The following is a 115,343-nucleotide window of genomic DNA, read 5'->3' on the forward strand; positions in this document are numbered from 1 at the left end:
GCGCATAGGTCGTAAAGCGCATCAGGGGGCCGGTCACATATTCCAGTTCCTTCTGGTGTACATGATAGCGGGCATTGGGATAGAACTCGTCGCCTGCGTAGTGGTCCCAGTGCAGGTGCGACAGGATGACATGGCGCACGTCCTCGGGACGGACATTGATACGGTCGAGCAGCTCAAGGGGGCCTTCCTTGACCTGATAGGGGATCTTCATCTCGTCAAGGCATCGCTGGGTGAACGACTGGTCGACCAGGATGGGGCCTTCCTTCTCGTCCAGGATGCACCAGAAGAAGAACTGGGTGCACAGGGATTCCTTGATGTCGGGACGCATGTAGAAATGGTTGGTGATGACGACAGGCTTCTGGCCGGCGGTGAGGGCATAGATGGTACGGGATGACATGGCAAGGCTCCTTAGGCGTTGTGCAGGGGATGGCCGATGAGGTGCAGGGCGTTCTTGTGGAGCATGCTGTCCCGGGCTTCGTCCGAGAGCCCGAGGCGGCCGATCTGCTCCAGGGCCTTGTCCACATCCACGAAAGGATTGGCGCTGGAAAAGACGAAGCGGTCGGCAAGGCAGTCATTGGCGGCTTTGACATAAAGCTCGCCCCCCGGTTTGTTGATGGACGAGGAAAAGTCCAGGTAGATGTTGCGGTGCCGCAGGCAGACGGCGATGGTCTCGCCGGCCCAGGGATAGCCGCCGTGGCTGACCAGGATGCGCAGGTCCGGGAAATCGGTGGCGACCTTGTCCAGGGCCGCAGGCGATGTGGGGCTCAGCAGGACGCCGGGCATGTGGGGCGACAGGCCCGCGGTGACGAGGAGCGGCAGGTCATGGTCGCAGCACAGGGCGTACAGCGGATAGTAGCGGGCATCGTCCAGAGCGCAATGGGCCATGGCCGGTTCGATGGATGCCCCCAGGCTGCGCCCTTCGGCAAAAGCTTGCCGCATGGCCTTGTAGGCCCGCATCCCCTTGTGCGGATCATAAGCCGTAGATGCCGATGAAAAGGTCGGGGAAGGCCGCTACGCAGGCATCCACAAGCCCGTTGGAGGAAGGGCTGGCATAGGTGCTTTCGATATCCCTGCCCGAGACAAGGGCCTTGCTGATGCCAAGCGAGGCCAGCTGGGCCGCACAGGCCGCAAGGGACTGGGTGGGCTTCCGGTCGAAGTGCGTGAGTTCGACATACTCCGCGTAGACCGGGTTGCGGGTAAAGGTCGCCATCCATTCGGGCGTATTGGGTCTGTATCTGCAATCGATGATGTTCATGGCCATTTCTCTTTACTTGAGGAAACCGACCATCTTCCAGTAGGGCACGAGTATCAGGGGAATGAAGAACGCGAAGGCCACCATTCGGATGGCGAAAGCGCCCATGATGTGGCGCAGGGTGACGGCGCCGCTCATGAAGGTGTACAGCAGGTAGCCGATCTCATAGGGGAAGAGCAGCTGGCCCAGACCGTACAGCAGGGCGTAGACGAGGGTATAGGGGTCCATGCCCAGGCTGACGGCCAGCGGGCTGCCCAGGGCCCCGACGGCCGCCATGGGGGTCATCAGGAAGTTCACGATCACGCCCAGCACATAGGAGAAGCTGATGGCCATGACCGCGCCGCGTCCTTCGAACAGGGAAGACATGTGGGCCGAGATCCACTTGGGGATGTTCAGGTCCTGCGCCACGGCACCGATGGACATGCAGGCCGCCAGGAAGATGAGGAACGAAAGGTTGACCTTGCGCAGATCCTGCTCGGTAGCCAGGTTCATGCCGGGCATGAAGCAGGCCATGCCCACCAGGGCAAAGACGAACGCGCCGGGGAGATGGTGCCACTGTTCGGTCACGAAGGCGATGAAGCCGATGGACAGCACCAGGAAGATCTTGATTTCATCAGCGGAGACGGGCCCCATCTCCTTCAGGCGTTCCTCAAGGACGGTCTTGAGGGATTCTTCGTTCTGGAGCCGCTCCTTGCCGCGGATGATGAAGACCATCATGATGGAACAGGCCATGTAGAAGATGGAGAAGGGCGCCATCTGGATGATGAAGTCGACATACTCCACGGGAACACCGGTGGTGTTGGTGACGACCTGAAGGGCAAGAAGGTTCATCTCCGTACCGGTGATGCAGAACAGGCCGGGGGCGATGGCCGCCAGATAGCCGCCCATGATCAGGGCCGAGGACATGCGGGAGCGGGTGTCCACGTTGAGGGCCTGGATCAGGCCCTGGGCGATGGCGACGAAGATGACCGTGCGGGCCAGGCCGGAGGGGACGAGCAGGGTCAGGATGATGCCGGCCCCCATGAGACCTATCATGGTCTTGGTGAAGGAGGAGCCCATCAGGATCATGCTGTGCAGGGCGATGCGCTTGCCGAGGCCCGTACGGTTGAGCACCTGGGCGATGATGAGGGCGGAGAAGCACATCCACGGCAGGAAGGTGCACCAGCTGGAGAAGGCGACGGCAGGCTTGGTGACAAAAAGCGCATACAGGAACGTGAGGATGGCCGCGACGATCGCGGAGGGCAGGATCTCCACGGCCCAGGCGATGACGGCCCACAGGGTGATCGCCAGGAAAAGCGGCGTCTTCGGGCTGGCGATCTCCATTTCCGGGACGGTAAAGAATACGATCCGGGGCAAGCCCAGGCTGAGAGCCCACTTCCACCAGTTACCTTGGACCATGATGACCTCCATTATAATATACCGACAAGATTGGTTTTATTTTTTCTCTCGGTAGAACGCTCTTTTTTTCACTAACATCAATAAGCGTGTCATTTTAAAAAGATTATTAAAATCAGTATGTTATTAAAACAGAAATAATAAAATGAACATGATGTTGCAGATAATCTTAGACAATATATTGAAATTATTTTATATTATTTTTGAAACATTTGAAACGTAATGTCCATCCTGCCGGATGGGCAGGCGGGATCCGCCGTCCTTTCACAAAAGGAGTCTCCATGCACCCCGGATTTTGTGAGTCCATCATCCATGTAGATAGTGTCGTCAAATTATGTTTGCCCACAAAGATATGCATCTGATTTGAACGGCGGCAAGAAAAGATGCACATCTTTTGGCATATCGTGTGGCAATTCCCCGCCAGCGCTTGAGATGGAGAAAAGCATTCTCGACAAGATGCCTGACTTTGTAGAGCTCTCTGTCATAGTTGCGTGATATTTTACGACTTCTCTTTGGCGGGATGACAACCTGGAAACCGGATTCACCTGCTTTGCGGAGAATACTCTCCGTATCGTAGCCTCTATCAGCCAAAAGTGCCCCGGCACTCAACCCGTCAATCAACGCACAGGCCTCTTTGCAATCAGCTCGGGTACCTTCTGTAACAATAACTCTGACCGGCATACCATGCGCATCCACGGCCAGATGTATTTTTGAGTTGAGCCCCCTTTTGTGCGGCTCATGGCCTCATTACCTCCCGCAGCGCCCGCCGCATGGGGATGTACTTTGCAATGACTGGCATCAATGATGAGCCATTCAAAATCAGGTTCGACAATGAGAGCTTCGAGTATTTTCTCCCAAACTCCCCGATCTCGCCATCGGCAGAAGCGGCGATGTGTATTTTTCCAGTCGCCAAGATCGGGGGGTAAATCCCGCCACGGAGCCCCGGTTCTCAGTATCCAGAAGACGGCGTTGATAAACAATCGGTTATCGGCGGAAGGACGACCGACAGAGCCTTTGGAACCGGGAAGAAGTTTTTCAATATTTGCCCATACCTTGTCGGAAATATCATGCCTCCGATGTGCCGCCATATGGTCTCTCCTCATTGTAAGTGAAGAGATTATAACATACTTTTGAATTTGACGACACTATCTAGGTGAGCAGCCTGCGGATTTTTGTGTCGTCACTCCGTTCAAGACGCTGGCCAAGTATGCCGAGGAGACGGCCCATCAGCTCAACATGCGGACCTGCATCGCGGTATCGAAGTTCGACAATGACGTAGAGGTCGCCCTGCACATCCTCAATACGGAAAAGATCAAGCTGCTGGCCACACGCGGGCATGCGCTCCACATCCTCAGGAATTCCACCTCCATCCCCATCCTTTCCATCGAATACTCGGCCGAGAATTTTTTCGAGACCCTCCTGCCTTTTCAGAACAGCAACATGCGTGTGGGCCATCTCTGCTTTCCCGGCCAGGGGCTCAAATTCATGCGGATAGCACAGCTGCTCGGTCTGCGGGGCTACAGGCTGGAGGTCGAGGACAGGAACAATATCGAAGCGGCTCTGAAGAAGGTCCGGGAGGAAAACATATCTCTTCTTGTGGGAGGATTTGGCCTGATAAGCAAGGCAAGGGAGGAAGGATTCCACGCCATTCCCCTGCTTTCTGAAAATCAGGAAGCTGTCTACAAGGTGTTTTTGGAGGCAAAACACATCATAGAAATGGATGCTCTGAATATACAGAGACGAGATTTTATAAATACTGTTTTGAATATCAATCCGAATATCATCATAGTCGTAGATAAAAACTATACGATACGCTACGCGAATGACAAAGCCCAGGGGGTCTTTGGCGTCATATCGGAGCAGATCATCGGCATGGATCTGGGCAGGATATTCCCCAGGACGGATTTCTCGCGCATCATGGGAGAAAGGAAAGGTGCATCGGACTCCTTTATCCTGAAAGACATGATAAAGCGTGAGTTCCTCTTCACCATCGTCGATATCAAGCTCAAGGGGAATTTTGACGGCTATGTCCTAAGCCTGAACAATACCGTCGATATCCAGAAGAATGAACGGCAGGTGCGGCAAAACATCTACCAGAAAGGGAAGCGCCGTTACTTTATGTTCAACGACATTATCGGCGACAGTGCCGCCATCAGTCAGGCGAAGTTCATAGGGCAGCGTTTCGCGGACAGCGACGGGCCCGTGCTGCTGATCGGAGACACGGGCACAGGCAAGGAGATGTTCGCCCAGGCCATCCATGCGCACAGCCGGCGGCAGGAGGCGGCCTTTGTTTCCGTCAACTGTGCGGCCGTGCCCGAAAGCCTGCTGGAAAGCGAACTTTTTGGCTATGAAGAAGGCGCTTTTACCGGGGCCAGACGCGGGGGCAAGACGGGGCTGGTGGAGCTGGCGCATGGGGGGACCCTGTTCCTTGACGAGATAGGGGAGATGCCCTTGCGCCTGCAGGCCCGCCTGTTGCGGGTCCTGCAGGACAAGGTCGTGACCCGTCTGGGGAGCACCCGTTTCGTGCAGGTGAACGTGCGCATCATCTGTGCGACGAACAGGAACCTTTTTGCCATGGCCAGGCAGGGGCAGTTCCGGCAGGACCTGTTCTACAGGATCAATACCCTGCTGCTCAAGATCCCGTCGCTCGAAGCCCACAGGGAAGATATCGGTCCCATCGTCCTTGCCTATCTGCGCAGGCTGCGCGGGGAAGGCTACAAAAAGCTCTCGATCTCGGACGAGGCCATCGAAAAGCTGGAACAGCATGACTGGCCCGGCAATGTCCGGGAGCTGCTCCACGTGGTGGACAGGGCCATCGCTCTGGCCCGGCAGCCTGTGATCCAGGCCTCGGACATCCTCTTCGATGCGGATATCCTGGATGAGGAAGAACCGGAAACGCCTTTCGCCGGCAGAGGTGAGACGGCGTCGTGCGCCCGCCTGGAAGCCGTGCTGCAAAAATACAGATACAACAAGACCCAGGCTGCCGAGGCTCTGGGCATCTCACGAACGACCTTGTGGCGCCGGATGAAGGAGTGCGGGCTGTAACGCCGCGGTCGGGATTTCGTATCCGCCTGTTTGGCAGGCCATGTACTGCGGGTACTTGCCGGGGGCATCCGCAGACCGGTTGCCCATGGAGTGCAGTCGCGGGGCAGGAAGATCCTCTTTTGCGTCCTTCCTTCTTTTCAAAGGGGCACCAGGGGATACTTGGAAAATGTGCTGATAGTGTCCGCAAAGACGCATGAATGGCCAAAGGCCGAGGAGACGATCTCCGGCCTTTTTTATCGGCTTCGCACTTGGTGAAAGTTAGCATAGGCAAATTATATGCCGGATAGCTTCTTAACGTACTATTCATGATACTGACTTGAATTATCTTGTTGAGGGAGGTATTACCTTTGTAAAGGAGCATCTAGCGATGAAAAAATTGATTTTATTTGTAGTTATAATATATATTTGTTGTTTTTCTATTGCCATTTCAGCTTCTTTTGAAGAAACAAAGCATGCCGCTGAACAGGGAGATGCTAGTGCTCAGTATAGTCTAGGTCACTATTATTATTTACAGCAGGACTATAAGCAATGTAAAGAGTGGTCCGAAAAAGCTGCTGAACAAGGACATGTTGATGCTCAGATTGAGCTTGGACTTTGGTATTATTGGGGAGAAGATGCAGATCAGGACTATCAGAAGGCAAGACAATGGTTTGAAAAAGCTGCTGATAAAGGAAGTGCTGACGCTCAGTTTTTTCTCGGTAAGTTGTATGAAGAAGGCCAAGGTGTAGCTCAGGACTATCAGAAGGCAAGTCAGCTATATGAGGAAGCTGCTGCGCAAGGAAACATTAACGCTCAAATTGGACTTGGCAGTTTGTATTATTTGGGTCAAGGCGTAGAGCGTGACTATCATAAGGCTAGGAAATACTGGGAAAAAGCTGCTGATAAAGGAAGTGCTGGAGCCCAATTTAATCTTGGTATTTTGTATGAAAATGGTCAAGGTGTAAATCAAGACTATTATAAAGCAAAACAATTATACGAAAAAGCTGCAAGGTACGAACATGCTGGTGCTCAGTCTAGGCTAGGTGCTTTATATTATTCTGGCCACGGCGTACGTCAGGATTATCACAAGGCTTGGCAATGGTGGAAAAAGGCTGCTGACCAAGGATATGTTGGCGCTCAATATAGTCTTGGTGTTTTGTATGAAGAGGGTAAAGGTGTGCGACAAAATCGCGCCACAGCCAAGGAGTGGTACGGCAAAGCCTGTGATAATGGCTTCCAAGGCGGCTGTGATGCATATGCGCGTTTGAATACTGCCCGCTAAGAGATAAAGGAGGGTCTTCAGATTCGCTGTGGTAACAAGAGCCGTGCGTTAACGTAATGAACGAGACCAGCTAACTGATAATCGAAAGGCCGGGGGACGATCTCCGGCCTTTTTTGTCGGCTTCGCACACCTACCCCAGCCAACACGTTTGCCGAGCGCAAAGAAACCGCCACAGGCAAGGCTGGGCAGCCTGTTTACGTGCCCCCCTGGAAACGGCTGTTTCGGCACGCCGGTATACTCCTTGGTATACATCTTTGCCGGGGAGGCTATTTTTCAAGCACGAAAAAAGCCGGTAAGCTACGTGTTGTAACCTACCGGCTTTGCTGCCTTAGTGGCGAGGGAGGGAGCCAATTGTATCACTCAATATATTGAAATAATTGGATTACACTTCCCCGGGAAAAGCTGCTGTACCACCGCTGGTACCACCGGACTTCCTATCACGATTTTCTTGTCACAGAAGGGCTTTCGCGCTTTTGGGATTCGCCCGACACCGCCAGACGTTCCCGCGCGCTTTTGAAGTATCTCTTTGAAGAGGAAAGGCGTCAAGGTCTGCCTCACGCCTTTCCTCTCTGTCTGGATGGTTAGCGCCGTTCCGACATGGCGCCACGGAGAACCGTCAGGGCGGCAAGCACGATGTCTACGATCACGACAGGGTTCATACTCTGCTCCTTTACATTTACAAGGTTAAGGTGAACAGGCCGAATAAGGCCTCCGGTAGTTCTGCGACAGTGCGGATGACGGCTGCCTTTGAGAACAGGTTCGTCACGGCGCGGGCGTCGATACCAATACCGCAGACCTCAATGCCGAGCCGTTCTGCAGTGTCGATAACGTCCATTGCCGTCCTGAAATCGTCAGGGCTGCCGTCGGTGAGTACGATAAGCAATTTACGGCGTTCCCTCTGTCTGAGCAGCTCGCGCAAGGCGTAGAGCATGGCCTCCGCCATGGGTGTACTGCCGTGGGCGGTCACAAGACAGGCATCGGAGATACGCTCTCCGGGACGAAACACAGGACATACAGATGTGTTGTCATCTGTGGCAGGGAAGGCGGTAAGGGCTACCCGGATACCTGGGATGCGCGACAGGGCTGAGGCCACGACATAGCATGACGCACAGGCCGTACTGAGTTTATGTGCCATGGAGCAGGAGCAGTCCAGCAGGATATGGACAGTCGTATCCAGTCCTCTGATTTCAGTCTGCTGCATGAATACCTGTGCGCTACCTGTCGCCAGACGATGCAGCAGGTGGCCGTCGATCCTTCCGCTACGGCTTGCTCGACTACGACGCAACACTCTGGTTTGCAGCCGGGCTCCCAGGCGTGTCTGGAGAGCATTGCTCATCCGTTTACAGGCTGCCAGCTGTGCAGGATCCAACCTGTGGAGAGGACAGCGCTGTTCTACGAGCATAGCCGTGTGCGGACGGCAATTCTTCGATTGCTTCAGGCAGGCTTCGAGTTGTTTTGCGATGCGTTCTCCTTCATCAGCGGGCAAGCCTGTGCTTTCTCCGTCCAGAGCTTGCGCCAGCGCCTCCTGTGGCGTGGGAGATGCTTTGCTGTGACCGGAAACTTCGCTTTTTTGATTCTCGCCAGCCGGTTGATCTTCATTTTCTTGCAGTGCCCCCTCTGCTTGTCGCTGCTTTTCCAGCTTGTTCCTTTTGGGGAGTGTCGGCTGCCCGGACTGCTCGGGAGCAGTAAGAGCGGCCGAGTTCGTCTGCGACGGGAGTGGGGTATTTGTTTCAGGTGGTTCCTCCTGTTGTGTGGGGGAGTGCAAATAGCCGCGCAAAAGGATTGCCGTCTCTCTGGCAAGGGAAAGGCAGTCGCGGGTGCTTCGGCAGTCCGTGACTCTGCTGATGAGCGGGGTGAACCCGCCCAGCAGGTTGGGATAATGATTTTCAACGATCTGTCCCAACAGACAGACTGATCTCTGCAAGGCGGGTAGGGAGAGAGCCCTGACAGAGTACAGGACATAGTCCAGCAAGGCGGCCAGTGGTTGTGCCGCATAGTTCTCCAGCTCCTCCCGAGAGAAGGGAGTCGCGAACAGATGCCGTATCAGCCAGAGAAAGTCCTGGCGACAGCCGGGATAACGTTCTGTCATGCGCTGCTCGACCCGGTAATCTTCAAAATAGTTGAAGAGACGCTGTTCCAGTGCTGTGAGTGCTTCTGCCCGCAGGTCGACAAAATCCGTGTATCGGATATGTCCGGCCTCATGGCTGATGTACCCCCGCACAAGCCCCAGCTCTGTTTCATCGCCTTCAACACTGAGTTTGGGCAGGAATATGGAAGTTCCATCCGTCCAGGCTGTGCTGTGTTCACCGATGCTGACTTTCACGCCCAGTGAATCCCCCAGTATGGAGGCCACAACCGGCAGGGCCGACATGATATGTTTGGTTTCTGCTTGCATGGTGTCACCACAGGCCGCCGGAATTGAGGCATGCGGGTGTGACCGGTACCACTGTTTGCTTGTTCGGGGAGAAGGCGGAAACAATAGAGTTCAAGGTTCGCTGTGCATTGGACGTATTTTGCATGGCCTCTGCCTGCTTGAGCAGCGCTTGCTTGTCCTTGAGCAGGCAGACAAGGCCTTGCAGGTTCAGCAGCGATTGGCCAGCAATGTACTTGCCCTTGTCCGGCACGCCTTCCATTACCGTATCCATGATTCTGATCACGGGCATGGCGTGGGGAGAAACGAAACTCAGCCCCTTGAGTTTGTCCCGCAGCGTCAACAGCGGAGACAGGGCTTTATGCGTGACTTCCGTCTTTCCTTCGTAGACCCGAGTCCAGATGTCGGCCGCATCTTTGGCGATCTCGGAGAAGAGCTTGTTTCCCAGGTCGGAGAGACTTTCGTCCAGCGTCGAATCCACCTCAGACGATTTGACACGGAAGAGCTGCCAGGCAAACGTGAGCCTTTGAGCGACATAGTCTGCCGAGACCGTGCTGCTGGCGAGAAATTCCCGCCATACCTCATACTTGCTTATCCACTCCGCGATGAGGCGGTCATAGTTTTGCAGGAACAGGGTCTTTTCGGTATAAAATTCATCTTTGATGGCCTTCAAACCGTCGAGGATGCTGTCAACCTTGGTTGAAGGCACGGCCCAGCCGCCAAGAAAGCGGACAGCGTGCCTGTCAAGAAGAGAAACAGCTCTGGCCTTGAGCCTGCTGAACACAGCCATATGGGCCGGATCACAGATTTTCTTGAAGCCCAGACTGGCAAGGGCGGAAGGCGGCAGCTGGTTTTCACTGTCAAAATCGGAGGCCGTGAGTTTGCGGCAGGCAGACCAGATGGTCGTGTCGAGGTTGAGGACATACAGCTTGTCGAGAGCGTCGGGGGGCGTGATGGTAATAATATCGTTGGGCATGGAATATGACCTTATGGTTGCTGGTTAGAAGTCATTTCATAATTCCTTGATGACTCTTCTGAGTAAAATCATGGAAAATGCCAAATGAACAAAGGCGGTAAAGTGTTGGTGGAACCTGTCCCAGCGTGCCATTGTCCGCTTGAACGTATTGAGCCAAGCAAAAAGTCGTTCGATTTTCCAACGGCGACGATAACGCCGCAAGGGGCGACCATCCTGCGTTGCTTTACGCTTTCGATTGCGCCGATGTGGTGCGATCATCTCAATCCCTTGGGCAGCAAGGGCGTTATCGAGCGGATCACTGTCATAGGCACGATCCCCAATAATTCTTCTGGGCTGTCCCACTGTGACAATTTCATCGAGGGTAGCTTGGACAAGGGTGACTTCATGAGGACCAGCAGAATCCGTGTGCAGGGCGAGTGGAAGACCAGAAGCGTCTGCAATAACCATGAGCTTCGTACCTTTCCCCCGCTTGGTCTTTCCCACTTTTGCGCCCCTTTTTTTGCTACCACGAACGTGCCGTCAATGAAGCATTCCGAGAGGTTTATGGCCCCACGCTCTTCAAGGTCACGGGCGAGAGCCTCAAGGATTTTTCGGAATACGCCCGTTTTGACCCACTTGCTGAATCGGCGATAGCAGGTTGATGAAGACGGGAATCTCTCCGGCAAGTCAGCCCAGGCGGCACCAGTGCGCAATACCCATAAGATGCCGTTCAGTACAGAGCGGTCATCATGGACAGGAGGCCTTCCCCGCACGGAAGAAGCCTCATTTGCAAGGAGAGGTTCCAAAATTGCCCATTGGTCATCTGTTAATCTTTGGTATTTGCTCATGAAATTCGATTACACGATTTTTATGACTTTTTCTGGAATTATGAAATGACTTCTAGTGAGATGCAGGGAAATATTTTCGCGCGAGTTCGTGCAGTACGGCTTTGTCAGATGCGGAGGCGCGGGAGGCCAGGGCCCTGTCCAATGCATGGATGATGGGGCTGATGCCCTGCGCCGAAAGCGGGTGGTACGCCAGAGTCAGCCCTGCCCAGCGCAGCAGCGTGCGTGTGGACAGGGTGACAGAGAGAGCGTCGGGACCGCTGTCCGTCCCCATGAATTGCTTGCGGATGTCATTGGCGTAGCTGACCATACTGGTGACAAGCTCCTGGGGCAGTTGCGGGAAACGTTGCCGGAGTAGTGCTACTTCGGTATCGGCTTCGGGATAGCCCATTTCGATCAGCATAAATCTGTCCATGAAAGCCAGATTCAGTCGCAGCACGCCCTGGTACAAACCGGTGTCATCACTCCCGCCATTGCTGTTTGCCGTAGCGATGAAGCGACACATGGGGTGGGGCTTGACGAGTTCGCCGTTGTTTTCGGCGATACACAGTGGCGCGCCGTCTAGGATCGTATTCAGTCCTGCCAGTGTGGCGGGAGAGCAAAGATCGATTTCATTGAACAGCAGCAGTCCCCCCTGCCGCAGTGCCAGGGTGAGCGGTCCGTCAACAAAGCACATTGAGCCATGCTGTACGGACAGATGACCTATGAGGTCAGAGCTTTCCAGACGCTCGTGGCCGTTGACTTCGAAAACAGGATAGTTGAGACGCGCCGCTATCTGGCGTACGGCACTGGACTTGCCACAGCCAGTGGGGCCGCTGATCCAGAGCGGGTCGGGGTGTTCCATCAGAAACCAGAGAACAAGGTCCCTTCCTGACGTAGGATTGAACGAATACTGCGAATCCAGGGCCGGAGTATAAGCTGTAGGGGCGTCATACCCTCTGATTTTCGTCCCTGATGCTTTGCCGGAAAAAACAAAGCCAGCGTCAAAGTCCGTGATTTTTGCCATGAGCGTGCTCCCATAAGAAAAAGGCTCGCCGTGCGGGACACGACGAGCCTTCGGTAAAGATGAAAAAAGCCGGTCTTATTTACCGGCGTGGTGTCTTGGCTTTCTGAATGACAGGCTGCGTTTTACATCGAGCCGGAACGGATTATCCCGGTAGTCGCCGCTTGCCTCTATGTCATCGGTTTCTTCGCCGATGCGCAGGAATCGGAAGGCCCCCATTTCCAGCGAATCCAGAAAATATTCCACATATTCGATCTCAGGTTTGTCCAGAGACCAGGAGACGTCGTTCCAGAGGAAAACCTCGGCGCCATCTTTGGCCTTGTAGCACTCCGCGCTGTTAAACAGGGCAAGGATCTGGACATTTTCTTCCTTTTCCTTGCTCAGGTGAGACAGCTTTCTCGTCAAACTGCCGGCAGCGGCCCGGTTCAGGCACAAGGCCACATTCGAGGAGTAATCCATATCAGTTCTCGTATTAGGCGTCAGTTATTGTGTTGGAGAAGGGCAGCAGCATAAGGCGCTTTCCGGGGGCCCCCTGCTTCTCATGCTTTGCAAAAAGCGCCGGTACGTCCAGAGCGATTCCCTGATCCCGCATCAGACTGGAGAGTTCGTTGGCCAGCCCGTGTTTATCCAGAGTACGTCGGCCAGCCAGAGGAACGACTTTGAAGCGGTGTTTTCCGGCTATGACCCAATCCCCCTGAGCGTCCGTCCGGGCATACCATTCTTTCATATCGGTCTCTGCCTCCTTGATACGTTCATCCAGCGCAGTGCGGTCTGTTTTCCAGTCAACCAGCTTTTGCAGGCGTTGCTCCAGTTCAGGATGCTCAGGACCGGCGAATTTGGGGCAGGTCACAGCATGATCGCAGCAGGAGCAGAGGGGATGAAAGCCCTCAGCCACAGGCAATCTGTCAACAGGATGTGGGAGAAGGCCGTACATCTGCACCGCCATATCAAGGATCGCAGTCTTCATAGTCCTGTTGTAGTGATAAGGGCCGAAGCCTTTGCCGTCGGTCATAGTCAGGGCCAGAAGCCAGGCCTCGACATTTACCTTGCGGATGTTGTCCGGGAAAGATTCCCCCCAGAGTCTGGCGACCACTTCAGGGAAAGACAGCCCCGTGAAAACCGGTGTGCCCTGTTCGTCCCGCAGACTGAACACATGCCTGTTGTAGTAGGCATGGAACAGCGCGATCTGTCCGTAGGCCTGAAGTTCATGGTTGGCGTAAACATGTTCGGGCAGGGCTGTCATACTTTTCACTTCAAGGATACGGATGGTTGGCGTCGGGGAAGAAGACACCAGCACAAGATCAAGATGCGCCTTGATGGGAACGCCCTTGTAGGTCACAGCTATTTCAAGCTGGCGCAGAGGGGACAGGCCTGTGGCTTCCAGAGCGGAAGCTATGCCGTCTTCATACCAGTGTCCCCGCTGAAGCGTCAGTGTCTTGGCAAAATTCGCTGTTCCGGGCTGCTGTTTTTGCAGGACAGCTTTACGGGGGCAGACGCTGAAGGCGGCGATGTCGGACAACCCCACATAGCGCTTCCTGTCTCCCAGCTGGGCCTGTGTCGTCTTTGCAGCATGGAGCCGCAGGCCATTGTGCAGAAGGGACATCAACGCCAGGGGGCGTTGCGAGTTAGTTTCTTTCATACAGACTCCTCACAGCGAACAGCTCTGGGCGCTGTCCTGATTTTCAATGTCCGCGTATCTCCACCAGCACCGCTGCTTGTTGTCCCATCGGAAGCCCGCTTTCTGGAGAAGGACTTTCTTTTCCATTGTTCCGCCGACAGCGACAACATATGGTCGGCCCTCGGAGCTGGTGGCCGTGCTGTAGCTGACCCCATCGAGCTTCGGCAAAGATGCCAGGAGAGAACGTGCTTTCTTGGGGCCGGCCGTTACGTTTGGCGCTTGTCGATTCTCCAGACAGGATGCGGCATTGCCGTCATCATCTTCTGTAATGATGCCCAATATGGCGCAGAGGGCATAACGCCTTGCGTAGGTAATGGCACTGCCCAGTCCCTGGGGATCCGCTTTGGGCAGAGGGACAATGGCAGTGCTGGCAAGATATTCACCGGTATCCACATGAGTGAGTCGCGTTTCGAGAGCAAGGACGTTCTGACCGAGTTCTACAGGCTGGACGACAGGCATCTGGGTAAGCAGGATGCCATGGCTGATAAGCAACTCACGGCAGCTTGCCATGACACTGTTGAGAGTGGCGTAGCGGGTGGCATGATACGGATTTTTACCATCCTTTGTGGCGGGTTGCAGCGCCTGCTGGACGCAGAGAAGAGCCGATGCAAGGCTGGAAGACTGATTTGTGGTAGTATGCATAAGAAGCCTCCTAACATGCTTTTTTCTATACCCTTATAACAAGTGCCAAGGCTTTTTTTTGACTGCTGGTTGCTTTTATCCATGCAATCTTTTTGCGAGGCTTACGTTCTGTATGCAGAAGAAAAAGGAGTTCCTTTCTGAAATTTTGGAAAAGAGGAGGCCAATATTTCTGTATCAAGAAAAAACACGAGGTGACTTATGCAAAATAGTGATAAGATTCGAGTTATTGGTGCAGGTCTTCCGATCGAGACTCATGCGGCGCTGCGTGATGTGTTGGACAGAAAGCTCTACGGCATGGGGCCGTCGGCTTTTTACAGAAGAGTGACGGAGATGCTGCTCAAGCTTGATGACAAGGCTTTGTATGCCATTTTTAATGATTCTGATTACCTGGCACGCACGCTGAACGAGTCGGTACGATGACTCAGGCAACCTGCACGAGCGAGTCTGTTTTCGTCCAGAAAACAGAGAATGGCATTGCGCCGGTGTTGCTCGCTGGCGAGTGCCCGGCGCAATGGAAAGAGCGACTTATGGCCGCATTCGGGGCGGAAGACGAGCCTGCGGCGACGTATTTGCTTCATTGCTTGTCAAGAACAGCCAGAGGAAAACGCTCGGATTTGCTGTTCAATGCCTGCATTACCGCCATCCGGGAGATTAGGCCAAGCAACAGTCTTGAGCGCATGCTTGTGGTGCAGATGTGTCTTGCCAATGAGTACGCAGTGAATGCCTTGAGCAGCAGTGACACGGCTGTGTTTACGGAAGACAAGGAACGTCTTTCGGCTATAGCGGCCAAGATGATGCGTCTGTACCTGCAACAGTTTGAGATACTTCGACGCTACCGCAATGCCGGAAGGCAGAACATCCAGGTCACACACGTCTACGCCGATCAGGCCATTGTTGGAGATGTCGTCCAAAGGAGGAAGTAAAAATGGCTGAATCAACACCCAAAGGCGGTGCGCCGTACGGGAATCGGAATAGTTTCAAGCACGGGATGTATACGCGACAGGAAATAGCAGCCGCAAAGGAGCGGGGGCGATTTTATCGCGACTGCGGTAGCCTGTTGAAAGAGATACGTAAGGCTGTGGAGAAAGTACGCTTATCCTGAAAGATAACGATGTGGCTGTACAGCGACCCTATAGGCTGACTGCATGAACAAAAAAGAGGCCTACCAGTTTTTGCTGGCGGGCCTCTTTTTTTGGTGGGGGAGGGGTGACCTGATACGGAGATTCTAGACCATAAAAACTTGAGGAAATGCGGCCAATCCAGTAGGGATTGATTCCATGAGAAAAGGAAGATTTACCGATGAACAGATGGTGGTCATACTCCGTGAGGCAGACCGGGAGCCGGTTGCCTAGGAGGATGTCCGGCATGTTTTTTGATTTTAAAAGGTGTGGTAATCTCGTCCCATGAAACAAACAGATTTTCGTGATGTGCCTGATGAGCTGTGGGAACGTATCGAGCCTCTCCTTGCCCCGTTCAAACGAAAAAGAAGCGGCGGCAGCAAACCGCTTGCGCAGCGCACGGTTCTGGCAGGAATCCTCTACAAATGCCGGACAGGATGCCAATGGGCCATGCTTCCCGCCTGCTATGGATCAAAAAGCACTGTCCACGAGCACTTCCAGCGATGGAACAAAGCTGGCATCATGGCGGAGATTTTTCGCATCCTTCTTGCTGAATATGGGGAAAAGGTCGGCGTCGACGCCCAATGGCAGGCTATGGACGGCACCTTGCTGCAAGCCCCGACGCGCTCTCAAAAAATCAGCGACTGAGGGCCTTGGACGCAACCCGACGGACAGGGGCCGAAGCGGCGGCAAGATACATCTCCATGTGGATGGTCAGGGTATTCCTCTGGGAGTGACAGTCACAGGTGCCAATGTTCATGACAGCCGCCTGATAGAAGCGACGCTGAAGAACTCCCGGGAAATGGGCGGCTGGTTTCTGGGGTCTGCCGTACGCCATCTCTGTCTGGACAAGGGCTATGACTACCCGCGAGTCAGCGAAGAAGTCTACGTAAACGGATTTGAGGAGCATATCCGCAGCCGGGGGGAAGAAGTTCGGGACCGCTGGAGGACTCCTGCCCGCCGCTGGGTAGTAGAGCGGACATTCGCCTGGTTGAAGGGTTTTCGGAGCTTGCGCATTCGCTACTGTTGTTACCTCGTCAATTTTATGGGGCTACTTTACCTTGCTTTGGCCTGTATCCTTTGGAGAAAACTGGTATAGCAAAATGTATGCCGGACATCCTCTAAATGTCGCGAAGTCATTAGTTTATCAACACCCTCAAACCATAACCTGATATTGCGCCACCCAATATTTTAAGAAAGAAATTTTGCGACTTTTTCCTGGAGGAATGACAACTTGAAAACCAGATTGGTCAAGAAAACGAAAAAACAGACACGCTTCCGGCCCTGATCCTCCCCAAAACGGACACGCTTCCGGCCACAGGCCACATTTTCCCGGCGACCCAGCCGGGATTTTTCATATGACATGACAAAAAAACACGCTTTTTCCATCTGTCGGCAAAAAAGATGGAAAAAGCGTGTTTTTTGCATCTGGTTCCGGGCCCCTCCCCATCTCCGGCAACACGTCCGCATGGCTGCCTCCCCTGCGGCGGATGGCGTATCCCCTCCGCAGTGTCCCGGAAAAAGGACAGGCCCCGACCGGCCATACCAAGGAGCATGTCATGCACAGCGTGTACGATTACGCCCGTGTATCCAGCACCGACCAGAACGCGGAGCGCCGGCATCTGTCCCTGCAACGGCAGGGCATCCCCAGGCACAGGATCTTCACCGACCGGATGTCGGGCAAGGACTTCCGCCGTCCCCGGTACGAAGACCTGTCGGCCCGGCGACCAGCTCTGCGTCACGAGCATCGATCACCTGGGCCGCAATTATGAGGAAATACAGCGGCAATGGCGGCTGCCCACGCAGGAACTGCATGTGGACATCCTTTTCGCCGAAATGCATGAACTGTGGAAAACGGGAAAGCTCTCCTCAGTAAAGGCCGCAAACGGTGCGGCATGGCACGGTCAATACTCCGCTACCGCGCTGAATCCACAAAAAAGTCTGAAGATTGAACATGGCAAAAAGGTGTACTTTTTCGCCAGTGGGAAAAATCACGTTTTTGACGGAATAGGGCTTGGAAACGTCGGTTTTTTCGGCTAATGAACAGGGAAATGGACTGTGGCGAAAAAGTACACTTTTTCGACATTTCCTGCCGGATGGCCATGTTTTTGAGCTTCATCTGTAACAGTCAACACACTGAAAAATTTCTTCCCGGTTCCAAGGCGATACTGGTCGTCCTTCCGCAGATAACCGGTTGTTTATCAACGTCGGCTTCTGGATATTGAGAACAGGAACTCCGTAAGAGAAGCGCTTTTCTTGGCATACCGTGTAGCAATACCGCGCCAGCGCTTGAGGCGAAACGATAGGGGGAACGATGTTCATCGGAACACTGACAAGCTGGGATGCCGAAAAAAATATCTTCCCGATATCTTTAGTCAGGTAACGGATTTTCTAAAATCCATCGATCCTGAAACGATCGAACCTGGTACCTACCCAATCCAGGGGAATGAGATTTTTGCGAAAATCGAATGCGGCAGCGGCAAGAGCGAAGCTGAGCGCCGCTTTGAACTGCATCATAAATATATTGATGTTCAAATGCTCCTGACCGGATTTGATCTTGAATTCAATGGCAGCCCTTAATGTCTGGCTAGCCTGCAAGAATACACTTAGCCTGCCTTAACTCTGGAGCTTCCGTCATGCCTTCGTCTAAAGGTCCTGCTGTCAGTGTCATCATCCCTGTACGAAATAGTGGCCGCTACTTTCGGGAATGCCTCGACAGTGTTACGGGACAAACATTACGCAATATCGAAATCATCATCATTGATGACGCATCTACGGATGGAAGCGATGCCGTTGCCGAAGCCTACGCAGCCCAGGACTCCCGGATTACCATCATCCATCATGACGAATCTACAGGTGCCGGTCCGGCACGCAATGATGGCATGGCCATTGCTAAAGGGGAGTATATCGCTTTTATGGATAGCGATGATTTGTATCCTTCTATGGATACGCTTACCGTACTTTACCAAAAAGCTATTCAGCAGCATGCTAAGATTTGTGGTGGATCACTATATAAAATCGATACTGCTACAAATACACTATCTTATAGAATTCCTGATCAATACTTTGAACAAGAAGGATGGATTTATTATACTGATTATCAATATGAAGGAGGGTTTACAAAATTTTTATATAGCAAATTATTTTTATTAAATAATAAACTGGAATTCCCTGCCTTGAAACGTTTTCAGGATCCAGTTTTTTTTGTAAATACTATGATTCTCGCAAAAAAATTTTACGCTGTGCCAGCTCAAACTTATGCATATAGAAAAACACATAAAATGATATATTGGTCGCATGATAAAATTTTTGACCACCTGAGAGGAGTCAAATATCTTCTTGGCACCTCGAGTAAATATAATTTAAAAAAATTACATTATAATATGGCAAAAAATTTGCTAGACTTTCTGCACTATAAATTAAATTTTTTTCAAAAACTGATAAATATAGGTATTATATATGAAACCTATCGAAGTATCAAATGGGATTTGCTGATACTATACCCTGGGAATGTTCATATTAAAAAATATAAATATTTTCTATATTTTTTTCGTTCAAAAACAAATCAACTCTAAAATCAGTCAAAAAGAGTAACTTTCATGAATACATACGAAAAACTTATGACTAAAAAGGCGACCCTGGCCGTGGTGGGCCTGGGCTATGTGGGCCTGCCCCTGGCCGTGGCTTTTTCCCGCCACATGAACGTGCTCGGTTTCGACATCAACGCCGGACGCATCGAAGAGCTGCGCAAAGGCCATGACCGCACCAACGAAGTGACCGACGAAGCCCTGGCCGCCGCCACGATCGAGTACACCTGCGACCCTGCCGACCTGGTCCGGGCCGCCGTGATCATCGTGGCCGTGCCCACCCCCATCGACGAACACCGCTCCCCCGACCTCACCCCCGTGGTGGGCGCCAGCCACACCGTGGGCCGCCATATGCCCAAGGGCTGCGTGGTGGTCTATGAATCCACGGTCTACCCCGGCCTCACCGAAGAGATCTGCGTGCCCATCCTGGAGCAGGAATCCGGCCTGACCTACGGCACGGATTTCACCGTGGGCTACTCGCCGGAGCGCATCAACCCCGGTGACAAGGTCCACACCCTGGAGACCATCAAAAAGATCGTCTCCGGTTCCGACCAGGCCACGGCCGACCTGCTGGCCCAGGTCTACGGCTCCGTGGTCAAGGCGGGCATCCACCGCGCTTCCAGCATCAAGGTGGCCGAGGCCGCCAAGGTCATCGAGAACACCCAGCGCGACCTGAACATCGCGCTCATGAACGAGCTGGCCATCATCTTCGAGCGCCTGGGCATCGACACCCTCGAAGTGCTGGAAGCCGCCGGTACCAAATGGAATTTCCTGCCCTTCCGTCCCGGTCTGGTGGGCGGCCACTGCATCGGCGTGGACCCCTACTACCTGACCTTCAAGGCCGAGGAGATGGGCTTCCCCCCCGAAGTCATCCTGGCCGGTCGCCGCACCAACGACAACATGGGCAAATATGTGGCCGAATGCCTGGTCAAGCGCCTGATCAAGAACGGCAACGTGGTCAGCGGCGCGCGCGTGGGCATCCTGGGCTTCACCTTCAAGGAGAATGTGCCCGACCTGCGCAACACCCGCGTGGTGGACGTGATCCGCGAACTCAAGGAATATAATGTGGTCCCGCTGGTGCATGACGCCGAGGCCGACCCGGCCGAAGCCATGCGCGAATACGGGCAGGAGCTGGTGGATCTGGACCAGCTGCGCGACCTGGATGCCGTGCTGCTGGCCGTGAGCCACAAGGCCTACGCCGCCCTGACGCCCGAAGACATCAAGGCCCGCTGCAAGGACGGCAACAAGGCCGTGCTCATGGACGTGAAGAGCTTCTTCGACCCGCAGGCCATGCGTGCCGCGGGCATCGACTACTGGAGACTATAATCAAAACATCGTGAGAATGGGTGGTAGCTCTTAGCTACCCCCACAAATAACGATAAAACAAATTCAAACTATAAAGAGAAAATTTATGGAAGAATTAACAACAGCTTATAAAAGCTTAACTAATATTTATATTTCTCCTCATGAAGATGCCATAAAAAAATACAAGATCAGCGTGAAAAAATTTTAAAGACCGACAATATATTTACAGAAACTAAACAGTACTCATCACTGCAAGATCTAAAAAAATCTAGGAGATGGACGTTTTAGCATAGACATAAATGATGCTCATTATGAATGTCTATTCCATTATAAACCTAGTAAAACGTTATATGTTATTTTTGATGGTGCAAGATTATCTTCAAGAATGCCTAATTTTCCGCGATGGACTTACCCTAACTTAAGGGAGAAAAAATGGAACAGAATCTTACCCCCTCAATCTCAGTCATTATGCCTTCACTTAATGTTGCTCAATATATTGATGAGTGTCTATCCAGCGTGATTAATCAAAGTTTAAAAAATATTGAAATAATTTGCGTTGATGCAGGTTCAACAGACGGAACATTGGAAAAGATAAAAAATTATGCAGAAAAAGATGAAAGAATAAAAGTTATCGTATCAGAAAAAAAAAGCTATGGTTATCAAATTAATTTAGGCCTTAAAATGGCGAAAGGGAAATATATTGGTATAGTTGAAACTGATGACTATATCAATATCAACATGTATGAAGAACTATTCAATACTGCAGAGAAATACAATCTTGACTTTGTTAAAGCAGATTTCTATAGATTTATAAATAACGACAATAGTGAATTAGAATTATTCTACAATAAATTAAGTCAGAACAAATCTTACTATAATCGAGTAATTACTCCAAGAGTAGCTCTTGAAACATTTTCCTTTATCATGAACACCTGGTCCGGGATTTATAAGAATGATTTTCTTAAGAAGTATAATATTGATCATAACGAGACTCCTGGAGCCGCTTTTCAGGATACCGGTTTTTGGTTTCAAACTTTTTCATTCGCTGATAGAGCATATTTTATAGATAAACCATTTTATATGAATAGGCGAGATAATCCAAATTCTTCTGTATTTGATAGAAAAAAAATTTTTGCAGCACAGAGTGAGTATAATTATATCTATTCAAAATTACAAAATTTTCCTCAAATAAAACAAGCTGTGTTACCAGCATTCCAGTACTACAGGTATAAACATTACTGCGCTTCTATGAATCGAAGTGATGAGAGTTTACAATTAGAGTTTTTAAAACATTTTAGCCAAGACTATATAATATCAAAAAACAAGAACGAATTAGACGAGTCTTTATTTCCAGAAGGTGCAAAAAATAACTTGCATAGTATTATCGAATCTCCAGAAAATTATTACCACACACTTAATAATATTCCTAAAAAAAATTTATATAATACAGAAAACATGTACCATAGACACAAGACTCACAAAGGATCATCCTATGCACTCTCTATTATTATTGCTGTATATAACGCAGAAAAAACAATATTAAAATGTATTAATAGTATTCTCAGGCAGACCCTAAAACAGATTGAAATTATTTGTATAGATGATGGATCAATCGATCAGTCATTTAATATCTTAAAAAAGCTTGAAAAAGAATATGATCAAATCATCATTCGTAGCCAGCAAAATCAAGGGGCAGGAAGCGCTAGAAATAAAGCCATCGAATTAGCACAAGGGGAATTTATCGCTTTTATGGATGCTGACGATCGGTATCCAGAAGACGATATACTTGAAACATTATATAATAAAGCAAAAGAAAATAATGCAAATATATGCGGTGGATCTTTTAGTTATCAAAAAAACGGTGTCGTTCATAAAAACTATAGCGGCATTTTTAAATTATATACATTTACAAAGGAAGAATTTATAGACTATAAAGATTATCAGTTTGACTATGGATATACTCGATTTATATATAATTTACAAATATTGAAAAAACATAACATCACATTTCCTGAAATCAGACGGTTCCAAGATCCTCCCTTCTTTGTAAGGGCCATGATTACTGCTGGAAAATTTTATGCCATTCCCAAAATTGTATATCTATATAACAAAGAAAACAACAATGTCAACTGGACAGCGCAGACCGTTCATGACTTACTCCATGGGATCATAGAAAACTTGGAGTTATCAAAAGAATACCACCTTCCTACGCTCCATAGAATAACAGTGGAACACCTTAATGCTGACTTCAAAAAAATAATTACTGGTTTCTTAACAAAAGATAATCCTGATTTACTAGAGCTAGTTTGCAAAGCAAACAATACAATTTCTTCAGATTTATTACTTGAAGCAGGATATGATATTAACATCAATAAGAAATATATCATTAAATGTATAAAAGAGCTATTCATGGATGATGAAAATAAAAAAATATCATTAACGATAACGGGACAACATGGGAAACACATCTACACAAATTTTACAGAAGTAAAAATAAGTGAATATCACGATGCTGATAAAATACTTGTCAGAGAAAACTTCCTATTAAAAAATAAAATTCAAAAAATTAAATCAAGCTTTTCCTATAAAATAGGACGGGCTATTACTTTTATTCCGCGCTTAGTAAATAGAAAACTGAATAACAAAAATAGATAATGCAATATATCATCGTCGGCGCAGGCTTCTGGGGTGCCACCCTTGCCGAGCGCATAGCTACTGTGCTGAAGGAACCTGTCACCATCATCGACAGGCGCGATCATATCGGCGGCAACTGTCATTCGTCTCTGGACGAAGAGACGGGCATCGAGTGCCACCGGTATGGCTCGCATATCTTTCACACCTCGCTGTCGCAGGTGTGGGAATACATCAATCAGTTTGGGGAGTTCACCAGCTATCAGCACAAGGTGTTCATCACCTACCAGGGCAAGGTCTACACCATGCCCATCAATCTGAGCACCATCAACGCGTATTACGGTAAAAACTTCCGTCCGGCGGAAGCTGCCGCCTTTTTGGAGGCAGAGATCGCCCGCGATTACATCGCGGAGCCGAAAAACCTTGAGGAGAAGGCCATCTCCCTGATCGGCCGCCCCTTATACGAGGCGTTCATCAAGGGCTATACCCACAAGCAGTGGGAGCATGACCCGCGGGAACTGCCCGCCTCCATCATCAACCGCCTGCCGTTCCGTACAACCTATAATGCCAACTACTTCAACGATACCTGGCAGGGGGTTCCCAAGGACGGTTACTTCAGCATCTTCAAGCGGATGCTGGACAATCCGCTCATCACGCTGAAGCTGAACTGCGAGTACGAGAGCATCAAAGCGCAGATCTCTGCGGACTGTACCGTCATTTATACCGGCATGCCGGACCAGCTCTTCCAGTACAAATACGGGGAGCTGGAATGGCGCTCCCTGCGTTTTGAATGGGAAACGCTGCCCGTCCAGGACTATCAGGGCACAACGGTGATGAATTATGCGGATGTGGAGGTCCCCTTCACCCGTCTGCATGAGTTCAAGCACTATCATCCTGAGCGCAAGGAACCGTTTGCTCTGAACAAAACGGTCATTTGCCGGGAATACTCCAAAACGTACAAAAATGGAGATGAGGCCTATTATCCCGTAAACAATGCGCGCAATAACGACATGTACGCAAAGTATGCGGAAGAGGCGGCAAAAATGCCGAATCTCATCCTTGGCGGTCGCCTTGGAGCATACCGCTACTGGGATATGGACAAGGCCATTGCCGATGCCCTGAATGTTTTTGAAACCAAGATCCTTCCCGCAGGAGTCCGGTCATGAAAATACTGGTGACAGGTGGGGCCGGCTATATCGGCAGCCATACCTGCAAAGCTCTGGCGCGTGCCGGGCATGAGGTACGCGTCTATGATAACCTTTCCACCGGTTTTCGCGGCCTCGTCAAATGGGGCGATCTGGTGGAAGGGACATCCTTGATACGGAACGGCTGAAAACTTGTCTCACAGAATGGCAGCCGGAAGGCATCATCCACTTTGCAGCGTTCTCCCAGGTGAGAGAATCCGTGAGCAATCCCGGAAAGTACATCCACAACAATGTCGCCGGGACCTTGAGCATCCTGGAAGCCATGAGGAGCACGGGGGTACGGAATATCGTGGTCTCCAGCACGGCAGCGGTTTACGGTATCCCGGAACGTTGTCCCATCACGGAAGATCTGCCTGCCGCCCCCATCAACCCTTACGGTGAAACCAAACTGTTCATGGAATGGATGCTGGCAGATTTTGCCCGGGCATACGGTCTCTCTTGGACGGCGTTGCGATATTTCAATGCCGCAGGCGCTGATCCCGGAGGGGAATGTGGCGAATGCCATATGCCGGAGACCCATCTCATCCCGCGCGCTCTCATGGCCATCACGGGCGAAATTTCAGATTTCCGTATTATGGGGGGGGTGACTATCCTACACCTGACGGAACATGTATCCGGGACTACATCTATGTAGTGGATCTGGCTGCGGCGCATGTGCTGGCTGTGGAACGCCTTTGCCAAGGCGATGCCGGCCAGGGGATCTCTCTCAATCTGGGGACGGGAACAGGTATCTCCGTGCGTGAGATATTGACAGCCGTGGGGCAGGTCACCGGCCAGGAATTGGTCCATACGGTCGGCCCCCGTCGCGCAGGGGATCCGCCGGTACTGGTGGCTGATGGGACTCGTGCCCAAGAGATCTTGCACTGGACAGCACATCGCTCCAATGTGACAGAAATCATCACCGACGCCTGGAGCTGGCATACTTCGGGACGCCAGCACGTCCTGAGCAACTGACTTGTACACGGGAGAACCTCATGCAACCTTTCCGCAAAGTCGTCGTCCCTGTGGCCGGCTGGGGGACACGTTCCCTGCCGGCCAGCAAGAATGTGCCCAAGGAGATGCTGCCCATCTACAACAGGCCGGTCATCCAGTACGTCATGGAAGAAGCTCTGCGTTCCGGCGTGACCAGTGCCATCTTCGTCACCAACAGGGACAAGAGCGTCATCAAGGACTATTTCGATTACAACCTGCAGCTTGAAGCCGTCCTGCAGCGGGGCGGCAAGCAGGACAAGCTGGCCGAGATCCATCAGGTAGCCGAAATGGTCAACATCATGTCCGTCAGGCAAAAGCAGCAACGCGGCCTGGGGCATGCTGTCCTGTGCGCCAGGGACCTCGTCGCCAATGAACCGTTTGCCGTCATGCTGGGGGATGATATCATGTTTGGCAGTGTCCCCGGCATCCATCAGCTGATCGAAGTGGCGCAGGCCGAGAACATGCCTGTCGTTGGTGTGATGGAAGTCCCGCAGGAAGAAGTCAGCAAATACGGTATCATCGAGGGCGAAGAAATCGCTCCCGGTGTCTACCGCGTACGGGATATGGTGGAAAAACCTGCTGTGGACAAGGCTCCTTCCCGTCTTGCCGTGGTCGGCAGATATGCCCTGTTCCCGGATATCTTCGATTATCTGGACAAGGTGGAGCCCGGCCATGGCGGTGAGATCCAGCTGACGGATGCCCTGAAGGCCCGGGCCCGCGAAAAGGGGATGTTGGCGGTGAAACTGGCCGGTATCCGTTTTGACGCCGGTAACTGGAGCGATTATCTCACAGCCAATATCTACTTTGGCCTGCAAGACGAAAACTTGCGTTATGAGTTGTTGAAAAAGCTAAAAAACATCATCCAGTTCGAATAACATATCATGCTGAGCATCTGTTTTTCCAATACTGGTCCCCTGTCTGTTATCGCTGGTCCTTGTGCCATCGAGGGTCGGCAGCAGACATTGGAGGCGGCCGCGGCCCTGAAGGAGATCTTTCTTCAGGCCGGTGTTCCCCTGATCTTCAAGTCTAGTTTCGACAAGGCCAACCGCAGTTCCGGCGCCTCCTATCGTGGCGTGGGAATGACAGAAGGGCTGTCCATCCTGGCGGAAGTGCGGGAACTCTACGATGTTCCCGTCATTACGGATATCCATTTGCCGGAGCAGGCCATACCCGTGGCCGAAGCAGTGGACATGCTGCAGATCCCGGCATTCCTCTGTCGGCAAACAGACTTGTTGCTGGCTGCGGCGGCTACGGGAAAACCGGTGAATATCAAAAAGGGACAGTTCCTTTCGCCCTGGGAGATGCGTCACGTGCTGGCTAAAGCCCGCAGTACGGGTAATGAGCGCATCTGCCTGTGCGAGCGTGGCAGCAGCTTCGGCTACAACAACTTGGTTGTGGACATGCGCGGGCTGGAGATCATGAAGGCGACCGGACACCCTGTCATTTTCGATGCCACCCATTCCGTACAGCTGCCCGGTGCGGGCGACGGCAAGAGCGGCGGGCAACGGGAGTTCGTGGCCGCCCTGGCCCGCGCTGCTGTGGCGGTGGGGGTGGCAGGACTTTTCCTGGAGACCCATCCCGATCCTGACAAAGCTCCCTGCGACGGCCCCAACATGCTGCCCTTCACCGCCCTGCCTTCCCAGCTGGCCACGCTCAAAGAGCTGGACTGCGTCGTCAAGGCAGGCATGGAAAAAATGGACAAGGAAGTCACCGTATGCGTACCCTAGCTGTCATTCCTGCCCGGTATGCCTCTACTCGTCTGCCGGGCAAACCCCTGCTGGACATCTGCGGCAAGCCCATGATCCAGCGTGTCTATGAAGCTGTCCAAGAAGCCACCCTGGTGGATACGGTGCTGGTGGCCACGGATGATGTCCGTATCATCCAGGCTGTGGAAGCCTTTGGCGGCCGGGCCATCCTGACCTCCCCACAATGCGCTTCCGGTACGGATCGTCTTGTGGAAGCGGCCCGGCAAGAACAGGCCGATATTTACTTGAATGTCCAAGGCGATGAACCTCTGCTGCGCCCGGCTGATGTGGACAAGTTGGTAAAGGCCCTGCTTGACAATCCACACATGGCGGCTGCTACCCCCTGCTATCCTATCACGTTTGAGCAAGCCGCTGATCTCAATTTGGTCAAGATCGTACGTAGCGATAGCGGTGCGGCCCTTTATTTCAGCCGGGCCCGTATCCCTTTTGACCGGGACGAAGAAGGGACGGGCGCCTATTGGGGACATATGGGCATGTATGCCTATCGCCCGGACGCCCTGAAGATCTTCGCGGACCATGAACCGGGGATGCTGGAGCGCACGGAAAAACTGGAACAGTTGCGCCTGCTGCAGCATGGCGTCGGCATCCAGACCGTGGAACTTCCACCGTGCGCGCCGGGTGTGGATACGCCTGAAGACCTGGAGCGGGTCAGGGCCATCGTGGCGGGCAAAGATTTCTCTGCCTCTGCGCCTGCGACGCCTTCTACTTCACTGACAGGCATCCGCCTGGTCATCACGGATGTGGACGGCGTGCTCACCGACGGCGGCCTGTACTACGGCCCTGACGGCGAATGCCTCAAGCGTTTCCACGCCCAGGACGGTCAGGGCATGGTCATGCTCCACAAAGCGGGCATCCGCGTGGCAGTCCTGTCCGGCCGGGACTGTCCGGCCCTGCGCCGTCGTCTGAACGATTTGGGGATCGATATGTTCCGTCTGGGCAAGGTCGAAAAACGCGCAGCCTGCGAAAGTCTGCTGCAGGAGGCGGGCGTCAGTGCACACGAAGCCCTGTTTATCGGCGATGATCTGCCTGATCTGGATGGATTCGCCTGCTGCGGGCTAGGGGTAACTGTGGCCAATGCCCGGAACGAGGTCAAACGTGCGGCAGACATCGTCCTGCAGACACAGGGCGGTCAGGGGGCCTTCCGCGAACTTGTGGATATGCTCCTGTCACAACGATAAGGCTATTCGTATGACTCAAGGTAAATTCATCCCGACGGCGGCAACTGTCCTCTTCCAGGAGGCAGACGCCCTGCGCATACTCGCGGACAGCCTGGGCCCCGCTTTTGATGAGGCTGTAGACTGCTTGCTGCATATAGATGGACGCATCGCAGTTACTGGCATGGGCAAGAGCGGTCATGTAGCGCGCAAGGTGGCAGCTACCTTGTCTTCTACGGGCAGTCCGGCCTTCTTCATCCACCCGGCGGAAGCCAGCCATGGAGATCTGGGCATGCTGGCCAGGGGGGACGCCGTACTCGCCTTCTCAAACTCGGGAGAAACTCAGGAATTAACGGACATCATCGCTTATGCGGCCCGCTATCGCCTGCCTCTTGTTGCCGTCACAAAGCGGCCTGACAGCATGGTGGGGAAAAATGCCGATTATGTGTTGCAGCTTCCTGATGTGAAGGAAGCCTGTCCTATAGGTTGCGCCCCCACGACATCCACCACCATGCAACTGGCCCTGGGAGATGCTCTGGCGCTGACGCTCTTACAGGCACACGGCTTCCGCCCGGAAGATTTCCGGCGATTCCACCCCGGTGGCAAGCTGGGCAAAAAACTCCGGCAAGTCAGGGAGATCATGCATGTGGGGGATAGCCTGCCCCTGGCTGGCCCGGACGCCCCCATGGGCGATGTCATCTATATCATGAGCAGCAAGGGTTTTGGGGCGGTCGGCATCGTAGAAGGAGACAAACTGATCGGCTTCATCTCGGATGGAGATCTGCGACGCCATATGGCCCCGGACCTGTTACAAAAAAAAGCACGGGACATTATGTCATTACATCCTTTTTCCCTGTCACCCGAGTGTCTGGTGGAAAAGGCACTGGCCCTACTGGCAGAACGTAAGATCACCAGCTCCTTTGTGGTCGATCATGACCGTGTGATAGGATTCATCCATGTCCATGACATGCTGTAACCAAGGAAAAATAGTAATGAAACGCCTGCTTCCGCTTCTTATATGTCTGCTGCTGGCAGCGTGTGCGCCCCGTAATGACCAGGCTGCCGCTCCAGTGAACCAGCCTGTACTTTCGCCTGACCAGCAGATGGCCAACTTTTTGGGGGATAGCCATCCCGGCGCCTCCGCATCTTTTTCCGGCACAAGCTACGGCGACTATGTGACAGTGACCACGCGCGAAGATTATATCTCTGCCCTCGGAGAGCTCTGCCGTGAAGGCCTTGTCAACAGCTCTGGAGGCATCACCCGTATCGCGGTCTGCCGTGACAAAAAAGAGCAAGCATGGCGTCTGGCTCCCCGTATCTTTCCTCAGGGGGCCCTTTAGGTCATGACAACGGCTCCCGCGCTGGATACGCAGGCACGCGTCATCCTGGCTCTGGCCTTGCGTGAAGTGCATACACTTTACGGTGGCAAAAGCCTGGGCTATCTCTGGGCCGTCATCCAGACAGCCTTTGGTGTAGCCGTCTTTTGGGCTGTCCGCTACTTTGCCCATGCTGCTGCCCCCCACGGGATGACAGTGCTGACCTATCTGGTGGCCGGTTTCGGAGTTTGGAACATCATCAACCAAACTTTGGGCAAGTGTATGGCTGCCATCGACGGAAACCGCGCTTTGCTGACATTCCCGCAGGTGACTCCCCTGGACATCATGCTGGCGCGCTGTCTTGTCGTCACAGCTACCCAAACAGTTAGTATGTCCATCATCTTAGGGTGCGGAACCCTCTTTGGTTATAAAGTGGCCATTTCCAGTGTGGGGCTGCTCATCATCTGCATCCTGCTGGCCACACTGCTAGGTTTGGGGTTGGGAGCCCTGTTGGGCTCGTTGTCTCTCTATCTTCCAGCCTTGCAACAAATTATCCCCATGATCATGCGCATCCTCTTCTTTGCTTCGGGGATTTTCTATTCCGTCAGCGCGTTCTCTCACAGGGTGGGCGACTTTCTGATGCTCAATCCCATCATGCAGCTCATCGAGCTTGTACGCATGGCCCTGGCCAACGGCTATGTTTCCCTGTATGCGGATTTCTGGTATGTGGTGCAGGTGACTTTGGGATCCCTGTTTTTGGGATTGTTGCTGGAGCGTTATGTACGCCGGAGAGTGACACAATGATCCGCCTGCGCAACGTGACCAAAACTTACCGCATGAAAGCCGGGCGCCGTCTGATCCTCGACAACCTGAGCGTGGACTTCGTCCCCGGTGTTAATGTGGGCATCCTGGGGCGCAACGGGGCGGGAAAGTCCACCCTGATGCGCATCATCGGCGGCGCCATCACGCCAGATCGCGGCACCGTGGAGCGTACCAGCCGGGTCTCCTGGCCCATCGGCTTCAGCGGCTGTTTCCACGGCAGCCTCACCGGTCGGGAGAACTTGCGCTTTGTCTGCCGCATCTACAAGGCGGACATCCGGCAGGTGACGTCCTTCGTAGAGGACTTTACCGAACTGGAAGACTACCTGGACATGCCGGTCAAAACCTATTCTTCCGGCATGGCGGCCAAACTGGCCTTTGGGCTCAGCATGGCCATCGGTTTTGACTTTTATCTCATCGACGAACTGACCGCCGTGGGGGACGCTTCCTTCCGCCAAAAAAGCCAACGTGTCTTTTTGGAACGGAAAAGTACCTCCACGTTGCTGGTGGTCTCGCACCAGATAGCCACGATCAAACAGCATTGTGATGTGGCCGGTGTACTGGATCGCGGCAAGATCATCTTCTTCGACCAGATTGCCGAGGCGGTCAAATATTATGACGCCATCTGCAAACAACCCAGTAATCCACGCTATGTCTGAACAAAACGCTTCTGAGCAGCTTCCCCCTACCTCCGTATCGAAAGAGGCCGCGCCGGGCTCCCCTGCTGCGCCTGCAGCTCCGGCCCCCCCCCCCAAGGCGACACCCGCACCTACAGCAAAACCGGCTCCCAAGCCTGCTCCTACGCCAACGGCAACGGCTCCCAAGGCAGCCCCCGCGCCTGCGGCAAAGCCCGCTCCGGCAGCTCCCAAAAGCGCTGCGCCGGCTTCTCCTGCTACGCCTGCAGCTCCGGCTCAAGCCCCCAAGCCGACGACCACTCCCGCAGCGAAGCTGGCTCCCAAGGGGCCTGCCGCCGCACAGACTCCCCCCGTGACCAAGGCTCCATCGTCTCAAGTCGCGCCGTCGTCAGGATTACTGCCGCTACTGCCGGAGGCTGCCCGTACCAAGCTCGACCGTCTTGCCCCCTATGCCACAAACATACGAAGCTTCTTTCGGCCGCAAGGCCTGGCGCTTCGCCTGCTGCTGTCCTGTGTGCTGCTGCCCACACTGGTGGTCTTCCTTTACCTGGCTCTTTTCGCTTCGGACATCTATCTGGCCGAAGCCAAATTCGCCATACGCAGCCAGAACCAGCAGCAGTCCCTGGACATGCTGTCCACTTTTTTCCGTACCAACTCCTCGTCCCTGAGCGATTCCTACATCGTCCAGAACTACATCCAGTCCATGGACATGATCGACAAAGTGGATGCCAAGCTGCATATACGGGATCACTACGCGGATCGCAGCCATGACATCTGGTATCGCCTGACGCGCAACGCGACCCAGGACGAGATGCTGCGCTACTGGAGCTGGGCCGTGGTGACGACCTTTGACCCGGACACCAGTATCATGACCGTCCAGGCCAAAGCCTTCAGCCCACAGATGGCACAGGCCGTCTGCCAAGCCATCCTTGATGCCAGTGAGGCCCTGGTCAATGCCATGAACGACCGTGCCCGTACCGATGCCATATCCCAGGCGCAGGCAGAGGTCGCCCGTGCCGAGGCCCGTATCCGTACGGCCCACGAGGCCATGCGGCAATACCGGGAGCGTACGGTGATCCTCGATCCGCAGGCTGTGGCCAGCGGCCTGTACAGTCTCGTCAACCAGCTGGAAGGCGAGATCACCAAGACCACAGCGGAACTGGCCGAAGCCTCGACCTATATGCAGGCCGACAGCCCCCGGGTGGTCATGCTCCAGAACCGGCTGGCTGTCCTGCAGAAACAGCTCCAGAGCGAAAAGGCGCGTCTGGCCAGCCAGATGCAAGGCGACAAGCCCCTGAGTGCTCTTGTCAGCGAATTCCAGAGCTTGACTCTGGAAGAAGAATTCGCCCAGAAACAGTTGACCTCTGCCATGGCCTCGCTGGAAACAGCACGCGTCCAGGCCGAGTCCAAATCTCTTTATGTGGAATCGTTCCAGAAGCCCATGGTGCCGGATGAATCCCTCTATCCCCGGCCCATAGTCTTCAGTCTGGTGTTCATGCTGGCAGCTGCGGCGCTGCTTGGTCTTGTCTCTCTTATCGTTGCTGCCATCCGGGAGCATGCGGGGTTCTGATGAAATATCTGTCCTTGTCCTGCGCTGTCATGCTTGCGGCGCTTCTTGTCATGTCATCCTGTGCCCAGGCCTATTCCACGGATACTGTCAGAAAGCAGGCCCTGATGGGAGGGCTTGCCGATGGTGTGAGCAAAAGCCAACAGGCATCCGCCAATAGCGGTAATGGTAATGCCGTGCCTGCGGCCGCGGGCGTCAAGGCAACGGGCACCGGCATGCAGAATATGGATGCCATGTATCCCCAGAACGGGAAACCCTCCGGGAGTACAGTGAATAACGCCCAGCAGGCAGCTCCTTACCGGCCCCCGCTGCGCCAGCCTGTGCCTCTGCAGGCCCCCCCTGCCTGGGCCCAGACCACCTATCCGACTCCTCTCGTGGAAGGTCTTCTGCCCTATGGAGCCAGCCTGTTCCGGGGCAACTTTGCCAATACGTACCAGGAAGGCCTGCAACCCCAGTACATCATCTCTCCCGGTGACCGCATCATGCTGCGCGCCTGGGGTGCCTTTACCTATGACGACATCCTTGTCGTCGATCAGCAGGGCAACATCTTCGTGCCCGAAGTTGGTCCCATCAGCGTGGGCGGACTCAGCAACGCCCAGTTGCAGGGCACCATCAAGAACCAGATCTCTTCGGTCTTCACTTCCAACGTCCAGATCTACACCAATCTGATGAGCTCCCAGCCCGTGGCCGTCTTCGTGACGGGCCATGTGCTCAATCCCGGTCGTTATGCCGGTGGGCAGCAGGATTCCATCCTCTACTACCTGGACAGGGCCGGCGGTATCGCTCCCGAACGCGGCAGCTTCCGCCACATCGTGATCAAGCGCGGCAAGCGCGTCGTGGCCAACATCGACCTCTATGACTTCCTGACCAACGGGGATCTTCCCAAGGTTCAGCTCCAGGATGGTGATGTCATCCTCGTGCGTGACAGAGGCATGGGCATCGCCGCCACAGGCCTGATCCGCCAGCCAGCCTTCTACGAATTCGATCCCGGCAAGGTTAGCGGCGCCAGCCTGGTCAAGGTCGCCTGGCCGCTGCCCAGTGCCAGTCACGTCAGCGTGTCCGGGACCCGTAACGGTGCCGAATACCATACCTACATGACCATGACGGAATTCAAATCCTTCACCCTGCATGATGAGGATATCGTGGAATTCCATGCGGACACGCCCGGCAACACCATTATGGTGGGCGCCACGGGTGCCATTCTGGGCAACTCCCGTTTCCCCGTCGTCAAAGGGACGACCCTGCGCCAGCTGCTCCAGTATATCCAGGTGGATGCCAATCTGGCTTCCATCGAAGCCATCTATCTGCGCCGCCAGTCCGTGGCCGAGCAGCAGAAAAAGACCATCCAGGATTCGCTCATCCGTCTGGAGCAGCGGGCTCTCACGGCCACGTCCCAGTCCGTGGACGAGGCCAACATCCGCATCAAGGAAGCGGAACTGATCCAGGACTTTGTGCAGCGGGCCAGCAAGATCGAACCTGACGGCGTGGTCGTGGTCTGCCGCAAGGGACAAATCAATGACCTCATCCTGGAAGAAGGCGACATCATCTACGTCCCGCAGAAGTCCGGTGTGGTCCAGGTCGCCGGCGAAGTGACCATGCCCAAGGCTGTGGTCTACAACGAGCACCTCAAGCTCAAGGATTACATCAACAGTGCCGGCGGCTACACGGACAGAGCCGACTCCGGCAGCGTCCTCGTGCTCAAGCCCAATGGCGAGGTCGGCCCCATCGCCTCACTGGGCGTCGGGCCCGGTGACCAGATCATGGTCCTGCCTGCCTACGACAGCAAGGCCGTGCAATCCATCAAGGATATCGTCCAGATCATCTACCAGCTGGCCGTGTCCGCCGGTGTGGTTCTGGTGCCGTTCTGGTCATGATCCCGCGTTACTTCGGTTATCTTTTCCGGCAGGTGCGCCAGAGGCTGACACCGGCAGTCCGGCTGCCGCGTTGGCCTCTGCTGCTCCTGCAGGCACCGGAACAAGATTTCTGGGCGCATTTTTCTCCCGGCATGGCACGTGTCCCCTATCTGGAAAGATTTCTTGGCCGGGATGTTCGCTATATTCCTGCCTGGAAAGGTCGCACATGGTTATGGTCTCGTCTGGGACAGCGCTGTTGCGGCGTTCTGGCCTGGGGGCTCAAACAGAGTGGCAAGGCCGCAGAAGCCCTGGCTCGCAGCCACGGCCTCCCCCTCCTCCGCCTGGAGGACGGCTTCCTGCGTTCCCTCGACCTGGGAGTGAAAGGTGCACCACCGTATGCCCTGGTAGTGGACGATGCAGGCATCTACTACGATTCTACCCGGCCCTCGGCACTGGAGAACCTGCTCAATAGTAACGGCTGGCAAACACCGGAACTACTCGCGGAAGCCCGTAGCGCCATATCTGCCATCCTGGCGCACAATCTGAGCAAGTATAACCATGCTCCGGATGCCCCCGCAGATTTGATCCCCAACAGGGGCCGTCCACGCATTCTGATCCTGGACCAGACGCGCCATGACCTGAGCGTCCTTCTCGGTGGGGCAGATGCCGGTACGTTCACCCGCATGCTGGAAGCAGCCTGCCGTGAACATTCCGATGCGGATATCTGGGTCAAGACCCATCCCGACGTGCTCAGCGGCCGTAAACAGGGCTTCTTCGATCCGCATACTCTGCCCGCCGGCGTACACCTGCTGGCAGAAGATGTGAGCCCTCTCAGCCTGCTGCGCCAGGTGGATGAAGTTTACTGCGTCACCTCGCAGATGGGTTTCGAAGCCCTGCTGCTGGGCAAAAAAGTCCATTGTTTCGGCATGCCTTTCTATGCCGGATGGGGACTGACGCACGACAGGCAGCATTGCCCCCGCCGTACGGCAGTCCGCAGTCTGGAAGAAGTTGTTGCCGCTGCCTATATCCTGTACAGCCGCTACGTCCACCCTGTAACGGGACGTCGCTGTGGCATCATGGACATCATCCGTCTGCTGGCGGAACAGCGCCGCCGCAACGAACTGAACCGGGGATTCCATGCCTGCCTGGGGTTCCGGCTCTGGAAGCACGAACAGGCCCATGCCTTCCTCGCCTCCACAGGAGGGACCCAGGCCTTCTTCACTGATGAAGGAAAAGCCGTGGCCGCAGCCAAGGCCCGACAGGGGCGAGTCGTCGTCTGGTCGTCCAAGGAGAGCCCCACACTGTCTGCCCTCTGCCGACAGCAGCAAGTGCCCCTCCTGCGCATGGAAGACGGCTTCATCCGCTCCAAAGGGCTAGGGTCGGACTTTATCCGTCCGGGTTCCCTGGTACTTGACGATCTGGGGATCTATTATGACCCGCGCCAGCCCAGCCGCCTGGAGCTGCTGATCCGCAACGGCATCGAAGACCGCGGCCTTCTGAAGCAGGCACGCGCCCTGCGGGAAGAATTGTGCCGCAGCGGCATCACCAAATATAACGTCGGTTCGATGGCAGACCTGCCCGCTCTGCCAGCCGACAGGACCGTCGTCCTCGTGCCCGGTCAGGTCGAAGACGACGCTTCCGTACGTACGGGAGGCTCCGGTATCCACTCCAATCTGGAGCTCCTGCAGGCCGTCCGCAAAGCCAGGCCCCAGTCCTTCATCATTTACAAGGAACATCCCGATGTCAGCAGCGGCAACAGGAAAGGAGCCCTGCAGGACAGTGATGTGGCAGGCCTGGCAGATGCCTTCGTGCGCAAGACCGCCATCAGCCAGCTTTACCGGCGCTGCCACGAAGTCCATACCCTGACCTCACAGTCCGGTTTCGAAGCCCTGCTGCGCGGTATCCCGGTCTTCACCTACGGCGGGCCCTTCTATGCGGGCTGGGGGCTGACCACGGACAGGTTGTTCTTCCCAAGACGCAGACCTATTGCCTCCGTGGATGTCCTTGTCGCTGCCGTTCTTCTGTGCTATCCGGCCTATTATGACTGGGAACATCGTTGTTTCACTGACTGTGCGGCGTTCCTTGCAAAGCTGAAATCACGGATCCAACCACCCAAGGTGTGATGGTGCATGTCTGGCACACGCAGTTTTCTTTTTTTGCAGGGCCCGTATGGCCCTTTTTTCTATCGTTTGGGCACAGAGCTGGAGAAACACGGCTGCCAGGTACGCAAAGTCGTGACCAACGGCGGTGAATGGATCTTCTGGCCCAGGCGGCGTAATATATGCCTTTGGCGAGGTCATGACTACGACTGGCCGTGCTGGATCAGTCAGCGCATGGCGGAAAACCATACGACGGATATCGTCCTGATGGGGGACTGGCGTCCCCTGCACCGTGAGGCCATCCTGCTGGCACGGCAACGGGGCATCCGGGTCTGGGTCTATGAGGAAGGCTACTTACGTCCCCGCTTCATCACGCTGGAAGAAGGCGGGGTCAACGGCGCATCTCCCCTGCCGAAGACCGGAGAAGAGATCCGGCAGCGTTCACGGACATACAGTTCGGAATATCCCTACGCTCTTTCCACGGCAAGCAATCCCCAAAACAACCGTGTCTGGCAGATCATCAAGCACTTTGCCGGATTTCTGCTCTGCTGGCTGTTTTTTCCGCACTACAAGACCCACCGTCCGGATGGAGCCATAAAGGAACTGACGGGCATCATCCCCCGATACTTTATGCGTCACCGGCGGCGTAAGGACTCCCTTAAGGTTTTACGGACCTTTATGCGCCAGAAGGTTCCCTTCTATTTCATGCCCCTGCAGCTGGACTCGGACTCCCAAATCCGCCGGCATTCTCCCTTCACCGGTATCCTGGAGTCCATGGCCCTGGTCATCACCAGTTTTGCACGTCACGCGCCCAAGAACAGCTACCTGCTCATCAAGAACCATCCGTTCGATAACGGTCTCATCAACTATCGTCGTTACATGCGTTCTCTCGGCAAGGCTTGCGGCTGTGCCAACCGGCTGCGCTTCGTCGAGGCCGGAAAGGTAGATATGATCATCCAGGGATGCAAAGCTGTCGTGCTTTGCAACAGTACGGTCGGCCTGAGCGCCTTGCGCCTGAACAAGGCCGTATACTGTCTGGGCAACGCCATCTATGCCATGCCTGGCCTAGCAGTGAACGCGGATCAGATGTCACTGGATGATTTCTGGCAACAGTATGTCCCGCCAGATGAAGAACTGCTTTCCGATTTCCTGCACCTGCTCAAAAATGAAGCCCTTCTCCCGGGGGACTTCTATTCATGTGAAGGTATCAGCGATGCGATCAAAGCCTCTCTGCAACGCATGAGAGTAGTCCCCAATACAGGAAAATGATATGACGACTCTCCTGAAGGGGAAGGGTTACGGAAAAGGATTTCATCGACTTCGCCATCATGTCAACTTCTCCTTTCCCCCTGAAGGGGGAAGTCTCAAGCCACAAAGGAATTTTTGATGAGCATTATGGAAGAGGTTTAACGCCTCCCCTGCGGCCGAGACGGAAGCCGACACGGTACAGATCCGGCATATTGAAACGTCCGTCTCCTAGATAGTGTCGTCAAATTCAAAAGTATGTTATAATCTCTTCACTTACAATGAGGAGAGACCATATGGCGGCACATCGGAGGCATGATATTTCCGACAAGGTATGGGCAAATATTGAAAAACTTCTTCCCGGTTCCAAAGGCTCTGTCGGTCGTCCTTCCGCCGATAACCGATTGTTTATCAACGCCGTCTTCTGGATACTGAGAACCGGGGCTCCGTGGCGGGATTTACCCCCCGATCTTGGCGACTGGAAAAATACACATCGCCGCTTCTGCCGATGGCGAGATCGGGGAGTTTGGGAGAAAATACTCGAAGCTCTCATTGTCGAACCTGATTTTGAATGGCTCATCATTGATGCCAGTCATTGCAAAGTGCATCCCCATGCGGCGGGCGCTGCGGGAGGTAATGAGGCCATGAGCCGCACAAAAGGGGGCTCAACTCAAAAATACATCTGGCCGTGGATGCGCATGGTATGCCGGTCAGAGTTATTGTTACAGAAGGTACCCGAGCTGATTGCAAAGAGGCCTGTGCGTTGATTGACGGGTTGAGTGCCGGGGCACTTTTGGCTGATAGAGGCTACGATACGGAGAGTATTCTCCGCAAAGCAGGTGAATCCGGTTTCCAGGTTGTCATCCCGCCAAAGAGAAGTCGTAAAATATCGCGCAACTATGACAGAGAGCTCTACAAAGTCAGACATCTTGTCGAAAATGCTTTTGGCTCTTGACTAGCTGAGAGGATTTTCTCTGAGCAGTTTTAGCACCAGAAGGTAAATGTCCTCTTGTCTATGATTAAACCGAAACTCACATTCTTTCAAATGGAGATAAAACGTTTGTTTTTGAAGGCCTCTAAAACGAACCAGCCGGGTTTTTGCATAGCTCCAAAAACTTTCTATCCCATTGATATGTGAGTGCTTATTGGAAAATTCATTGTGCGAATGCTGGACGCGGAAGTGTTTTTGGTATCCCAAATCGACGAGCCCGTCATAACCTCGCCAACCATCGGAATGAATGACGCTTTCAAGGTCTACACGTCCACGTATGATGCCCTGGAGAGTGGCTCTGGAGCAATCAGGAACGATCTCCGTATAGACGTTATCATTGCGTTTGAACAGGCCGAAAACAATGGTTTTTCCGCGTGCTCCACGGCCTCTGATGCCCCTGACCCGGCGAGCGCCGAAGTAGCTTTCATCAACCTCGACTTCCCCTTTGACGGGAGACTCCGCCTCGCAATAACGGGCAATTCTTTCCCGGAAAGCCGTCACATACCGGTTGACGGTGTTTCGGTTAACACCGGACAATTCCGCAATCTGTGAAGCTGTCAAATCAACGGAAAAAAGCTTCACAAGTTGCCGAATTTTTGCCTCGGAAATTCTTGAACGATATGCGTATTTGTTTTTCATTGCCATGACTACCTGGATAACCTTTTTAGGATATCTCAGCTAGAACTCATTTCATAATTAATGGGCAATTTTTATAACTCTTCTCAACAAAATCATAGAAAAAGCAAGGTGGACAAGAGCCGTAAAACGTTCAACGCACCTTTCCCAACGAGTTATTGCCTTTTTAAATTTGTTAAGCCACGCAAAAAGGCGTTCAATTTTCCATCTTCTTTTGTAACGGCGCAAGAGCCGTCCGTCTTGCGTCGCCGGCTTTTTACGATTCTTGCGGTGCGGCGCGATGAGTTCAATTCCCTGAGAAGCAAGGGCTTCATCAAGCGGATCGCTGTCATAGGCACGATCCCCAATAATTCTTCGGGGTCGTCCCAACGTGACAATTTCATTGATTGTAGCCTGGACAAGTCTGACTTCATGAGGGTTAGCAGAATCCGTGTACACGGCGATAGGTAAACCAGAAGCGTCAGCAATAACCATGAGCTTCGTACCTTTGCCCCGCTTGGTCTTTCCCACTTTTGGGCCCCTTTTTTTGCGACAACGAATGTGCCGTCAATGAAGCATTCTTCCAGATTTATCAGGCCATTATCTTCAAGATGCCGGGCCAGAGACTCCAGAATTTTTCGAAGCCTTCCATCTTTTACCCATTTGCTGAATCTCCGATAGCAAGTTGCGGAAGATGGAAACCTGTCCGGTAAGTCCGCCCATGCCGCGCCTGTACGCAAGACCCAGAGGACGCCATTTAAAACTTCTCTGTCAGAATGAATTTGTGGACGTCCTGCGCCTGTGCGCTCTTTCTGAAAAAGAGGTTCCAGGACAGACCATTGATCATCAGTTAGCATTTCGGCTTTGCTCATTTTTTGAGGCTAACCGAAACCTTAAATTTTCTCCAGAATTATGAAATGACTTCTAGTCAAGAGCCATGCTTTTTTGCATCTCAAGCGCTGGCGGGGAATTGCCACACGATATGCCAAAAGATGCGCCTCTTTTCTTGCCGCCGTTCAAATTAGATGCATCTCTTTGTGGGCAAACATAATTTGACGACACTATCTAGGAGACATGCACGTCAGCGTCCAACGTTGCGGCAGAGGCCGGAAGCGGATTCCTGTCCTCCTGTGATCCAGAATACAGACGGCTGGTTGCGGAGATGGTAGCAGGGGGCTACCGTAAAAACATGCCGGACATCCTCTTAGTCATCCCCCCACGCCCGTGGGGATGAACCATAAATCCCGGAATAAAGCAGAGAGCCAGAAATGTATTTTCCCCCCCCCCCACGCTCGTGGGGGAGCTTATGCTATGCCTGAGGCACTGCTTGCCATTGCGTCTTCACAATTGGAAATATGGATTGTAAAAAATACAGTGTGTGTACCATCCCTAGCTATGTGTTCGGCGACATGTTACTTCGCTTCTGCCCATGTTTTTCCTATGCCACAGTCGATTAGGTTGTTGGTATAATTACTATTGAATATAAACTGAAAAGATTCAGTCATGGTTTCAGTTAAGATTTTACATGCTTTATCTGCATCTTTTTCTGCTACCTCAAGTAGAAATTCATCATGTATGCAATGGACTATTTTAGCGTCAATATCTGATAGTTTTTTGGGTAAAATGTTCAGTACATACAGCATCATTTCTGATGCTGACCCTTGGACTATATAGTTGACGATTTTTGATTTGAATGACCAATTTAATATATTGATAGGTATGAATCTATTCAATGACGTAGTTATCCCGGTTTGGGGAAATGTCATAATATCTTTTTGTAAATCCATGCACAGATGTTTTTGCTCATCTTTCCATTTTACTAAATTGGGATAGTTTTTTCCAAATTCATGGAATAGACGTTGACAATCTTCGAATGATATATCTAGTCCATGTTCATGAAGAGATTTAAATAGTCCTTTTGCAGTCTGTCCATAAAGAAAGCTAAAATTGACAGCTTTACAGACTTGCCGACATCTAGGTGTTACCTCTTGAGGACTAATTTTAAAAATCCGTGCAGCTGTCTCTCTGTGGATATCAAGGCCAGCATTCATTGCTTCGAGCATGGCAGTATCTTGAGCAAGTGTGGCAGCAATTCGTAGCTCAGACTGGCGATAATCGGCATCAACAAATACATATCCTTCTGGGGCAATCACTGTATGCTTTAGCTCATTAGGAAAACTGTGCAGATTGGGACTCGAGCACGATAGCCGTCCGGTTATGACTGTGCAGGGGCTAAACCATGCACGGACACGTCCGTCATCATCCCGATGGTGCAGGATATTTGCACACTGCTGCTCTCCACCTGCTTCTTTAAAAGCCTCCCAGTTGATTGTCAGGCCATGTCGCATCATGTCGGCCAAGCTCTGCTGAGCATCGCGCAGTAATGTGTAGTAGGATCTTTGTGCGTCTTTCATGGGGACGGAATCGAAATGTTTCGCTAATTGCGCCACTGCACGCGCATCTCCTGCCACCACTTTTTCCTCAGATAGTTGATGGGGAGCAAATAAATCATCTTGGCCCCCCCGGTGCCCTAAAAGTAGTCTGCTCAAAGATGCAATGCTCTGTCCCTCCCCCTTCCCTGTTAAAGCATGGTACCAGAAGAGGATACTTTCTATAGCAGGGAAGTTGGCCATTTCAGGAATATCACGGCGTAAGATCGTGGGGTCAAAGGCATACAGTTTCAATGGCGCCAGACTTGAAAGCCATGTATCGGACATATCCTCGAACCGGCCTATAGCTGTATGAGTTCCACCATCTGAGAAGGCAAGCAGGCCGTGAGCAGAATCGTATTCTATTGCGACTGTTTTCTGTTCGTCTATTTTTGACAACGAATGTATAAAATTTGTGAGATCGTTACTATCCCTTATTTTTGTAAATGAAAATCTTTGTTCAAGGCTCCATTGAGTTGATACTTGTGTCGTGCGTAATTTCAATGCCCATTCTTTAATGTCAACGCTATTTTGTATTGCCTCTGTCGGATCTTTACACTTTGGTAATACTGCAAGGTGTATCTTTTTAAATTGTTCCTTCCAACGACTAAAGGCAGCAAATCCAGGCTCATCGTAGTCAGGACAGAAGAAAACTTTTGATGACTTTTCAATCATTTCAGCTATCTCTATATCTATTTTTGCAGATGCAGATCCTAGAGCTATGTAATTGAACAGGGGGCCAGCCTCTTGGGCTAAAAGGATAGCATCCAATTCTGATTCAACGATAATAATAGGAGCTCCTTTTTTAGGATCTTCCTTAATAATAAACGGGAGCTGTTGGCATCCCCTCATGATGGTATATTTGGCATGATTGTCGTCAATAGTTCTTATTTTTATGCTGCGTAGTTTATTGTCTCGATATGTAGGGATGACAATGCCAACAGGTAATTTGAACACGTCACTACGATTTGTATCTGGAGAAAATGGGATTGACTTGTCAAAGATTCCAAGATGATATTTGATGGCTGTGGCCTCTTTTATGTGCCGGAACTGCAAAAAATGTTTAAATACTTCTTTGTGTTCGACGTTTTTCATGCCTGTACTCAGTTTATACTGAGCTCTTTGAAGAGTAGTAATGAAGCCTCGATCAGTAATTTCATTAGGTACGGAAACAATACTTTGCTGTGTCCAGCGTCGCATCTTCGGTGTGCAGAATGTTGTTTTTTGCTGTATTATCGAGGTACTGTTTCGCAGAAGTTGGAGCAATTTTTCTGCGCCACCCCCTATACCACATTGGCGGCAGTAGAAATTGCCGTAATGCTGTCGCGGATCACGGCTCGTCTGCCACATGATCAGGCGATCATGTCCGCCGCAAGACGGGCATGCCCCAGCGTATTCGTTATTACTTTTACGAATCATGGGGCGTCCACTTTCCTTATAGATTTCGATGACATTTTTCATGGATTCCTCGGAGGCTTCCGTTTTTGACTCTTCTATTCCTGGGTACTCTTCCCAAACGGTGGAGTGGCTATTTTGAGTTTGTCAATAATAATAGCAAGTTGCTGGCATTGGAGGATGGGAGGATTTTATGAGAAAAGTTGTATGTTTTTTTAGCCCACTCCCTGTATAGAACAGATGTTTTTTGGGAGTATTTTTTTATATAAAATCCTCCCATCCTCCCAGAAAAGCCTTTAGGTCGTAATTAGCAAGGAGAATTATAAAAGTAGGGGGGAGACGGCTGGGGAGACCTCCTCCCTCTCTCCTGCTAAAGCTGAAAGCTATGATCATCCTGAATCTTATCCTTGCCTTCTTTATCCAAGCCTCTGACATGTTTTGTCAGGGCCGTTCCAGGGGTTGACCTGTCAGACCCGGGACGCTTTCTATTGTTGTAGAAATCAATCAGATCCCAAATCTCTGCATCATCATTCAGGGTGAGCCCATGGATAACCATCGTGTTGCTTTTTTGATATCTAAATCCCTTGCTTGTCATTCTGTCTTTAAATACTTGGCGGCTATAAGTTGTATTGCCAGCCTCATGCGCCCATTGGGCATACGCAGCATAGAGGTTGCTAGAGCTTATTTTGTATTTATCAGATACCTTACAGCACTCATCAATAAAAGCCCCTAGTGTATCTTTGCTTTTTCTGTATTCATTAGTATACCTATTGATGTATTCAGGGATTTTAAGCCTGCCTTCATTGGAATAATATACTGCCCCGTCTACAAGCCATGATAAAATGTATTGGTATTCATCTCGTAGCTTGTCTTCTAGATTATAGTCAATTTCTCCTTCATAGAAATTATTAGGATCAGGATTTTCTTTGAATGTCCTCATAAACGGGATGCAAATACAGCGCCTCAGTAAAGCTGTATCTTCGGAGTCAAAATAGGGAAAGAAGTTTGTCAAAATAATGGGAACAGCTGTCGGCATAAATTCCCTTTCATTTTGATACAGGGCTCGACCAGAGAGTTTATCACCACCAGTGATTCGCTTAAGAAATGTAGCATTGAGAGAATCTCCTCGATCGTTCTCACTACCTATCATCAGTCTCTTCCCCTCAGTAGCCATGATATCGGAAGTGGCATCTCCGCTACTTTTTTGTCTACCCTTCATGAACATTTCTGAGCGTACCTCACAGGCATAATCATTTAGAATTTCACGTAAGACATGGCAGATGACCCCTTTGCCGTTACGCCCCTTATGTCCGACGAAGATAATAAATTTCTGTTCGGGATTGCTTCCAATTAGACAGTATCCTAAAAGCCTCTGAATGAATCCGATCAGCTGTGTAAAGTGCTCTTCAAGTTGTTCATCTGAAGCAGAGGGGAAAGCCTCTTTGACAACTGGATATAGACATTCACGCAATGTCTTTAGCCAGATCTCCGGGGCTTTTTGATATGCTTCTGGTAATAAGTCGCAGGAAGTATGCCTTCGACGATAATCCGTAGGGAGGGTGTCACGAATATCTCCAGTACGTAAATCGATTATTCCATTTGGTGTTGTAAGTGTATTTATATCTTTATCAAATATTGATTCACTTACACTACACCCATTCTTTCCATACATCGCTCGACGAATAATTCTATCGTAATTTTTCTTAGCGATCAGACTATGCTTTTTTTTGCTTAGAGATTTACGATATTCATCGATAGCTTCTTGCATATACTTGTTATCACAGAGATCTATACTTTTTTCATTAATTTTCTTTAATGAGTCATCTATCAAATTTATAATCCAATTGTCTGCATCAAGGTATTCTCTTGATGTATCATATACCCATATGTTTCCATCAGAGCACTTTAATACTGGAGTTTTTGAGATGTCGTCAACGATTACGAATTTATCGTGAAGATAATGCTTCGCAATAATGTTTATGATATATATATCTTTATCAACTGGAATAGTATTCAGATCATATATCGATAAGTCTTCTTTTAATTTAATTTCTTTAAATATTTGATTGGCTTTTTCTGATGCTTGATATAACATGTCTGTATCTTTAATTACGTTATTTTTAACTTTGTTACTACGTTTTGATGTAGTAGTTTCCTCTGCTACTTCTATAGGTTGTTCAAGGTGGTTGTTGTCAATTTTAGTCATAGCTTTATCCTGATTTTTTGATAATTATATTTAGTGCTTTTACTAAAGTATTTTTAGCCATCCGATAACATTAAACCGGATATCAGATTAGCATCACAACTCCTGCTCTAATTGCGTTTGCCGTTCGCGCTTCTTAATGAAGGCATTTACTGTTGAGGCACGCCATCGGACACAGTTCGGGCCAAGGCGTAAACCTGGCTCAAAGAAACCCTCGTCAATCCAGCGATAAAGTGTTGTTTTACTGATGGAAAACATCTTGTATATCTGAGCTGCGGACAAAAGTTGATGGGATGGAGAGACTTCAATCATAATGATGCTCCTGGGTTAAAGGATTGATGGCAGATATGCCCTTTTCGCTGCTATGGCCCTGTTTTCCGCAGATCTGTGGCAGCTACATCGCCTCGAAATGTCGGTTGGGATAGTCTTTTCCCAGGGAAAAAATGGAGAACATTCCGCGTCTGTTTCTCTTTCGGGGGCATCGCCCCAGCCGGCTAAAGAAAGGTTGGCCTCTCCTCGGAAGGCGTTCAGTAAAAAACAGCAAATTCGAAAAATATTTTTTCCACTTGGGGCACGCCGCCCCAACCGGCTAAAGAAAGATTGTCCTCTCCTCGGAAGGCGTTCAGTAAAAAACGAAAGATTTTGCAAATACTTTTCTTCCCGAACCGCGCGACTCCCAAGCGACAACAACATATTGGGGGGCCTCCGCAAAAACGTTTAGAAAAAAATAAAAAAAGGCCGTTTTCCTTTACTGGAAGAACGACCTTTTGAGATAAATAGTGTATATTATCAGTTACTTAGTGTGTTTCTTGGGCCTATTTTGTCGATGGTTTGTGGCAAGCGCTGGTCCGCAGCTCATCCAGGTAATCGGCCCAGGACTGCATCATCTTCGCTCTCTCGGGGAGGTACTGGGCGTGGTTGTATGCCGCACGTACCGCATTTTTTTCCCTGTGTGCAAGCTGTGCCTCAATGACATCCGCGCGGAAGCCTTGCTCGTTAAGGAGCGTACTTGCCATTGCTCGGAATCCATGGATGCAGAGCTCTTCCTTTCCGTACCCTACGCGACGCAAAGCGTTGAGCAGGCATATTTCAGTGATGACCCGTGCTCTGGATTGAGGGGAGGGGAAGAGGAATTCTCCACCTCCAGTCCATGTGTGAAGCTCTTTGAGCAGGCATTCCACCTGTCTAGCAAGAGGGACAGCATGCAGCCGCTTCATTTTCATGTGTTCGGCGGGAATCACCCATAGATGCTTTTGAAAATCTATATCTGCCCAGCGAGCACGGCGTAGTTCTTGCGAGCGCACAAAAACGTAGGGGAGGATTTTCAGCGCGTACTTCGTGACGATACTTCCGGGGTAGTCGTCGATGTCTCGGAGAAGGTAACCGATTTTCTTCGGATCCGTGATCGTGGCCCTATGCTGAACCGGACCTTTGGGTTCCAGAGCTTCAGTGATCCCCGAAGAAAGGTCATACTCCAGATAGCCTACTACTCTGGCATAGCGGCATATTTGCCCTACGATTTGCCCCACACGCCGAGCCATTTCCCGACGTCCCTGACTTTCGATGGCATGGAGGGCAAGGATGATATCCCGGGGCGTGAGCTGCTTTATGGGAATGTTCCCAAACGAGGGAAAGACGTGTCGTTCCAGCCGTTGCATCTTGAGACGGCGGGTGCTTTCTGTCTGGGTGACCGTGCGCTTTTCATACCACTCTTGAGCGACAACGCGGAAGGTAAGGTTGGTCTCCTCGTCCTGTTGCTCCTGTTCAGAACGATATTGCTCGTTGGGGTCAAGGCCTTGCACTAGCAGCCCATTGACGGCGTCGCGTTTTTCGCGGGCTTCTTTTAGGGAGATGGTAGGATACGGGCCTATGGTGAACTGTTTTTGCGTGTTCCCTTCTTTCCAGAGCATCCGCCATACTTTGATGCCCGAAGGTGAGACGAAGAGCCAAAGTTTATCACCGTCGCCGATTTTGATCCGCCGTGCTCCGGGCTTGAGATTTTTAATTTGTCTGTCCGTCAACTTGTTGATTCCGCTCATAAAGACTCCATTGGGTGGTACAGGCGAGCGTGGAACGGTGGTACACGAGGCCTGTACCACCCGCTGTACCACCCGTGCGCTGAAATCGACAAGGTACGGATAGGAATCGATGGGACTATAGGAAGTAAAAAAACAAATCCCGCCAAGCACTTAGGTACTTGGCGGGATCGTATAGGTCGCTTTTCTGGCGGAGAGGGAGGGATTTGAACCCTCGATACAGGTTTAAGCCCGTATACTCGCTTAGCAGTCGATTGATTTTGTTTTTAACTATCTAGAATGTATGGTGTTTATTTTTCGATTTCAACACGTTCTGCGCGTTATGGCGCTGCGCTACGCAATACGTACCATAAAACTTGAAAAAATACGTCAGACAATCAGCCCACAAAAGCAAGCGCCAACACATCCAGGCTAGCACTTTGCGGGTTCTTTTCAGCGTCGATTATTATACTGCCATTACATTCAAGTATGTTTGCCGGGAACTTGAAAGCGTTCTCTACCTCTTTAAATGATACATCATCGCCAACGGAAAGCATAAGACTGAGCTCTTGTAGTTTTTCGCGGTAGCTGGATTCTAGCTTTTCGATAGCTTGAACGCATGACTTTATGCCACTGAGATCGCCATTTGCGCTACCATAGCTGAGGATTCCCAAAATATGCTCTTCTTCGGTATCGCGAAGGCTGTTCAGAATATGGCTGATAGCTAAGTAAGTTACTTTGAAAATGTTGAAAGATTTATCTCTAACCTGTGAAAGTATGGTTATATTGGCATGTTCTGAGATGCTTGTGGCGGTATTTTCGTCTAAGATAGCATTTGGCTTGATTATGAGTATTGTCTGTTTATCTTTTGATAGTTCACATATATTTGCTGTCTCCTTAGCTACTTCATCAGTACTCATATCAGAGAATATGAAAATATTGTCTACTTTTGATATTCTTTCTATAACGTCATTAATAAAGGCATCTTTGTTTGACTTCGTATCAGCCAACAGTAGTACTTCGCCAAACTTTGAGTATTGGTTGTCGGAATCTGTGATGATGCTGAAAGGCTGCTGGACGCTGACTTCCCTAAAATAGCCTATCTCTTCGTTAAAACTATCATTGCCAATGAAAATGAAGTAAGAATTATCTATAACGAGTTCGTAAATATCATCATTTTGCAGCTCTAGCATAAAGGTACTCCTTTTTGAGTGGTATACCAGTAAGCTGCATTTATTTAAAATAAATATTGTGAATAAGATTGCTTATTTTATATTTAGTGTAACTGTAGTTTTTGAATTAATGCTATTGATAGGGGATGTTTGACTTTTGCGATACTATTATGTATATATATGAAAGGAGAATGTTATGCCTAAAATAAAAAAAATGTTTGAATACAAAAATCCTTCTCCCCGTACTGTTGGGAGGGGCTGTGCTGTGCCGCCTTTAGTGGGTACAGCAACTAAATCTGTATGGCACAGAAATAGTGTCAGTGTCTATAATAGCAATAGTATTGATGTGTATAAAGAATGGGACTCTCCAGATGTTATTGTCTCTGACGGGGGATATGGTATTTTAGGTTTTGAAGGAGATACATCTAATTATTTAGATTTGCCTAAGTGGTATGAACCTCATATTATCAAATGGTCAAAATATGCAACACCCAAAACTACATTATGGTTTTGGAATTCTGAAATCGGTTGGGCAGTGATGCATCCAATTTTAGAGAAGTATGGCTGGAAATATGTTAATGCAAATATTTGGAATAAAGGTAAAGGCCATATTGCTGGCAATGTAAATACTGCTAAGATTCGTAGATTCCCTGTAGTTTCTGAAGTCTGTGTACAGTACACATTTGAAGCTAAAATTGATGGGTTGGAGCTAAAAGCGTGGCTTCTTCGAGAATGGAAGAGGAGTGGCCTAGCCATATCGAAAGCAAATGCCGCATGTGGAGTGGCAAGTGCTGCAACAAGAAAATATCTAGATCAGGGACACTTATGGTATTTTCCTCCGGCAGATATGTTTACTAAAATGCAGCAGTACGTAAATAGCTATGGAGACCCTGCGGGACGACCTTATTTTTCCATTGATGGAAAGCATCCTTGTTCATCAGAAGACTGGTTAGCTATGAGAGCTAAATTCTACTGCCCTCATGGGGTTACGAATGTATGGGATCGTCCTGCATTACGTGGCCCAGAGCGATTTAAAGTAAATGGAAGTAACGGAAAAGCTATTCACCTAAACCAAAAGCCTTTAGATCTTATCTCGCTGATTATCAAATCTTCATCAGATATTGGAGACGTTATCTGGGAACCATTTGGAGGATTATTTACAGCATGTATTGCTGCTAATCATATCAAGCGTAGGGCTTTCGGTGCGGAAATAAATCCTCTCTACTATGGCTACGCTATACAACGGCTCGAAAAAGAAATACTAGAGAATTAAATTGTCTAAGGTGTTATAAATAGATTCTGGTGAGCCATTGTTGAATAGTTTTGTCCACTGTTTTATAGTCATGCTGTATATAACTGTATCTAATACTCTTTGTTTGAATCGTTCAATCTCTTCATGTTGAATTCTATCAATTTTTGCATAATTTGTATCAATCCTATATGGATATCGTTGCAAAAGCTGCCGCATTTTGTATTGATATTGAGGGATTGGACTGTATTGCCGGGCGTCATTACCCCAGCTTTCTACTAATTGGTTCGCATCATCAAGTTGTGTAGGAGAGCCTTGCCATTTATATCCATTTGTATTTGTCTGCTGTAAATTTTGAGTTCTTTCAGTAGTATCTTCGGGTTCGAGTATAATATAATCAGGGGGATTGTGGTAGTGTTGATCTCTTGCCTTCGATATTGATTTGCCAGAAACTACACATATATCTATAATCTTAGGTCTTCCGAAGATTATGTGTTCCGGTAGCCATGCAAGTATACAGACATTTGTATTATTATTTATAAAGAATTGTTGACTATCTTTAAAGCGTGCAGTTATTTCTGTAGAAAGAGGAAACCATGCCTTAATTTCAAAACCTGGGACTGGTGTAATTTCTGCGCTACTAAAGATTGCATCAGGAAATCCTGGGTCTTGACGTTTCCATATACCTAGCTCTCTGTATTCTTCTTGAGAATTTAGAAAATCAACAGTGCTAAATTCAATCATATTTCCAAGTAATGGGGATAGTTTTGATATAATTTTAGTCAGTTGAATTGTAGATTCTCTATTTTGTGGAGGGAAAACTTCGATTAGATCGAAAATATGACCTTGTAACTGTGTAAGGTATAAAGAAGCTGAAGTTAAAATATTTTCGCAGGACTGTGGCATAGCTCTCTCACTATTAAAAAGATTATGAAATTTTATTTTCTACTATTACTTTTAAAAAGTCAAGGTACTGCCATACGATAGTATATAGAATTTTATTTAAATTAATTTTTATATTGACTTTTTTTATAAAATATGATATAATAATATAAAGCCGAAAAATGGCTTTCGGCTAAAGCCCTCTGCATTCATGCAGGGGGCTTTTCGTTTATTTAAGACAGGAGTTATTTATGTCTTACACGAAAGAAATGTATCTGTACCTTCTCGACAACCCCGACAACATTGAAGCCGAATCGCTTACCGAAAGCGTTGAACGGCAAGTCTTCCAAGCCATGAATAAGGCCATATCCATGCGTGTTGGCGACAGAACGCCGTGGCGCGGCCAGTACGCGCTTGCGACCGGCGACGACGAGGAGCACGAAGAAACGTGGTTTGCCTGCGCCCACTGGCCGTACAAAGTCAACGGTGATCCCCTCGTGTGCTTTCGCTTGTGGGAGAACGAAGGCGACAACGGCTATTGGCTGTCCCAGGCGCTTGGTGTGAACGGCGGTTCCATGTGCTTCGAGTTCAGGATGGTCGGCAAGACCGGCGGGCCTTCCTTATATAAGGTAAAGAAGGCCATGAAGGAGTTCTACGAGCAGAACGCCCGGCTCAAGGAGGCTGGCTTCAAGCTGCACGAACGAGGATCCATTTTCATGTCGTTCACGCTGGTTCCCGGTGAAGTCAAAAAGGAGTTCCCCGACCTCAAAATGTCGCTGGCTCCCATGAAGGCCGTGCTTGAGAAGCTGTTCGAGCTGAAACCGGAGTTTGACAAGCTCGTGAAGGCCGTTTACCCGCCGAAGCAGTAGTAGAGGAAAAAGGGGGCGTGTCGTTTGGTACGCCCCCTTTTGTGTCTTCATCGCATGGTAAACGCTTCTGGCAATGTTTTCAGTAAGGCGATGTTTTAGACATTGTTAAGACGGTGTAGATGCTCACGGCATCGTTGGTACATCGTACATCTATCAAAGCAGTGCACGAGCACCGTTACATCTACTCGTGCTGTGTATATTCACCGCAGCATTGAAAATACACCTTATAAAGAGATGTATATTGGTAAAAAAGATGCTGTTTGAAGCAAGTTTTTTATTAATATGCGATGAAGTTTCATCGTGTTTGTTGTGAAAATAAGCCATCTTGACTTTTGATGCATTTTTTCGTATAGTAAATACATGCTCGAAATAGTGCGAGCAGCCATTTTGCCCTCTGCATACGCGGAGGGCTTCGCTTTTTTAGAAGGAGTATTGGAAGATGAAACATCATCTTACAGACATCAAAAGAAGAAGGGCGTACCCCGAAGGATACGCCCCAAATCACTTGGTCGTGTTTTTCCCATCCTTCTTGAACCATCCTTTTTGGACAGCCCAAAAAGCAAGTGCCCAGAGAGGCTTTTCTGGAAACGCGTCGCAGAGGTTGTGCTTTTCAGCAAGGGTTGAGCAGATCGTTTTGGCTGTGCTCCCTTCCAGCTCGGCGAGGTCCTCAGCCGTTATGCTATTACAGAGTGCTGCAAAGTCCTGTTTGAAGGTTTTTTCATCAAGAAGAGCCAAGGCAAGCGCTATGACTACTTCTTTGGGAACCCGGTTTTTGGGCTTGCTAAAGCATTTTAACTTACGCTTGGAAAACGCCTCTCCCAGCTCTTCCCCAAACTGTGCCATCCCGTATTCAACAATGGCATCGCTGATGAACTGGTTTTTCGTGCCCTTGCCTTGTTTCTTCCACTCTTCAAGCACCGCACAAGCCGCTTGGGAGTAATAGACGGTCATTTGGTGTCCGTCTTTTTTGGAAGCAAGGAAAAAGTTCTCGGGAACATCATCTTTCTTGGTGTCGAGCTTGGATTTTTCACTCATGGCAGCCTCCTTATGAAAGAAGGTACTGCGATGATAGCGCATCGTCAATGCGATTAACAAAGAAAGGAGTCCTTCAAATGAAAGGTTTTTTTCGTGGGCATCCACCGTAAAAGCATCGTAATTCGGCCCGGTGCCATAGTATACGTATAATTATTCACAAATATTAAGTACTGTTAAGGAGATATAAAACTATGAGGAACTACTATGAGGTTCATTACAATACAAGGCATGCAATGCTGGGTTTCAACGAAAAAGCACCGTTACGTTCATCGTAAAAGACGGCACAAGCACCAATCCTTACGGAGGTCATGGAAGCAGAGGAATAAAGGTTTACGCCGTGCCCTTTGCTCGTTAGCTACCTCGCCTTATCTGTTCATCTCCCTGATGATCCCCGGTGCATGCTGCGATACGCAGCGGTTTGCTAACTGTCAGGACGTGTTCACCAAGTTCGTGAGGAAGCTGGTTTACCGTTTCCCGGACTGCTGGTTCGTGTACAAGCGCGAATGGACGAAAAAGACAGGCTTCCACTTCCATTTGATGGGGAACCCTTTTGAGTCGAAAAAGCTGAGCTTTAAAGCCTCAAACCGTAGAAAAGTTTCCAAACTATGGAATGCCTCGATAACGGCAGTTCATGGGACGGTGCCTCCAGCTGATGTGAAGCCGTGCCTTACCGAAAAGTGCCACCTTGCCATGCATACTGGCTACCTTCTTAAGGATGGCAAGAAAGGGCAGGATATGGCCTTTATCAAGAAGTCCGGCGGTGCGCAGACGTGGAACTACATCAATAAGAAAAACATCCCGTTTGCGCCGAAAATACCGGCAAAGATTACTGAAAAGGCCTACTTCTTGTTCCTCGATATGCTGAAAGAGGAACTGGACGGTACCGGCTTCAACACCGAATACATTATGCGTATCAGGCCCAAGGGATGCGCCTCGTTGAGCCACATTGATAATGACATCCTGTTGAGGGCTCTCAAAGAAGCTTGCAAGGAGGCACACGATGGGGCAGCAGTGCATGACATATAAGCAGATAGCCGAGATCTTACAGATAGCACCAAATACGTTTAGGAAGACGTGGCGCCAGTATCCCCACTTCTTTGTGACCCCGCCCAGCACAAGGCCGCAAGGGGGAAACCTCAAAAGTGCCCGTTTCGACCCTGTGGAAGTCTTGAACTACGCAAAACAAGGAAGGTACAGCCGCTATGGCTATCAACAAGATAAAGATGAAGACGTGCAGTCGGTACGAGGCAAGCGTCAAAGTAGGTGGTGTAATACGCAAGAAGCGCTTTCTGACGCTCCAAGAAGCAAAGATATGGGAGTTGGCGGTGAGGCAAGCCCCAGCGATGGCAGGACAGCCCTGTTTGATGTATTCGCTGGCCTGTAGCCAGTACATAGCTGACTGCGAGCTGCGCATAGCTTCCAACACCCTTAGGGAGAAGAAGAAGCACCTGCGGGAGTTCGCCAGCTACATCAGGAAAGACTGCCGCTTGCAGGACTGCGCTATGGATGACGTTACTTTGAGCATGGCGCGTGCCTTTAGCAACGGCGTCATGGCCCGTAGCGGTGCCAAAACGGCCAACAGGCGTATACGTACGCTCAAGGCCCTTTGGAACTGGCACAAATCAGAGCTCAACGGCAATCCTTGGCAGGCGGTCAAGCCCTTCCCGGAAGAGGAGTTCGTCAAGTACGTCCCTTCAAAGGATGACGTTGAGAACGTCTTCGCCGCTGCTACGCAGCAGGAAAGAGATATATTAACGTTCATCAGCTACACTGGGGCACGCCTCAGTGAAGTGCTCAACCTGAAATGGGAAGACGTTTTGGACAGCTCCATCAGGCTGTGGACGCACAAAAGCCGGAATGGCTCCAAGACTGCCCGTCTGGTTCCTGTCGGCCATACGCTGCGTGACGTGTTGACGCGGCTTCACCCTCTATCAGAGGGCAGCCCGTATGTTTTCGTCAATCCCGCTACGCATGGGCCGTACAGACGGAATCAGCCCTCCATATGCCGCATGCTGAAACGGCTGTGCCGTGAAGCTGGTGTCAGGGAGTTCGGTTTTCATGCGCTGCGGCACTACTTCGCCTCCATGCTCGTAAGCACGAACAAGGTGACGCTGTGCGACATTCAGCACATGCTGGGCCACCAGCGCGCCACCACCACGGACACCTACTTGCACAGCTTGTGCCCCCCAGTAGATCACTTGGCGGGGGTGATTGAAGAAATGAACCAGCCCTTGAAGGCCAGCTAACAACCAGACAACCGAAAGGCCGGGGAGACGATCTCCGGCCTTTTTTGTCGGCTTCGCACACCGTACCACCAGCCGAAGCGTTTCCCACGCTCAAAAAGGCCGCCATAAGCAAGGCTGGGCAGCCTGTTTACGTGCCCCCCTGGAAATGGCTGTTTCGGCACGCCGGTATACTCCTTGGTATACATCTTTGCCGGGGAGGCTATTTTTCAAGCACGAAAAAAGCCGGTAAGCTACGTGTTGTAACCTACCGGCTTTGCTGCCTTAGTGGCGGAGAGGGAGGGATTTGAACCCTCGATACAGGTTTAAGCCCGTATACTCGCTTAGCAGGCGAGCTCCTTCGGCCGACTCGGACACCTCTCCGCTCAGGGAAGACATCGTCATTCCCGCGTGAGGCTGTACATTAGGCGGGAAGGGCCTACTTGTCAAGGGAAAATCCGGCAAAGGCACAAAAAAATCTTCGTCTTTGCCGGGAAGGCCCGGCGGGCGGCGTTGACCCCCGTACCGGCTTGGCGTATCCTACTGCGTTCAATATCTTACGGAGGAACAACGCCATGAGCGAAAACAAGGCCGAGACCGTGGCCGCTGCCGCGGAAAGCAACGACAATCCCAAAGCCGGTGTGGACTTCATCCGCGCCCGCATCATGGACGACAACGCGTCGGGTCGTTTCGGGGGTCAGGTGCACACGCGCTTTCCTCCGGAACCCAACGGTTACCTGCATCTGGGCCATGCCAAGTCCATCTGCCTGAACTTCGGCGTGGCGCGCGAGTTCGGCGGCATGTGCAACCTGCGCTTCGACGACACCAACCCCGTCAAGGAAGACACCGAATACGTGGATTCCATCCGCGAGGACGTGAAGTGGCTGGGCGGTGAATGGGACGACCGCGAATTCTATGCGTCCAACTATTTCGACAAGCTCTACGAATACGCCGAGCAGCTCATCCTCAAGGGCAAGGCCTATGTGGACGACCTGAGCGCCGACGAGATCCGCGAGTACCGCGGCACCCTGACCCGTCCCGGCAAGGAGAGCCCCTGCCGCAACCGCAGCGTGGAAGAGAACCTGGACCTGTTCCGCCGCATGCGCGCCGGGGAATTCGCCGACGGCGAGCATGTGCTGCGCGCCAAGATCGACATGGCCTCGCCCAATCTGGTCATGCGCGACCCCACCCTGTACCGCATCCGCCATGCCGAACATCACCGCACGGGCAACAAGTGGTGCATCTATCCCATGTACGACTTCACCCACTGCCTGTCGGACTCGCTGGAAGGCATCACCCACTCCATCTGTACGCTGGAGTTCGAGAACAACCGCGAGCTCTATGACTGGGTGCTGGACGCCCTGGAAGTGTACCATCCCCAGCAGATCGAGTTCGCGCGCCTCAACCTCACCCACACGGTGCTGTCCAAGCGCAAGCTCATCCAGCTGGTGAAGGAAGGCTACGTCAAGGGCTGGGACGACCCGCGCATGCCCACCCTGAGCGGCCTGCGCCGCCGCGGCGTGCCGCCGGAGGCCCTGCGCGAGTTCTGCAGCCGCATCGGCATCGCCCGCTCCGACTCCATGGTGGATTACGCCGTGCTGGAATTCTGCATCCGCGAATACCTCAACGCCCACACCCCGCGCGCCATGGCCGTGCTGGATCCCGTGAAGGTGGTCATCGAGAACTACCCCGAAGACCAGGTGGAAGAATTCGAGATGCCCTGGCATCCCGAAGATGCCGCCTACGGCAGCCGCACCGTGCCCTTCTCGCGTGAACTGTGGATCGAGCGCGACGACTTCCGTCAGGATCCGCCCAAGAAGTATCACCGCCTGGCGCCCGGCGCGGAAGTGCGTTTGCGTTACGCCTATTTCATCACCTGCCGCGAAGCCGTGTACGACGATGCCGGCAATCTGGTGGAACTGCGCTGCACCTACGATCCCGAGAGCCGCGGCGGCCAGAGCCCCGACGGCCGCAAGGTCAAGGGCACCATCCACTGGGTCTCCGCGCGCCATGCCGTGCCCGCCACCGTGCGCCTGTACGAGCATCTGTTCTCGGCCGAGAACCCCAATGCCATGCCCGAAGGCCAGACCTTCCTGGATGCCATCAATCCCGACTCCCTGCGCGAAGTGACCGCCATGCTGGAACCGGCCCTGGCTGCCAAGGAAGTGGGCGCCAAGGTGCAGTTCGAGCGCGTGGGCTACTTCTGCAAGGACAAGGACAGCACCGACGAGCGCCCGGTCTTCAACCGCACCGTGGGCCTGCGCGATTCCTGGGCCAAGCAGGAAAAGAAGAACGCCTAGCCCCGGCGAAAGACGTTAGGGTGTCCGGCTGTGGCGGTGCCCCGTACGATGAGGGGGGACAAAGCCATGCCGTTGTGGCATGGAACGGCCGGAAAAAAGGATTTGTGGAAAATAATCCTTGACTTCATGTGGGGATTTGTATATCTGAAACGTCTCAACGGGTCGTTAACTCAGTAGGTAGAGTATCTGCCTTTTAAGCAGAGAGTCGCAGGTTCGACCCCCGCACGACCCACCATTGCATGCAAGCCCCTGATGCGAGAGCGTCAGGGGCTTTTTGCGTCTGTGGGGCCGCTGTGCCCCGCGGATAACGAAACGGGCCGTCTCGAAAGGGGCGGCCCGTTGGTGTTTCGGAGCCAGGCGGCCGGTACGGAGGCCGGTAAAAAACAAGGGCCCGGGAGGACACGGAGAACATCCTTCCCGGACCCTTGGGAGCTGTCGTCTGCAGCCGACAGTCTCCGGGATCTTGCCTGTCTATCAGTGCTGGGGGGCACCTTCCCCGCTCAGGGGCCGGGAGGAGGCATGTTCCTCCGTCGGGGGCGTGTTCTCCGTTTTCTTGCCCAGAGCCAGCAGGGCCACACCGCCGAAAAGCAGGCCCATACCGGCCAGCTCCTGCCCGCCGACAGGCTCATGCAGCAAAAAGATGCCCCAGCAGGCGGCGCCCAGCGGCTCCACCAGGGCCAGCGTGGCGGCCATGGCCGTGGGGGTGCGGCGCAGCCCGGCCAGGGTAAGGCTGAAGGCCAGGGCGGCGGTCACGACGCCCAGATACAGGGCCATCCCCATCCCTTGGGGGTGCAGCAGCCAGAGCGGCGGCGTGCAGAAATGGACGGGCAGCAGCAGGAGCCCGCTGCCCGCGCAGAGCAGGAGCATGATGTGCTCCGGCGCGTGGGTCCGGCCCAGAGGCTTGCTGAAGACGAAGTAGGCGCCGTAGCAGGCCCCCGCCAGCAGGGGCAGGAGCAGGGCGGCCGTGCTGGTGTCCTGGCTGCTGCCCAGATTGAGCAGCACGAGCCCGGCCAGGGCCAGGCCCGTGGCCGGGTACCAGATGCGGGCAGGGCGTTCGCCCAGGATGATGCGGGCCAGGATGGCGGCCATGACGGGAGAGAAGCCGATGGCCGTCACCGTGCCCACGGCGACGCCCGCCTGCTGGACGCCCCAGAAGAAAAAGACCTGGAAGCCCAGCAGGCCCAGCGTGGCGGGGATGAGCCAGCGCAACTGCCAGTGCCGCAGCCCCGCGGGCAGGGAATGCCGGCAGGCGCACCAGGCCCAGAGGGCCAGCGCCCCGATCTGCATGCGCAGGGCCCCGATGCCCAGAGGATGGCTGCCATCCGGGGCCAGGGCCTGCACGGTGCCGGTGGTGCTGAAGCACAGGGCGCCGAGGATGATGCACAAAGGGCCGCCGGCCAGCAGGGAAGAGCCGCAGGAGAGCCGCCCGGGGCTCGCTGAGATGCTCATGGTACGTCAACTCCATCTGTAAGGACGTTCGCCAGTCCGCATGAGCAGGCCGGTGATGTGGGTCACAAGGCTGTGCCGTCAGACACAAGCTAGCCTGAGGGCAGCAATTTCCATGCCGCATCAGGGGGATTTTAACGATCTTCAATTATATTGGCTGCGTAAGGTTGTTTTGCCTTTATCTGCGGGCCGGGAGCCCTTGGCTCAGGGCATTCATGGCCGGTGACCGATGCCGCTGTCGCGGGTCTGTCTGCAGGGATGGGCTGCATAAGGCAGATAAATCAAGGTGCTGGAGGGGGTGGCCCACTGAAGGAGCTTCAGGAGGGTACGGTTAGCCAAATAATCACAAGCAGGTCTTTTTTTACAGAATATAATATAAATTTTGATATAAAAATTAAAATTTTTTTATTTTACTTATCATTTTTTAAATTAAAATAATGGTTATTATTCCTTTTTTCGTGAGAAAACGGGATATTGTCCGACATAGGGAAGTTTTTCACATATGGCACGCTTATTGCTGTGTAGGGAGGGACTATAGTTTTCGCCCGGGAGTTCGCCAAAGGGTGCAACGACCAGGCTTCATGTGCATGTATGGCAGCCATAACAAGCGATCCGCAGCGGTATCAAATTCATAACGGAGAAAATGGTATGTCGGAACAGGTCAAGTTGGAAAAGTCCCTCTCGCCGTTGCAGGTGTGCGCACTGGCTTTGGGCTCCATTGTCGGTTGGGGTTGCTTTGTGCTGCCCGGTGATATGTTCCTGCCCCAGGCCGGTCCTGTGGGTACCCTGCTTGGTTTCTTTGTAGGTGCCTGCCTGATCAGCTTCGTTGCTGTATGCCTCAGCTACATGGTCAAATACGCCCCTGTTGCCGGCGGTGCTTTTGCTTATGCGTATATCGGTTTTGGCCCCCGCGCCGCTTTTGTTTGCGGCTGGGCGCTGGTGATCGCCTATCTTGCCGTTGTTGCTATCGACATCGCAGCCCTTTCGGTCATTTTCCGCTTCCTCTTCCCCGGTGTGTTCGAGTTCGGAGAGCTCTATTCCATCGCCGGATGGACCGTGTATTCCGGTGAAGTCATATTGATGACGGCCGGTACCCTCTTCTTCGGTTACATCAACTATCGCGGTATCGGCTTTGCCGGCGCCCTGCAGCTGATCCTGACCTTCATGCTGACCTTCGGCACCCTGGCCCTGTTCGGCGGCGTGCTGACCCTGGATACCGCCAGCGTGGCCAACCTGAGCCCCGCCTTCTCCGACAAGCGCAGCATGCTGGCCTGCGTGCTGCTGGTCTTCGCCATCTCTCCCTTCCTGTTCGCGGGCTTCGATACCGTGCTCCAGGCTGCTGAAGAATTCGCCTTCGATCCTTCCCGTGCCCGCAACATCATGGTCGTCGCCATCTTCTGCGGCGTGCTCCTGTACGCCATGGTGATGCTCTCCGTGGGCATGGCCGTGCCGTATCCTGAACTGCTGGCCAAGCTCGACGCCCAGCGCGCCACCGGCGGCGCCGCCTGGGGCACCGGTGAAGTGGCCACCATGGCCTTCGGCAAGTTCGGCTCCATCGTGCTGGCCGTGGCCGTGTTCGGCGCCGTGTGCACCGGTACCAACGGCTTCTTCATCGCCACCAGCCGCCTGCTGCTCAGCATGTCCCGCAGCGGCATCCTGCCCGCCTGGTTCGGTGAGATCCATCCCAAGTACCGCACCCCCTACAAGGCCATCCTGTTCACCATCATCGTCGTGCTGCTGACTCCCTTCGCCGGCCGCTCCGCCGTGGCCTGGACCGTGGACATGAGCTCCGTGGGTACCGGTATCGGCTACCTGTTCACCTGCCTGGCCGCCCGCCGCGTGATCATGGGCAGCGAAGGCGTGGACAAGAAGGGCCTCAAGCTGTTCTGCTGCGCCGTGGGTACCATCACCGCCGTCATGTGCATCCTGCTCCTGCTGGTGCCCGGTTCCCCCGCCCGCATCGGTACCGCCCCCTTCATCTGCTTGGCCGTGTGGGTCGTGCTGGGCTTCATCTTCTACTTCTCCAACAAGAAGCACTGGATCTCCCTGCCTGAAGAAAAGGTCCGTGAGAACGTGCTGGGCCGCAAGGACATCGCGGTCTTCTTCAAGAAGTAACCTCCGGCGGCTCCCCGCAAGGGGAGCCGGACACTGGCTGTCCGTTCGCCGGACCGCCTTTCATGGAAGCCGCCCTGCCCCCCGGGGCGGCTTTTTTATCGGGCTCCCGGCGCCCCTTGCCAAAACGGCATGGGGCCCCTATGCAGGAGCAGCAATCCAGATCATGCGGGACGCCGCGGCCCCGGGAAGACCGGCGGCGGGGCAGCGTCCACAGGAGGGAAGGTTATGCCCGAAGCTACGGACCTTTTTGTTTTCTTCGCCTGGATCCTGGGCGGTTTCGTCTCCGGCGTGAGCGGCATCGGCGGGGCCATGGTGGCCTTTCCCCTGCTGGCGCTGGTCATCCCCGTCCACCAGCTCATCGCGCTGACGTGCATCATCAACGTGGTCATGGACGGCTGTCTGGCCGGCATGCATTTTCGCCATTGCCGGCTTTCTTCCCTTTGGCCCATGCTGGCGGGGTCCGTGCCCGGGTCCTTCGCCGGGCTCTATATCCTGCAGATCTGTTCCGGCGCCGTCCTGCAGGGGGCCGTGGGCCTGCTGCTGCTTTACTATGTGTACTGGCAGATGACCTACCGCGCCGCACAGGGGCCTGTGTCCCACCCGCAGATGCTGGGTGCCGCGGCGGGCTTCGGGGCCGGGCTGCTGGGCACGGCCATCTCCTTCGACGGCCCGCCCATCGGCGCCTATGGCCTGTGCATGGGCTGGGAGCCGCGCGTCTTCCTGGGCACGCTGGGCGTCTTTTTCGTGATCCGCGGTTCCCTCACCGTGATCCTGCAGGCCACGGCCGGCTTCTACACGCCGGAAGTCCTGGGCTATGCCCTGTACGGGGCGCCCGGTGTCATCCTGGGCACGCTGCTGGCCTTCCCTGTGGCCAAGCGCATCCCGCAGGAGACCTTCCGCAAGGTCCTGCTGGTCATCATCGGCGTGGCCGGGGCGGTCTGCCTGGTGCGCGCCTTCCTGTAGGTCTCTTTCCAGGGCATGTATGCGGAACGGCCGGCGGACATGTGTCCGCCGGCCGTTTTCATCGTTTGCCGGTATACCGGAGAGCAGGCTCAGTCTTCGTTTTCGATGTGCAGGACCTTCATGCGGTAGTGCAGGCCCGCCGGGGTCAGCTCCATGATCCGGGCAGCCTTGGCCACGTTGCCGCCGGTCACGCGCAGTACGTTGCGGATGCAGCTGGATTCGTATTCGTGCAGGCAGGTCTTGATGGAGACGCTGTCGCCGCGCCGGATGCCGCGGTAGTCGAAGTAGTCCGGCGTCGTGGCCGCGGAGACCGGCATCTGGGGCTCCGCGCGCATCATGTTCGGCAGGGGCGGGCGCAGGTCGTCATCGGCGGGCTGGAGGTTGCAGGCCTCGCGGAAGTGGCGCGGCAGGTTGTGGACGGTGATGATGTCGCTGCCGTCCAGCAGGGCCAGGCTGCCTTCGATGACGTGGGCCAGTTCGCGGATGTTGCCGGGCCAGGGGTAACGGCGGAAGATGCCCATGACCTCGTCGTCCAGGGTGACGCCGGCGGTTTTCATGGCCAGTTCCGAGCGGTTGATGATGTGCCGGACCAGCAGGGGGATGTCGTTCTGGCGCTTGCGCAGGGGCGGTACGGCGATGCCCACCACGGCCAGACGGTAGAAAAGGTCGCGGCGCAGCAGGCCCTGGTCCACGGCCCGCAGGGGATGCTCGTTGAGGATGCTGATGATGCGCACGTTGATGGGGATCTCCGTATGGGAGCCCAGACGGCGCACGCGCTTTTCCTGGATGACGCGCAGCAGCTTGGCCTGCAGGCCCAGGGACATGGAGTTGAGTTCGTCGAAGAGCAGGGTGCCGCAGTTGGCCTTTTCGAACAGGCCGGGCTTGTCCGGGGCGTCGGTGTAGGCGCCCTTGACGGTACCGAACAGGATGCCTTCCAGCAGGTTTTCCGGGATGGCGGCGCAGTTGACCGGGATGAACGGATGCCCGGCGCGGCTGCTGGCCGAGTGGATGGCCTGGGCGAACAGTTCCTTGCCGGTGCCGCTCTCGCCCCAGATCATGACCGGCGAGGAGCTGGTGGCCGCGGAGCGGGCTTCATGGATGCATTCCTGCAGGGCTTCGTCCCGGCCCACGATGCTGGAGAAAGTATAGTAGTTGTAGGGCGCGTCCGCGTTGCAGGGCTTGAGGGGGCGGCGCGACTCCGAAAAGTGGGCGGTGTTGCCCGTCCAGATGGCGAAGACGATGACGCCGTCCTTGCGCCCGTGGTCGAACAGGGGGAAGAAGTCCGCCACCGTGCTGATCAGGAAGTTGGTGGAGGTGGCGTACCAGTAGGCTTTTTTGAGCAGGGGCTTGCCGGTCTGGAGGCATTCCATGGTGGGGATGACCTCCCGCTCGTGGGGGACGTAGAGGCTGGTGATGTGCTGCCCTTCCACGGGGATGCGGGTGAAACCGTCGGCACGGCGCTGGATGGGGTTCATGTATTCGCAGATGCCGTCGGCATCGACCACGGCCACACCGATGCACATATTGTCCCAGATGGCCCGGACCTGCGGCGTCAGTACCGAGGCCCGGTTGACGTTGTAGAACTGGCGGCTGTTGAACATGCGTTTCCCCCTGGATAAGGGACTTTTATAAAGAGAAAGTTTTTTTGATTTTCATTAAAATTTCTTTATTTTTTCTTTCCGGTCAAGATGTTTATTTATTTTAATAAAAACAAATAGTTAAATATAAAAAACAGCAATTTGTCCATTTTGGCACAGCCTATGCTTTAAACTGGATAGCGGCACGGAGCGCGCCCTGCGCGTCCCTGCCCCGACATGCAAACAACATCGCCTTTCAGGAGATCGTCATGACCGTACATCAGTTCGAAGACAACGCCGCCAAGGGCGCCCAGGGTTACGCCATCAACTGGGACACCGCCGAAGCCCGCGTGAAAGACCTCAAGGCCTATCTCATGAACGCCCCTCAGGTTATGGACCCCGAGCGGCTGCAGTTCCTGAACGAGGTGTATGAGGAGTTCCAGGGCGAACCCGTTTTCTACATCCGCGCCAAGCTGCTGGAACGCGTGCTGACCAAGAAAAAGATCTTCCTGGACGGCAACCCCATCGTGGGCACCCTGACCGGTACCCGCGCCGGCGTGTACGCCTATCCTGAATGGAACGTGGCCTGGATCAAGGAAGAGATGCAGATGGCCAAGATGGCCTCTCTGGGCGAGATGAAGATCCCCCAGGAGACCACCGAGCTGCTGGAAAAGACCTACAAGAAGTGGAAGGGCCGCACCTGCATCGACCTGAACAACAAGATGTTCAAGGACAAGTACGGCTTCAACCCCGCTCCGTACTCCAAGGCCGGCGTGTACTATGACAACGTCAGCGTGGCCAGCGGCTCCGGTATCGCCGACTACCCCCTGGCTCTGAACAAGGGCCTGCGCTGGGTCATCGACGACATCAAGAAGCGTCTGCTGGAATGCCCCACCACCCTGGCCAACAAGGAAAAGCATGACCTGTACCGCGCCATGATCGTGGCCACGGAAGCCGTCATCGCCCACTCCCACCGTTACGCCGATCTGGCCGAGAAGACCGCCGAGACCGAGACCGATCCCAAGGCCAAGGCCGAACTGCTGGAGATCGCCGAGATCTGCCGCCGCGTGCCCGAATTCCCGGCCCGCAACTTCCGTGAAGCCATCCAGTCCTTCTGGTTCATCCACCTGGCCATCGAAGTGGAACAGATGGCCTGCGCCTGCTCCCCGGGCCGCTACGGTCAGTACATGTACCCCTTCTACAAGAAGGACATCGAAGAGGGCAATCTGACCCGCGAACAGGTGCTGACCCTGCTGAAGTTCCAGTGGATCAAGCATCTTGAGCTGGCCGAATACCAGGGCGGCTCCTACGCCATGACCCTGTCCGGCCACACCGGCCAGAGCATCACCATCGGCGGCGTGGACGCCAACGGCAACGACGCCAGCACCGAGCTGGAAGAACTGCTGCTGGAGACCCAGATCCAGATGAAGAACATCCAGCCCACGCTGACCCTGCTCTACCATCCCAAGCTGAAGGAATCCTACATGCAGAAGGTGGTGGAATGCATCCGCGGCGGTTCCGGCCAGCCCCAGATCCTCAACAACAACGTGGTCATCCAGCGCAACCTGGCCCGCTTCTCCCAGTACGAAGGCGGCATCACCCTGGAAGACGCCCGCAACTGCGGCAACTACGGCTGCGTGTCCACCGGCATCTGCGGCAAGGGCAGCTTCATCACCCAGGAAGACCAGCCCTGCCTGGCCAAGATCGTGGAACTGATGCTCTACAACGGCAAGGACCCGCTGACCAAGAAGCAGCTGGGCATCGAGACCGGCGACCCGACCGAGTTCCAGAGCTTCGACGAAGTGTACGACGCCTACAAGAAGCAGCTGCGCCACATCTTCGGCATCTCCCGCAAGCACTCCGACCTGAGCCAGATGGCCCGCCTGCAGGTGGTGCCCAGCATCTTCCGCTCGGTCATGTACGACGGCTGCATCGAAAAGGGCATGTGCGAAGAAGCCGGCGGCACCCGTTATCCCCAGGTCAACCCCATCATGACCGCCGGCGTCGACGCCGCCAACTCCCTGCTGGCCATCAAGCACCTGGTGTTCGACACCAAGAAGATCACCATGGCCCAGCTGATGGAAGCCATCAAGGCCAACTTCGAAGGCTATGAGGACATCCGCAAGATGTGCTTCGAAGCCCCCAAGCACGGCAACGACTACCCCGAAGTGGAAGGCTTCGTGCAGCAGTACTACCGTGACGTGGACGAGATCCACCACTCCGTGGGCCCGGACTGCTTCGGCCACCGTACGCCCCTGGACGCCTACTCGCTGTCCTACCACAACTACTTCGGCTCCCTCATGGGCGCCCTGCCCACGGGCCGCAAGGCCGGTGTGGCCCTGACCGACGGCAGCGTGTCCGCCATGCCCGGCACCGACCATGAAGGCATCACCGCCCTCATCAAGTCCGGCGCCGAAGCCATCGACACCGTGCGCTACGGCGCCAACCACTTCAACGTCAAGTTCGTGCCCTCCGCTCTGGAAGGTCCCAACGGTGCCCGCACGCTGATCTCGCTCATCAAGACCTACTGCGACTTCGGCGGCTCTCACATCCAGTTCAACTGCGTGAGCTCCGACACCCTGCGTGACGCCCAGAAGAACCCGCAGGACTACACCGACCTGGTGGTCCGCGTGGCCGGCTTCAGCGCCTACTTCACCCGTCTGGACAAGGGCGTGCAGAACGAGATCGTCAAGCGTACCGAGTACGCTTCCTAACCAACAGCCAATCCTTATATAACCTCCGGCCTGGGGACCGCGTCCGCAAGGGCGCGGTCCCTCCGGTTGTAAGAACGGGGGAGGACGCCATGAGCCAGGGAATGATCTACAATATCCAGAGGATGTCCGTTCAGGACGGTCCCGGCCTGCGGACCACGGTCTTTCTGAAAGGCTGTCCTCTGCGCTGCCTGTGGTGCAGCAATCCCGAATCGCAGCAGTTCACGCCGCAGATGCTGCTGTTCGACAATCTTTGCGTGGGCTGCGGCGCCTGTATGCGGGTCTGTCCCAGCGGCGCCGTGGTGCCGCTGGAGGGCGGCAAGATGGGCCGCGATACGGAAAGATGCACCCATTGCGGCGCCTGTACCGAGGTCTGTCCCAGCAAGGCGCGCGTCATGTCCGGCCGTATCATGACCGTGGAAGACGTCATGGAAGTGGTCCGCAAGGACTGGCTCTTCTACGAGAACTCCGGCGGCGGCGTGACCTTTGGCGGTGGCGAGCCCACGTCGGGCGGGCAGTTCTTCCTCGATCTGGTGCAGACCGCCCATGACGAGGGCCTGCACGTCACCGTGGATACCTGTGGCTTCTGCCCCGAGGACCGCTTCGACAAGACCATCGGCCTGGCCGACCTTTTCCTGTTCGACTGCAAGCACATGGACCCGGAACAGCACAAAAAGCTCACCGGGCAGGACAATGCCCTCATCCTGCGCAACCTGGAGGCCGCGCTCGCTTCCTCCACCGAAGTGCGCGTGCGCATGCCCCTGATGCCGGGCCTCAACGATTCCGACGAGAACCTGGCGGCCATGGCGGCCTTTTTGGGGCGTTTCGGCCGCAGGCAGGTGGAGATCATGCCCTGCCATGCCTTCGGCAAGAGCAAGTACGCCGCCCTGGGCAAGCCCTACCCCGATGTGCAGCAATACACCCCTGAGGGTCTCAAGGCCGCGGAAGAGCGCTTTGCCCGCCACGGTCTTGTCCCTGTCATCGTATAACCCTTGATGGAGAAAACAATGTTCACTGTTACTGTTGACGAGAGCATGCTGGAAAAGCTCCGCGGCATGCTGGAAGACGAGGATGAAGGTACTTGTGTGCGCCTGCGCGAATACAAGGTCGGCGGTGGCTGACATGCCAAGATCGTGCTCGGTCTGGGCATGGACGAATTTGACGAAGACGAAGACGAGCAGATCGACATCGACGGCGTTCCTTTCGCCGCGGAGAAGGATTTTCTGGAAAAGTACGGGACGGCCTTCACGCTGAGCTACGGCGAGAACAAGGAAGTGGTCCTGACCGCCAACCAGGCCTAATCTCCCGGGGAGGGAGCTCCGGCCATGACCGCCGTTCGTCTGCACCATACTCCATGCCTGCTGTCCCGGGCCGTGGAGCGCGTGCTGCCGCGGTCCTGCCCGTTCACCCCCAACCCCTGAGGAGAAAAGACCATGTTCACCGTGACTGTTGATGATGCCATGCTGGCCCGCCTGCGCGAGATGCTGGAAGACGAGGACGACGGTGTGCGCGTGCGCCTGCGTGAATACAAGCACGGCGGTGGCTGCCATGCCAAGTTCATCCTGGGCCTGGGCATGGACGAGCCCGACGAGGAAGAATACATCTGCATCGACATCGACGGTGTGCCCTTTGTGGCTGCCAGGGATTTTCTGGACAAGTACGGCAAACGCTTCAGCCTTGGCTACAACGCCAACCGCGAAGTGCTGCTGGAAGCTCTGGATGCCTAGCCTGACGACGCCGTCCTGACCTGGCGACTGCCGCCATCAGGGCGAATACGCGGGGAGCCTGTCCACCGGACAGGCTCCCTTTTTTCATGCTTTTTTCCTCTTTCCCCTGTTGCCAAAAGGCCGCTCCCTCCCTAAGCATGGACTGCGCGGCCCGTGCTGCAGGCGTGCAGGGGCGGGCAGGGGAGGAGCCGTGGCGCGAAAGGCCCCGCAGGCAAGGCCAGCCTCGCGGGGAGCGATGCCGCATGGTGCGGCAGGCTGCCGCACGCTCGTGCCGCCCCCTGTGGAGCGGGAAGTCCCATGTGGCGCAGGCCCGGCGGCACAGGCCGTCTTGCTGCGGATGGACGGGGAAACGCTCCACGGCAGGTCCCTGGCGGGAGCGGTCATCACCGTACGGATGGAGGATGGCCTCGCCCGTGCGCTGTCGGCACGCCACCGGCTGTCCGCTGGCGGAGCGGCAAGCGGCTGAAGTTTGATTTCATCCACTGATGGGCGGCCGTGGCCGCAGGAGGGGCGTATGCCCGGGATGACAGAGATCTGTGTGTTCCTCGCCTGGATCGCGGGCGGTTTCGTGTCCGGCGTCAGCGGCATCGGCGGCGCCATGGTGGCCTTTCCCTTCCTGGCCATGCTCCTGCCGGTGCACGAAGCCATCGCCCTGACCTGCATCGTCAACATGGTCATGGACATCTGTCTGGCCAGCCTGCATTTCCGCTTCTGCCGCGTCAGCGCCCTGTGGCCCATGCTGCTGGCCTCGGTGCCCGGGTCCTTTGCCGGGCTCTACATCCTCCAGATCTGTTCCGGCCCCGTGCTGCAAGGCGCCGTGGGCCTGCTCCTGCTCTATTACGTCTACTGGCAGAAGACCTTCCGCGCCCGCGGTACCATCGCCCATCCCCGGGCGCTGGGCGCCGTGGCCGGTTTCGGCTCCGGCCTGCTGGGCACGGCCATCGCCTTCGACGGCCCGCCCGTGGGGGCCTACGGCCTGTGCATGGGCTGGGAACCGCGCGTGCTGCTGGGCACGCTGGGCGTCTTCTTCGTGCTGCGCGCCACCGTGACCCTGGTGCTGCAGGGCATGGCCGGTTTCTACACGCCCACGGTGCTCACCTGCGCCATGTACGGTGCGCCCGGCGTCATCCTGGGTACCTGCATCGCCTTCCCCGTGGTCAAGCACATCTCCCAGCAGGCCTTCCGCAAGGTGCTGCTCTGCGTCATCGCCGTGGCGGGCCTGGTCTGCCTGGTGCGGGCGCTGGGCTAGGCGCTCCTGCACGGACACACGGCAGGTTCCCTTCCTTTGGGGCCTGCTGCCCAGCATCACGGGCTGGGCAAGCGCGGCGATGCGGCAAAGGGCCGGGGCTTGCGCAGCCCCAGGCCTCCTGCACTCCGCATTGCGGCCCGCCGTCAAAGCGGCTATCCTGCGAAAAGATGCGAAGAGCATCCTTTCCGCACTCCAGCAGTGAGGCCGCGTCATGAATCCCGTCACCGACATCCTTGCCCGCGCCGTGGTCCCCGAGCATTCCGCGCCCTTCATGCAGGCCGTTTCCGGGGGCCGGGTGCTGATGGTGGATAACTTCGTCTTTTACGCCGCCGAAGACTGGCTCATGGCCATCGCCTACCCCTTGCGGGATGGCGGCGAGTACAGCCACCAGCGTTTCGAGGCCGCCTTGGCCGGGGCCCTGCACGAGACCGGGGCCACGGCCTGCTTTGCCGTGGGGCCCGACCTGCCGCCGCGTCTGGCGGACAATGTGCTGGAGCGGGACGAATTCTATACCCTTCCGGCCGATGCGCCCGTGCCGCCGCGTCTGCGTTCGCCCGTGCGCAAGGCCCGGGAACGTCTGCGCATCGACGAGACGCGGGAGTTCGGTCCGCAGCATCGCCGCCTGTGGGCCGAGTTCATGGGCCGGGCCGTGCTGCGGGCCAACGTGCGCGAGCTCTTTGCCCGCACGCCGCAGATGCTGGCCGCCGAAGGCGCCGACGTGCGCCTGCTCAACGCCTGGGGCGGCGACCGGCTGGTGGCCTGTCTGGTGCTGGATTACAGCACGCCCGCCTTCGTCAGCTATATCGTGGGCGCCCGTTCGCGCAGCCATCCCGTGCCCCATGCCGGGGACGCGCTCTTTGCCGTCATGCTGGAAAAGGCCCGTGCGGCGGGCTGTGATTTCGTCCAGCTGGGCCTGGGCGTCAACGAGGGCATCACCCGCTTCAAGCGCAAGTGGGGCGGAGCGCCGCAGCTTCCCTACGTCATGGCCCAGTGGCAGGAGCGGCCGCGTGCGGACGTGCATAAGGTGGTGCTGGACGAGCTCATGCAGGCTCTGGTGGAGCGCAGTGACGAGGGCCTTTCCAAGCGCCAGATACTGGACAGGCTGCCCGACCAGCGCCCCTTTGCCATGCTCTGGGAGCTGGAGAAGCAGGGCCGCCGCTCCTGGATCTGCGGCACGGCGCATTTCTTCTGCTATTCCTTTGCCGACTCGTTCCGCCGCCTGTTCCGCAAGGTGGATACCGTCATCTTTGAAGGCCCGCTGGATGCCGAAAGTCTGGCGCAGGTGGAGGCCTGCGGCAAATCCCCCGATCCCGGGGCCGTGCCGCTGGACGCCCTGATGACCGAGGCCGAGATCCGGCGGCTGGAGCGCGTGGTCTGCGGCGTGCGCGGGCCGGTGGTGCGTTTTCTGAACATGGAGTGGGAGGACGCGCCGGACGTGCGGGAGCGCCTGCATACCACCCGGCACTGGTACGCCTTCTTCTCCCTCTGGACGGCCTTTCTGGAGCGGCAGGGCTGGCGCGATTCCGTGGATCTGGAAGCCTGGCATCTGGCCCGCGACATGGGCAAGACCGTGCTGGGCATGGAGACCATGGAAGAGCAGCTCCATTCCCTGGAAGTGGTGCCCGTGCCGCGCGTGCTGGATTTCTTCCGCCACTGCGGCCAGTGGCGCTCCTACATGAAGCGCAATATCTACCACTACTTGCGTGGCGAGCTGGAACCCATGATGGGCACCAGCACGGAATTCCCCACGCGCACGCAGCAGGTCATCGACTTCCGTGACCAGCGCTTCCGCGAGCGCATGCGGCCCTTCATCGAAAAGGGCGGGGTCGCGGTCTTCGTGGGCGCGGCCCACATGCTGCGCCTGCGCCGCATGCTCACCGAGGACGGTTTCACCGTGCGGCAGGTGCGGCCCACCTGGATCCACAGGATGCGCGCCCGCCTGCGCGGCGAGGACGATCTTTACCGCATCCCCGCTGACGGGGATCGCTGACAGCCGGGGGCGTCCCGCCGGTCCGTATCCCGTTGGGGACAGGCGTGGCCCGGGCGCTCCGCCACAAGGAGACCATCATGTTTTCACAGGGATTGCAGCATTTCACGGCCGAGGCCGTGGTCCCGGAACAGCTGCTGCACTATGTGACGGCCGTGGCCGGTTCCCGGCCGCTGGCCTGCGCCGGTTTTCCCGCCTATCTTCTGGAAGGGCATCTGGTGCTGGTGGCCTACGACGCGGCCATGCTGGAGACCTTTGCCGGAGGGCCGGATCTGGAAGCGGCCGCCGCCAGAGTGAAGGAGGCCACGGATGCCGCCGCCCGTCTGGAGGCCGTGAGCGTGCGCCAGAGCGCCGAGGCCGCCACGGCGGAGGGCGTGCAGCTGCGTGTGGATGCCGCTGTGGATGCGGCCCTTGCCCTGCCGGAGGTGCGCCAGATCACCGTCCTGGCCCCGGTGCGCCCCACGCGTGCCCCGCAGGATGCCGGCACGGGCACGCCGGATGCCTACTGGGATCTTGAGCTGCCCCTGCTGCGCGAGGACGGCTCCCTGCCGTGGCAGAAGCTGCGCAACATGGAGCGCCGCGCCCTGCGCGAGGTAGAGGTAGTGCGCGAGGCCTGGCAGCCGGATCACGCCGCGCTGGTGCAGGACTTTTTGCGCCGCAAGCCTTTCGAACCCGGCACGGTGCACATCTTCAGTCATCTGGAAAGCTATGTGGGCTCCCATCCCGACGTGCAGCTCTGGGCCGCCCGCCACCGGGAGGACAACAGCCTTCAGGCCTTTGCCGTGGGTGATTACGCCTCCCTGACCACGGCTTTCTACATGTTCGCCTTCCGGCGGCAGGGGGCCGTGCCCGGCTGCGCCGACGCCCTGCTGGCCGGGCTGGTCAGCGAGGCCGAGGCCCGCGGGCATATGCGTTTCTGTCTGGGGCTGGGCATCGATCCCGGCATCCGCTTCTTCAAGCGCAAGTGGCATGCCCGTCCGGCGCTGCCTTGTCTGGAGACCGGCTGGAGCACCCGCGCCACCACCTCGGGCGGCGGCTGGTTTGCCCGCCTGCGCCGCCTGCTGGGCGGAGAGGAGGCCGCATGAGCACGCCCGATCCCCTGAGCCCCAAGGCCCTGCCCGGGCCGGGACTGCGCCAGTGGCTGCGCGAGGCCTTCACCGGGCGGCCCACGCCCCTGCTTTGCATGCAGGTGGAGGTCTCGTCCGTTTGCGCCTGCCGCTGCACCTACTGCCCGCACACCACCAAAAAAGACGTTTGGCAGTCGCGCCTCATGAGCGCCGAGACCTTCGCCGCCCTTTGGCCGCTCATGCGCCAGTGCGGCCGCGTCCATCTGCAGGGCTGGGGCGAGCCCTTCCTGCATCCCCGCTTCATGGATTTCGTCAGCGTGGCCCGGCGGGCGGGCTGTGCCGTGTCCACCACCACCTGCGGCCAGCACATGGACGAGTCCCTGGCCGCCGCCATCGTGGACAGCGGCATGGACGTGGTGGCCTTTTCCCTGGCCGGTACCGACGAGGCCAGCAACGCCAGCCGCCAGGGCATCCCTTTCAGCCGGGTCTGCGAGGCCATCCGCTGCCTGCAGGAGGTGCACCGCAAAAAGCAGGGCGTCCATCTGGAAGTGCATCTGGCCTATCTGCTCCTGCCTTCGCAGCTGGAAGCCGTGAAGCGTCTGCCCGAACTCATGGAAGAGCTGGACGTGCACTGTGCGGTGGTCAGCACCATGGATTACATCGCTTCGCCGGAGCTGGCCGTGGAGGCCTACAGCCCCGAAGAGGCGGACAAGGTGGCCGCAGCGTCCGCCGTGCTGGCGCCTGTGGCGGCCCGGGTGCGCCAGAGCGGCCGGGAGCTGTGGTACGCCCTGCCTGATCCCGAGGCCGTGGGCCGCGTGCGCAACGGCTGCCGGGAAAACGTGGACCGCACCATCTATGTGGACACGCAGGGCAATCTTTCGCCCTGTGTGTACGTCAACCTGCCCACCAGCGAGGATGACCCCAAGCGGCGTATCTTCGCCCGCGCCGAATACGGCCGCCCCGCCGGGGAGCTGGCCGAGCTGTGGCGCACCAGGGGCTTCAGGGATTTCCGCGCCGCTCTGGCAGGGCCCTGGCCCGACCTGCCCTGTGCGGGCTGCTCCAAGCGTTTCGAGAAGATCTGGTAGGGCTGGTGGAAGTTTTGGGATGAGGGGGGAAGGGAAACCTTTTTGGAAAAAGGTTTCCCTTCCCCCCTCAAGCTCCCCCCATCCTTTCCAAAAACTTTTATTGGGGAGGATGACAGGGCAGGGGACATTGATGGCTTTTCGCTGGCTGACGGTCCCCTCCGTTGTTCGTGCGGGAGAGGTTGCGGCACGGGAGACGGATGCAAGACCGGGCACAGGAGGATTTCCTGCTCCCGGTCTTTTTTTCTGCGGGCTTCAGGCTGTCGCGCGCCACGATGCGAGGCGGGAAACCATGAGCCTTGGAGATGGTTTCGATTCTTGGTCGGCAGACGGGGGCGTGTCCGTGAGTCTTTGATGGAAAACGGATTCCCCTGATGCCGGACGGACGCTGGCTGCGCACCATATGCCTTGTGCTTCATTTGCCTGGGGCAGTGATACGTCATCGTCTCCGTCCGGTCAGAGCAAAAGTTTTTTCGGGCTGGGGAGAGCACGCGAGCGGAGGGGGGGACCCCGAAAGGCCCCTCTCCCTCGCGCTTTTTGCTGTCTGGAAGGCAGAAAAGATATGTCCTGTCGGTAGATTTTGCCCATTTACCCTTGTCCATCAAGATTATTGCACTCGCAACTATTTGTAATATTATGAAATATTAGAAAATAAAGTTGATAAAAATATATAATTTTATCTAAACAAAAACGAAATTCATTTTCTATAATACCATGATGATAGGGAGCAGTGGGGCGGCTCAAAAAAGGAGGAAACATGAAAGAGACCCAAGGTGCACTGAGCATGCTGCTGCGCCGCTACCGTCTGATCCTGGGCAAATGCCGGTTGCGAAACGCACTGGCAGGGCTGCTGTTGGGGGCTGTCCTGCTGGCTCCCGCCGTTTCGCCGGCCGACAGCGGCGGCAAGGTCGGCCGCCCCGGATATCCTGAGGGCAGCCATTACACGGGCACCACGGATGGCGCTTCCGGTCCGTACACGGCGGACAAGGGGCATGTCATCATCTCCAACCAGGCAGGGGATCTGGACGCCAAGTCGTTTTACGGTGGCCATGCTGACGGCAAGGGCGATGTGACGGACAACAAGGTCGAGATGCGGGGCGAGAGATCCCGGGCTGCCAATATCTACGGCGGCCTTACGGAAAACGGGCAGGCATCCGGCAACAGGGTGAGCGTGGAAAATGGCCGTATCGGCGGTGTCTGGGCCGGTGGCCGCATCTACGCAGGCTTCAGTGAGGCCGGTAACGCGCGTGACAATACGCTGGAGATCCGCAACGGCTACATCGAGGGCTCCCACACCGAGGTGTCTGCCGGGTATGCGGTAAAAGGCGACAGCACGGGCAACGGGCTCACCATCAGCGGCGGCAGCATCAGCCGCACGAGCGCTGACCATTTCGTCAGTGCCGGTTTCAGCCATGAAGGCAACGCGCGGGACAATACCCTGACCGTCACCGGCGGAGAGCTGGGAACAGAAGCCTACGGCGGCTACGTCCGGACCGGGACCGGCGAGGCCTCGGACAACCGGGTGGAATTCTCCGGCAGTACCAGTGCCGTGACCAAGTTGACCGCAGGCTGGAGCGGCGGAGCCGACGCCCGCGGGAACAGTCTCGTCATGAGCAGCGGTACCGTCAGGGAGTCCCTGACCGGCGGAGATTCCCTGACCGGCCTCGCTTCCGGCAACAAGATAGAGATACACGGCGGCGAAGTGGGCAAACACGTCTATGCCGGTCACACCGATCGCGGCGGCGCTTCTGCCAACGAGCTGCTCATCGATGGCGGCACCATAGCCGGCAGTGCCTATGGCAGCTTTATCGCAGACAACAGCTCCCGGACGGCGGAGGGCAGCAAAATCAGCTTCGGCGGGACAGCCACTGCAGAGTTCCTGGTCGGTGGCTACAGTGCCCGGGGAGATGCCGTCGGCAATGAGGTGACGGTCAGCGGCGGTACGGTCCGCATGAATGTCATGGGCGGCGAGAGCCGCAGCGCGGCGGCCCGCAATAATACTGTCCGGGTCACGGGCGAAACCATCGGTACCGAGAGTGACGAGGGCTTCGTCCACGGCGGTTACAGCAACACGGGCAGTGCCGACAACAATACCGTCATCATCGAGGGCGGGAACCTGCGCAGCGTCATGGGCGGTTACGTGGAAAGCGGCGCCGGTTCGGTAAACGGCAATACCGTACTGTTCGGCGGCGGCAGCATCAGCGGCGCCGATGAAGGCCTGTACGGCGGTTACACGGACCAGGGCGATGCCAACGGCAACACGGTCCTCATCAGCGGCGGTACGCCCGGCAACGAGGTCTGCGGCGGTTTCGTCTGGACGGGCACGGGCAGTGCCACCGGCAATACCGTCATCCTCGAAGGGGCTCCCGACCTGGGCGGCACCCGCCTGTACGGCGGCGCCACGGGGAACGGCCACGGGGACATGCGCACCGGCAATACTCTGGAGATCCGGACTTCGGGCCTGAAGGCCGTCAACGTGGGCAACTTTGCCAATTACCGCTTCATCCTGCCGGAAAAGACCACTGCCGGCACGACCGTCCTGACCCTCACGGATGCCAAGGGCACGGACATCAGCAACAGTTCTGTGGGTGTTGCCGTGGCCGGGGGCAAGCCTCTGCTCCGCAAAGGGGACAGCGTCACCCTGCTGGCCAATGAGCATGGCCTGAAGGCCGAAGGCATGACCCAGCAGCGCCTTAGCGGACAGCAGGGGTCTTCGTGGTCTATGACTTCGATCTGAAGACCACGGATACCTCGTTGATGGCCACCGTGACCGATAGCGTGCAGCCCCGCGGCCGGGAGGGCGGGCCGTCCGGCGATACGGGGGCCCGTCTGGCGCCGCAGGCCAAGGCACCGCTGGAAGGCGTGCTGGCCAACGTGGCCCTGGGCAACATCGGCGCCGACCTCGTGGCCGGGCAGGGCATCGACCAGGCCCGCTCTGCCGCCGTCGCCAGGGGAGAAGGCTCGGCCTGGGGCATCGCCCCCTTTGCCGCCGTCACCGGCACGCGTTCGCGCTATCAGACCGGCTCGCATGTCGATCTGAGTGGCGTTGCCTTCATGACCGGCTTTGCCAAGCGGGTGGAGACGTCCATGATGGGCATCCTGGCGGGCGTCTTCTTCGAAGCGGGCTTTGCCCGTATGGACACACACAACAGTTTCTCCAGCGGTCCTTCCGTGGACGGCGATGGCCGGAGCAGCTACTACGGCGGCGGTCTGCTGGCCCGTCTGGACCTGAAGGAAGACCTGCTCAAGGGCCTGTATCTGGAAGGTTCCTTCCGTTACGGCCGCCTCAACAGCCAGTGGCAGAGCGATGACCTGCATGATGCCGTCAGTGGTCGTAAGGCCGAGTATGACCTTTCTACGCCGTACTACGGCCTGCACGCCGGACTGGGCTATGTGTGGGAGCTGACCGAAAGTCTGACTCTGGATGTCTACGGCAAATACTTCTGGACCCATACCGAAGGCCAGTCCACCCATATCGTGGACGACCCCTGATCGTTCGACGGCGTGGATTCGCAGCGCCTGCGTCTGGGAGCGCGGCTGGGCCATGAATTCTGCCGACAGGTGACCGGCTATGCCGGGGCGGCCTGGGAACACGAGTTCAACGGCAAGGCCCGCGCCACCACCTACGGCCTTGAGGCCCCCGCGCCCAGCCTGAAGGGCGACAGCGGTCTGCTGGAAGCCGGTCTGACCCTCACGCCCGTGGAAGGTTCCGGCCTGAGCCTGGACTTCGGCGTCCAGGGGCACACCGGCGTGCGGCAGGGCGTCAGCGGCACGGCCCTGGTACGTTATGAGTTCTAGGCCCGCGGACAAGATGTGAATGAGGGGGGGAAGGGAAACCTTTTTGGAAAAAGGTTCTCCCTTCCCCCCTCAAACTCCCCCTATCCTTTCCAAAAACTTTTATCAGGGAGGATGGCAGGGCAGGGGACATTGTCGGCCTGCCGCAGGCTGTCGGTCTCCGCCGTTGTTCGTGCGGGAGAGGTTTGCGGCACGGGAAAGCGATGAAAGGCCGGGAACAGGAGCATTTCCTGCTCCCGACCTTTTTGTTGCGGGCCTTAGGCTGTTGAGCGCCACGGCGCGACACGGGAAATTTTCAACTTTGTGATGGCTTCGATTTTTGGGCAGTAGCGGGGCCCTATCCGCAAGTCTTTGCTGGAAAGCGGATTCCCCTGATGCCGGACGGATGATGGCTGGCACACCATATGCCTTGTGCTCCATGTGCCCGGAGCGCGATCTGTCAGCGGCCGTCCGGTCAGCGACGGGGACCGGCCATACCGGTCAGAGCAAAAGTTTTTTCGGGGTGGGGGAGAGCACGAGAGGGGGAGGGGCAGTTTTTACCAAAAAACGCCCCTCCCCCTCTCGTCATCATCCCACAAAAAGTTATGGCCTATTTCAAGCCAAGATCGCGGAGCAGGTTGCTGACGGCCATATGGCCCATGGTGGCCACGGCGCCGCTGGTGGAGGACGAGCAGTGGGAGCCCATGACCAGATTGTCCAGGGCGTACCAGCGGGCATCCTGCGGCGGTTCCTGTTCGAAGACGTCCAGACCGGCGCCGTAGATGCGTTTCTGCTCCAGGGCCTCCAGCAGGGCGGGGCCGTCCACCAGCTCGCCGCGGGCGGTGTTGATGAGAATGGCGGTGGGCTTCATGAGGGCCAGACGCGGGGCATCCACCAGGTGGCGGGTGCTGTCGTCGAGGCTGGTGTGCAGGCTGATGAAGTCGGCTTCGCGGAAGATGCGTTCCAGATCGGCGCGCTCCACATGGTTCTCGCTGGCCCAGGCGTCGTCCCAGACGATGTCGTGGCCCAGCACCTTCATGCCGAAGCCCGCGCCGCAGCGGCGGGCCACCCGCTTGCCGATGGCGCCCAGGCCGATGATGCCCACGGTCTTGCCGTACAGGTCGATGCCGGTGATCTTGCTCCAGTCCCGTTCACGGCAGCGGCGGTCGATGAGGGCCACCTTGCGGGCCACGCCCAGCATGAGGGCCAGGGCGTAGTCGGCCACGGCCTCGCTGTTGGCGCCCACGGTGCGGGAGACCTTGATGCCGCGGGCCTCGCAAGCGGCAAGGTCGATATTGTCCAGGCCCACGCCGTACTTGGCGATGGCCCGCAGACGGGGCGCGGCGGCCAGCACCGTGGCATCGACGGGGTCCACGCCCACGATCAGGCCGTCGCAGTCGGCCAGCTTTTCGCACATCCGGTCGGCGGAGAGGATGCCGCCGGTATCGTTGCGCACGACGTCCAGCCCCGCATTGCGGAGGATGTCGAAGAGTTCGGGATTGTTCTTGCCGAAGGATCGCGGGGTGGCGAGGACTTTCATGACGGGGCTCCTTGTAGGGAAAGGTGTGCGGCGGGGCAGGCGTTCCTTGCCCGCAGGATGCCCGGCGGAAAAGGGGCCGGGCAGGCCGGGGAAGAGCCGTTCATGCCCTTGTGGATGTGCTGTGCGGGCCGGGCCGTTTTTGCGCGGGCGGCAGGGGCCTGCGTCCTGAACCTAGCCCAGCAGGCGGATTTGTCAACGCCGGACGCGGTCGCGGGCAGGTGCCCGTTTTCCTTTGCCTTGCGGGCGGCTGCCGTGTACAATGCGCGAAAAAATGCAACGCAGGTGACTATGAGCATTCTTCAGGACAATACTTCTTCCGCCGCCATGGAGCGGCTGGATTCCGTGGTCGACCGTCTTTGCCATCCCGAATCCCTGGACAAGGTCTGGCATTGTTCGGCCCGCGGCATGGCCATGCCTTCCCTGGACAGGCTGAACGAGATCATGGATCGCCTGCGGGCCGCCCTGTTCCCCGGCTATTTCGGGGCCGCGCGCGTCTGGCGGGAATCCATGCGCCATCATCTGGCCGCCAATCTGGACAGCGTCTACCGTCTGCTGGCCGAGCAGATCCAGCGCGGCATCTCCTTCTCCTGCAAGGGCGAGGGCGAAGGCTGCCAGAACTGTGAGCGCAACAGCCGCGAGCTGGCGCTGGCCTTCATGGACAAACTGCCGGACATCCGCCACAAGCTGGCCGGGGATGCCCAGGCGGGCTACGAGGGCGACCCCGCGGCCACCAGCCCCGGCGAGACCATCTTCTGCTATCCCTCCATGTACACCATGGTGCATCACCGCATCGCCCATGAGCTGTACAGCCTCAAGGTGCCGCTGATCCCGCGCATCATCTCCGAGATGGCCCACTCCCGTACGGGCATCGACATCCATCCCGGGGCCACCATCGGCAACGACTTTTTCATCGACCACGGCACGGGCGTGGTCATCGGCGAGACCTGCATCATCGGCAACAGCTGCCGTCTTTACCAGGGCGTGACCCTGGGGGCGCTCTCCTTCCCCAAGAATGCCGACGGGACCCTGACCAAGGGCATCCCGCGCCATCCCATCCTGGAAGACAAGGTGACGGTCTACGCGGGCGCCACCATCCTGGGCCGCGTCACCGTGGGCCGGGGCGCGGTCATCGGCGGTAACGTCTGGATCACCGACGACGTGCCTGCCGGGGCCAAGGTCACGCAGGAGCGTCCGTCATGAGGCCCGTGCGCAGGGGGCGCCTTTTCCTGCCGCTGCTCCTGCTGGCGGCGGTGATGCTGGCGGCCTGCCTGAGCGGCTGCGGCACGGAGGTCAAGGCCAAGGGACAGATGATCGGCGGCGTCTCCATGGGACGCGGCCTGTAACAGCGAGGTCGGGATCATGCGTACTCTGGTACAGGGTGGTCTTGTGGTGCGCCATGACGGCGTGTGCAGGGCCGATGTCTTGTTGGAGGACGAGCGTATCGTGGAAGTGGGCGAAGGCCTTTCCGCTTCCGGCGCCTGCGTGGTGGACGCCACGGACTGCTATGTGCTGCCCGGTGGGGTGGACGCCCAGGTGCGTCCCGCCGGTGCGGGGCTGGGCGGCCTGGCCCGGGCCGCGCTTCTGGGCGGTACCACCAGCCTGGGCGTGCTGCCGCCGTGCGACGGCTCCACGCCGGTCACGGACGGCCTGCCCCTGGATGTGGTCGTGCACGCCGATGCCGCCGGTGAACTGCCGGATGCGGCGGCCTGCGCGGCCTTTCCCGCGTCGCTGCTGACGGCTGCCGACGCCTGCACGCGCCTGCGCGGTCTCAAGAGCCAGGGCATGCTGCCTCTGGCGGCCTGCGGTTTGGAGCCCGTGGTCAGGGGCATGCGTGCCCGTCTGGAAGCCGAAGGGCAGCGGGACATGCAGATCTGGCCGCAGGTCTTCCCGGCCTATGCCGAAGAAACGGCCGTGCGTCTGGCGCTGACCCTGGCCCATGCGGCGGAAAGCCCGCTGTGTCTGGGCCCGGTCTCGTCGGCACGCGCCCTGACGGCGCTTTCCGGCGGGCATGATTGCGGCCGTATCCATGCCTGCACGGCGCCGCGCTATCTGCTGCTGGATGCCGCCAGCTATGGCGAGGGGGCGGCCGAGGGCCTGAAGTATGTCTGCATGCCGCCCCTGCGGGCCCCGCGTGACGGGCGCCTGCTGTGGGAAGCCCTTGCCCGCGGCCTGCTGGATCATGTGGTCTCCGCCCATGACGAGGTCAGCTATGCCCGCAAGTGGGCCACCGGCCGGGAATCGGTCTTTGCCTGCCCGCAGGGCATGCCCGGCGTGGAGACGCGCCTGCCCCTGCTGTTCTCGGAAGGCGTGCGCAAAAGCCGCCTGACCCTGCCGCGCTTCGTGGAGGTGGCCTGCACCACGCCTGCCGCCCTGCTGGGCCTGGGCGAACGCAAGGGCCGTCTGGAAGCCGGTTTCGACGCCGACGTGGTGGTGCTGGATCCTGTCTGCTGCCGGGAGCTGAGCGTCCGCGGCCTGCATCAGGGCGACTATACGCCCTATGAAGGCCTTGAGGTGCAGGGCTGGCCGCGCCATGTCTGGGCGCGGGGCCGCCATGTGGTCACCGAAGGTGTCTGGAGCGGCCCGGAGCAGGGCAGCACCGGCCCGGCCGCCTGAGGAACGTTTTTGCCGGCGCGGCATCCCTGAGGGGGTGCCGCGCCTTTTTTGCTTTGGCGGCGCACTTGGCAGAGCGGGCCTTGCCGGGTATAAGAACGCTTCGCACCACTGTTGCGGAGCGCAGCCGGATGCCGCGCTGCCGCAGGCCAGGGAAGTATGGCCCCGGCCGGTCGGGCGCATGCCCGGGGACCGGCCCCTGGGGGCCTGTCTTTTTTGCCGGTGCGCCGGGGCCCGCACTCCCACGGCGGCGCCGCTCCGGCCCGAAAGGAGGATGTATGCTGGAAAAGATTTTTGACCTCAAGGCCAACGGGACATCGGTCCGGCAGGAATTGCGTGCCGGTCTGACAAGCTTCATGGCCATGTGCTACCTGATCTTCGTGGTGCCTTCCATGCTGGCCGATGCGGGCATGCCGCGCGAGAGCGCCGTGGCCGCCGTCATCTGGGTGACCATCGCCATCACCCTGCTCATGGGCCTGTGGGCGCGCTTCCCCGTGGGCGTGGCGCCCGGTCTGGGGATCACGGCCTTTTTTGCCTATTACGTCTGTGGCCCGGCCGGCTACAGCTGGCAGACGGGCCTGGGCGCCGTCTTCATCTCCGGCGTGTTCTTCATGCTGCTGACCGTGACCCGCGTGCGGCAAATGATCATCGACGCCGTGCCCATGGACCTGAAATACGCCATTGTGGTCGGCATCGGGGCCTTCATCGCCTTCATCGGCCTCAAGAACTGCGGCATCGTGGTGGCGGACCCCTCCACCTTCGTCACCCTGGGGCCCCTGACCAAGCCCGAAGCCCTGCTGGCCCTGGGCGGCCTGGCCCTGATGGCCATGCTCATGTGCCTGCGGGTGCCCGGCTCCATGATCATCGGCATCCTGACCGTCACCGTGGCCGGTGTGTTCTGCGGCGTGACCGCCATGCCGGAGCAGGCCTTTTCCGGCTTCAGCCTGCCCCTGCCCACCGAGACCTTCATGCAGATGGACCTCAAGGGCGCTCTGCATCACGGCCTGATCTCCATCATCTTCACCCTGACCATGGTGGACCTGTTCGACAACATGGGCGTGCTCATCGGCCTGGCGCGCAAGGCCGGCTTCATGGATGAGGATGGCCACATCCGCCATCTGGACAGGGCCCTGGTGACCGACTCCATCGGTACCATGTGCAGCGCCGTGCTGGGCGCCACCACGGCCACGTCCTATCTGGAATGCGCCGCCGGTGTGGCCGAAGGCGGCCGTACCGGCCTGACGGCCGTGACCATCGCGGGCCTGTTCCTGCTGGCCCTGTTCTTCACGCCGCTGGTGGCCATGGTGCCCGCTTATGCCACGGCCCCCGTGCTGGTGCTGGTGGGCGCCCTGATGATGCAGGAAGTGGTGCAGATCAAGTTCCGCGATCTGAGCGTGGCCATCCCGGCCTTCCTGACCATCATCGCCATGCCCCTGACCTTCAATATCGCTACGGGCTTCGGCTTCGGTTTCATCAGCTTCGTGGTGCTGCGCGTCCTGACCGGGCGCTGGCGCGAGGTGAGCCCCATCATGTACATTGTTGCCATCTGCTTTGCCGCCAACTTTGCGTTGCGCGGCTAGCAGGGCTGGACCATATCAACTCTCAAAGGATCAAGGCGGAATTATGTCTGGTAACACACAGCGTGAGATGCTGGGAAGCCGTCTGGGCTTCTTGCTGCTTTCGGCGGGCTGCGCCATCGGCCTCGGGAACGTCTGGCGTTTCCCCTACATCACCGGCGCGTATGGTGGCGCCATCTTCGTGGGTATCTATCTGCTCTGCCTGTTCGCTGTGGTGCCTACCATGATCATGGAATTCGCCGTGGGCCGTGCCGCCCGCCGCAATATGGGCCTGGCCTTCCACATCCTTGAGCCCAAGGGCAGCAAGTGGCACTGGGGCGGCAAGGTGGCCCTTATCGGCAGCTACCTGCTGATGATGTTCTACACCACGGTCACGGGCTGGATGCTCTATTACTGCTGGTACATGGCCAGCGGCGCCCTGAGCGGCCTGGATGCCGCCGGTGTGGGCAAGTTCTTCGGCGCCACCCTGGGCGACCCCGTGGCCCAGGTGGTGGGCATGACCCTGGTGGTGCTCATGGGCTGCGGCGTGTGCGCCATGGGCGTGCAGAAGGGCGTGGAGCGCGTGGTCAAGCTGATGATGCTGGGCCTGCTCTTCATCCTCATGGCCCTGGTCATCCGCTCCCTGACCCTGCCCGGCGCCGAGGCGGGCGTGTCCTTCTACCTGTCGCCCGATCCCTCCAAGCTGGAGAAGACCGGCCTGTTCCCGGTCATCAACGCGGCCATGAACCAGGCTTTCTTCACCCTGTCCGTGGGCATCGGCGCCATGTGCATCTTCGGCAGCTACCAGGGCAAGGACCGTTCCCTGACCGGTGAGGCCATGTGGATCATGGGCCTGGATACCTTCGTCGCCCTGATGGCCGGCCTGATCATCTTCCCGGCCTGTTTCGCCTTTGGCGTGGAGCCCGGCTCCGGTCCCGGCCTGGTCTTCGTGACCCTGCCCAACATCTTCAACGTCATGGCCGGCGGCCAGCTGTGGGGCACGCTGTTCTTCATATTCATGAGCTTCGCGGCCCTCTCCACGGTCATCGCCGTGTTCGAGAACATCATCTCCTACAGCGCCGACGTGTGGGGCATGGAACGCCGCCGCGCCACCTGGCTGCATGCCGTGGGCATCTGGGTCTGCTCGCTGCCCTGCGCCCTGGGCTTCAACCTGCTGGCCGATTTCCAGCCCCTGGGCGCCGGCACCTGCGTGCTGGATCTGGAAGACTTCCTCATCAGCAACAACATCCTGCCCCTGGGCGGCCTGTTCTTCCTGCTCTTCTGCTGCCTGCGCCGCGGCTGGGGCTGGGACAACTTCATCGCCGAAGTGGACCAGGGCGTGGGCATGAAGTTCCCCCGCTGGCTGCGCGGCTATGTGACCTACGTCCTGCCCTGTCTGATCATCTTCGTGTTCGTCATGGGCTACGTGGACAAGTTCTGGAAGTAGGCGGGCCCGGCGGTCCGCAAGGGCCGCTCCCGCTGTCGGGACCGTTCCCCGCGCCGCATGGCGGCCTCCGGGGGGCGGTCCTGTCATGCACGGCCCGGAGCATGAGAGCTCCGGCCGCATCCACGGATCTTAGGCCGTCCGCGGGACGGCATCATCATGTCCTGCTCCCGGAAGATGACCCGGGCAGCGTCCCCGCAGCAGCCTGACGGCTGCACGCCTCCGGCCGGGGGCGGCGCGGACCGCAAAGGGCAGGGCGCCGGGCAGAGGCCTCCGGCTCTCTTCCCGTGCACAACGACACATGCCGACCCAGCGGCCGGCAGGGAGGTTTCATGTCTCAGTCCAGAGAGATGCTGGGCAGCCGTCTGGGCTTTCTGCTGCTTTCGGCGGGCTGCGCCATCGGGCTGGGGAACGTCTGGCGCTTCCCCTATATCACCGGTGCTTACGGCGGCGCGGTCTTCGTGGGCGTCTACCTGCTCTGCCTGCTGGCCGTCCTGCCGGTGATGATCATGGAATTCGCCGTGGGCCGTGCGTCCCGCAGCAACATGGGGCGGGCCCTGAAGGTCCTGCCGCCCGAGGGCACGCGCTGGCACATCTTCAGCAAGATCCCCCTGTGGGGCAGCTACCTGCTCTCCATGTTCTACACCACGGTCACCGGCTGGATGCTGGCCTATTGCTGGCACAGCTTTTCCGGCAACCTTTCCGGTCTGGACACCGCGGGCGTGGCGTCCTTTTTCGGCAGCACCCTGGCCAGCCCCTTCGAACAGGTGCTGGGCATGACCATCGTGGTGGGCGTGGGCTGCCTGGTCTGCGCCATGGGCGTGCAGAAGGGCGTGGAGCGCGTGGTCAAGGTCATCATGGTGGGCCTGCTGGCCATCCTGGTGCTGCTGGTGGTCCGCAGCCTGACCCTGCCCGGTGCGGGCGCGGGCGTGAGCTTCTATCTGGCCCCGGACGTGGAGAAGATGCAGAGCGTGGGCTGGTACGCCGTGCTCAATGCGGCCATGACCCAGGCCTTCTTCACCCTGTCGGTGGGCATCGGCAACATGACCATTTTCGGCAGCTACCAGAGCAAGGACCGCTCCCTGACCGGTGAGGCCCTGTGGATCATGAGCCTGGACACCTTCGTGGCCATCATGGCGGGCCTGATCATCTTCCCGGCCTGTTTCGCCTTCAGCGTGGCGCCCAACAGCGGCCCGGGCCTGATCTTCATCACCCTGCCCAACATCTTCAACGCCATGGACGGCGGCATCCTCTGGGGCACGCTCTTCTTCGTGTTCATGAGCTGCGCGGCGCTCTCCACGGTCATCGGCGTGTTCGAGAACATCATCTCCTACAGCGTGGACGTCAGCGGCATGCCGCGTCGCCGGGCCTGCGCCGTGCATTTCGTCTGTCTGTGGCTGGCCTCGCTGCCCTGTGCGCTGGGCTTCAACCTGCTGGCCGACTTCCAGCCTCTGGGCCCCGGCACCTGCGTGCTGGATCTGGAAGACTTCCTGCTCAGCAACAACCTGTTGCCCTTCGGCTGCCTGCTCTTCCTGCTTTTCTGCAGCTGGCGGCGCGGCTGGGGCTGGGACAACTTCGTGGCCGAGGTCAACCAGGGCCAGGGGGTGCGCTTCCCGCGCTTCATGAAGTATTATCTGCGTTACGGCCTGCCCTGCATCATCCTGCTGGTCTTCGTCATGGGCTACGTGGACAAGTTCGGCAAATAATCTCCGGGTACTTGCCCTCGGCGCCGTGCCGGGGCATAGTGCAAGGGCCGCACGCTTGGGCGGCAATCCCGAAAAAGGAAGATCCATGAGTACTCTGCTGCAGAAATCCTCCAAGAAATCGCTGATCCGTGAATACGGCGAAGCCCTGCTGGTGGCGCTGGTCCTGGCGTTCGTCATCAGGACCTTCGTGGTCCAGGCCTACAAGATCCCCTCGGAATCCATGGTCGAGACCCTGCTGGTGGGCGACCACCTGCTGGCCAGCAAGTTCGCCTACGGCATCAAGATCCCCTTCACCCACAGCTACATCTACCGTGGCGATGATCCCGCCTACGGTGACATCATCATCTTCGAATACCCCAACGATCCCTCGGTGGACTACATCAAGCGCGTCATCGGCCTGCCCGGCGACGTCATCACCGTGCGTGACAAGCGCCTTTACCGCAACGGCATGCCCGTGGAAGAAAAGTACATCCGCTACGAGCAGCCCAACATCATCGAGCCCATCCGCGACAACTTCGGGCCCGTGACCGTGCCGCCGGACAAGTACTTTGTCATGGGCGACAACCGCGACAATTCGCTGGACTCCCGCTTCTGGGGCTTTGTGGATCGCGGTGCCATCCAGGCCAAGGCCTGGCGCATCTACTGGTCCTGGGACGACAAGGACAACAGCCCGCGCTGGAGCCGTATCGGCAAGGCCGTCCGCTAGGGCGCGGGACCGGGGAGATCCTGTTGCGGGAAGAGGCATCGTACCGGCAGCGGAAGGACGCTCCTTTCCCGGCCGTGGCCTCTTTCCCGTGCATATTGCCGGAAGGGCATGACGGGTACGCCCCCTGCCGTGTCCTGCGGGCTTTTTCCACAGAAGCATGATCACAGGCGCTGTCGCAGATGCGGCAGCGCTTTTTTTACAGCCGCCGTACGGGCCGGAGCGACGGTCATCCCGTACGGGGATGGCCCTTTCCGCAAAGGGGCGACGGCGGCGCGGGGGAGGAGTATGGTCATACGATTGTACGGCGCCGGTCTGGAAGGGGTGGATGCCTTCCCGGTGGACGTGGAAGTGGACCTGGTGCGTCAGGGCCTGCCCGGCTTCACGCTGGTGGGCCTGGCCGAGGCGGCCGTGCGCGAGGCCCGGGAGCGGGTCTTTTCAGCCCTGCGGGCCTGCGGATTTCGCCTGCCGCCCTCGCGCATCACCGTGAACCTGGCCCCGGCCGGACGCCGCAAGAGCGGGACCGCCTTCGACCTGCCTCTGGCCCTTGGCCTGCTGGCGGCCAGCGGGCAGATCCCCGTGGAAGCCCTGCAGGGCCGGGTCTTTGCCGGAGAGCTTTCCCTTTCCGGTGCGCTCCGTCCGGTGCCCGGCATGCTGCCCCTGGCCATCATGGCCCGGCAGCTGGGCCTCGCTTCCGTCATCCTGCCGCCGGACAACGGCGCCGAGGCGGCTGTGGTCCGGGACGTGGCGGTCTACACGCCCGCGCATCTTTCCCAGTGCGTGGCCTTTCTGCTGGGGCGGGAAGAGCTCGAAGCCCGGCAGCCCCTGCCCGCGCCTCCGGAGGATGCCGTCCTGTCCGGCATGGATTTCGCCGAGGTCCGCGGCCAGCAGGGCGCGCGACGTGCGCTGGAAGTGGCGGCCGCCGGTGGGCACAACCTGCTCATGATCGGCCCGCCCGGCAGCGGCAAGACCATGCTGGCCCAGCGTCTGCCCACCATCCTGCCGCCCCTGGACTTTGAAGAAGCCCTGGAAGTCACCAAGGTCTACAGCGTGGCGGGCAAGCTGGCCCCCGGGCAGGGGCTGGTGCGCGTGCGTCCCTTCCGGGCGCCGCATCACACGGTCTCGGAGGTGGCCCTGGTGGGCGGCGGCCTGCATCCCCTGCCCGGTGAGGTGAGCCTGGCCCATCGCGGCGTGCTCTTCCTCGACGAGCTGCCCGAATTCCGCAAGAACGCGCTGGAAGTGTTGCGCCAGCCCCTGGAGGACGGCCGCGTGACCATCGCCCGTGCCGGGCAGAGCCTCACCTATCCGGCCGCCTGCATGCTGGTGGCCGCCATGAATCCCTGTCCCTGCGGCTACTACGGGGACCCCGACCACGAATGCACCTGCCGCCCCGACATCCTGCACCGCTACCGCAACCGGCTGTCCGGGCCCTTGCTGGACCGTATCGACGTCCACGTGGAGGTGCCTGCCGTGCCCTATGAGGACTTGCGCGGGGGCAGCCCTGCCGAAGACTCGTCCACCATCCGAAAACGCGTCCTGGCGGCTCGTGAGCGCCAAAATGACCGCTATGCCGGGACAGCCTGCCGTTGCAATGCCGATCTGGGCGGCTTTTTGCTGGAACGCTACTGCGCCCTCGATGCCGCCGGGCACGCGCTCATGGAGCAGGCCGTGCGCGCCCTGGGCCTCTCCGCCCGCGCCTACACCCGGGTGCTGCGTCTGGCCCGTACCATCGCCGACCTGGAGGGCAAGGACGCCATCGCTCCCGCCCATGTGGCCGAGGCCATCTCCCTGCGCGTGCTGGATCGCCCGCAGTAGGCGGAAAGGATAGGTGCGAGGGGGAGGCCCCTCCACGCCAAAAAACTTTATCAGGGCCTGCCTCTGCCGGGAGGGGAAAAGGAAGCACAGGCCTGCCGGGCAGGCGGAGTTTTTTTCCCGCAGTCCAAATCCCTCCTCCCAGGTTCTCTTTCTCTCTTTAAAAATCGTTGTCCCGGAGCATCGAGCGGGACCTATGGCTGTATATGAAGCTTGGCTGGCGGTCTCCGGGATGCACAGCATGATATGGCACGCTGTCCCCGCCGGCAGGCTGCTGGCGAGGCCGGTATGGCGGACACCCTTCGGGCGACATTTCTGTTGTCGCTTCCCCGCCTTGCGTTTTTTGTCCTGAACGAAGGAAGGCGCGTGGAGCGCGCCTTCCCATGAGCGGTTTTTGGGGGGAGGGGGAGTTTGAGGGGGAGGGCCCGCTTTTTACCGCAGGAAAAAGGGGCCCTCCCCCTCAAGCCAGCCAGCCCGGCAGATCATCAATGAAACAAAAACGGGCCGTCTCCTGAAGAGACGGCCCGTTTCGTATCGTGGGAGCTGTCGTTGACGCCGGGAAGCGAGACACCGGTGCGGCGGGCACAGCTCCGAATGCGGCCTTTGTTGCCGCGCCCCGTCCCATGCTGCTCTGCTTTGAACGGAGGAAGGTGCGTAGGCGCCTTTCCAAGAGCGTTTGGGGAGGGGAGTTTGAGGAGAGGCCCGCTTGTTACCGCAGGCAAAAGGGGCCCTTCCTCCTCAACATATTCGTGCCTTAGGCCAGCACTTCCATGGTGGCCTGGGCGATCTGCAGTTCCTCGTTGGTGGGGATGATGAGGACCTTGATCTTGCTGTCGGGGGTGGAGATGGTGCGGGCACCGGGCTTGCGGGTGCCGTTTTCTTCCAGGTTCAGACGCACGCCCAGTTCTTCCAGGCCTTCGCAGACCTTGGCGCGGACGATGTCGTCGTTTTCACCGATACCGGCGGTGAAGACCAGGGCATCGACCTTGCCGCCCAGCAGGAAGAAGTAGGCGCCCAGGGTCTTCTTGATGCTGCGGACCAGCATGTTGAGGGCCAGTTCGGCCTTCTTGTTGCCGTTCTCGATCTCCTTGTGCACGTCACGCATGTCGGTGAAGCCGCACAGGCCCAGCAGGCCGGACTTCTTGTTCATCAGGGTGTCCATTTCCTCGGGGGTCAGGCCCTTCTTTTCCATGATGAAGGGGACGATGGCCGGGTCGATGGAACCGCAGCGGGTGCCCATGATGAGGCCTTCCAGAGGGGTGAGGCCCATGCTGGTGTCAAAGCACTTGCCGTCTTTCACACAGCTCATGGAAGAGCCGTTGCCGAGGTGCATGGTGATGGAGCGCAGCTCGGACTGGGGCTTGCCCAGGTATTCGGCGGTCTTCTTGGCGATGTACTTGTGAGAGGTGCCGTGGAAGCCGTAGCGGCGGATGCGCATCTCTTCGTAGATCTCGTAGGGCAGGCCGTACATGTAGGCTTCCTGCGGCATGGCCATGCCGAATTCGGTGTCGAACACGGCCACGTTGGGCACGCCGGGGAAGAGCTTTTCGGCCACTTCGATGCCCATGAGGTTGGCGGGGTTGTGCAGGGGGCCCAGGGGGAAGCAGTCACGGATGATCTGCTTCACGTTTTCGTCCACCTTCACGGTCTCGGTGATGGATTCGCCGCCGTGCAGCACGCGGTGGCCGATGGCGTAGATTTCGCTCTTGTCCTTGATGACGCCCTTTTCAGGGTCGGTCAGCAGGGAGATGACCAGTTCCATGGCTTCCACGTGGGTGGGGAAGGCGCTTTCGCGCACAATCTTTTCTTCGTGGTCGCTGTCAGGAGCGATCTTGTGGGTCAGCTTGCCCATGCCCTGGCCGATGCGTTCGGCCAGACCGGAAGCCAGGACGGTCTCGGTGTCCATTTCCAGCAGCTGATATTTGCAGGAGGAAGAGCCAGCGTTGATAACCAGTACTTTCATGAGGATCCTCGTCAGGGGGGAATGGAGGGACGGAGCCTAGGCTCCGTCCCTGATATGATGGTTGCGGACAGGATGCCGGGCGAGGCCGGCGCGTGTCCGTACTACTTCTGCTTTTCGGCAGCGGCCTGGATGGCGGTGATGGCCACGGTATTCACGATATCGGGCACGGTGCAGCCGCGGGACAGGTCGTTGACGGGCTTGTTGAGGCCCTGAAGGACAGGACCGATGGCCACGGCCTCAGCGGCACGCTGCACAGCCTTGTAGGTGTTGTTGCCGGTGTTGAGGTCGGGGAAGATGAAGACGGTCGCCTTGCCGGCCACCTTGCTGTTGGGCAGCTTGGTCTTGGCCACGGTGGGATCGATGGCGGCGTCGTACTGCAGGGGGCCTTCCAGGGAGAGCTCGGGAGCCTTTTCCTTGGCCAGGGCCGTGGCTTCCACCACCACATCCACGTCGGCACCCTTGCCGGACGTACCGGTGGAGTAGGAGAGCATGGCCACGCGGGGATCGATGCCGAAGACCTTGGCGGTATCGGCGGAGGCCACGGCGATCTCGGCCAGCTGCTGGGAGGTGGGGTTGGGGTTGACGGCGCAGTCACCGAAGACCAGCACGCGATCCTTGAGGCACATCAGGAAGACCGAGGAGACCACGGAGTAGCCGGGCTTGGTCTTGATGAATTCGAAGGCGGGACGGATGGTGTGGGCGGTGGTGTTCACGGCACCGGAGACCATGCCGTCGGCGTCGTCCTTCTTGACCATCATGGTGGCGTAGTAGGTGGCGTCGCTCATGACGTCGCGGGCGCGTTCGATGGTCACGCCCTTGGCCTTGCGCAGTTCGGCGTAGGTGGCGGCGTAGTCTTCGAACTTGGGCGAGGTGACGGGATCGATGATGGTGGCCTTGCTGATGTCGAGGTGCAGTTCGCGGGCCAGCTTGTTGATCTTGTCTGCATTGCCCAGCAGGATGATGTCGGCCACTTCGCGGCGCAGCAGGATGTCGGTGGCCTGCAGGATGCGGGGTTCCTCGCCTTCGGCCAGGACGATGCGCATCTTGTTGGCCTTGGCGCGTTCGATGAGGTTCAGTTCGAACATCATGGGCGTCATGCGGCCGGGTTTGGTCATGTTCAGGCGGGCGCTGATCTCCTTGCCGTTGACGTAGTGGTCATACAGGCCCAGCACGGTGTTGATCTTGCGGGTATCGGTGGGCTCGATGAGGCCGTAGATCTCCTGCAGGGACATGAAGGCCTTGGAGGTGTGCTGTTCGGTCAGCAGCACGGGCAGGGGGGCACCGGTCCAGCCTTCGATGAGGCTGCTCACTTCGGCGCTGGGACGGATGCCGCCGGTCAGCAGCACGCCGGCGATGTCGGGCTTGCTGGAGGACAGGCGGGAGGCGATGGAGGCCAGCAGGATGTCGGTGCGGTCGCCGGGGGTCACGATGAGCTGGTCCTTGGCCAGGTAGCCCAGGAAGTTGTCCACGTGCATGGCGGCGATGAGGTAGTCGCCCACCAGGGCGTCGAGATGGGCTTCGCCGGAGAGCACTTCGGCGTTCAGGCCCTTCTGCAGGTCGCGCATGGTGGCGCGGCCCAGGGCGGGCTCGTCCGGGATGGCGTAGACCAGGCCGGGCTTGTCGTCAGCGGCAAAGATGTCGCTCAGGTCGTCGGCTTCGGCGCGGGTCAGGCTGGAGCGGTTGACGATGGTGGCGATGACGTCCAGGGAGTAGGGGGCCATGGAGTCGCGGGTCACCAGCAGGGAGTCGCGCACTTCTTCGGCGTTCTTGCCTTCACCGCTGGTGATGAGCATCACGGGGCAGCCCAGGTTGGAGGCGATCTCGGCGTTCAGTTCGAATTCGAAGACCGGGTCCTTGCCCAGGAAGTCGGTGCCCACGCAGAGCACGAAATCGTGGCGGCTCTGCAGTTCCTTGAACTTCTGGATGATGTTCTCGATGACCAGGTTGCGGTCGCCCTGATTGATGATGGTGCGCACTTCCTGGTAGGTGTAGGCGAAGGTGTCGCAGTAGTCCTGCTTGAGCTTGAAGTGTTCCAGCAGCAGGTTGATGTCCGGGGCGCGGTCATCCAGCTGGGGTTCATTGATGATGGGGCGGAAAATGGCCACATCCTGCATGTTGCGGCTCAGGATGGACATGGTGCCCAGGGCGATGGCGCGCTTGCCGGTGCGCGGGCCCGTGGCGGTAAGGTATAGGGCGCGATGCATGGTTTCCTCCAGGACGGGGCGCTGGCCCCGGTGAATCGATGCCGTTATGTTTGAAGTTTCGCGAGCCGGAAACTTCCCAAGCGCGGGTTGGCTGGTGGCGCGCTGCGCGCCGCGGCCCGAGGGCCGCGGCCCTTGCGGGCGGAAATATGGTGTTGCGCCATGCGGGTCTGCCGTCCCGGCATGGGCGCGTCCTTGCCGGCGGGCCGGAGGACGCTGGGGCTCGACCCACGCTCCAGATAATGGGGGCGCGGCCGTTGCGGCCGCGCCCCTTCATTTATTCAGCGTATGCCGGCTTAGTTTTCGCTGCCGGGATGAGGCAGGCTGGCCAGCTGCTTGTACAGAGCGTGACGCTCGTTGTAGGCCTTGTCCAGTTCAGCCTTGAGCTGCTTGGACACTTCGGGATCCTTCTTGTCCAGAGCGGCGAAACGGGTTTCGCCGGCCAGGAAGGCCTGCAGTTCGCCGTTGGGATCCTTGGTGTAGTCCAGCTGGAAGGGATTCTTGCCTTCCTTGGCCAGTTCGGGGTTGAAGCGGTACAGGGGCCAGTAGCCGGTCTGCACGGCCAGCTTTTCTTCTTCCTGGCTCTTGCCCATGCCCTTGCGGATACCCTGGTTGATGCAGGGAGCGTAGGCGATGATCAGCGAGGGGCCCTTGTAGGCTTCGGCTTCGCGGAAGGCCTTGAGCACCTGCTGCTTGTCGGCGCCCATGGCGATGGAGGCCACGTACACATAGCCGTAGCTCATGGCCATGCGGCCCAGGTCCTTCTTGCCGATGCGCTTGCCGGCAGCGGCGAACTGGGCGATGGCGCCCAGAGGAGTGGACTTGGAGGCCTGACCGCCGGTGTTGGAGTACACTTCGGTATCCATCACCAGGACGTTGATGTCGTCGCCGGAAGCCAGGACGTGGTCCAGACCGCCGTAACCGATGTCGTAGGCCCAGCCGTCACCACCGAAGATCCACACGCTCTTCTTGGTGAAGAGGTCGCCCATATCCCACAGCTTGTGGGCCAGAGCGTGGTTGGCTTCGGACAGGCTGTCCAGGTTGTCCAGGATCTCTTCGCCGAACTTGCGGGAGCCTTCGGCGTCTTCCATGTTGTCCAGCCAGCCCTGCAGGGAGGCCTTCAGTTCGTCGTCGATGCCTTCGGTGGCCAGGGCTTCCTTGACAGCCAGGGCCAGGGCGCCGCGGCGCTGCTTGTAGCCCAGACCGATACCGCAGCCGAATTCGGCGGCGTCTTCAAAGAGGCTGTTGCCCCAGGCGGGACCGAAGCCGTCCTTGTTGGTGGTGTAGGGCGTGGTGGGGGAAGAAGCACCCCAGATGGAGGAGCAACCGGTGGCGTTGGCGATCAGCATGCGTTCGCCGAACAGCTGGGTGAGCACCTTGACGTAGGGGGTTTCACCGCAGCCGGCGCAGGCGCCGGAGAACTCATGCAGGGGCTGCTGCAGCTGGGAACCCTTGACGGTGTCGCGAGCCATCAGGTCGTCCTTGATGGAGACGTTGGCTTCGGCGAAGGCCAGGTTGGCCACCTGGGCGTCGATCTGGGTATCCAGGGGCTTCATGGTCAGGGCGCGCTTTTCAGGCTTGGTGGGGCAGACTTCCACGCAGGAGCCGCAGCCCAGGCAGTCTTCGGCGTACACCTGCATGCGGAACTTCATGCCGGTCAGTTCCTTGCCCTTGGCAGGCACGGTCACGAAGCTTTCGGGAGCGCCGGCCAGTTCTTCGTCATTGGCGACCACGGGGCGGATGGCGGCGTGGGGGCACACGAAGGAGCACTGGCAGCACTGGATGCAGTTGTCGGCCACCCATTCGGGCACGTTGATGGCCACACCGCGCTTTTCACAGGCAGCGGTGCCCAGGGGCATGATGCCGGCGGGTTCCATGGCGGACACGGGCAGCTTGTCGCCGCGCTGGGCCAGGATGGGACGCACCACACCGGCGATGTAGTCGTCGTCGCCGCAATGGCAGACTTCGGCACCTTCGGTGGCGTCAGCCCAGGATTCGGGGTACTTGATCTCGACCAGGGCGTCCATGCCCTTGTCCACGGCGGCGATGTTCATGTTGACGATCTTGTCGCCCTTCATGCCGTAGGTCTTCTTGATGGATTCCTTCAGCAGGGCCACGGCCTTGTCGAAGTCGATCACGTTGGCCAGCTTGAAGAAAGCGGTCTGCATGATCATGTTGATGCGGCCGCCCAGACCCACTTCCTGGGCCACGGCAACGGCGTCAACGTTGAAGAACTTCAGGTGCTTGCGGGCGATGGTGCGCTTCATGGAAGCAGGCAGGTGCTTTTCCATGTCTTCCAGCGACCAGTTGGAGTTCAGCACGAAGGTGCCGCCGTCCTTGATGCCGTCCAGGATGTCGTACTGGGTGACATAGGCGGCCTTGTGGCAGGCGATGTAGTCGGCCTGGGTGATGAGGTAGGAAGACTGGATGGGGCTCTTGCCGAAGCGCAGGTGGGACACGGTGAAGCCACCGGACTTCTTGGAGTCGTAAGCGAAGTAGGCCTGAGCGTACATATCGGTGTTGTCACCGATGATCTTGACGGCCTGCTTGTTGGCACCCACGGTACCGTCGGCGCCCAGACCGAAGAACTTGCACTGCACGGTGCCGGCGGGCACGGTGTCGATCTCTTCTTCAACGTCGAGGCTCAGGTTGGTCACGTCGTCGTGGATGCCCACGGTGAAGTGGTTCTTGGGAGCCAGGCCCAGCATGTTGTCGAACACGGCCTTGGCCATGCCGGGGGTGAAGTCCTTGGAGCCCAGACCGTAACGGCCGCCCACGATGGTGGGAGCTTCGCCCTTTTCCATGAAGGCAGTGCACACGTCCTGGTACAGGGGCTCGCCCAGGGAACCGGGTTCCTTGGTGCGGTCGAGGACGGTGATGGTGGTGGCGGTGGCGGGGATGGCCTGCAGCAGGTGTTCGGCCGAGAAGGGACGGAACAGATGCACTTTCACCAGACCCACGCGCTGGCCGCGTTCGTTCAGGTAGTTGACGGTTTCCTGGATGACTTCACAGGAGGAACCCATGCTGATGATCACGCGGTCGGCTTCGGGATGGCCCACGTAGTCGAACAGGCGATGCTTGCGGCCGGTGATGGCGGCCACTTTCTTCATGTTTTCCAGCACGATGCCGGGCACGGCGTCATAGTACAGGTTGCTGGCTTCGCGGTTCTGGAAGAAGATGTCGGGGTTCTGGGCGGTGCCGCGGATATGGGGATGTTCCGGGTTCATGGCATTGGCGCGGAACTCTTCGACCTTGTCCCAGGGAACCAGCTTGCGGATGTCTTCGTAATCGATGGTCTCGATCTTCTGCACTTCGTGAGAGGTACGGAAACCGTCGAAGAAGTGGCAGAAGGGCACGCTGGCGTCAAGGGCGGACAGGTGGGCGACCAGGGCCATGTCCATGCATTCCTGCACCGAAGAGGAGCAGAGGAAGGCAAAACCGGTCTGGCGGCAGGCCATGACGTCCTGATGGTCACCGAAGATGGACAGGGCGTGGGAAGCCAGGGCACGGGCCGAAACATGGAAGACGCCGGGCAGCAGTTCGCCGGCGATCTTGTACATGTTGGGGATCATGAGCAGCAGGCCCTGGGAAGCGGTGTAGGTGCTGGTCAGAGAACCGGCGGCCAGCATACCGTGCACGGCACCGGCGGCACCGGCTTCGGACTGCATTTCACGCACGGTCACGGTCTGGCCCATCAGGTTCTTGCAACCCTTGGCAGCCATTTCGTCCATGACTTCGCCCATGACGGACGAAGGGGTAATGGGGTAAATGGCAGCCGTGTCCGACAGAGCGTAGGCAATATACGCGGTGGCGTTATTGCCGTCCATGGTTTTCATTTTCGCCATCTGTTCCTCCTTGCGCGTCTATCTTGGCGCGCATGTTTTTCCGGAATGGACACACCGGCAAGCGGTGGTCTTGTGCAAACAGAGAGGATCCATCGCATCATGCCGTGGCATGAGGCCGGAGCGGCCCGGGCGGAAGAAGCCCGAAAAAACGGCCGGGACCGTGCCTGTTCGCAATGGATGAGCCCTACCACAAAATTGTTTGTTTGAACAGTCTAATGTGGGCAGGCTGTGAAAAAAAATGCGCAAGCATTTTTACAAGAGAAACAAAGGAGTTAGGAAGATATTGAGCCGCTGCGGCCCCGCAGGACGCGTGACCGGCGCCTTTGTCTCTCTTCAGGCTGCCTACTAAAAAGGGCGACAAAAGGCAATAACGGAAAATACCATGAAATATGTCATGTGATCATAGCCCGCAAAACGGCGCTGCGCAAGGCTTTGAAGGTCCTCCCGGCAGGGCTTGGGAAGGGGCGGTGCCCTGCCGGTCGTGGCACCTTGCCGCGGCAGGCTGCTGACCGGGAAAGCGCAGGGAAGGGAGGCGGGCGAAGAGGCCGTTCCCCGGTCTTCAGGGGCGGTCGGCCGGGTGCCCGGGGCGACTGCCGTCGTGCCGGACAGGGCACCCGCCGGCAGGCCATGAAAAAAGGGGCCCCTGACGGGAGCCCCTTGAACAGGTCACAAGGACAAACAGCTAGATCTTGCCGCCGGTCTTGAGCACGGCCTGCATGCCGCCGGCGGCGTTGACCACGTCGGTGATGCCGTTGCGGGCCAGGATCAGCACGCTGTCATAGGCGCGCAGGCCGGTGTTGCAGATGATGGCCACAGGACGGTCCTTGGGCACTTCGTTGACCCGGCTGGGCATCTCTTCCAGAGAGATGGAGTGCCATTCGGGATGGACGGCTTGCACGGCCTGACCGGCCTTGGCGGGACGGGCGTCAATGAAGAAGATGTTGTTCTCGGCGCGCTTTTCCCACAGCGCCATGAATTCTTCGGAGGTGATGGGCTTCACACGGCCGGCCAGCACGTTGTCGGCCACGTTGGCCACCACGTTGACCACGTCCATGGCGGAGGCGAAAGGCGGCGCGTAGGAGATCTCCAGGTTGGAGATGTCTTCCACGGTGGGCTTGCCGTACTGCAGCACGGCGGCCACGGCGTCGATGCGGGCCTTGAGGGCGTCACCGGCGGTGCAGGCGCCCTGGATGCCCAGCACGCGGCGGTCGCTCTTGTCCACCACCAGTTCCAGGCTCATCATGTTCTTTTCAGGATAGAAGTGGGCGCGGTCCAGCTGTTCCACGGCCACGGAGATGGCGTCATAGCCTTCCTTGCGGGCGCGTTCCACAGTGAGGCCGGCGCCGCAGAAGGACATGTCGAACAGTTTCACGGCCCAGGTGCCCACGAAGCCGGGGAAGCTGGCATCGCCGCCGGCCAGGTTGGTGCCGATGACGCGGCCCTGGCGGTTGGCCATGCTGCCCAGGGGCAGGTAGCCCAGCTTGCCGGTGATGAGGTTCTTGATGGCCACGCAGTCGCCGCCGGCATAGATGTCGGGGTCGCTGGTCTGCATCTTTTCATTGACCACGATGGCGCCGAAGGGGGCCACTTCCAGACCGGCGTCCTTGGCCAGCTGGCCGTTGGGCAGGAAACCGGCGGCAAAGATCACCAGCTGGGCGGGCAGTTCGCGCTTGTCGGTGATGACCTTGCACACGGCGCCGTCCTTGCCTTCCAGCTTGACGACCTTTTCAGAGGTGTAGACGGACAGGCCGTGGGCCTCGCAGTCGTGGGCGGCCATCTTGCCCATGTTGTGGGAGAGCACGCCGGGCAGCATCTGGTCCATCATTTCCACCACGCTGACCTTGACGCCCCACATGTCGGACAGGGCCACGGCAGCTTCCAGACCGATGAAACCGCCGCCCACGATGACGGCCTCGTTGACCTGGCCGTGTTCGCAGGCTTTGCGGATGACGTCGGCGGCTTCCAGACGGGTGAGGGTCAGGACGTTCTTCAGGTCGTGACCTTCCACCGGAGGCATGCGCGGGGTGGCACCGGTGGCCAGCACCAGTTTGTCGTAGGGCAGCTTTTCTTCCTCGCCGGTGACCACGTTGCGCACCAGCAGGGTCTTGGCGGCGCGGTCGATGGCCATGGCGCGGGTCTGGTTGCGCACGGTGATGCCTTTCATGGTACGGAAGAATTCGGGGTCACGCACGGTGTGGTAGGGCGTGGCGCGCAGGTCGTCGAGGTTGTTGACCTCGCCGGACACATAATAGGGGATGCCGCAGCCGCCGTAGGAGATGAAGAGGTTTTCATCCACCAGGGTGATCTCGGCGTCGGGCATCAGGCGCTTGCAGCGGCAGGCAGCCTTGGGACCCAGGGCAACGCCGCCGATAACCAGGATTTTCTGTGCCACGATAGACTCTCCTTGTAGAGCATTTGGCGTTTGAAACGCCGGGCGTCTCAAACTTTGTGCCGTCCGGGGACGAGGTCTCTCGCCCGGACACGGGCGGCCGCGGGCGCGGTCGCCGGAGCATGACGCTGTTGTTGGTCGGGCCTCGGGCGGCGACCCTGCGGTCACCGGACGGGGACAGGATACCTGTCCCTAGCGGCCCCGATACTGCCGGGCGTCTCCCACCCGGACGGTGATCTTTTCCCTGTCCATGAATTCCAGCAGGGCGATGAGGTACTTGCGCGAAAGGTCCAGGATCTCCTTGAGGCCGCCCACGTCCAGATCCTCATGGTCGCTGAACCACAGGCGCACCTTGTCCAGGATCTCTTCCACGGCCTCGTTGCCGTAGTAGAGGCCGTCCTTGACGCGCACCAGCTTCTTCTGTTCGCACAGCAGGCGCAGGACGGGCGCCGCCTCCTTGCTGCTCACGCCCAGTTCCTCGAGCACGTCCTTGAGGTTGGGCGGGGTCAGGCCCGCGCTGGTGTGGGCCTCCAGCAGCTTGCGGCTCAGGCCCTCCTGGTCGGAAGCCAGCGTGACCTTGTGGCTGGCCAGGCGCAGGCCGTCGCCTTCGGCCACCAGCAGGCCCTTTTTCTGGGCCGCTTCCAGCACGCGCGCCACCAGACGCTGGGGCAGCTTGTCGCTCCAGCCGGCGCACAGGGCGCCGCTGGGCAGTGAGGGCTTGAGCGGGTTCTTGGCGTGCAGGGCGGCGGCCCTGTCCAGGCAGGCGCGGATCAGGGCCTCGAAATGCAGGCTGGCGATCCACATGCGGCCTTCCTTGTGCCAGCAGATGGCCTCGCCCTGGGAAGACAGCTGGACCAGCTGCTTCTGCAGGGCCGCGGCGCTCTGGCCGGTGAGGGCCTGCAGCTGGCTGTGGCTGGCGCCCGCGCTGCCGCTGAGGCTCAGGGCCGCCCTGGTGAGGTCGAGGCCGGAGTGGGCCGTGATGTATTCGGGGGCGGCCAGTTCGGGCAGACGGGCCAGCAGGTCGAGCTTGTTCTGGAAATCCGGGTCCTTGCGACGCAGCAGGGGCGGCAGGGGGCTGACGATGGTGCCGCCGGCCACGGTGCGCAGGGGCGAGTAGGCGCGCAGCACGCAATGGTCGCCGAACACGCCCACCATATCGCTGGAGAAGCGCAGTTCGGCCAGGCAGGAGTCGCCGGAGGCCAGACGGTCACGGTCGAAGAAGACCACCCGGGCCGCGCATTCCTGCGTGGCGTGGTGGAAGTGGACCTCGGTACGCTGGCGCAGGGGCCGCGGCGCGGACTTGAGGCACTGCAGGCGCACCAGCCAGCGGCGGGAGGGGAAAAGGGTGTCGGGACGGCAGAGGGTGTTGCCGCGATGGATGTCCGTCACTTCCAGGCCCTGCACGTTGACGGCGCAGCGCTCGCCGGCGCGGACCATCTCCACGCTGCTGCCGTGGCGCTGCAGGCTGCGGGCGCGGGTGGGCAGGGCGCCGGGCATGAAGCAGAGTTCGTCCCCTTCGCTGACCGCGCCGGAAATGACCGTGCCCGTGATGACCGTGCCGTGCCCCTTGAGGGTGAACACGCGGTCCACCGGCAGGCGGAAGATGTCGGAGCCGTGCCGGGGCGGCAGGCTGCTGGCGCAGGCCAGGATATGTTCGCGCAGGGCCGGGATGCCCTGGCCCGTGCTGGACGAGACGGGGAAGATGGGGGCGCCTTCCAGAAAAGTGCCCTGCAGGAAGGTGCGCACGTCTTCCTGGACCAGTTCCAGCCAGTCCGCGTCCACCATGTCCACCTTGGTCAGGGCCACGAAACCGTGCCGGATGCCCAGCAGGGAGCAGATCTCCAGATGTTCGCGGGTCTGGGGCATGACGCCTTCGTCGGCGGCGATGACCAGCATGACGAAGTCCACACCGGCGGCACCGGCCACCATGTTTTTGACGAAGCGTTCATGGCCGGGCACGTCCACGATGCCCAGACGCTCGCCACCCGGCATGGGGACCCAGGCGAAGCCCAGTTCGATGGTGATGCCGCGCCGCTTCTCTTCTTCCAGACGGTCACAGTCGATGCCCGTCAGCGCGCGGACCAGAGATGTCTTGCCGTGGTCGATGTGACCGGCGGTACCCAGGATCAGAGCCATTCTACCCCCAGAAAAAACACAGGAGCCCCGCCGGAAACGCCTTGCGGCGGCCCGGTGAGGGGGACTGTCCCGTGTACGGAACTGGTTTTCAGTGTACGCCAGAGAGCGGGGCTTTGCAAACGGCTGCGGCGGACGACCGGAGAAGTTTCAGGCCTCCAGCACTCTGGTGAAAAATATCACAATTAGAGCCATGGTACGATTTTGTTCAAAAATAATCATCAAATACAGATCATTATGAACAGCGTCCTGGCTATGCCCTGTTTACCGGAGAACGAGTGCCGCCGGCAAACAAATACAAGAAAAAAATAAGGGGAATGTCCGAAGGGCCCTGGCGGGGGCAGGAAGGGCAGCTCCGCAAGGGCCGGGGACGGAAGAAAAGTTTTTTTGCCGTCCGTTCCGTACGGCAAAGCCTTTTGTTCACAAGGCTGCACGGTCTGCGGGGCACACAGCGGTGCCCCGCGGAAGTCCCGTTAATCCGGCAACTGCTCCAGCCATTGCTGGGTGGCGTCGATGAGCTTGCGGGGCGTGGAAGCCCCGGCGGTAAGGCCCACACGCCCCTTGCCGGCAAAGTCTTCGGCCCGCAGTTCTTCGGCCTGTTCGATATGATAGGTGCTGATGCCGCTCTGGGCCGCCAGATCGGCCAGACGGCGGGTGTTGCCGCTCTGGCGGCCGCCCACTACCACCATGGCATCCACCTGGGCAGCGATGCTGCGGGCCTCTTCCTGGCGTTCGCGGGTGGCATCACAAATGGTGGCCAGCACCTTGAGCCGGGGCAGGCGGTCGCGCAGTTCCTTTTCCAGCTGTTCGAAGACGGAACGGTCCTGGGTGGTCTGGGAGGCCAGCACATAGGAACGTTCCGGGTCCACATGCAGGGCGGCCAGTTCGTCACGGCTGCCGAACACATGGGCCGGTCCGTGGGCATAGGAGACAAGGCCGCGCACTTCGGGATGGTCGGCCTCACCGAAAAGCAGCAGCTCCTCGCCGTCGCGGGTGGCACGTTCGATGGCCAGCTGGGCGCGCTTGACCTTGGGACAGGTGGCGTCCACCACGTCGGCGCCGGTGGCGCGGACGGCCTCCTCCACCTGACGGGTGATGCCGTGGGCGCGGATGAGGACCCTGTCCGTGGCGTTGAGCTGGGAAGGATCCTGAGCGCAGAAGACCTCCAGGGCCTCATAGTCGGCCAGGACCTGCGGGTTGTGGATGATGGGGCCCAGGGTGCAGGTGCGGCCTTCGCAGGGCTGTTCCAGAGCGGTATCCAGTTTTTGCAGGGCCAGGCCGACCCCCATGCAGAAACCGGCGGTCTTGGCGCGGATGACGTCCATAGTTCTCTCCCGGAAAAGATTCTTTGCGGCAGTGTTCCGTGAGAGAGAGGCCCTGTCAAGGGGAAGGGGCGCTCGCGCTGTGCGGGAATCGCCGCCGGATGGCGGATGCTGCCTGGCATCCGGGCGGGTCCGCCTGTGCTGTGGCAAGGGCGGCACGGCACCTTCGGCACACACCGTCCTATCGACACGCTCGATATACGGGAAAGGGGCAGAGCCTGTGAGCAGGTGCGTCTGTGATTGCACGGGGATACAAGACGCCTGCCTGTGGGGGACGGGGCAGGCAGGGGAAATCCCGTCCGGCAGGCGGCGGATGGCTCCCCGGCTGGAGAGGAGATGAAGAAGGCTGTCCAGGAAGGCAAAGGAAAGCGCGGGGGAGAGAAGACCGGAACTCCCCGTCGAGCGTCCTGTGCGGAGCACGGGACGCCGTGAGCGGTTTTTGAAGGATGGGGGAGTTTGAGGGGGAAGGGGACTTTTTTCCGCTGGAAAAAGTCCCCTTTCTCCTCAACAGATCTTGCCGTTTATTCCGGCAAAAAGCGGTCCATCAGCTCGTGCAGACCTTCCCAGGACGTGCAGCGGCAGAGCTCGAGGCGCAGGGCCTTGACGCCGGGCAGGCTGCGCACATAGCGGGGCACCACGCTGCGCATCTTCCAGAGGGCGGCGCGACCGGGACAGAGTTCCTGGGCCAGTTCCATGTGGCGCAGGACCATGGCCCGCAGGGCGGCCGGTGAGGGGGGCTGGGGCTCCTCGCCCCGGCAAAGGTGGAGGTGGTCGTCGAAGATGGCCGGGCCGTGCATGGCGCCCCGGGCGTACATGACCGTATCCACGCCGGTCTGCTCCAGCACGCGCAGGCCGTCCCGGGCGCTGAACAGGTCGCCGCTGGCGATGAGGGGGATGTCCAGGGCTTGCTTGAGCTCGGCCAGCACCTCGTGGGCGGCCTCGCCGCCGAAGCCCTGGCGCGCCGTACGCGGGTGCAGGGTGATCCAGCCCGCGCCCAGATCCTGGAGGCGCAGGGAAAGGTCGCGCCAGACATGCCTTTGGCTGTCCAGGCCCAGACGGATCTTGAAGCCCACCCGTCCGGGACCGGCGGCCTGGAGCATGGCGCGGGCCACTTCGAGGGCATTGGGCACATCGCCCAGCATGGCGGCCCCGGCCCCCTGTTTGAGGACCTTGGCCACCGAGCAGCCCATGTTGAGGTCGAACCAGCCGTAGCCCACGTCGCGGAGCATCTCCACGGCCCGTTGCAGGAAGGAGGCCTCGGCGCCGAAAAGCTGGACCACCAGCGGCTGGTCCTCGGGCAGGCTCTGCAACAGCTCGCCGGTGCCGGGGCTGCGGTAGACAAGGCCCTTGGCGCTGACCATCTCGGTCACGCAGACCGCCGCGCCGTACTGGCGGCAGAGCAGGCGGAAGGGCAGGTCGCTGTAGCCGGCCAGGGGCGCCAGCCAGGGGTGCTCCCGGTCGAAGGGCAGGCTGTCGGGGGTGGCCGGGGATTCCGGCAGGAAAAACGCTTTGTGCATCATCAATGTTCCGTAGTGCGGGACGCAGGGTCTTCGGGTTGCATCTGTTGCAGGCGCTGCTGCGCCAGCTGGTCCACGCTGCGGGGGGCAGCGGCCGTGGGGCAGGCGGGACCGGGGCAGGATTCCTCGGGGCAGCCGGTGTGGCAGCAGATATGCCTGTTCAGCATGTCCACGCCGATGCGCAGGCCGTCGCCCAGGGTATCGGCCACAAAGCCGTCGCTCAGGCAGTCGATGACGCCCGTGCGGCCGAGGATGTCGCGCACGTTGCGGCTGCCCACCACCAGGACCACCGGCACACTGCGGGCATAGCAGCGTTCGAGGAACTGCTCAAGGGCATGGGCGCCGGAGGCATCCAGCCAGAACACGCGGGTCAGGTGCAGGACCACCAGACGGGGCGGCGTGTCGTCCTCTTCGTAGAGCTGGCGCTCCAGCTCATGGATGGCGCCGAAGAAGAGCGTGCCTTCGATGACGTAGACCACCAGGCCTTCGGGCATGTTGTCCGGGGCATAGCGCATGAGCGGGTCCGTGGCCCGCAGGCGGCGTACCCGGGGATGGGCCGCCTTGTAGATGAAGAGGGTCAGGGAGAGCAGCACGCCGATGAACACGGCCCGCTCCAGATCGAGGAGCAGGGTGGACGCGAAGGTGATGAGCAGCACCCAGCGGTCGATGCGCGTGGCCCGCAGGCAAAGGCGGATGGCCGGGATGTCGATCATGTTCACCGAGATGAGCAGCAGCACGCCCGCCAGGGCAGGCATGGGCAGCCAGCTGACCAGCGGCGCCATAACGAAGAGCATGGGCAGGGCCAGCAGGCCCGAAAAGACCGTGCCCATGCGGCTGCGCCCGCCGCTGGTGACCACCAGGGCGCTGCGGGTGAAGGAGCCGCAACCGGGGATGCCGGAGGTGAGGCCCGCGGCGATGTTGCCGAGGCCCTGGCCGATGAGTTCCTGGCTGCCGTCGAAGCGGTCGCCGCGGATGCCCGCCAGCTGCTTGCCGATGGCCAGGGATTCCACGGCGCCCAGCAGGGCGATGGCCAGCGCGGGCATGAACAGGTCGCGGATGGAGGCCATGTCGAAGGCCGGGGGCAGGGAAAGGGGCGGGACCACGCTGGGGATGGCGCCCACCAGGCGCACGCCCTGCTCGTGGAAACCCAGCAGGGCCGAGACGGCGGAGATGATGACCAGGGCCGCCAGGGTGGCCGGGAAGCGGCGCGAGATGCGCTTGAAAAGCAGGATCAGCAGGATGGTGCCCCCGGAGACCAGCAGGCACCAGATGTTGAGATGAGTGAAGTTGTGGATGACGTGATCGATCTGGGGGAAGAATCCCTGTGCCTGGGAGGAGGGCAGGCCCAGCGCGGTCTTGAGCTGGCCCGACGCGATGAGCAGGGCCGCACCGGCGGAGAAGGCCACCATGACCGAATGGGAGATGAAATTGGCCAGCTCGCCCAGACGGGCAAGGCCCATGCCCACCTGGATGAGGCCGCAGAGCAGGGCGATGCCGAAGATGTAGGGCATGCGGGCCTCTTCGGGCAGACTGGCCACGGTGATGCCGCCGATGCTGACCGTGCTCATGGTGGTGAACAGCACCATGGAGATGGCGTTGGTGGGGCCGGCGGCCAGATAGCGGGCCGACCCCCAGAGGGCGGCCACGATGACCGGCAGCATGCAGGCATAGATGCCGTATTGCGGGTGCACCCCGGCGATGAGGGCATAGGCCATGGCCTGGGGGACGGCCATGGGGGTGACGGTGAGCGCGGCGACGAAGTCGGCGCGGAAGTCGCGCAGGCTGTAGTGACGCAGTTCGTTCAGGAAGGGGAAGAGGCGGGCGGCATTCATGGCGGCGCTCCGAGGTATGGAAGGTGACGGGCCCGGAAGGGCGACGCCCGGCAGGACAGGGCGCCGGAAAAAAACGGCGCATGTCCCCGCAGGGCGGGCGGCATCGTGACAGGAAAGGGGCAGGGTATCCCGACGGCGTGCGCCGTGTGGCGTACGGTTCCGCCGTCCTGGCAGGGGACGGCGGCGTTACGGGGGATCGGCCTGCCCCGGCCTAGTCGTGGGAGTCGTCTTCCAGCTTGAGGACGTCCTGCCCCAGTGCGTAGCGCATGAGGGAAGGACGCTCCGCGGATTTTTTCAGGGAGCCGATGATGCGGGTCATGCGGCGGGTGCCTTCCAGCACGCCGCCCAGATGCCCGGCCAGTTCCGTCAGGTCGGCGCGGGCCAGGATCTTTTCCAGTTCCAGGGCCAGGCGCTGGCCGCGTGAATCCTCGTGGAACTCCGCACGCAGTTCGCGGGAAAGGCGCAGGGCACGGGAAAGGTTGTTGTCGATGTCTTCCACCAGCTCGCCGCAGTATTCGGCCTGGTTGCGCATGATGTTCAGGGCATTGTTGCCGTAGTGGGCCATGGCGCCGGCGGCCTTTTCCAGCGTGTCGCGGGCCACGGCCAGGCGGCGGCCCGTGGTCAGGGACACGATGCGGGCGCATTTGGACAGGAAGTGGGCGTCGTACATCTCGAAGCCGTATTCCCGCTGGGTGTAGAGCAGCACCAGGCCGAAGGGCGGCCGGTCGTTGCGTTCGCGCAGCACGAAGGCCAGACGGGAACGGTAGCCCGCCTTGTAGACCACGCAGTCGAAGGACTCGCCGCCGCGTTCGATGCCCCGCAGGTTGTTGGACACCACATGCCGGGCCGAGCCTTCCTTGACCGTGCGCATGACCGGGTGGTTGCGGATGCCTTCTTCCAGGGCGGGGACCACCATGGGGATGCCGCCGCCGTCACGGCGCGCGGCGGCCTGCACCACCCACTCGCCCTGGGGGTTGCGCAGACGGCAGACATAGAGGTCGGCATGCAGGGCATGGACCAGGATCTCGGCGCTCTGGCGCAGCACTTCTCCGGGGGGCGCCATATGGTCGGCCATGGAGAGCAGGTCGTTGGAGACACGCAGCAGGGTCTCCGTCTCGCTCTGCATGGCGGCGACGGAGGAGAGCAGCTGGAGCAGCGAGCGCCAGCTGCGCAGGGGCACGGCCCGCACATCGGGCTGGTAGCCGCGCTTCAGGGAGCGGTAGGCGGCCCGGATAAGGGCGATGATGGCAGGACGCACTTCGGGCGGCGCGTGTCTGACGATCTCGGTGATGGCTTCGCGCGGGGTGCGCAGGGAGTGGTATGACACGAAAATTCTCGCTTGGCGGCAGGTCCGCCCTGAAGATCTTATGAAATAAGGACAACGTTCAGAATAACAATATCGCAACCTTTGTCAATGCGCGCGCCGTCTTGCACGAGGTCCCGTCCCGGCCGTACGCCGGAGCGGGGCGGCGGAAAAGAGTTGAGTCCCGGAACAAAACATCGTACAAGCAGGCCATTCAGACTGAAACCGCACATCTTGCGGATGATCCAAGGAGAACTCCCCATGCGTATTCGTTTCCTCGTCCTTTCCCTGCTCGTCCTCTGCCTCGCCGTCAGCGGCTGCCAGCAGACCCAGGAACCCGCCGTCAAGGTCGGCGTGGTCGATATGAACCGCCTGCTGCGTGACAGCGAGCCCGGCAAGGAAGCCAGCCGCTTCCTGGAAGGCATGCAGAAAGAGATCCAGCAGCAGATCGACGACGTGCAGGCCCGTCTGGGCAAAGACCCCGAGAACGAAGCCCTGCAGCGTGAACTGCAGGCCATCTACATGGGTGGCCAGCAGCGCATCAACGCCGAACAGCAGAACGTGGTCAGCCAGCTGCTGGACCTGACCCAGCGTCTGGTGAACAACTACCGCAAGGCCAACGGCCTGAGCGTGGTGCTGGGCACGGACGTGGCCGTGGCCTATGATCCCGCCCTGGACGTGACCAATGCCCTGCTGGACGAAATGAACAAGCAGAAGGTCAACTTCGTGTCCGTGAGCAACCCCCAGCCCGAAGCTCCCGCCGCGGCCGAAGCTCCCGCCGACGAAGCGCCCGCCAAGGCCGCCCAGGACACCAAGGCCGCGGAGAAGCCCGCTGAAAAGCCCGCTCCCGCCGCCGAAAAGCCCGCTGCCGAAAAGGCCGCTCCGGCCGAAGCCAAGGCCAAGTAGCCCCAGTCTTCGATGCTATCCAAGAGCCCCGGTCCTTCCGGGGCTCTTTTTGTCTCTTCCGTCCGGCGGCATCCAGGTGCCGCACGGCGGGAGGTATTTTTGAGGGAACAATGAAAGACTTTGAAAAATTCATCGACGGTTTCAGGAACTTCCGCCGCTTCTACTTCGATGCGGAAAACGACTACTACACGTCCCTGAACAAGGGGCAACATCCCAAGGCCATCGTCATCGCCTGCAGCGATTCCCGTGCCGATCCGGCCCTGCTCATGGGCTGCGACCCGGGCGACATCTTCGTGGTGCGCAACGTGGCCAACCTGGTGCCCCATGCCGACGACGCCCTGCGTCGCGATGCCGTGCTGGCCGTGCTGGAATACGGGGTGCACCACCTCAAGGTGGAGCATATCATCGTGCTGGGGCACTCCGGCTGCGGCGGCATCCAGGCCCTGCTGAACCCCGAATCGCTGCATGACGAGAGCTTCGTGGCCAACTGGGTCTCCATGGCCGCGCCCGCCCTGGAACGGATGCGCGAGGACGTGCGCGACGAGAGCCCGGCCGACCGGCAGCGCCACTGCGAAGAGGCCGCCATCCTGGTCTCCATCGACAACCTGCTCTCCTACCCCTGGATCCAGGAACGGGTGGCCGCCCACGAGCTGTCGCTGCACGCCTGGTATTTCGACATGTCGCAGGGCTCCCTGCTGGCCTATTTCCCGGACAGCGAGACCTTCGAGCCCCTGGTGGCCCACTGCCGCCAGTGCGGGGCCCTGGACGCCGCCTGTGGCTGCCATGCGCATGGCGTCCAAGCCTAGGACAGGCCCGGCGCCTGTCCTCCCCATACGCTGAGAAATGGCCCGGCAGTACGGATGCAGGGCCTGTCCCGGATGGCGGCAAGGCCGCTGTCCGGCAGGCTCCCCCGTGCTGTCCCGGGCTTTTTTATGGTGCCCGGTTTTGTAGCCTGCGCTTCTGGACATCCGCCCGGGAGAAGCATAAGCAAGGGCATGATCGAAGCATTTTCCGCCGTTGTTCCTGTGTTCCTGCTCATCGGTCTGGGCGTCTGCCTGGATCTTTTCCGGGCCCTGCCCGAGAACGCCAACCAGACCCTGAGCCTCTATGTCCTCAACGTGGCCCTGCCGCTGCTGCTGTTCCAGATCATGGCCACCGCGCCCCTGGAGAGCTTTGCGCATCCGCAGTTCTGGCTGGGCGTCATCGCCGCGCAGTTCCTCATCTACGGGGTCTGTTACGCGGCCGACCGCATCCTGGCCCGCCACGACAGCGCGGCGGCGACCGTGACGGCCCTGGGCGGCTGTTTCTGCAATGCCGCCTTCGTGGGCATCCCCGTCATCACCAGTGCCCTGCCGGGCAATGCCGAGGCCCTGTTCGTGGCCGGCCTGTTCACCATCACGCCCAATCTTCTGTTCGTGGTGGGGCAGGTGCAGCTGGCCGCGCATGATCCTTCCCGCTCCATGCCGCAGGGGCGCAAGGCCGTGCTTTTGCATGTGCTGCGCTATTCGCTGCTGTACAATGCCGTGTTCTGGGGCATGGCGGGCGGCGTGCTGGTCTCGGCCCTGGGGCTGGGCCTGTGGGATCCGCTGAACAGGGCCGCCGAGCTGGTGGGCCATACGGCCGCCCCCTGTATGCTCGTGACCCTGGGCCTGACCCTGCGGGAACGGCTGGCCGTGGTCCTGCGGCACGCGGGCGGCCATGCGCTGCTGCGCCAGACGGCCCTGCAGATCTGCAAGCTGGTGGTGCAGCCCCTGGTCTGCTGGGGCATCCTGGCCGCGCTGGGCGTGGAAGGCCTGTGGCTGGCCGTTTCGGTCATCATGGCCGCTTCCGGCTCCGCCCTGGTGGTCCCCGTGCTGGCGGACGTGCACCATGCCGGTCCTGAGGAGGCGACCCTGACGGCCCTGGTCTCCAATGGTCTGAGCCTGTTCTCGCTGAGTTTCTTCATCTGGGTGATGCGTCTGCTGGGCCATATCTGATGTGCCCCGGCCGTCTTTTGCCGTGTCGGTGTCCTGACTGGGGATGCAGGGGCGGCAGAGGGGCGTCTGCCGAAGTGCGCCCTGCGGGGCTTTGTTCTGTAAGGCGCTCCACACTGCTGGATAAAATTCTATCGAAGCCCGGTCGATACCGGGCTTTTTCAATAGGTTATATATTGTTTGGTTAAACAAACAATTTTCTGGACAAGCGGAGGAAAGAGGCGCATCTTTCCCCTCACCGCAAGCGACATCCTCCGGGAGAGCCACACTACGGTCCGCATGGAGGTGTCGTATGGAAGCATTCTACGCTGTTCTTCCTGTCTTTCTGCTCATAGCCGTGGGGGCTGCGGTCCACATGACCGACGTGCTGCCGGAGAATACCGGCGCGGCCATGGGCCTTTATGTGCTCAAGCTGGCCCTGCCCGTGCTCATGCTGCATATCCTGTCCGGTGCGAGCCGTCTGGATCTGGCCCACGGCGGTTTCTGGCTGGGCGTCATCGGGGCGCAGATGCTGTGCTATCTGCTGGGCTACGCCGTGGACAGGCTTTTTTCCCGGCGGGGGACGGGCCCGGCCATCATCTCCGGCCTGGCCTGCAGCGCCAGCAACACGGCCTTCGTGGGCCTGCCCATCGTGGCCGGCCTGCTGCCGGGCAATCACGAAGCCATGGTGGTGGCCGGGCTGGCGGCCCTGACGCCCAATGTGGTGGTCATCATGGCCCAGATCCGCATGGACTGTCTGGCAGGTTCCGCGGCCTGGGGCGACGGCCGGGGCCGCATCTGGAAGCTGCTGCGCCTGTTCCTGCTGGGCAACCCCCTGCTTCTGGCCACGCTGGCGGGCCTTGCCCTGGCCTGCTCGGGGCTGGGGCTGTGGCAGCCGCTGGATCACGCCGCGGCGCTCATCGGCAGTACGGCCGCGCCCTGCATGCTGCTGGCCCTGGGCTTCGACCTGCGCCAGAAGCTGGTGCTGGCCCTGCGCCGCAACGGCGGGCATACGGTGGTCCGGCAGACCTGGCTCCTGCTGTGCAAGCTGGGCATCCATCCCCTGATCTGCTGGGGCATCATGCATCTGGCAGGCCTGCCGCCGCTTTGGCTGGGCGTAGCCGTGCTCATGTCCGCCACCGGTACGGCCCTGGTGGCTTCGGTGCTGGCCGAGGTCTACAGCGCCGTGCCCGAAGAGGCGGCCCTGACCGCCGTACTGAGCAATGCCGCCAGCATGGTCAGCCTGATGCTGTTCATCTTTCTGCTGCAGGGGGCGGGCTGCCTGTAGTGCTTGTCAGGAAGGGGGCCGGATTATAGAATAGAGGATATTGCCGCTTCCCGGGCCCGGTGGTCCCTCTGCTTTGCCTGCTCACAGGCCGTCTTTTTCCGGGCCCGTATCCGACCTTTTTCCCGAGCAAGGAATCTTTTGATGGATCGTTTCTCCCGTCTGTGCCTATGGGGATCCATGGCGTGTGCCTTTTTGAGCCTGGCTCTGCTGTCGTTCGATGTTTTCCCCTGGTACGAGGTGCCCTTCATGCCGCCTCGGCCCATGTATCCGTTGGCCTGTGCGGGCATGCTCCTGTTCCTGCTTTCCGGCCGCTGGTATGGCCATATGCGGGAACACCGGGGACTGCTGTTTTTATGGGCGGCCCTGCTCGGTTGCAGCGTTCTTTCGACCTGGCTGGGCCTCCAGGGGGTGCCCCACAACATCGCGCCTGCTGTCTGGCTGGGGCTTGCCCGCTGGTTCATCGTGCCGTTCTGCTTCCTGCTCTGGTGGGCCGTGATGTTCTCCTGCCTGCCGTCCTCCTGCGGCAAACGACTTTTCCAGGCGGCCCTGCTGGTACTCGGCCTGTCCAATCTTGCCCATATTGTTCTGGAGATCCTGGCCAATCATGGTGCAGAGGGGATCAAGAATTTCCTGGTCAGCATCAATCCCTGGTTCCGCATGGAGTGCATCGGTCACGGCTGGTGGCCGCCGCCGTATTTTACCGACAGGGTCAGGGGCCTGTTCGCGGAGCCGTCGCACATGGCGTTTGGCCTGTTGCCGGTGCTGGGGCTGCTGCTGGCGAAGTGCGCGGGCAATCGTCTCTGGCTGCTGGGGGTCGCGGGCTGGGGGATCGTCATGTGGCAGAGCAAGGTCCTCACCGGTGCGGTCGCTTTTCTGCTGGCCTGCATCATGGCCGGGGGCCCCTGGTATCTGGCTGCCTGGCGCCGCTACAGCCGCAGAGTCCTCACTCTGTCCTGTGTTCTGCTTGTCCTGGCTGGTGCCGGGGGCTGGACGCTCCTGCAACCAAAGTTTGAACGCTTTGGAGCTGTGGAACAGGAAACGGATTCCATCCTGCGTTTTCTGGAAGACAGCCATGCCGGTCTTTCTCCCCAGTGTCCCGAGCTGCAAGGGGCCTTGGAGCAGAACGGTTCCTTGGGCATACGTTATGCCTGCACCCGGCTGGATATGGCCGCCGGCCTGTCCCGCGTGCTGGGAACAGGATTTTATCTGCGAGGATTCTACTGGCAGCCGCTGGATACATGCAGCCTGGAGCGGGGCAGCGAGCTGCGTGGTTTCGTTCTGCAGGCCAAGGGAAACAAGCTGCGCCGGGTACCGCCGCTGAATGAATATTCTGTCCTGCTCGCGGAGTTCGGGGTCCCCGGTCTGCTCCTGTTCCTGGGGCTGTGCGGCATGCTGCTCTGGAGGAGCGTGCGTTTTGCCGCCCGGAACCGGGACTGGTATGTGTACGCCATGGCCTGTGCTTTTATGGGGATGCTGGGGGCGTTCATCTCCACAGGGCTCATGAATGCTCTGGTCTTCACCTTCTTCGCCGGCTATCTGTACGCCATCAGCGGGCAACGTCATGGCGCCACTTCCGGAGCCGGAAGCACGCAGGTCCCGCAGCCGGCGCGCGGGTAGCCGGAGAGGGCAGGCGGGGGCGTTCAGAAAAGGCACACGTTCGTTAGGCGTGCGTCGCTGGATCAGTCGTCCAGCGCGGCGCAGGCGTCTTCCTGCTGGCCGCGGTAGAGCAGCTCGTCGGTCATCTCCAGCAGTTCGCCCACGATGCCGCCCCCGGTCATGGGATGCCCGAACAGGGCCTCGCGCTGGTTGGTGAGGCCGCGCCGGTCCACGGCGTCGGGCATGGTGGGGGAGAGGGTCTCGCGCAGGCGGCAGGCCAGCAGATAGCCCTCGGCGCCGGGCAGGAAGATGTCCGTGAGGGCCGCGAAGCGGGCGCGCATGCCGTCCCAGGCGGCCAGGGTGTCCGGGCCGGGACGCAGGCCGCAGAGCACGCGCAGGGACGAATACAGGTTGTTGCAGACCGCGCCGGGCAGGCCGGGGCGCCAGCCCCAGAGCCAGGGGGTGCGTTCGAAAAAGAGGTTGTGCTCCACGCCCAGATCCAGCAGCTCGCGCATGCCGTGCAGCAGGGTGCGCAGGGGGGCCGTCTGCGGCGTGTCGGGCCAGCGGAACGCGGCCTTGCGGTGCAGGTCCCAGGCGGGCACCAGCTCGCGCTGCGGCGCAAGACCGGCCAGCACGCGCAGCAGATGGGCCAGCCAGGCATTGGCATCGGGGCTGTCCGGGGTCTCCAGATGGGAATAGCTGAGGACGTAGCGGCCTTGGCCGTAATTGCCCGCCACCATCAGGGGCTGGCCGTCGAGGAAGTCCGCCGAGACGTTGACCCCGTACAGGTCCTTCCAGGCTTCGAAGACAGGGGCAGGGATGCGGCTCAGGGGCAGGTCGGCCAGCCAGAAGTCCGTATCCGGCTGACGGTAGGAGGCCAGGATGCTGACCCGTTCGTCGGCTTCCGGGGCGAAGCGGCCGGGCCACCAGACGGGCAGGGACGGCACGTGGCCATCATCCCGGGGCGGGCGGCAGTTGCCGCAATGGCGGCAGTCGTCGTCATGGCCGTGGGCGCAGCCGCGCCAGTGCGGCGGCACCAGGGCGCACGCCTCGTCGCCCAGCGGCGGGCGCAGCGGATCGGGAGCAGCCCCGTCCGGGAAGGCTTTGGGAAAATCCGGCCGCACGGCGGGCAGGTCGCGTGCCATGCAGGAGCGCACCCGCATGTGGGCATGGCCGGAGATGAGATGGTGCAGACGCTCGGGATAGGGCGCGCGGCCCCAGGGGCAGAGCCCCAGCCCGTCCTGGCTGCGGTGCTGGCTCAGGGCCAGTCCGGCGCCGCCGCAAAAGCCCAGGTAACGGCCGCCTTCGGCCAGATAGTCGCGCACGGCCTGCCGCCCCTTCTCGCCCAGGGCCCGCGCCTTGAGCCGGGCGTTGCCGCCGGGGACAAGCAGGAGCGGGGCCGCTCCCCGTTCCTTGCCGGGCGTGCCCTGCGGGCATGGCTTGCGAAAAAGCGCGCCATTGGCTATGTCTTGTCCCTTGACCAGACGACAGGGCAGTCCCAGCGCGCACAGGGCGCGCCAGACCATAAGGCCCCAGATATGGGACGCGTCCCAAAGAATACATACAGGGTTGGCGGCACACATAACAGCGTACTATGGCCGCCTTTCATGGAGAAAGCAAGATGGCGGATACCCTCCCCAAGGGCTACGAGCCCCATGACGTGGAAGCGCGCTGGCGCGACCACTGGCAGGACAACAGGACCTTCACACCCGACCCGGATGCCCAGGGCGAACCCTTTTCCATCGTGATCCCGCCGCCGAACGTTACCGGCGCCCTGCACATCGGGCATGCCCTGAACCAGACCCTCATCGACGTGCTGTGCCGTCATGCCCGCCAGAAGGGCAAGAACGTGCTGTGGGTGCCCGGCACCGACCACGCCGGCATCGCCACCCAGAACGTGGTGGAGCGCGCTCTGGCCAAGGAAGGCAAGACCCGTCAGGACCTGGGCCGCGAAGCCTTCATCGAGCGCGTGTGGCAGTGGCGCGAAGACTACGGTCACCGCATCCTCAACCAGATCCGCGCCCTGGGCGCTTCCGTGGACTGGACGCGCCTGCGCTTCACCATGGACGAAGGCCTGTCCGCCGCCGTGCGCAAGGTCTTCGTGCAGCTCTACAACGAAGGCCTGATCTACAAGGGCGACTACATCATCAACTGGTGCTCGCGCTGCCATACGGCCCTGGCCGATGACGAAGTGGAACACGAGGCCCACAAGGGCAAGCTGTGGAAGATCCGTTACCACCTGGCCGACGGCTCCGGCAGCATCACCATCGCCACCACCCGTCCCGAGACCATCCCCGGCGACACCGCCATCTGCGTGCATCCCGAGGACGAGCGCTACCAGCACCTGGTGGGCAAGACGGCCATCGTGCCCGTGCTGGGCCGCGAGATCCCCATCATCGCCGACAGCTACGTGGATCGCGAGTTCGGTACCGGCGCCCTCAAGGTGACCCCCTGCCACGACCACAACGACTGGGCCCTGGGTAAGAAGCACGATCTGGAATTCCTGCAGGTCATCGACGAAGACGGCATCATGAAGGCCGAGTCCGGCCCCTACGCCGGTCTGAAGAAGGAAGACTGCCGCACGAAGATCGTGGCCGACATCGAAGCCGCCGGCGACCTGCTGGCCGTGGAAGACCTGGACAACTCCGTGGGCCACTGCTACCGCTGCCACACCGTGGTGGAACCGCATGTGTCCACGCAGTGGTTCGTAGCCACCACCAAGATGGCTCCCGCCGCCCGCAAGGCCGTGCCCGAACTGACCCGCATCCTGCCGGAATCCTGGGCCAAGACCTACTATCACTGGCTGGACAACATCCGCGACTGGTGCATCAGCCGCCAGATCTGGTGGGGCCATCGCATCCCCGCCTGGACCTGCGCGCAGTGCGGCGAGCTCATCGTGGCCGAGCACGACCCCAGCTCCTGCCCCAAGTG

Annotated in this window: 93 protein-coding genes, 2 tRNA genes and 3 pseudogenes (2 of these 98 cut by a window edge); 63 read left to right on the forward strand and 35 right to left on the reverse strand. The window is 58.3% G+C overall.

Going from position 1 to position 115,343, the window contains the following annotated elements; translation table 11 throughout:
* From Q4I12_RS05355 to Q4I12_RS05375, 5 genes are all read right to left on the reverse strand, one after another.
* Positions 1–397: the 5' portion of an N-acyl homoserine lactonase family protein gene (locus Q4I12_RS05355; RefSeq protein WP_297159939.1), read on the reverse strand. It extends 380 nt beyond the left edge of the window; 397 of the gene's 777 nt are visible here — the first part of the coding sequence; the start codon lies at positions 395–397; its stop codon lies beyond the left edge, outside the window.
* A gap of 11 nt (positions 398–408) precedes the next feature.
* Positions 409–939: an amidohydrolase family protein gene (locus tag Q4I12_RS05360; protein WP_297159941.1), complete on the reverse strand. Its 531-nt coding sequence runs from the start codon at positions 937–939 to the stop codon at positions 409–411.
* A 31-nt stretch (positions 940–970) separates the two neighbouring features.
* Positions 971–1,255, reverse strand: coding sequence for a hypothetical protein (locus Q4I12_RS05365; protein WP_297159943.1), 285 nt, complete (start codon positions 1,253–1,255; stop codon positions 971–973).
* 12 nt (positions 1,256–1,267) lie between these two features.
* Positions 1,268–2,650 (reverse strand): SLC13 family permease, encoded by a 1,383-nt coding sequence (locus Q4I12_RS05370; RefSeq protein ID WP_302260889.1) that lies wholly within the window; start codon positions 2,648–2,650, stop codon positions 1,268–1,270.
* Positions 2,651–2,974: 324 nt separating this feature from the next.
* A protein-coding gene (locus tag Q4I12_RS05375) for an IS5 family transposase (RefSeq protein WP_295640739.1) occupies positions 2,975–3,735 on the reverse strand; the annotation gives its coding sequence in 2 pieces (ribosomal slippage) (positions 2,975–3,378 and positions 3,378–3,735; 762 coding nt in all).
* Positions 3,736–3,883: 148 nt separating this feature from the next.
* On the opposite strand from Q4I12_RS05375, the pseudogene Q4I12_RS13940 reads away from it, so the two are divergent.
* The 3 genes and pseudogenes from Q4I12_RS13940 to Q4I12_RS05390 all read left to right on the forward strand — a co-directional run.
* Positions 3,884–4,555 (forward strand): annotated as a pseudogene (locus Q4I12_RS13940) (PrpR N-terminal domain-containing protein); the annotation flags it as partial.
* A 54-nt stretch (positions 4,556–4,609) separates the two neighbouring features.
* Positions 4,610–5,692, forward strand: coding sequence for a sigma-54 interaction domain-containing protein (locus tag Q4I12_RS05385; protein WP_302260891.1), 1,083 nt, complete (start codon positions 4,610–4,612; stop codon positions 5,690–5,692).
* Between the two features lie 367 nt (positions 5,693–6,059).
* On the forward strand, positions 6,060–6,953 hold the full coding sequence (locus Q4I12_RS05390) for a tetratricopeptide repeat protein (RefSeq protein WP_302260892.1): 894 nt from the start codon (positions 6,060–6,062) through the stop codon (positions 6,951–6,953).
* A 676-nt stretch (positions 6,954–7,629) separates the two neighbouring features.
* On the opposite strand, the gene Q4I12_RS05395 is transcribed toward Q4I12_RS05390, so the two are convergent.
* The 7 genes from Q4I12_RS05395 to Q4I12_RS05425 all read right to left on the reverse strand — a co-directional run bounded on the left by Q4I12_RS05395 (position 7,630) and on the right by Q4I12_RS05425 (position 14,447).
* Positions 7,630–9,348, reverse strand: a complete 1,719-nt coding sequence (locus tag Q4I12_RS05395; protein ID WP_302260894.1) for a VWA domain-containing protein — start codon at positions 9,346–9,348, stop codon at positions 7,630–7,632.
* A 4-nt stretch (positions 9,349–9,352) separates the two neighbouring features.
* Positions 9,353–10,300 carry a DUF3150 domain-containing protein gene (locus tag Q4I12_RS05400; RefSeq protein ID WP_302260895.1) on the reverse strand — a complete coding sequence of 316 codons (948 nt, stop codon included), beginning with the start codon at positions 10,298–10,300 and terminating at the stop codon, positions 9,353–9,355.
* Between the two features lie 36 nt (positions 10,301–10,336).
* A protein-coding gene (locus Q4I12_RS05405; RefSeq protein WP_168936557.1) for an IS5 family transposase occupies positions 10,337–11,127 on the reverse strand; the annotation gives its coding sequence in 2 pieces (ribosomal slippage) (positions 10,337–10,782 and positions 10,782–11,127; 792 coding nt in all).
* A 52-nt stretch (positions 11,128–11,179) separates the two neighbouring features.
* Positions 11,180–12,130 carry an AAA family ATPase gene (locus Q4I12_RS05410; protein WP_302260898.1) on the reverse strand — a complete coding sequence of 317 codons (951 nt, stop codon included), beginning with the start codon at positions 12,128–12,130 and terminating at the stop codon, positions 11,180–11,182.
* Between the two features lie 75 nt (positions 12,131–12,205).
* A complete protein-coding gene (locus Q4I12_RS05415; protein ID WP_302260900.1) occupies positions 12,206–12,586 on the reverse strand; it encodes a hypothetical protein in 381 nt (126 codons plus the stop codon).
* A 13-nt stretch (positions 12,587–12,599) separates the two neighbouring features.
* Complete coding sequence (locus Q4I12_RS05420; protein WP_302260901.1) at positions 12,600–13,766, reverse strand: hypothetical protein; 1,167 nt, start codon at positions 13,764–13,766, stop codon at positions 12,600–12,602.
* A gap of 9 nt (positions 13,767–13,775) precedes the next feature.
* Positions 13,776–14,447, reverse strand: coding sequence for an ERF family protein (locus Q4I12_RS05425; protein WP_302260903.1), 672 nt, complete (start codon positions 14,445–14,447; stop codon positions 13,776–13,778).
* 198 nt (positions 14,448–14,645) lie between these two features.
* On the opposite strand from Q4I12_RS05425, the gene Q4I12_RS05430 reads away from it, so the two are divergent.
* From Q4I12_RS05430 to Q4I12_RS05545, 26 genes and pseudogenes are all read left to right on the forward strand, one after another.
* A complete protein-coding gene (locus Q4I12_RS05430; protein WP_302260905.1) occupies positions 14,646–14,867 on the forward strand; it encodes a hypothetical protein in 222 nt (73 codons plus the stop codon).
* On the forward strand, positions 14,864–15,370 hold the full coding sequence (locus tag Q4I12_RS05435) for a hypothetical protein (RefSeq protein ID WP_302260907.1): 507 nt from the start codon (positions 14,864–14,866) through the stop codon (positions 15,368–15,370). The genes Q4I12_RS05430 and Q4I12_RS05435 overlap by 4 nt, the downstream gene beginning before the upstream one ends.
* A gap of 480 nt (positions 15,371–15,850) precedes the next feature.
* Positions 15,851–16,213: a transposase gene (locus tag Q4I12_RS05440; protein ID WP_302259935.1), complete on the forward strand. Its 363-nt coding sequence runs from the start codon at positions 15,851–15,853 to the stop codon at positions 16,211–16,213.
* A complete protein-coding gene (locus tag Q4I12_RS13945) occupies positions 16,122–16,664 on the forward strand; it encodes an IS5 family transposase (RefSeq protein WP_367891468.1) in 543 nt (180 codons plus the stop codon). Before Q4I12_RS05440 ends, Q4I12_RS13945 begins: the two co-directional genes overlap by 92 nt.
* Before the next feature lie 460 nt (positions 16,665–17,124).
* On the forward strand, positions 17,125–17,337 hold the full coding sequence (locus Q4I12_RS05445) for a recombinase family protein (protein ID WP_302260909.1): 213 nt from the start codon (positions 17,125–17,127) through the stop codon (positions 17,335–17,337).
* A 43-nt stretch (positions 17,338–17,380) separates the two neighbouring features.
* The gene (locus Q4I12_RS05450) at positions 17,381–17,605 is read left to right on the forward strand and encodes a hypothetical protein (protein ID WP_302260910.1); all 225 of its coding nucleotides are present in this window, start codon (positions 17,381–17,383) and stop codon (positions 17,603–17,605) included.
* Positions 17,606–17,821: 216 nt separating this feature from the next.
* Positions 17,822–18,145, forward strand: coding sequence for a NanQ anomerase/TabA/YiaL family protein (locus tag Q4I12_RS05455; RefSeq protein ID WP_302260911.1), 324 nt, complete (start codon positions 17,822–17,824; stop codon positions 18,143–18,145).
* A gap of 56 nt (positions 18,146–18,201) precedes the next feature.
* Positions 18,202–19,140: a glycosyltransferase family 2 protein gene (locus tag Q4I12_RS05460; protein ID WP_302260912.1), complete on the forward strand. Its 939-nt coding sequence runs from the start codon at positions 18,202–18,204 to the stop codon at positions 19,138–19,140.
* 24 nt (positions 19,141–19,164) lie between these two features.
* On the forward strand, positions 19,165–20,478 hold the full coding sequence (locus Q4I12_RS05465; RefSeq protein ID WP_302260913.1) for a nucleotide sugar dehydrogenase: 1,314 nt from the start codon (positions 19,165–19,167) through the stop codon (positions 20,476–20,478).
* A 411-nt stretch (positions 20,479–20,889) separates the two neighbouring features.
* A complete protein-coding gene (locus tag Q4I12_RS05470) occupies positions 20,890–23,112 on the forward strand; it encodes a glycosyltransferase family 2 protein (protein WP_302260914.1) in 2,223 nt (740 codons plus the stop codon).
* A complete protein-coding gene (glf, locus tag Q4I12_RS05475; protein ID WP_302260915.1) occupies positions 23,112–24,254 on the forward strand; it encodes a UDP-galactopyranose mutase in 1,143 nt (380 codons plus the stop codon). The genes Q4I12_RS05470 and glf overlap by 1 nt, the downstream gene beginning before the upstream one ends.
* Complete coding sequence (locus Q4I12_RS05480) at positions 24,251–24,421, forward strand: NAD-dependent epimerase/dehydratase family protein (protein WP_302260917.1); 171 nt, start codon at positions 24,251–24,253, stop codon at positions 24,419–24,421. Before glf ends, Q4I12_RS05480 begins: the two co-directional genes overlap by 4 nt.
* Positions 24,376–24,927 (forward strand): GDP-mannose 4,6-dehydratase, encoded by a 552-nt coding sequence (locus tag Q4I12_RS05485; protein ID WP_302260919.1) that lies wholly within the window; start codon positions 24,376–24,378, stop codon positions 24,925–24,927. Before Q4I12_RS05480 ends, Q4I12_RS05485 begins: the two co-directional genes overlap by 46 nt.
* Positions 24,906–25,247, forward strand: a complete 342-nt coding sequence (locus Q4I12_RS13950; RefSeq protein WP_367891480.1) for a hypothetical protein — start codon at positions 24,906–24,908, stop codon at positions 25,245–25,247. The genes Q4I12_RS05485 and Q4I12_RS13950 overlap by 22 nt, the downstream gene beginning before the upstream one ends.
* Before the next feature lie 20 nt (positions 25,248–25,267).
* Entirely contained in the window at positions 25,268–26,140 is an 873-nt protein-coding gene (gene galU / locus Q4I12_RS05490) for a UTP--glucose-1-phosphate uridylyltransferase GalU (protein WP_302260920.1), read from the forward strand.
* Positions 26,141–26,146: 6 nt separating this feature from the next.
* Positions 26,147–26,992 carry a 3-deoxy-8-phosphooctulonate synthase gene (gene kdsA / locus Q4I12_RS05495; RefSeq protein WP_302260922.1) on the forward strand — a complete coding sequence of 282 codons (846 nt, stop codon included), beginning with the start codon at positions 26,147–26,149 and terminating at the stop codon, positions 26,990–26,992.
* Entirely contained in the window at positions 26,980–28,209 is a 1,230-nt protein-coding gene (gene kdsB, locus Q4I12_RS05500) for a 3-deoxy-manno-octulosonate cytidylyltransferase (protein WP_302260924.1), read from the forward strand. Before kdsA ends, kdsB begins: the two co-directional genes overlap by 13 nt.
* 10 nt (positions 28,210–28,219) lie before the next feature.
* A complete protein-coding gene (locus Q4I12_RS05505) occupies positions 28,220–29,161 on the forward strand; it encodes a KpsF/GutQ family sugar-phosphate isomerase (RefSeq protein ID WP_302260926.1) in 942 nt (313 codons plus the stop codon).
* A gap of 16 nt (positions 29,162–29,177) precedes the next feature.
* Positions 29,178–29,525: an RT0821/Lpp0805 family surface protein gene (locus tag Q4I12_RS05510; RefSeq protein WP_302260927.1), complete on the forward strand. Its 348-nt coding sequence runs from the start codon at positions 29,178–29,180 to the stop codon at positions 29,523–29,525.
* A 3-nt stretch (positions 29,526–29,528) separates the two neighbouring features.
* Complete coding sequence (locus Q4I12_RS05515) at positions 29,529–30,305, forward strand: ABC transporter permease (RefSeq protein ID WP_302260929.1); 777 nt, start codon at positions 29,529–29,531, stop codon at positions 30,303–30,305.
* The gene (locus Q4I12_RS05520; RefSeq protein ID WP_302260930.1) at positions 30,302–30,979 is read left to right on the forward strand and encodes an ABC transporter ATP-binding protein; all 678 of its coding nucleotides are present in this window, start codon (positions 30,302–30,304) and stop codon (positions 30,977–30,979) included. Before Q4I12_RS05515 ends, Q4I12_RS05520 begins: the two co-directional genes overlap by 4 nt.
* Before the next feature lie 490 nt (positions 30,980–31,469).
* Complete coding sequence (locus Q4I12_RS05525; protein ID WP_302260932.1) at positions 31,470–32,525, forward strand: KpsE/RkpR family capsule polysaccharide export protein; 1,056 nt, start codon at positions 31,470–31,472, stop codon at positions 32,523–32,525.
* Between the two features lie 125 nt (positions 32,526–32,650).
* A complete protein-coding gene (locus Q4I12_RS05530; protein WP_302260933.1) occupies positions 32,651–34,396 on the forward strand; it encodes a polysaccharide biosynthesis/export family protein in 1,746 nt (581 codons plus the stop codon).
* Positions 34,393–36,498: a capsule polysaccharide biogenesis protein gene (locus Q4I12_RS05535; protein ID WP_302260934.1), complete on the forward strand. Its 2,106-nt coding sequence runs from the start codon at positions 34,393–34,395 to the stop codon at positions 36,496–36,498. Before Q4I12_RS05530 ends, Q4I12_RS05535 begins: the two co-directional genes overlap by 4 nt.
* 6 nt (positions 36,499–36,504) lie before the next feature.
* The gene (locus tag Q4I12_RS05540) at positions 36,505–37,743 is read left to right on the forward strand and encodes a capsule polysaccharide biogenesis protein (RefSeq protein ID WP_302260935.1); all 1,239 of its coding nucleotides are present in this window, start codon (positions 36,505–36,507) and stop codon (positions 37,741–37,743) included.
* A 272-nt stretch (positions 37,744–38,015) separates the two neighbouring features.
* Positions 38,016–38,665, forward strand: a pseudogene (locus Q4I12_RS05545) (IS5 family transposase); the annotation flags it as partial.
* Between the two features lie 9 nt (positions 38,666–38,674).
* On the opposite strand, the gene Q4I12_RS05550 reads toward Q4I12_RS05545, so the two are convergent.
* Both Q4I12_RS05550 and Q4I12_RS05555 read right to left on the reverse strand, forming a co-directional pair.
* On the reverse strand, positions 38,675–39,355 hold the full coding sequence (locus Q4I12_RS05550) for an IS1595 family transposase (protein WP_302260936.1): 681 nt from the start codon (positions 39,353–39,355) through the stop codon (positions 38,675–38,677).
* 51 nt (positions 39,356–39,406) lie between these two features.
* Positions 39,407–40,197, reverse strand: a protein-coding gene (locus Q4I12_RS05555) for an IS5 family transposase (RefSeq protein WP_412388922.1) whose coding sequence is annotated in 2 segments (ribosomal slippage) — positions 39,407–39,855 and positions 39,855–40,197 — 792 coding nt in all. Because the reading frame shifts where the segments join, the coding sequence is not laid out codon by codon here.
* 64 nt (positions 40,198–40,261) lie between these two features.
* Between Q4I12_RS05555 and Q4I12_RS05560 the strand changes: the two are divergent.
* A pseudogene (locus tag Q4I12_RS05560) lies at positions 40,262–40,381 on the forward strand (IS5/IS1182 family transposase); the annotation flags it as partial.
* A 356-nt stretch (positions 40,382–40,737) separates the two neighbouring features.
* On the opposite strand, the gene Q4I12_RS05565 reads toward Q4I12_RS05560, so the two are convergent.
* The 5 genes from Q4I12_RS05565 to Q4I12_RS05585 all read right to left on the reverse strand — a co-directional run bounded on the left by Q4I12_RS05565 (position 40,738) and on the right by Q4I12_RS05585 (position 48,560).
* Entirely contained in the window at positions 40,738–43,215 is a 2,478-nt protein-coding gene (locus Q4I12_RS05565) for a DNA polymerase (protein WP_302260937.1), read from the reverse strand.
* A 304-nt stretch (positions 43,216–43,519) separates the two neighbouring features.
* Entirely contained in the window at positions 43,520–45,355 is a 1,836-nt protein-coding gene (locus Q4I12_RS05570) for a DNA primase family protein (protein WP_302260939.1), read from the reverse strand.
* A 93-nt stretch (positions 45,356–45,448) separates the two neighbouring features.
* The gene (locus Q4I12_RS05575; RefSeq protein ID WP_302260940.1) at positions 45,449–45,664 is read right to left on the reverse strand and encodes a helix-turn-helix transcriptional regulator; all 216 of its coding nucleotides are present in this window, start codon (positions 45,662–45,664) and stop codon (positions 45,449–45,451) included.
* A gap of 503 nt (positions 45,665–46,167) precedes the next feature.
* Positions 46,168–47,391: a tyrosine-type recombinase/integrase gene (locus tag Q4I12_RS05580; RefSeq protein ID WP_302260941.1), complete on the reverse strand. Its 1,224-nt coding sequence runs from the start codon at positions 47,389–47,391 to the stop codon at positions 46,168–46,170.
* Positions 47,392–47,765: 374 nt separating this feature from the next.
* Positions 47,766–48,560, reverse strand: coding sequence for a hypothetical protein (locus Q4I12_RS05585; RefSeq protein WP_302260942.1), 795 nt, complete (start codon positions 48,558–48,560; stop codon positions 47,766–47,768).
* Positions 48,561–48,735: 175 nt separating this feature from the next.
* On the opposite strand from Q4I12_RS05585, the gene Q4I12_RS05590 reads away from it, so the two are divergent.
* Entirely contained in the window at positions 48,736–49,812 is a 1,077-nt protein-coding gene (locus Q4I12_RS05590) for a DNA methyltransferase (RefSeq protein ID WP_302260943.1), read from the forward strand.
* Here the strand turns inward: Q4I12_RS05590 and Q4I12_RS05595 are convergent.
* Positions 49,801–50,694 carry a hypothetical protein gene (locus tag Q4I12_RS05595; RefSeq protein ID WP_302260945.1) on the reverse strand — a complete coding sequence of 298 codons (894 nt, stop codon included), beginning with the start codon at positions 50,692–50,694 and terminating at the stop codon, positions 49,801–49,803. The two genes, Q4I12_RS05590 and Q4I12_RS05595, sit on opposite strands and share 12 nt — an antisense overlap.
* Positions 50,695–50,921: 227 nt before the next feature.
* Between Q4I12_RS05595 and Q4I12_RS05600 the strand changes: the two genes are divergently transcribed.
* Positions 50,922–51,539 carry a hypothetical protein gene (locus tag Q4I12_RS05600; RefSeq protein ID WP_302260946.1) on the forward strand — a complete coding sequence of 206 codons (618 nt, stop codon included), beginning with the start codon at positions 50,922–50,924 and terminating at the stop codon, positions 51,537–51,539.
* A 501-nt stretch (positions 51,540–52,040) separates the two neighbouring features.
* Here Q4I12_RS05600 and Q4I12_RS05605 read toward each other — a convergent pair.
* Entirely contained in the window at positions 52,041–52,574 is a 534-nt protein-coding gene (locus Q4I12_RS05605) for a hypothetical protein (protein ID WP_302260948.1), read from the reverse strand.
* Positions 52,575–52,778: 204 nt separating this feature from the next.
* Between Q4I12_RS05605 and Q4I12_RS05610 the strand changes: the two genes are divergently transcribed.
* Positions 52,779–53,600, forward strand: coding sequence for a hypothetical protein (locus Q4I12_RS05610; RefSeq protein ID WP_302260950.1), 822 nt, complete (start codon positions 52,779–52,781; stop codon positions 53,598–53,600).
* 176 nt (positions 53,601–53,776) lie between these two features.
* Complete coding sequence (locus Q4I12_RS05615; protein ID WP_302260951.1) at positions 53,777–54,820, forward strand: tyrosine-type recombinase/integrase; 1,044 nt, start codon at positions 53,777–53,779, stop codon at positions 54,818–54,820.
* A 265-nt stretch (positions 54,821–55,085) separates the two neighbouring features.
* Here the strand turns inward: Q4I12_RS05615 and Q4I12_RS05620 are convergent.
* Positions 55,086–55,180: transfer RNA gene (locus Q4I12_RS05620), tRNA-Ser, on the reverse strand.
* A gap of 191 nt (positions 55,181–55,371) precedes the next feature.
* On the opposite strand from Q4I12_RS05620, the gene Q4I12_RS05625 reads away from it, so the two are divergent.
* Together Q4I12_RS05625 and Q4I12_RS05630 are read left to right on the forward strand one after the other, a co-directional pair.
* Positions 55,372–57,096, forward strand: coding sequence for a glutamine--tRNA ligase/YqeY domain fusion protein (locus Q4I12_RS05625; protein ID WP_006007487.1), 1,725 nt, complete (start codon positions 55,372–55,374; stop codon positions 57,094–57,096).
* 159 nt (positions 57,097–57,255) lie between these two features.
* A tRNA-Lys gene (locus tag Q4I12_RS05630) sits at positions 57,256–57,331 on the forward strand.
* 239 nt (positions 57,332–57,570) lie between these two features.
* On the opposite strand, the gene Q4I12_RS05635 is transcribed toward Q4I12_RS05630, so the two are convergent.
* On the reverse strand, positions 57,571–58,545 hold the full coding sequence (locus Q4I12_RS05635; RefSeq protein ID WP_300706423.1) for a DMT family transporter: 975 nt from the start codon (positions 58,543–58,545) through the stop codon (positions 57,571–57,573).
* 645 nt (positions 58,546–59,190) lie between these two features.
* Between Q4I12_RS05635 and Q4I12_RS05640 the strand changes: the two genes are divergently transcribed.
* Both Q4I12_RS05640 and Q4I12_RS05645 read left to right on the forward strand, forming a co-directional pair.
* Positions 59,191–60,657, forward strand: a complete 1,467-nt coding sequence (locus Q4I12_RS05640; protein ID WP_297139514.1) for an APC family permease — start codon at positions 59,191–59,193, stop codon at positions 60,655–60,657.
* A 225-nt stretch (positions 60,658–60,882) separates the two neighbouring features.
* The gene (locus Q4I12_RS05645) at positions 60,883–61,620 is read left to right on the forward strand and encodes a sulfite exporter TauE/SafE family protein (RefSeq protein ID WP_302260955.1); all 738 of its coding nucleotides are present in this window, start codon (positions 60,883–60,885) and stop codon (positions 61,618–61,620) included.
* 89 nt (positions 61,621–61,709) lie between these two features.
* Here the strand turns inward: Q4I12_RS05645 and Q4I12_RS05650 are convergent, their stop codons facing one another.
* A complete protein-coding gene (locus Q4I12_RS05650) occupies positions 61,710–63,221 on the reverse strand; it encodes a sigma-54 interaction domain-containing protein (protein WP_204625919.1) in 1,512 nt (503 codons plus the stop codon).
* Between the two features lie 245 nt (positions 63,222–63,466).
* Here Q4I12_RS05650 and Q4I12_RS05655 point away from each other — a divergent pair, with 245 nt between their 5' ends.
* The 11 genes from Q4I12_RS05655 to Q4I12_RS05705 all read left to right on the forward strand — a co-directional run bounded on the left by Q4I12_RS05655 (position 63,467) and on the right by Q4I12_RS05705 (position 76,818).
* Positions 63,467–65,911, forward strand: coding sequence for a glycyl radical protein (locus tag Q4I12_RS05655; RefSeq protein ID WP_302260957.1), 2,445 nt, complete (start codon positions 63,467–63,469; stop codon positions 65,909–65,911).
* An 89-nt stretch (positions 65,912–66,000) separates the two neighbouring features.
* Complete coding sequence (locus Q4I12_RS05660; RefSeq protein ID WP_301966925.1) at positions 66,001–66,897, forward strand: glycyl-radical enzyme activating protein; 897 nt, start codon at positions 66,001–66,003, stop codon at positions 66,895–66,897.
* A gap of 18 nt (positions 66,898–66,915) precedes the next feature.
* Positions 66,916–67,209 carry an ErpA-related iron-sulfur cluster insertion protein gene (locus Q4I12_RS13955; RefSeq protein WP_204675142.1) on the forward strand — a complete coding sequence of 98 codons (294 nt, stop codon included), beginning with the start codon at positions 66,916–66,918 and terminating at the stop codon, positions 67,207–67,209.
* Positions 67,210–67,341: 132 nt separating this feature from the next.
* Complete coding sequence (locus tag Q4I12_RS05670) at positions 67,342–67,635, forward strand: ErpA-related iron-sulfur cluster insertion protein (RefSeq protein WP_302260961.1); 294 nt, start codon at positions 67,342–67,344, stop codon at positions 67,633–67,635.
* Positions 67,636–68,149: 514 nt separating this feature from the next.
* Positions 68,150–68,884, forward strand: coding sequence for a sulfite exporter TauE/SafE family protein (locus Q4I12_RS05675; protein WP_204625923.1), 735 nt, complete (start codon positions 68,150–68,152; stop codon positions 68,882–68,884).
* Between the two features lie 211 nt (positions 68,885–69,095).
* A complete protein-coding gene (locus Q4I12_RS05680; RefSeq protein WP_302260964.1) occupies positions 69,096–70,874 on the forward strand; it encodes a TraB/GumN family protein in 1,779 nt (592 codons plus the stop codon).
* Positions 70,875–70,951: 77 nt separating this feature from the next.
* Positions 70,952–71,956 (forward strand): hypothetical protein, encoded by a 1,005-nt coding sequence (locus Q4I12_RS05685; protein WP_300644669.1) that lies wholly within the window; start codon positions 70,952–70,954, stop codon positions 71,954–71,956.
* On the forward strand, positions 71,953–73,023 hold the full coding sequence (locus Q4I12_RS05690; RefSeq protein WP_302260967.1) for a radical SAM protein: 1,071 nt from the start codon (positions 71,953–71,955) through the stop codon (positions 73,021–73,023). The genes Q4I12_RS05685 and Q4I12_RS05690 overlap by 4 nt, the downstream gene beginning before the upstream one ends.
* Positions 73,024–73,777: 754 nt before the next feature.
* Positions 73,778–75,757, forward strand: a complete 1,980-nt coding sequence (locus tag Q4I12_RS05695; RefSeq protein WP_302260969.1) for a hypothetical protein — start codon at positions 73,778–73,780, stop codon at positions 75,755–75,757.
* Complete coding sequence (locus Q4I12_RS05700) at positions 75,736–76,512, forward strand: autotransporter outer membrane beta-barrel domain-containing protein (protein ID WP_302260970.1); 777 nt, start codon at positions 75,736–75,738, stop codon at positions 76,510–76,512. Before Q4I12_RS05695 ends, Q4I12_RS05700 begins: the two co-directional genes overlap by 22 nt.
* 12 nt (positions 76,513–76,524) lie before the next feature.
* Complete coding sequence (locus tag Q4I12_RS05705; RefSeq protein ID WP_302260972.1) at positions 76,525–76,818, forward strand: autotransporter domain-containing protein; 294 nt, start codon at positions 76,525–76,527, stop codon at positions 76,816–76,818.
* A gap of 586 nt (positions 76,819–77,404) precedes the next feature.
* Here the strand turns inward: Q4I12_RS05705 and Q4I12_RS05710 are convergent.
* A complete protein-coding gene (locus Q4I12_RS05710; protein WP_302260973.1) occupies positions 77,405–78,334 on the reverse strand; it encodes a phosphoglycerate dehydrogenase in 930 nt (309 codons plus the stop codon).
* A 288-nt stretch (positions 78,335–78,622) separates the two neighbouring features.
* Here Q4I12_RS05710 and epsC point away from each other — a divergent pair, with 288 nt between their 5' ends.
* The 8 genes from epsC to Q4I12_RS05750 all read left to right on the forward strand — a co-directional run bounded on the left by epsC (position 78,623) and on the right by Q4I12_RS05750 (position 88,168).
* Positions 78,623–79,534 (forward strand): serine O-acetyltransferase EpsC, encoded by a 912-nt coding sequence (epsC, locus tag Q4I12_RS05715; RefSeq protein ID WP_040369750.1) that lies wholly within the window; start codon positions 78,623–78,625, stop codon positions 79,532–79,534.
* Positions 79,531–79,677 carry a hypothetical protein gene (locus tag Q4I12_RS05720; protein ID WP_204675233.1) on the forward strand — a complete coding sequence of 49 codons (147 nt, stop codon included), beginning with the start codon at positions 79,531–79,533 and terminating at the stop codon, positions 79,675–79,677. Before epsC ends, Q4I12_RS05720 begins: the two co-directional genes overlap by 4 nt.
* A gap of 16 nt (positions 79,678–79,693) precedes the next feature.
* A complete protein-coding gene (locus Q4I12_RS05725) occupies positions 79,694–80,947 on the forward strand; it encodes an amidohydrolase family protein (protein WP_302260976.1) in 1,254 nt (417 codons plus the stop codon).
* Positions 80,948–81,222: 275 nt separating this feature from the next.
* Entirely contained in the window at positions 81,223–82,524 is a 1,302-nt protein-coding gene (locus Q4I12_RS05730) for an NCS2 family permease (RefSeq protein WP_302260978.1), read from the forward strand.
* Between the two features lie 43 nt (positions 82,525–82,567).
* Complete coding sequence (locus Q4I12_RS05735) at positions 82,568–83,947, forward strand: sodium-dependent transporter (protein WP_239463950.1); 1,380 nt, start codon at positions 82,568–82,570, stop codon at positions 83,945–83,947.
* A gap of 329 nt (positions 83,948–84,276) precedes the next feature.
* On the forward strand, positions 84,277–85,650 hold the full coding sequence (locus Q4I12_RS05740; protein ID WP_168936400.1) for a sodium-dependent transporter: 1,374 nt from the start codon (positions 84,277–84,279) through the stop codon (positions 85,648–85,650).
* An 85-nt stretch (positions 85,651–85,735) separates the two neighbouring features.
* Positions 85,736–86,356, forward strand: a complete 621-nt coding sequence (lepB, locus tag Q4I12_RS05745) for a signal peptidase I (RefSeq protein ID WP_168936401.1) — start codon at positions 85,736–85,738, stop codon at positions 86,354–86,356.
* A 285-nt stretch (positions 86,357–86,641) separates the two neighbouring features.
* Positions 86,642–88,168, forward strand: coding sequence for a YifB family Mg chelatase-like AAA ATPase (locus Q4I12_RS05750; RefSeq protein WP_289616830.1), 1,527 nt, complete (start codon positions 86,642–86,644; stop codon positions 88,166–88,168).
* Between the two features lie 751 nt (positions 88,169–88,919).
* Here Q4I12_RS05750 and Q4I12_RS05755 read toward each other — a convergent pair.
* From Q4I12_RS05755 to Q4I12_RS05795, 9 genes are all read right to left on the reverse strand, one after another.
* The gene (locus tag Q4I12_RS05755) at positions 88,920–90,128 is read right to left on the reverse strand and encodes an acetate kinase (RefSeq protein ID WP_302260979.1); all 1,209 of its coding nucleotides are present in this window, start codon (positions 90,126–90,128) and stop codon (positions 88,920–88,922) included.
* 101 nt (positions 90,129–90,229) lie between these two features.
* Positions 90,230–92,332 (reverse strand): phosphate acetyltransferase, encoded by a 2,103-nt coding sequence (gene pta / locus Q4I12_RS05760; protein WP_204674968.1) that lies wholly within the window; start codon positions 92,330–92,332, stop codon positions 90,230–90,232.
* Positions 92,333–92,625: 293 nt separating this feature from the next.
* Positions 92,626–96,174, reverse strand: a complete 3,549-nt coding sequence (gene nifJ, locus Q4I12_RS05765; RefSeq protein ID WP_204626168.1) for a pyruvate:ferredoxin (flavodoxin) oxidoreductase — start codon at positions 96,172–96,174, stop codon at positions 92,626–92,628.
* A gap of 682 nt (positions 96,175–96,856) precedes the next feature.
* A complete protein-coding gene (locus Q4I12_RS05770; protein WP_204626167.1) occupies positions 96,857–98,566 on the reverse strand; it encodes an FAD-dependent oxidoreductase in 1,710 nt (569 codons plus the stop codon).
* 189 nt (positions 98,567–98,755) lie between these two features.
* The gene (gene selB / locus Q4I12_RS05775; protein WP_297158991.1) at positions 98,756–100,699 is read right to left on the reverse strand and encodes a selenocysteine-specific translation elongation factor; all 1,944 of its coding nucleotides are present in this window, start codon (positions 100,697–100,699) and stop codon (positions 98,756–98,758) included.
* Positions 100,700–101,169: 470 nt separating this feature from the next.
* Positions 101,170–102,021, reverse strand: coding sequence for a 4-hydroxy-3-methylbut-2-enyl diphosphate reductase (gene ispH, locus Q4I12_RS05780; protein ID WP_302260983.1), 852 nt, complete (start codon positions 102,019–102,021; stop codon positions 101,170–101,172).
* Between the two features lie 518 nt (positions 102,022–102,539).
* The gene (locus Q4I12_RS05785; RefSeq protein ID WP_302260987.1) at positions 102,540–103,538 is read right to left on the reverse strand and encodes a tRNA dihydrouridine synthase; all 999 of its coding nucleotides are present in this window, start codon (positions 103,536–103,538) and stop codon (positions 102,540–102,542) included.
* The gene (locus Q4I12_RS05790; RefSeq protein ID WP_302260989.1) at positions 103,538–105,367 is read right to left on the reverse strand and encodes a SulP family inorganic anion transporter; all 1,830 of its coding nucleotides are present in this window, start codon (positions 105,365–105,367) and stop codon (positions 103,538–103,540) included. The genes Q4I12_RS05785 and Q4I12_RS05790 overlap by 1 nt, the downstream gene beginning before the upstream one ends.
* Before the next feature lie 211 nt (positions 105,368–105,578).
* Positions 105,579–106,694, reverse strand: coding sequence for a hypothetical protein (locus Q4I12_RS05795; protein WP_040369755.1), 1,116 nt, complete (start codon positions 106,692–106,694; stop codon positions 105,579–105,581).
* Between the two features lie 237 nt (positions 106,695–106,931).
* Between Q4I12_RS05795 and Q4I12_RS05800 the strand changes: the two genes are divergently transcribed.
* The 5 genes from Q4I12_RS05800 (at position 106,932) to Q4I12_RS05820 (ending at position 112,433) form a co-directional block, all read left to right on the forward strand.
* Complete coding sequence (locus tag Q4I12_RS05800) at positions 106,932–107,576, forward strand: OmpH/Skp family outer membrane protein (RefSeq protein ID WP_302260991.1); 645 nt, start codon at positions 106,932–106,934, stop codon at positions 107,574–107,576.
* Positions 107,577–107,686: 110 nt separating this feature from the next.
* Positions 107,687–108,382: a carbonic anhydrase gene (locus tag Q4I12_RS05805; RefSeq protein ID WP_302260993.1), complete on the forward strand. Its 696-nt coding sequence runs from the start codon at positions 107,687–107,689 to the stop codon at positions 108,380–108,382.
* Between the two features lie 189 nt (positions 108,383–108,571).
* Entirely contained in the window at positions 108,572–109,552 is a 981-nt protein-coding gene (locus Q4I12_RS05810) for an AEC family transporter (RefSeq protein ID WP_168934905.1), read from the forward strand.
* Between the two features lie 289 nt (positions 109,553–109,841).
* Positions 109,842–110,816, forward strand: a complete 975-nt coding sequence (locus tag Q4I12_RS05815; protein ID WP_302260996.1) for an AEC family transporter — start codon at positions 109,842–109,844, stop codon at positions 110,814–110,816.
* A 141-nt stretch (positions 110,817–110,957) separates the two neighbouring features.
* The gene (locus tag Q4I12_RS05820; protein WP_302260997.1) at positions 110,958–112,433 is read left to right on the forward strand and encodes a hypothetical protein; all 1,476 of its coding nucleotides are present in this window, start codon (positions 110,958–110,960) and stop codon (positions 112,431–112,433) included.
* A gap of 62 nt (positions 112,434–112,495) precedes the next feature.
* Here the strand turns inward: Q4I12_RS05820 and Q4I12_RS05825 are convergent, their stop codons facing one another.
* Entirely contained in the window at positions 112,496–113,938 is a 1,443-nt protein-coding gene (locus Q4I12_RS05825) for a BPL-N domain-containing protein (RefSeq protein WP_204626160.1), read from the reverse strand.
* 95 nt (positions 113,939–114,033) lie between these two features.
* Here Q4I12_RS05825 and Q4I12_RS05830 point away from each other — a divergent pair, with 95 nt between their 5' ends.
* On the forward strand, positions 114,034–115,343 hold the 5' end (the start) of the coding sequence (locus Q4I12_RS05830) for a valine--tRNA ligase (protein WP_168934908.1). Its footprint extends 1,351 nt past the window's final position; 1,310 of the gene's 2,661 nt are visible here — the first part of the coding sequence; the start codon lies at positions 114,034–114,036; its stop codon lies off the right edge, out of view.

Source organism: Desulfovibrio piger, from assembly GCF_951793255.1.
In the GTDB taxonomy this organism is placed as follows: Bacteria; Desulfobacterota; Desulfovibrionia; order Desulfovibrionales; family Desulfovibrionaceae; genus Desulfovibrio.

Bases quoted from the DNA above. Each gene is read 5' to 3' on its own strand.
- Q4I12_RS05360 (WP_297159941.1), bottom strand. From the start codon at position 939: ATGCGGCAAGCTTTTGCCGAAGGGCGCAGCCTGGGGGCATCCATCGAA.
- Q4I12_RS05365 (WP_297159943.1), bottom strand. From the start codon at position 1,255: ATGAACATCATCGATTGCAGATACAGACCCAATACGCCCGAATGGATG.
- Q4I12_RS05370 (WP_302260889.1), bottom strand. From the start codon at position 2,650: ATGGTCCAAGGTAACTGGTGGAAGTGGGCTCTCAGCCTGGGCTTGCCC.
- Q4I12_RS05385 (WP_302260891.1), top strand. From the start codon at position 4,610: ATGATAAAGCGTGAGTTCCTCTTCACCATCGTCGATATCAAGCTCAAG.
- Q4I12_RS05390 (WP_302260892.1), top strand. From the start codon at position 6,060: ATGAAAAAATTGATTTTATTTGTAGTTATAATATATATTTGTTGTTTT.
- Q4I12_RS05395 (WP_302260894.1), bottom strand. From the start codon at position 9,348: ATGCAAGCAGAAACCAAACATATCATGTCGGCCCTGCCGGTTGTGGCC.
- Q4I12_RS05400 (WP_302260895.1), bottom strand. From the start codon at position 10,300: ATGCCCAACGATATTATTACCATCACGCCCCCCGACGCTCTCGACAAG.
- Q4I12_RS05410 (WP_302260898.1), bottom strand. From the start codon at position 12,130: ATGGCAAAAATCACGGACTTTGACGCTGGCTTTGTTTTTTCCGGCAAA.
- Q4I12_RS05415 (WP_302260900.1), bottom strand. From the start codon at position 12,586: ATGGATTACTCCTCGAATGTGGCCTTGTGCCTGAACCGGGCCGCTGCC.
- Q4I12_RS05420 (WP_302260901.1), bottom strand. From the start codon at position 13,766: ATGAAAGAAACTAACTCGCAACGCCCCCTGGCGTTGATGTCCCTTCTG.
- Q4I12_RS05425 (WP_302260903.1), bottom strand. From the start codon at position 14,447: ATGCATACTACCACAAATCAGTCTTCCAGCCTTGCATCGGCTCTTCTC.
- Q4I12_RS05430 (WP_302260905.1), top strand. From the start codon at position 14,646: ATGCAAAATAGTGATAAGATTCGAGTTATTGGTGCAGGTCTTCCGATC.
- Q4I12_RS05435 (WP_302260907.1), top strand. From the start codon at position 14,864: ATGACTCAGGCAACCTGCACGAGCGAGTCTGTTTTCGTCCAGAAAACA.
- Q4I12_RS05440 (WP_302259935.1), top strand. From the start codon at position 15,851: ATGAAACAAACAGATTTTCGTGATGTGCCTGATGAGCTGTGGGAACGT.
- Q4I12_RS13945 (WP_367891468.1), top strand. From the start codon at position 16,122: ATGGGGAAAAGGTCGGCGTCGACGCCCAATGGCAGGCTATGGACGGCA.
- Q4I12_RS05445 (WP_302260909.1), top strand. From the start codon at position 17,125: ATGCACAGCGTGTACGATTACGCCCGTGTATCCAGCACCGACCAGAAC.
- Q4I12_RS05460 (WP_302260912.1), top strand. From the start codon at position 18,202: ATGCCTTCGTCTAAAGGTCCTGCTGTCAGTGTCATCATCCCTGTACGA.
- Q4I12_RS05465 (WP_302260913.1), top strand. From the start codon at position 19,165: ATGAATACATACGAAAAACTTATGACTAAAAAGGCGACCCTGGCCGTG.
- Q4I12_RS05470 (WP_302260914.1), top strand. From the start codon at position 20,890: ATGGAACAGAATCTTACCCCCTCAATCTCAGTCATTATGCCTTCACTT.
- glf (WP_302260915.1), top strand. From the start codon at position 23,112: ATGCAATATATCATCGTCGGCGCAGGCTTCTGGGGTGCCACCCTTGCC.
- Q4I12_RS05480 (WP_302260917.1), top strand. From the start codon at position 24,251: ATGAAAATACTGGTGACAGGTGGGGCCGGCTATATCGGCAGCCATACC.
- Q4I12_RS05485 (WP_302260919.1), top strand. From the start codon at position 24,376: ATGGGGCGATCTGGTGGAAGGGACATCCTTGATACGGAACGGCTGAAA.
- galU (WP_302260920.1), top strand. From the start codon at position 25,268: ATGCAACCTTTCCGCAAAGTCGTCGTCCCTGTGGCCGGCTGGGGGACA.
- kdsA (WP_302260922.1), top strand. From the start codon at position 26,147: ATGCTGAGCATCTGTTTTTCCAATACTGGTCCCCTGTCTGTTATCGCT.
- kdsB (WP_302260924.1), top strand. From the start codon at position 26,980: ATGCGTACCCTAGCTGTCATTCCTGCCCGGTATGCCTCTACTCGTCTG.
- Q4I12_RS05505 (WP_302260926.1), top strand. From the start codon at position 28,220: ATGACTCAAGGTAAATTCATCCCGACGGCGGCAACTGTCCTCTTCCAG.
- Q4I12_RS05510 (WP_302260927.1), top strand. From the start codon at position 29,178: ATGAAACGCCTGCTTCCGCTTCTTATATGTCTGCTGCTGGCAGCGTGT.
- Q4I12_RS05515 (WP_302260929.1), top strand. From the start codon at position 29,529: ATGACAACGGCTCCCGCGCTGGATACGCAGGCACGCGTCATCCTGGCT.
- Q4I12_RS05520 (WP_302260930.1), top strand. From the start codon at position 30,302: ATGATCCGCCTGCGCAACGTGACCAAAACTTACCGCATGAAAGCCGGG.
- Q4I12_RS05535 (WP_302260934.1), top strand. From the start codon at position 34,393: ATGATCCCGCGTTACTTCGGTTATCTTTTCCGGCAGGTGCGCCAGAGG.
- Q4I12_RS05540 (WP_302260935.1), top strand. From the start codon at position 36,505: ATGTCTGGCACACGCAGTTTTCTTTTTTTGCAGGGCCCGTATGGCCCT.
- Q4I12_RS05550 (WP_302260936.1), bottom strand. From the start codon at position 39,355: ATGGCAATGAAAAACAAATACGCATATCGTTCAAGAATTTCCGAGGCA.
- Q4I12_RS05565 (WP_302260937.1), bottom strand. From the start codon at position 43,215: ATGAAAAATGTCATCGAAATCTATAAGGAAAGTGGACGCCCCATGATT.
- Q4I12_RS05570 (WP_302260939.1), bottom strand. From the start codon at position 45,355: ATGACTAAAATTGACAACAACCACCTTGAACAACCTATAGAAGTAGCA.
- Q4I12_RS05575 (WP_302260940.1), bottom strand. From the start codon at position 45,664: ATGATTGAAGTCTCTCCATCCCATCAACTTTTGTCCGCAGCTCAGATA.
- Q4I12_RS05580 (WP_302260941.1), bottom strand. From the start codon at position 47,391: ATGAGCGGAATCAACAAGTTGACGGACAGACAAATTAAAAATCTCAAG.
- Q4I12_RS05585 (WP_302260942.1), bottom strand. From the start codon at position 48,560: ATGCTAGAGCTGCAAAATGATGATATTTACGAACTCGTTATAGATAAT.
- Q4I12_RS05590 (WP_302260943.1), top strand. From the start codon at position 48,736: ATGCCTAAAATAAAAAAAATGTTTGAATACAAAAATCCTTCTCCCCGT.
- Q4I12_RS05595 (WP_302260945.1), bottom strand. From the start codon at position 50,694: ATGCCACAGTCCTGCGAAAATATTTTAACTTCAGCTTCTTTATACCTT.
- Q4I12_RS05600 (WP_302260946.1), top strand. From the start codon at position 50,922: ATGTCTTACACGAAAGAAATGTATCTGTACCTTCTCGACAACCCCGAC.
- Q4I12_RS05605 (WP_302260948.1), bottom strand. From the start codon at position 52,574: ATGAGTGAAAAATCCAAGCTCGACACCAAGAAAGATGATGTTCCCGAG.
- Q4I12_RS05610 (WP_302260950.1), top strand. From the start codon at position 52,779: ATGAGGTTCATTACAATACAAGGCATGCAATGCTGGGTTTCAACGAAA.
- Q4I12_RS05615 (WP_302260951.1), top strand. From the start codon at position 53,777: ATGGCTATCAACAAGATAAAGATGAAGACGTGCAGTCGGTACGAGGCA.
- Q4I12_RS05625 (WP_006007487.1), top strand. From the start codon at position 55,372: ATGAGCGAAAACAAGGCCGAGACCGTGGCCGCTGCCGCGGAAAGCAAC.
- Q4I12_RS05635 (WP_300706423.1), bottom strand. From the start codon at position 58,545: ATGAGCATCTCAGCGAGCCCCGGGCGGCTCTCCTGCGGCTCTTCCCTG.
- Q4I12_RS05640 (WP_297139514.1), top strand. From the start codon at position 59,191: ATGTCGGAACAGGTCAAGTTGGAAAAGTCCCTCTCGCCGTTGCAGGTG.
- Q4I12_RS05645 (WP_302260955.1), top strand. From the start codon at position 60,883: ATGCCCGAAGCTACGGACCTTTTTGTTTTCTTCGCCTGGATCCTGGGC.
- Q4I12_RS05650 (WP_204625919.1), bottom strand. From the start codon at position 63,221: ATGTTCAACAGCCGCCAGTTCTACAACGTCAACCGGGCCTCGGTACTG.
- Q4I12_RS05655 (WP_302260957.1), top strand. From the start codon at position 63,467: ATGACCGTACATCAGTTCGAAGACAACGCCGCCAAGGGCGCCCAGGGT.
- Q4I12_RS05660 (WP_301966925.1), top strand. From the start codon at position 66,001: ATGAGCCAGGGAATGATCTACAATATCCAGAGGATGTCCGTTCAGGAC.
- Q4I12_RS05670 (WP_302260961.1), top strand. From the start codon at position 67,342: ATGTTCACCGTGACTGTTGATGATGCCATGCTGGCCCGCCTGCGCGAG.
- Q4I12_RS05675 (WP_204625923.1), top strand. From the start codon at position 68,150: ATGCCCGGGATGACAGAGATCTGTGTGTTCCTCGCCTGGATCGCGGGC.
- Q4I12_RS05680 (WP_302260964.1), top strand. From the start codon at position 69,096: ATGAATCCCGTCACCGACATCCTTGCCCGCGCCGTGGTCCCCGAGCAT.
- Q4I12_RS05685 (WP_300644669.1), top strand. From the start codon at position 70,952: ATGTTTTCACAGGGATTGCAGCATTTCACGGCCGAGGCCGTGGTCCCG.
- Q4I12_RS05690 (WP_302260967.1), top strand. From the start codon at position 71,953: ATGAGCACGCCCGATCCCCTGAGCCCCAAGGCCCTGCCCGGGCCGGGA.
- Q4I12_RS05695 (WP_302260969.1), top strand. From the start codon at position 73,778: ATGAAAGAGACCCAAGGTGCACTGAGCATGCTGCTGCGCCGCTACCGT.
- Q4I12_RS05710 (WP_302260973.1), bottom strand. From the start codon at position 78,334: ATGAAAGTCCTCGCCACCCCGCGATCCTTCGGCAAGAACAATCCCGAA.
- epsC (WP_040369750.1), top strand. From the start codon at position 78,623: ATGAGCATTCTTCAGGACAATACTTCTTCCGCCGCCATGGAGCGGCTG.
- Q4I12_RS05720 (WP_204675233.1), top strand. From the start codon at position 79,531: ATGAGGCCCGTGCGCAGGGGGCGCCTTTTCCTGCCGCTGCTCCTGCTG.
- Q4I12_RS05725 (WP_302260976.1), top strand. From the start codon at position 79,694: ATGCGTACTCTGGTACAGGGTGGTCTTGTGGTGCGCCATGACGGCGTG.
- Q4I12_RS05730 (WP_302260978.1), top strand. From the start codon at position 81,223: ATGCTGGAAAAGATTTTTGACCTCAAGGCCAACGGGACATCGGTCCGG.
- Q4I12_RS05735 (WP_239463950.1), top strand. From the start codon at position 82,568: ATGTCTGGTAACACACAGCGTGAGATGCTGGGAAGCCGTCTGGGCTTC.
- Q4I12_RS05740 (WP_168936400.1), top strand. From the start codon at position 84,277: ATGTCTCAGTCCAGAGAGATGCTGGGCAGCCGTCTGGGCTTTCTGCTG.
- lepB (WP_168936401.1), top strand. From the start codon at position 85,736: ATGAGTACTCTGCTGCAGAAATCCTCCAAGAAATCGCTGATCCGTGAA.
- Q4I12_RS05750 (WP_289616830.1), top strand. From the start codon at position 86,642: ATGGTCATACGATTGTACGGCGCCGGTCTGGAAGGGGTGGATGCCTTC.
- Q4I12_RS05755 (WP_302260979.1), bottom strand. From the start codon at position 90,128: ATGAAAGTACTGGTTATCAACGCTGGCTCTTCCTCCTGCAAATATCAG.
- pta (WP_204674968.1), bottom strand. From the start codon at position 92,332: ATGCATCGCGCCCTATACCTTACCGCCACGGGCCCGCGCACCGGCAAG.
- nifJ (WP_204626168.1), bottom strand. From the start codon at position 96,174: ATGGCGAAAATGAAAACCATGGACGGCAATAACGCCACCGCGTATATT.
- selB (WP_297158991.1), bottom strand. From the start codon at position 100,699: ATGGCTCTGATCCTGGGTACCGCCGGTCACATCGACCACGGCAAGACA.
- ispH (WP_302260983.1), bottom strand. From the start codon at position 102,021: ATGGACGTCATCCGCGCCAAGACCGCCGGTTTCTGCATGGGGGTCGGC.
- Q4I12_RS05785 (WP_302260987.1), bottom strand. From the start codon at position 103,538: ATGATGCACAAAGCGTTTTTCCTGCCGGAATCCCCGGCCACCCCCGAC.
- Q4I12_RS05790 (WP_302260989.1), bottom strand. From the start codon at position 105,367: ATGAATGCCGCCCGCCTCTTCCCCTTCCTGAACGAACTGCGTCACTAC.
- Q4I12_RS05800 (WP_302260991.1), top strand. From the start codon at position 106,932: ATGCGTATTCGTTTCCTCGTCCTTTCCCTGCTCGTCCTCTGCCTCGCC.
- Q4I12_RS05805 (WP_302260993.1), top strand. From the start codon at position 107,687: ATGAAAGACTTTGAAAAATTCATCGACGGTTTCAGGAACTTCCGCCGC.
- Q4I12_RS05810 (WP_168934905.1), top strand. From the start codon at position 108,572: ATGATCGAAGCATTTTCCGCCGTTGTTCCTGTGTTCCTGCTCATCGGT.
- Q4I12_RS05815 (WP_302260996.1), top strand. From the start codon at position 109,842: ATGGAAGCATTCTACGCTGTTCTTCCTGTCTTTCTGCTCATAGCCGTG.
- Q4I12_RS05820 (WP_302260997.1), top strand. From the start codon at position 110,958: ATGGATCGTTTCTCCCGTCTGTGCCTATGGGGATCCATGGCGTGTGCC.
- Q4I12_RS05825 (WP_204626160.1), bottom strand. From the start codon at position 113,938: ATGGTCTGGCGCGCCCTGTGCGCGCTGGGACTGCCCTGTCGTCTGGTC.